Source organism: Paenibacillus allorhizosphaerae (assembly GCF_042659105.1).
GTDB classification, from domain to species: Bacteria; Bacillota; Bacilli; order Paenibacillales; family NBRC-103111; genus Paenibacillus_G; species Paenibacillus_G allorhizosphaerae.
Window position 1 is genome coordinate 288358 of the sequence record NZ_JBHSRV010000004.1, and the last position, 115343, is coordinate 403700.

Here is a 115343-nt window from a genome sequence, read left to right on the forward strand (position 1 = left end):
GCCCCGACAAAGAGTGCGACATAGGTGCGCCTGACGGCCTGATCCATCTCCCCGGCGCCGTAATTTTGCGCAACCAAATAATTGACGGAATGGCCGAAGCCGGAACAAAGCGCCCACGCGTTATACGCAATAATATTCGAAACGCCGACAACGGCGATGACGAGCGCGCCCATCGGTCCCACCATGATCAAATTGATCGTGCCCGTTACCGTTCCGGACGCGAAGGAGATGACGGATGGCAGCGCAAGCGTGAGAATCAGCTTCCAGTGCCTGGTTTGCTCCCGGAGTATATGTATCACAACGAAACCGTCCTTTCTATACGATCCTGCAGTGTTTGCTGCAGTGCTTCTCCATTGTGCCTTATCCCGTTCCCGCGCACAATAAGAAAAACGATTTACTTGTCCAAACGCACACGAAAGCCCGGTTCCAAACGACCGGGCTTCCATCTAACCGTATTATTTTAGATGAACAAAAGATAAGGCCGTATCCAAATATCCGTCTTTATGATTCGTGAGGCCGAGATCGCTCTTTCCGTTTCCGTCAAAATCGGCGATCGCCAGCTCCGCATCGGCCCCCGGTTGTCCCCATGGACCAAAGGTCGAGATCTGCCTCCACTGCCCTTCGCCTCCGCGCAAATAGACCGTATACCGCATTGTTGCCGGATCGAACCGAATCGCATCCTCCAGGCCGTCGCCGTTATAATCGCCGAACTTGAGCAAACCTGCTTCATTCGGCAATCCGGTATCCGTTCGGCCAAAGCTCCACTCCAGCGAGACCGGGTCCGGTCGAAGCTGGATTCCAGAGGAAGCCCTGTTCCTCGCGATAAAGATCGTTCCGTCCTGGCGCGGCTGCAATTCGCTCTTGAGCGCATTTCGGAACCGGTAGGGCTTCAGCGGTTGTACTTCGCCTTGTCGAATCCGCCAGCCATACAGCTCCAGCTTGTCAAGGGACAGTCCCGCCACCACCATATCGCCATTCGGCTGGCGAAGCATGTACAACCGGCTCCAGCGGCTCGCGTCGATCTTCCAACTACCGGATTTCACGAATCGGCTGCCGTCCGAAGCATAACGCTCCAGCTTGCCGCTTGCGTTAGCCATCCATAAGGTGCACGGACCGGTATCATCGCGGCCGCTGACCGCTGCTGCCGATCCTTTCACGTAATCGATGCGCCCCCATTCCGTCGGAACCGGCGATTCTTCATTGCGCAGTCCCCGATACCGTCCCTCCGTGACATAAATGACGCCGCTTTTCGCATCAAGGTGAATCATATCGAGCTGGCCGTCGCCGTTCGCGTCCCCGAGCAGCGGATAGCCTTTTTCCCGAGCACCGCCGGAGACAGCCGGCAGCTTGATGCTGTTCGCCGGAGTGAACGGTACGTAATCCTGGATGGAGTAAAACGCGTATCCCTTCGCTTTCAGTCCCGCAACCAGCTTGTGCAGCAAGCTTTTTCCCGAGCTTGCATACCGGTACTCCGGTATGCCGTCTCGCAGTACAGGCTCCCCGTCCGAGTCCGTCACTTTCTCCATATATTTGAATTCCAAGAACGGATGAAAGAAAAACGAGGTGACCATTCCGGTTTTCCCCATGCGGTCCAGGATCATCTTCTCGTCCTTGTTGGACGGAATGTAGTCAAGCGGCGTAGGAACATAGGCGGCGCCGAGCGTCGATGCGCCGTAACCGTTATTGCGGCCGCCCGCATACTGGGCAGCGGGGGCGTTCCGGTTCGCCTGCACATCCGCTTGATAATGGAGCCCGAAGTAGGATCGGAACATCCGATCCTGCTCCGCCGTCGTGTGATAGTGCGGCGCCTCCCAGAACTGGGGCTTCAAGCCGATATTCGTGAAAATTGCAAGCCCTTCCTTGACACGGCGTTCCGCAAACTCGGCTTTCTTCGTTTCTTTCAAGCCATCCACATTAAACTCATTGCCGATGCCGGATTCCTGGTGTCCGTCGTCGCGCCGCACGTCGCCCACCTGATGTGTATATCCGTGCATGCCAAGCGTTGCCCCTCCATCGACGGCCTCGTGCAGCACCCGGCGAAACGACGCCGCGTAGGGATTATCCGGATCGTCGAGACGTACATCGTAACGCGGGCCGTCTTTCGGTATATCGATCCATCTGGGAATAACCGCCAAATGGTAATTCGCTTGTTCATCCTGAAGATATTCAAGCACAGCCCTCAGCTTGCCAAGCTGTTCAAGGGAACCATATTGCCCGCCCGGACCGATATCTTCCAGCCGCATCATGGCGAACTTGGGCACCCGCCCTTCCCCTTCCACCGTCATGATCATATAAACGGTGAGAAGCACGCTGACCGCCAACGCCGAAAGCGTATAGCGCAGCCATTTTTGTTTTCGAATCCGTTTCACTCCGTCGTCGAGCTCCCCTCAAGCTGCCACATAAAAGCGCTTACAAAAATATATACAATAATTTTAGCAGAATTTCGACAAACCGAATATGATTTATTTTTTACATATTTATTAAACTCATTTTATTATTACTTTTCTCATTTACGCGCAAATCGCCGGGCTGATATAATGGAATGAATGTCTTTTTATCATGTCCGGAGGCGCATCATGGTTTCTATCCTTTCTATCGCTCTTTTTCTCATCACGATTACGCTTGTCATCTGGCAGCCCTTCGGACTCAGCGTCGCCTGGCCCGCCGTGCTTGGAGCCGCCGCTGCGCTAATGTCAGGCGTCGTAACCTGGACGGACGTGATATCGGTTACCGGCATCGTCTGGAATGCGACGCTTACGTTCGTTGCGCTCATCGTCATTTCGCTGCTGCTCGACGAGCTCGGCTTTTTCGAATGGTCCGCCCTGCATATGGTCCGCCTGGCGGGAGGACACGGCGTAAGGCTGTACATCTTCACGATATTGCTGGGTGCGCTCGTATCTTGCTTCTTCGCCAACGACGGAGCCGCGCTCATTTTGACGCCCATCGTGCTTGCGCAAGTACGGGCGCTGAAGCTGCCCGCTCCGATGGTGATCGCTTTTGTCATGGCCAGCGGTTTCATTGCCGACACCACATCCATACCGCTGATCATCAGCAACCTGGTCAATATCGTATCCGCCGATTTTTTCCACATCTCGTTTACGGAGTATGCATCCGTCATGCTGCTTCCGAACGCGTTCTCCCTGCTAGCCAGCCTGGGGGTGCTGTACTGGTATTACCGCAAGCACATTCCAGCCGGCTACGATCTGTCGCTTGCAAGCCCCCCGGCTTCCGCGATTAAAAATATGTTTATGTTCCGCATGGCCTGGCTTGTCCTACTGCTCTTGCTTCTCGGTTACTTGTTCAGCGAGGCGCTGCGGGTTCCGGTCTGCCTGATTGCCGGGATCGCCGCGCTGCTGCTTGCTTTGTTCGCGCATCGAAGCGGTATAATGAACGTACGGCGGGTGCTCAAAGAGGCGCCGTGGTCAATCGTACTGTTTTCCATCGGGATGTACGTAGTCGTTTACGGTTTGAAAAATACGGGATTCACCGAGTGGCTGTCCGCCGGGATTGACGCGTTCTCGCAATATGGCGTGCTTGCCGCCACCATGGGGATGGGATTGCTGTCGGCCGTGCTGTCCTCCGTCATGAACAACCTCCCTTCCGTCATGATCGGCGCTCTGGCCATCGACGAAACGATTACGCAAGGCACGATTCGGGAGACATTGATATACGCCAACGTCATCGGCTGCGACCTCGGGCCGAAGATGACCCCGATCGGATCGCTTGCAACGTTGATCTGGCTACATATTTTGTCACGCAAAGGCGTACGCATCGGCTGGGGCTCGTATTTCAAAACCGGCATCGTTTTGACGGTGCCGCCCCTCCTAATTACCCTGCTTGGACTCTACCTCAGGCAAACATTAATTCTGTTAGAATAGCGGCATCCATGATATAATGAAGCGAATGCGGACAGGCAGGTGATTTCAAAATATGCAAAAAATTCCAGTTATCCGCGATAAAAAAAGTTCCGACATCAAGATCATTCCCGCGGACGAAGTGGTTAAAATCGAATGCATCAGGGATAAAGAATATATCATCCACACGGTTTCGGATAAATATTATTGGGCGAATTCCACGGAAGCGATCGAAGAGCTCCTCTATGAAGAAGGCTTTCGGCTCATCGACCAGATGAATGTTGTCAATATGAACCATGTCACCGAGTACGACCCGCGCAAAGGCGTCGTCGTGCTCCGCTCGGACGGCACTTCCCGGTACAAAACCGCTTCCGCCGCGTGGATTCACGGAGAACATATCGTCAATGTGATGCATTTGCTCAATAAGATGAAAAACCTGGATTACGGCGTATCCGAAAACGATGAGGACGACGATATTTTCGAAACGATCCTTGCGCAGGAGGAAGATCATCGGTTCGCCCGTTCGTACGCCATGATCAAAGCGCTTTACGAGAAGAAGAAAGCCGAGCTACTGCTCGAGGAAAGCGAATTCAGATACAAATCGTTGTTCCAGCATAACCCGGATCCGATATGCTCGCTGAATTTGAACGGATCGATCACCAGCGTCAATCCCGCCATGTTTTTCGTCATGGGCTACTCCGAGAAAGACCTTCTTCAGAAGACGATCGAAGGCATGATCCTGCCGGAGCACCGCGGCCTATGGTCCAAGAAATTCGCCGAAACGGTCAAAGGCGGCACACCTCATTACGAAATCACGTTCATCAGCAAAGACGGCCGTGCCGTAGAGCTGAGCGTCAAAAATTTTCCGATTTTCGTCGGCAAGCAGATTGCCGGCGTGTATATGATCGGGCAGGACATCAGCGAACGCAAGCGGGCGGAAGAAATGATTCTCCGTTCCGAGAAGCTGTCTGTCGTCGGACAAATGGCCGCAGGCGTCGCACATGAAATCCGCAACCCGCTCACATCGCTCAAAGGATTTGTTCAATTGATGCAGTCGAAAGTCAGCGGCTTCGACAGTTATTTTAGCATTATGCTGGAAGAACTCGACCGGATCAATTTTATCGTCAGCGAATTTCTGGTCATCGCCAAACCGCAATCCGTCCGGTTCCAGCAAAAAGATGCGCCGTCCATACTGCATAATACGATTATGCTGACCGGATCGCAGGCCCTTATTCATAATGTGGATATATTGACGGAAACCGACCCCGACTTGCCTGAAATCAATTGCGATGAAAATCAGATCAAGCAAGTTTTCATCAATATATTGAATAACTCGATCGAATCGATGCCGGACGGCGGACAAATCTTGATCGAGATGCGGAAGACCGATGAAGGCCATCTGCTGATGCGGTTTACCGACCAAGGCTGCGGTATTCCGGAGGACCGCATTCCCAGGCTCGGAGAACCGTTCTATACGACCAAAGAAAAAGGAACGGGCCTCGGCCTCATGGTGACGTACAAAATTATCGAGAACCATGGGGGAAAAATGAAAATTTTAAGCGAAATCGGCAAAGGGACAACGGTGGAAATCATCATACCGCCTGCGCGTGACGGCCTGAACGAAGATTAAACGCTTGCTAGATATGCCATTGTTCAAACTGCAATGCTTCGCAACGTGCTCTAATAAACAGCCTTTCGGTCCGAATAACGGATCGAAAGGCTGTTCTGCTTCGTGCAATGCCACCGCAAATCAATATACGGAGTAAGGCGAATAAGGATAGCCATACGGGTAAGGATACGGTGTACCCGCCGCATACGGATAGCCGTACGGATAAGGATACGGCGTAGGAATCGGAACAGGAAGAATAACCGGAGGGTACCACCCGTGTCCGTGCCAATGTCCGTAGCCGTGCCCGTGCTCGTGCCAGTGCCCATAGGGCGGTCTCAGTTCGGGTCGGGAATCGAATGGAAAGGAAACGCCGGATTCTCCCGCCTGCCCGCTAATTTGCTGCTCGCTCCATGCTTGCTGTTGTACCGTCATCGCAAACCCTCGCTTCTTCTTGATGAATGATCGATACAACAGTATATGTGCGCATGCCCATTAGGTGATTGCCTACAAGCAGGAGAAACAAAAAATCCCTTCCGCCCGGCGACAAGCGGACGGAGAGGGCTGATGCCGGCAAAAGGTCATCGGTTCAGTAAGCTGCCTACATAGCGCAGCAGTTCGTTGGCCGATGCGGTCGTATATCCATGCTCTTCCACCAGCCGTTTGATGACCTCGTTGATGCGTTTCAGCTGATTTTCATCCGGCGTCTTGGTGGACGTCGTAATTTTCACGATATCTTTCAGGTCGGTGAACAGCTTCTTCTCGATCGCTTCGCGCAGCCGTTCGTGGCTGCTGTAATCAAACCGCTTGCTCTTGCGCGAATACGAGGACATCCGGATTAATATTTCCTCGCGGAACGCTTTTTTCGCATTTTCCGAGATGCCGATCTGTTCCTCGATGGACCGCATCAGCCTTTCATCCGGGTCCATCTCTTCTCCGGTCAGCGGGTCCTTGATTTTTTGCCAATTGCAGTACGCCTCAATGTTATCCAAATAATTGTTGAACAGCGTCTTCGCCGACTCGTCGAACGAGTATACAAACGCCTTCTGCACTTCTTTCTTGGCCAGCTCGTCGTACTCCTTGCGCGCGATGGAGATGAAGTTGAGATACCGCTCCCGCTCCTCCTTTGTAATGGACGGGTGTTGATCCAGTCCGTCCTTGAGCGCACGAAGCACATCGAGCGCATTGATGAATTCGAGATCCTGGCGGATCAGGGCGCTGGATATCCGGTTGATGACATAGCGGGGATCGATGCCGGTCATCCCTTCTTCCAAATATTCGTTCTGCATTTCCTTCAGATCGGCTTCCTTGTAGCCTTCCACTTCCTCGCCGTCGTACATGCGCATTTTTTTGACCAAATCCATGCCCTGCTTCTTCGATTCCTTGAGGCGGGTCAGGATGGAAAAGATCGCCGCCGCGCGCAGACTGTGCGGAGCAATATGTACATGCTTCATATCGCTTTGGCGAATGAGCTTTTCGTAAATCTTTTCTTCCTGCGACACTTTCAGGTTGTAAGGAATCGGCATGACGATCATCCGCGACTGCAGCGCTTCGTTCTTTTTGTTGGCAATGAACGATTTGTACTCCGACTCGTTCGTATGTGCGATAATCAGCTCGTCGGCGCTGATCAGTGCGAATCGTCCGGCCTTGAAGTTGCCTTCCTGCGTTAGCGAAAGCAAGTTCCATAGAAACTTCTCGTCGCACTTCAGCATCTCCTGGAATTCCATCAGTCCGCGGTTCGCTTTGTTCAGCTCGCCGTCGAAACGATAAGCGCGCGGATCCGATTCCGAACCGTACTGTGTAATCGTCGAGAAGTCGATGCTTCCCGTCAAATCGGCAATATCTTGCGATTTCGGATCGGACGGGCTGAACGTCCCGATCCCGACGCGGTTATCTTCGGAGATCAGCACCCTTTCGACCAATACGTCTTCAATCCGGCCGCTATATTCTTCTCTTAACCGGATTTGGCAGGACGGGCATAAGTTGCCTTCGATCTTGACCCCGAGTTCTTGCTCCACTTCCGGCCGCAGCTCGCTCGGAATCAAATGCAGCGGCTCTTCGTGCATCGGACATCCTTTGATGGCAAAAACCGCTCCGTTATCCGTACGGGAATATTGCTCAAGACCGCGTTTGAGGATTGTAACGATGGTCGATTTGCCCCCGCTGACCGGTCCCATCAGAAGAAGGATCCGCTTGCGCACATCCAAACGGCGCGCCGCCGAATGAAAATATTCCTCTACCAGCTTTTCAATCGCCAGGTCGAGTCCAAATATTTCCTTCTCGAAAAAATTGTATTTACGACGACCGCTTTCCTCAACAATGCCTTGGGAGGCGATCATCTCGTACACCCGAGCGTGTGCCGTCATTGCCAGGCGCGGATTGTCGCGGAGCTTCTGAATATATTCGGCGAAGGTCCCGGTCCAGGCCAGCCTTTCGGTTTCCGTGCGGTAATCGGCGATTTTCTTAAACAAGTTCATGGATTCTACCTCCTTAGGGTTTTGCGGAGCAAAACCGGCTTCATCAGGTTTGGCTTTGGTTTTGCGGGGCAAAACCGGCTTCGTCAGGGCGCCTTGCCCGCAAGCAAGCGGTCCACGTGCTTCTGGATAGCCGCTGCAACGCCGATGATGCTTCATTCGAATGCGGACTGTTGTAAGAAGTTCTGCGCTGGCCGATAGCGGCTTTGACACCATTCTGCGCTGTCTGGCATGACGGCTTGCGATGCGTGGAACGCCAGAACGGCGATTCCACGGCAAATCGGGCTTCGTGGGAGACCTGATACCATTAGAACGCCTTAAGTCATCGGAATCATCTTCTTTTCAATGCGAAGTGTATTAAATACCTATGCGGCAAGACGGAGTAAGTTGACCGAAATTTTTAGACAAATAAAAAAAGCTTCGGAACGAAGCTTGGAATGAAGCGCAAAAACCCGCCATTACCGATCGGGAATCGATGATAATGGCGGGTTTGGCTGTGGACGACGCGGGTCTACAGCCACTCGTGCAAGCGCATGATTGTATAACGGTTGCGCACATACTTGGCATAGCGCAAGCTTTCATCGACTAGCTGCGGTTCCACGCCCAGCTGGTCGGCGGTGACTGGACCGCCTGCAGCGGCAAGAAGATCCGCCAGCCGCTCCGGCGCCGGGACGCTGCGGCAGATCGCCTGCACCGCGTCCCAACGGCTGCCGAGCCGCTCCGCGAGCTGCCGCTGCAGCGCCGTCCGGCGCGCGGGATCGAGCTCCGCGGCGTTCTCCTCGAACGCCTGGGTGGCGATGGCGCCGTAGCCCGCGGCAATCGCCGCGCGGGCGGAGTCCGGCGCGGAGTACCCCGGGTCGGCGAGCCGCTGCCGAATCGACTGCCGGACCGCTTCGGCGCCCCGCGAAGCGGCTTCGCGATATAGTGCCGCCATCTTGACGGCGGCGACGCCGACTTTGGCCCCGTGCAGCAGCGCGCGGCGGCCGGCCTGAAGGAACTTCATCTCCCAGTAGTGAGACAAGTGATGTTCGCCGCCGGACGCCGGGCGCGAATGTCCTACGATGAGCATGGAGATGCCGGATAGCAGCAGCCCTTCCATCAGCTTCCTCAGCCCTTTTTCCGTGCCCGCGGCAATTTCCTCCGTATGCCGGATGCACAGCTCGAGCCCTTGCCGGGTCATTTCCGCGGCAAGCTCGCACAGCGGCTCGTCGAGCAGTACGCGTCCGAGCTCCCAGTCGGCCAGAGACGTGTACTTGCCGAGCATGTCGCCGAAACCTGCGGCGACCATCGGACGCGGTGCTGTCGCAAGTACGGCCAGGTCGCCGAAGATGGCTTCCGGCGAGCAGGCCGGAATCGTCTGCTTGAAGCCGCCGAGAATGAGCGGCGCGCCAACCGAAGCGAAGCCGTCGACGGATGGCGCCGTCGGCACGCTCAGAAAAACGCGGCCGCTCCGATGGGCCGCGAAGCGCACAATATCGTGGAGCGTGCCCGCGCCCACGGCAACGATCGCCTGCGTGGCGGGCGTCACGTGCAGCAGCAGCTGCACGACGGCGCGCTCATCCGCGGCGAGCTCCCCGTGCTCGTCGTCGGCGAGCACGCACAGCTGTGCCTGGAGCTGAGCCTCCTCGCACAGCGCCAGGAGCTTCCGGCCGGCGGCTTCCGCCGTGCGCCGGTCGCTGACGAGCAGCAGGTTGCGAAGCCCTCGCTCCTGTGCATAAGCCGGCAGCGCGGCCATCGCTCCGCGCTCCAGCACGACTTTGCGCAGCGGCACCTGATGCTGCTGCCCGCAGCTGCCGCAGGTGAAGCTGCGGCCCAGCCATGGCTCGATCCGATGCGCTTGCTTCAACTGATTTTCGCTGATGCTTATATCATGTTCATTAGGTTCTTTATCGCTTTGCTGTTGTTCATTCATCCGGTTGTCTCTCCCTTCTCACCCCTCTATCGTACCAAAATTATGCTATAATTACATTACCAATCGACAAAGGAGACCGTCCGCTGTGGCAATCAAAAGCGAAACGGAGCTCTACGCTCCCGTCAAAACTTACTTGGAAGAGCTCGGATACGCGGTACGGGGGGAAGTGCGCTACTGCGATCTTGTCGCGATCCGAGGGGAGGAGCCGCCGATCATCATCGAGCTGAAGCGCAGCTTCTCGATCCCTCTGCTGCTGCAAGCGATCGATCGGCTGAAAATCAGCCGCGCGGTGTACGTCGCATTCGAACGGCCGGCCAAAGGCCGCGCCCCGCACAGCGCCAGCTGGCCGGAATTGCGGAACCTTTGCCGGATGCTCGGCATCGGAATGATGACGGTCCAATTTTACAAAACGCGCAAGCCGCGAGTCGAGGTGGAATGCCATCCGGGAGACGACCCTTCTCTGCTAACGCATGCGCCCCGTTTGAATAAATACGCAGCCTCCCGGGTCATTCGCGAGTTCCAGGAACGGCGGGCGGACTATAACGTCGGCGGCAGCTCCAAGCGGAAGCTGGTCACGGCCTACCGCGAGAAATCGCTCCAGCTCGCAAGCGCGCTGAAGGAACACGGGCCGGTAAGTCCCCGCAAGCTGCGCGACTTGACCGGCAATCCCGGCGCGGCCGGCATGCTGCAAAAAAACTACTACTTATGGTTTCAACGCGTCGAACGCGGCGTGTACAAGATCACCCCGCTCGGAGAAGAAGCGCTTCAAACATACGCTCACGTAGTCGCCGGCTTCCAGGAGCCTTTGCACCCGGAGGAAGCGACCGGCGGATAAAGCAGGAATAACTTGGCCCGACACAGGATAAAAATAAAGTAATATACTTCCATGGAAGGAGCTGCTGTCCTGATGAAGCGCTATACTTTATTCCTGCGCCTGGCCTCCGTCCCTCTGTCGATCGTTTTATTCCTTTCGCTGCTCCCGTCGTTTGCCGCGGCGCAAGCCGAAGAAAAAAAAGTCCGCATTCCCGTTCTGAATTACCACAGCATTACCGTCGATCCCGGCAACCGCGCAACGATTACGCCCGAGAAATTCGAAGAGCAGATGATGTATTTGTCGGAAAACGGCTACACGACGTTAACCCTTCAACAGTTTACGGATGTGCTTGAAGGCAAAGAGAAAGCACCGGACAAGCCGGTGCTGCTGACGTTCGACGACGGGTATGCGGATAATTACACGCATGCGTATCCTCTTTTACAAAAGCTTGGTTTTCACGCTACGTTATTCATGTCCCCCGGCATGGTCGAGGACGGTTATTTTCTGAATTGGGAGCAGGTGGCAGAGATGCACGAAGCCGGGTGGGACATACAGCCCCACGGGATGACGCATCCGCATTTGCCCAGGCTGAGCAAGGAGAAGCAGCTCTATGAGATTATGGAAGCGCGCCATCTGATTGAACAAAAGCTCGGCACGACCGCAGACGTATTTTGCTACCCGTACGGCGAGTTCAATAACAATACGCTGACCATCTTGAAAGAAAACGAGTTTCGTTATGCCTTTACGATCGAGCAGGGCGTCACTACGCCGGATCAGCCCCCGCTCAAACTGAAGCGAATTTTTGTCAACGGAGAAGAGTCCTTGGACAAATGGAAGTTCAAGCTGGAAAAGTGGTGACAGCCGCGTCGCATTTCATGCGGTCTTATGCATGCACAGGTTCTTTTGCGGCGAGCTTCATCAAAGACTTATGGATCCAGATCGCCGCTTGAGCGCCTTCCCCCATCGCGATCGTCACCTGCTCCGCATGAACGCCGACATCGCCCGCCGCCCAAACGCCGGGTACGGACGTTTGCTTGCTTCTCGGGTCCGTTACAATATGTTTATTTTCCAATCGCTCCACGCCGAGCGCGGTCAACCAGTCCGAATGAACGGCGTTGCCGCCGAACGCAATAAACCCGCGCTCTCCTTCGACCATACGGCCATCCGCCAGGCGTAGGCCTCGGAACGAACCGTCGCCATCGGCAAGCACCTCGGCGATCTCGGCTTCTTCATAGGCGATGCCTTTTTCTTTCAGTTGTTCCAGCCGCCCGCTGCCTATCGCCTTCTTCTCATGATTAACGTACACGATCCGATCGGTCCAATACCGCAGCGTGAGCGCCATGCCGGACCCGGACTCCCCCGATCCGAGCACGATCGTCCGCTTTCCCTTCACCTCATACCCGTCGCAATCGGGGCAAACATAGATGCTGCTGCCCAAACAAGCCTCAATTCCGGGCAGAGGCGGGAAACGGTCCATAATCCCGGTTGCGGCAAGCAAGGTGCGCGCGGGCAACACGCCTCCGCCTCCGGCGAGCGCCACCTCGAATCCGTCTTCCCGTTTGGCCGCGGCAATGACCTCATCCGTTCGAAACTCCGCGCCCAGTAGACTAGCCTGCATCTGCCCAAGACGGCGAAGCTCCTGGCCCGACACGCCTTCCGGCCAGCCCAATATATTATGATAGCTGCGACAAAGCGTCGAACGCCCCCGGCCTTTATCGACTACAAGCACTCGATGTCCATAGCGGCCAAGCTGAATCGATGCTTGAAGCCCGGCGATTCCTCCGCCGACAATGATGCAATCGTACACGATGCGCTGCACCTCAGTTCAAATAGGTTCATGTTTCTAATTTCATTCATCCATATTTCCATTAGCTTCTCCTGTCGCGATAATTGCATGCAGCGAAATCAAATGCAGACCCCTACGTGTCCCGCGAGCGAGCAAAGCCCCGGCGATTACGCCGGGGCTTGCTTGTGCGCAAAACAATTGCCACCATTCAAAACCGTTCGCTTCGTTCCCTACTTCTTTGCTTTCAAATTATCCCACGATTTTTGGAATGCCGCATACATTTGCTCTTTCGTATTTTTGCCCGCAATATACGCCTGCATCGTTGCGCCGATTTCCTGCGGCGTGCCGTCGGGGTATTTCGGGAAGTACCATCCGAGCACCTTATTATTTTTGCTATAGGTCATAATATCGGCCGCGATAAGACCGAGATCTTTGGGATCGGCGTTAATCGTGCTAAGCGCCGGGATAAATTTAAATTCCTTCGTGATGTATTGTTTTCCCGTATCGGAGGTTACAAGCCAGTTCAAAAATTCTTTCGCTTCTTTTTTCAAAGCGGAGTTTTTGTTAATGACCCAGTTGTTCGGCACGCCGACGAGCAATTTGTCGTTCGCTTCCGCATCCTCGTTGATCGGCATCGGCAGCACGCCGATATTGAGGTTCGGGGTGATTTTATCGATCTGCACCTGCGTCCAGTTTCCCTGCTGCATCATGGCCGCTTTGCCGGTGGCAAAATTCGTCACCTGCGTGTTGTAATCCGTCGTGAGCGGGTTCGGTTGTCCGTACTTTAACGTTAGATCGACCAGTTTGGTCCATTCGTCGAACACGGGACCGCCCATTTTTTGCGAGCCGTCGTATAGACCGGCGATGAATTTGTCCGGATCCGGCTGCCGCGCCATCGCCACGTTAAACGTATGATTTCCGAGCACCCACCATTCTTGGTATCCGTTGGAAAACGGAGTAATGCCCGCCGCTTGCAGTTTTTTGGCCGCCGCTTCCAGTTGGCTGAGCGTCTTCGGTACTTCGGTAATGCCTGCTTTGGTGAACAAATCTTTATTATAAATGAACCCGTAGCCCTCCAGACCGAGCGGCATGCCGTACAGCTTGCCTTCCTTCGTCATCGGCGCCTTGGCCACCGGGAGCACGTCTTTCACCCACGGCTGGTCGGACAAATCTTCCAGATGCTCCATCCACGTATCGGCCTCGCGGAAGCCGCCGTTGTTGAAGATGTCCGGCTTGTCATTGGAAGCGAACTTGGTTTTCAGCGCGGCGCCATAGTCCGCACCGCCCCCCACCGTCTCGATTTGCAGTTTGACCCCTTGATGCGATTTTTCGTATTCATCCTTCAATCGGTTGAACGCTTCGCTGATTTCCACTTTATATTGGAAAATTTTAAGTGTCACCGGTCCGCCGGCCGCACCGCCCTGGTTGTTTCCGGGAGCCGTTTTATTTCCGCAGCCTGCCGTCACTCCCGCCAGCATCAATGTGCTTACGGATAGCGCCGTAATGGATTTCAACGTCTTTTTCATGCCATGATACCTCCCTGTAGTTGATGAACTCTACGATCTCACTACATAAGATAACAAACGGATGGACATCTTATGCAATACATATAACTATTAGGCGAAAGGGTGTTACTAAGTTGATTCAGCGTGTATGCGTAAAACTCGTCATGAACGCCGTTTTAATCCCGCTGTTGTACATTCAGACGTCGGCATCGGTAACGCAAATGATTTCCGGCACCGTCTTGTTTTCCCTGATCGCTTTTGTGATCGGCGACCAGTGGATACTGCGCGGAAGCAATAATGCGGTAGCAACCATCGCCGATGCCGCAATGGCGGGACTTTACTTTTGGGTGGTATCGCGCTTTTTCAACTGGGGGCTTTCCAACGGGGAGCTGTTTGTTTTAGTTGTCCTGCTGGGAGCCGTAGAGGCTATGTATCATCGCCTGCTGGCTGAATGGGATAATAAAAAGACCGCCTTCTCCGAACGGGATTAAGCGGCTCTCCCTTCGAATGAGAAACAGGCTTCCCACTGTGGGAGCCTGTTTGCTGTGGGAGGCGAACGTGACCCACATCGCTATCGCGGCGCTTCCCGATTTTATGCCCGGATGCAGCGCTTCGAATATAATTCCGCCTCACCATCGAGCTGCCTAATGAACGCAACCAGGCCGCAAAAATGAAAAACCGCACACATGAATAGCATGCTGCGGCATGTGATGCTCATCAAATCTAATCCGTGATACTCCGAAAATGTCTACCCCTTCACCGATCCGGCTGTAATTCCTTCTATTATATGGCGCTGCATGACCAGGAAAAAAATGACAATTGGCAGCACGCCCAGCACCAGCGCAGCAAGAGCTAAGTCCCATTGCTTCGTGTATTGACCGAAGAACGAGTTCGTCGCGAGCGGAATCGTCTTCAATTCCGGGCTTTGCAAAATGATGAACGGCAGCAGGAAATCGTTCCATATCCATAAGCTGTTGAGCAGGATGACGGTCACCGCGATCGGCTTGAGCAGCGGTAGCACAATGCGGAAAAACGTTCCGTACGTGCTCGTGCCGTCAACGACGGCCGACTCCTCGATCTCCAGCGGAATCGACTTGATAAATCCGTGGAACAGAAAGATCGACATCGGTGCGCCAAACCCCAAATAGCAAACGACCAGTCCGGGGATGCTGTCGAACAGTCCGGCCGACTTCGCCACCTTCACCAGCGGAATCATGATCGATTGAAACGGGATGACCATCGCCGCCACAAACAAAGAGAACAGCAAATTGTTTAATCGGTTCGGACGCCGTACCATCCGGTGCGCCGCCATCGAGCTGATGAGCGCAATCCCCAAATTGCTGATCACCGTAATGATGAGCGAATTCATAAACACACGCGGAAATTTAATGATCGTCCACGCTCTCGAATAGTTATTCCACTGCAGTTTGGTCGGCAAGCTTGTCGGATCGCTCAGCAGCTCGCCGAATGTTTTCAGCGAGTTGACGATCACGAAGTAAAACGGAACGAGAAACAGCAGCCCGACCAGCACCGCGACAATTTCGAGAGTCAAGGTGCGGGACGAATAGTTTTTGCGGGCTTCCATTATACTTCGACCTCCCTGCTTTTCGTGACGCGGACTTGGATGGACGTAATTACGGCCACGACCACGAAGAAAATAAACGCTTTGGCGGTGCCAAGGCCGAAACGGTTATTCTGGAACGCTTCCGTATAAATATTCAGCGCTACGGATTCCGTCGATTTGAACGGTCCGCCCTTCGTTAACGACAAGTTCAAATCGAACATTTTAAATGAGTTCGATATGGCCAAAAACAAACAGATCGTCACCGCCGGCATCACGAGCGGAATAATGATCTGCGTCAGCATTTGGCCCGGCCTCGCACCGTCAATCTGGGCCGCTTCCACGACGTCTTGCGGCATATTCATCAGCGCCGCAATATAGATCACCATGAAATACCCGGCCGTCTGCCACACGAATACGATGACAATGCCCCAGAAGGCTGTCGTTTCGTCACCAAGCCAAGGCAATTGAAAAAACGCCAGGTGGGTCAGTTCGCCGATCGCCGGAAACCCTTTGACAAATATAAATTGCCAAATGAATCCGAGCAGCAGTCCACCGATGACGTTCGGCAAAAAAAAGATCGTCCGCAGCACGTTGCGCAGCTTAAGCGGCCGAGTAAGCAGCAAGGCAATACCGAAAGCGAGCACGTTGGTCAGGACGACGCCGGCTACGGCAAAACGGACCGTAAACCAGAACGATCTTGCAAAATCGGGGTCCTGCGTCAAGATTTGAATGAAGTTGGAAAACCCGACCCATGTTACTTGCCCCGAAACCCCATTCCAGTCCGTAAACGAATAGTACATGCCAAGAAAAAAAGGCACGATCATGATCAACGCAAAGCAGATGAATGCCGGTCCGATAAAGACGAGCTGCTCCATCCATGCTGCCGATTTTCGTCGATTCATCGTCGGTTTCCCCCTTTAATTCGAGCTTTTTTTTCAATATCGGGCAGCATACTGCAACCATTGTCCCGGTTCTCACGTCTAAATCGTTGGCGGATTATTTTGAAAAAATTGGCTTTACCGGGACGAGCCCGAGACTGCACTGCAATCGGACCTCTTTCGTTTCCTTACTATACCTCCGGCAAGTATTGTCTATACACGATGTACCGCCGCTCGGTCTCTCTTTGAATATAAGCCTGGAGTAATGTATCATATAGAAAGACATCTCTCGACACGATGATGCCGAATATGACAATATCGCCGCAAACCATAGGAAGGTGAACCATCTTGAATACATCCATCCAACCGGCAGCCGCACCTGCCGCCGTCCGTTCCGCGAAGCCGAAAAAATCGAATATGCGCACTTATGTTCTTTTATTTTTCGTTTGGGCTATCCTAATCGGCCTCGGGGCATGGGGCGGAAAAGTATATACGGATTACGTTAGAATGCAAATTACGCAAGAAATCGCGAAGCAAACCGGCGACCAGCTTGCCGTCATTCAGCAGGACTACCAGAAGCAAGTCACCGAGCTAAAGTCAAGCGTGACCGCGGATATGGCCCAAATGCAGACCAAGATCGATTCGGTCAATGAGCTTCTGGCGTTTACGAAAGACAGCGCAAACAGCAAAACCGACAACAGCAACCAATTGTATACCCAGCTCGCCGAAGTGAAAAAGAAGCTGGATGAGCTGAAGAAAAACTTGGATGCACTGCAGTAAGCAACAGGATGGTGAGTTATAGCAATGAACGGGACTCAACAGTTCAACCGGACGATGCTTTTCGTCTGCGCTCCATTTCTCGGACTTATGATTTATTTGCTTTCTACGCAAATTTCGATTCTGCTGCCGGAGTTCGGCGATACTTTACATACTTCCTTCTCCATTCAAGCCGAACTGCAGCATGCACTCGGCAAACTGGACAAGATGAACAGCGATGCGGCCCAAACTCGCACGACGGTCGAAAAGTATTACGAGCTGTATGCCAAAAGCGCAACCGAAGTAGCGAGCATGACGCAGCTCGCCGACGCGGCGTCCAAACGGCCTACGATCATCTTTGATAGCCGTATTGCAAGCCGATTGGGAGGCAAACTGTCCCGCACCGCTTCATCCGGAAATGTCGATTTGAAGTTGTACACGTTCAGCGATTCGAAATATAAAGGTTACGCGCTGAAAGTCGATTTGAAATCGGATAAAGCGATGCAGATGGTGTTGGGGAAAGACAAGGTCGGTGGCAGTGAAACGACACTGGAGGCGGTTCGGAGATACGGCGCCGTTGCCGGCGTCAATGCCGGAGGCTTTGCCGATGACAATAAGACGGGCAAACGGTATCCGCTGAGTACGACGGTACTCGGAGGAAAGTACGTATACGGCTTTGAGCCGACATTCGAGGATCTTGCCTTTATCGGGTTAAGCACGGACCGCAAGCTCATCGGCGGGAAATTTTCCAGGCAGCAGGATTTGGATAAGCTGAAGCCATCATTCGGCGCGACTTTCGTACCCATTATGCTGCAGAACGGCAAAAAACAGACAATCCCGTCCTTATGGCTGAATTCGCCGGCCCGCGCGCCGCGTACGGTCGTCGGCAATTTCAAGAACGACCAGTTGATCTTTCTCGTTACGGACGGGTCCGATGAGCGAGGTAATTCCGGCGCATCGCTGCCGGAGCTTCAGGACAAGCTCGTTGCCCTTGGCGTAAAGGATGCTTACAACCTGGACGGCGGCGGTTCCACCACTTTGATTTTTGAAGGGCAGGTCATCAACCGCCCCTCGGATAACGGCCGATTGCGGCCGCTGGCGACGCATTTTTTATTTTTCAAGTAATGTTCACATATTTATAAGTTTTCAATTGGGATTTCGTTGGTTATAATATGCTTCAGGAGGTGCTAGCCCGATGTCAGCTACGTTTTGGATTACGATTGTTGTCTTCTTGATGTTTATTACCGCCATGCTCACGGCAGCATACAACGATGACAAGACCAAAGGTCTTTAATGAAAGAAAAGCTTTCACTGAAGTTAAACTTTCTTTACTCTTCACAATAAAAAGTATCCGCTTGAACTACTCAAGCAGATACTTTTTTTATGGACCGAACATGCGATTATTGTTTCGTTTCTTTAATTTCGTTCATTTCCACCAAACACTGATTGCAAATATGTCTTTCTTTGAAATCGCTAACTTGATCGAGCGAACTGCAAAATACGCAACGCGGGCGATATCTCTCCAAAATAATATGGTCCCCGCTTACCAATATTTCAACAGGATCCCCCTCGTTCATCTGATATCGCTTTCGAAGTGATTTGGGCAATACGATTCTGCCCAGTTGGTCGACCTTGCGGACCACTCCTGCCGGCTTCATCCATCATACACCTCGCTTTCATACGAATAAATTATGTTCTCTATAATGTTCGACGCCCATGTAAAAATTCCTTCCCAAAACCGACCCTATATCCATTAATTGCCTTTGACCCACAGCGTTCTGCTAGGATAAGCCTTGGAACCCGATTTGCCGCAAGCCCTCGAATAGCACAATGGCCGCAGCGTTGGACAAGTTCAATGAGCGTACGTCTCCCGTCATAGGCAGACGCATTAACGTGTCCGGATGCTCCGCTAATATTTCGGGAGACAACCCTTTCGTTTCTTTGCCGAATACAAGAAAATCTTCGTCCTGGAACGAATACTCCGTATACAGCTTGTCCGCTTTCGTCGTTGCCAGCAAGAAGCGTCCGTGTTTATATTTATCTTTCACTTCCTGAAAGGAATCGTGGTACTCCAGTTTGACGGCATGCCAATAATCGAGACCCGCTCGTTTTAACGTGCGGTCGTCGGTATTGAAACCGAGCGGTCTAACCAGATGCAGCCATGTGCCCGTCGCCGCGCAAGTTCTTGAAATGTTGCCCGTATTAGCCGGAATCTCCGGCTCTACCAGTACGATATGAAATGCCATGTAATTGTCTCTCACTCCTTTTGCCTATCCCATTATACTACAAAGCGCAAGGCAATTTTAACATTCGGTTTACGCATTCTTAATATGTCGAACATACAGCGGCGATATAATGCAACCAAGGTAAAAAAATAAGGAGAATGATATCTGATGATAGCGAAGAAAATTCTTGTCGTTGACGACGAACCTTCCATCTCGATGTTGATAGAATTTAACCTGAAGCTGATCGGCTTCGAAGTGCATTGCGTCTATGACGGGGAAGCCGTGTTTCCGGCGATTCAGCATTTTCGCCCGGATGTCATCGTGCTCGATCTGATGCTCCCGAAAATGGACGGATTGCAAGTATGCCGCAAGCTTCGCAGCCAAAGCAATATGGTCCCGATCATTATGCTGACCGCCATGCAGGATTTGAGCGATAAAATCGCCGGACTCGACAATGGCGCGGACGATTATATGACCAAGCCGTTCAGTCCACAGGAGCTGATCTCCCGCATTCAGGCGATCCTTCGCCGCACGCAGACGCTGCCTTCCGCAGAGCAAGCGCCGATCGCGATCGGCGACATCCTGGTTAAGCCCGACGAGCGCGTAGTCACGGTCAAAGGCGAACCGATCGAGCTTACGCCGAAGGAGTATGAGCTGCTGCTGTTCCTTTGCAAGCACCGCGGCAAAGTGCTCAGCCGTCAGCAGCTGCTGCACGGGGTATGGGATTATCACTTTCTCGGCGACACCCGCATCGTCGATGTGCACATCAGTCATCTTAGGGATAAAATCGAGAGCAGCGCCCGCAACCCCGACTACATCGTAACGATTCGCAATGTCGGTTACAAATTGACGGAGCCCGCCGCCAAAGAATCGTTTGCCTGAATCGATACATTCAAATAAAAGGTGCCGGGAAATGAATTCCCGACACCTTGTTTATTCATGTTAGCTGTTGCGTCTTTGGAAATCGGCCATAAACTCGGCAAGCGCCTTGCAAGCTTCGTACGGAACGGCATTGTAAGTCGATGCCCGCAAACCTCCGACGCTGCGGTGGCCCTTCAAGCCGACGAAACCGTGCTGTTCGGATTCTTTTGCGAATTTCTTCTCCAATTCCTCGTCTTTCATGCGGAACGTGATGTTCATGATCGAACGGCTTTCCGGCGCAATGACGCCCCGGTAAAATCCTCCGCTGCCGTCGATCGCGTTATAGATCAGATCGGTTTTCTCCCGATTGCGTTTCTCCATCGCGGTCAATCCGCCATTTTCTTTAATCCACTTCAGCACCAGATTCACCATGTAGACGGAATAGACCGGCGGTGTGTTGTAAAGCGAGTCGTTCTTGGCGTGCGTATCATAGCGCAGCATCGTCGCGATATGCTTCGGCGAATCGGCCAGAAGCTCCTCGCGCATAATGACAACCGTTACGCCCGACGGACCTAAATTTTTCTGCGCTCCTGCATAAATCATCGAAAATTTGGAAACATCTACAGGACGGCACAAAATATCGCTGGACATGTCGCCGATCAGCGGAACATTGCCGGTGTCCGGATACGATGCATATTGCGAGCCCTCGATCGTTTCATTGGATGTAATATGTAAGTAAGCCAGGTTCGGGTCAAGCTGCAGTCCGCTCAAATCCGGGATGCGCGTAAACTTGTCCGCTTCGGAGCTGGCAACGATCTTCGTTTCTCCGAATAGCTTGGCTTCTTTCAGCGCCTTGTCGGCCCAAGCCCCGGTAAGAACGTAGCCTGCCGTTTGTCCGGGCTTTAGGAAATTCATCGGGATCGTCGCGAACTGCGTGCTGGCGCCGCCTTGCATGAACATAACCTTATAGCCGTCTGGAATCGCGAACAATTCCTTGAGCAGTTGCTGCGTTTCGGCGTTCAGCTCTTCGTATTGCGAGCTGCGATGGGAAATTTCCATAATGGACATGCCGATGCCCCGGTATTCCACAAGCTCTTCCTGCGCCTTCTGGAGCACTTCCAGAGGGAGCGCGGCCGGCCCGGCGTTAAAATTGTATGCGCGCTTTGACACTGTTCTCACACCTTCACTTTACATAGGATATGGCTAATGATAGCAAAGTTGCCCCGGCAACATCAAGCGTTTATCCGCAAGTTCACCGGATTGAATCAAACTTTTTGCCGAATGGTGGAAAATGTTGTAACACAATGTCTATATCTATCGAAGAGGTGATCTGCATTTATGAATGTGAGCACAGGTACTTCCCGGCTTTTTGTCGCCGTTCCGCTCCCGCAGCCGATCCGAGCGGCGCTTCAGCAGCAGATGGAGAAACTGAAACCGGCGTTTCCGTTTCAGAAATGGGTGCATTCCGACGATCTTCATATTACACTAAAATTTTTGGGAGAAACATCCCCGCAGAAGGCAGAACAAGTACAAGCGGAGCTCGGACGGATCGCATCCGGACATAACCCCGTAAGCCTGTCCGTGCAAGGCATCGGCACGTTCGGCAAACCCGCTTCCCCGAGCATCTTATGGATAGGCATACACGGCGATCTTCCACTCCTGGCATCGCTGCAAGCGGATGTGGACGCGGCATTGGAACCGCTGGGATTTGCAAAAGAAGACCGTGCATTCCGCCCGCACCTTACCGTCGCAAGACGTTACAATGGGACATCCGCTTTCTCTAAAGCAATGTTGCAATCTGCGCCCGTTTTTCCTTCCTCCACTTGGGTCGCCGATCATATCATGCTGTATAGAAGCCACCTGAACCGGCAGCCGATGTACGAAGCTTGGAAGTCGTATCCGCTGGATGGCGTGCTTCCGGACCTGAAGTAACGTTTGTAACGGGCGGCCGCGATGCAGCTATAGATCGGATGTTTCAGGCATCCAGCCTACGGTCTGACTCCATAGCGCCGCCTTGTGTAGAATGCTCCATATGATCGGATCCTTGGCTTCCACATAAGCTTGACGGTTGTCCCGATATTGCTCGGCCAGCCGGCGCTTCTCCTGGGCATACGCCGCCGCGTCGTCCGGATGGCGGCGCAAATAATCGCGAAACATCAGCGCCGTCTGTTCCGACCAGCTTCCGGTTCTCCTTACGTGAATGTGCGTTCTGCGCTCGCCCGGCGATTCCCGGAAATACGCCTTGGTTAAATCCGGGTTGTCCGCCCGATAGCGGTAACCTGCCGCTTCCAGCGCCATTACTATGCTGTTCAGAGGCTTTAGCTGTACGACCGACACTTGAATATCGATGACCGGCTTGGCATCGAGCCCCGGCACCGAGGTGGAACCGATATGATCGATTCGAACCGCCGTTTCTCCCAGTGAATTTCTGATCCGTCGGCCTGTCTCCAGAAACAATAACGGCCATTCCGGATGATATGACTCTATAACGACTGGATCGCTCATGGAATCACTCCTTTTCTATCAATCGCATGCCATTGAATCAAAATTAACGAACATTGCTTATAAAAACAACTATAATCGTAGAATTTACCGTGAATAAAAAAAAGCATCTGCATATCTACAGATGCATACCGGCACGGAACCAAGCCCGTTCAAGCGAAATTTCCGAACTTGACGACAAAGCTCGTTACCGGAACGACTCTCGATAAACTCATCGCCGCCGGCGAAGTGCCCGACGTTATTTTGACAAGCAATTATTATTTGTACGATCTGCTGCAGCTCGGGCTCGGGTCCGATTTGAACGACTTCGTCAAGCAGGAGAAGATCGACCTCGGCAAGTTCGAGCCGGAAACGATCAACGTCATGAAAAGCTTTGGGACGAAAGGCGAGCTATATGGCATCCCCTATGCGATGAACTACGGTTTGATGCTCTACAATAAAGACATATTCAACAAATTTGCAGTCTCTTTTCCAAAAGACGGCATGACATGGAATCAGGTTATCGAGCTGGCCCGCAAAGTAACGAGACTCGATCAAGGTACGCAGTACATCGGAATCGATCTGCAAAATCCGAGCATACTGGTTCGGGCTTACGGGCTGGGCGTTGTCGACGATAAGCAGGAAAAGGCGGTATTCACGACCGATCCCTTTAAAAAAATTTTCAATCTGTTCGAGCAAAACTACAGCATTCCCGGAAGCATCGAGCCGAAAAAGAAATATACGTTCGGCATCGATTACTTCCTGAAAGATCAGAAGATCGCCATGTTCCCTTTCTGGCTAGCGGCTACGACAGCCCGGCTCCCTCAGTTGAACGAATCGGGCAAAAACTTCAACTGGGATGTCGTATCGTATCCTTCCTTTGAAGATAAACCCGGAGTCGGCCGGGAGGTCGATTTCCATCTCGCCATGGTCACACCGGGCAGCAAGAACAAGAAGGCCGCGTATGCGGTTCTTAAGACGCTTATCAGCGATGAAGCGCAACAAGCGATGAACAAAGGTACTAGATTGACCGCGCTCAAAGACCCTGCCATGAAGAAGGACGTCGCGGTCGATACAAAGCTGTACGACGGCAAAAATCTTCAAGGCATATTCACCGTAAAGCCGGCTCCGCTGGCGAAAGCGACCAAATATGATGTCAAGCTGTATTCGTTCCTCAACGAAGGCGCGAAAAATATGGCCTACGATCAAAAAGACATCAATACGGTGCTAAGGGAAGCGGAAGAAAACGGCAACAAGTATATCCAGGAGATGAAGTGGCATTCATCCCATCGAACGGGCGCCTCTGTTGAGCGCTCGTTTTCCTTTTTGGGGCAACTTTCCTTTATATGCAAGCTGCGTTATCACGAAAAGTAGAATGACGTACAATAACAGGCCGGGGCGTCTCCAGCTTCGAACGCAGCAGCGGTTCATGAGAATTGGTATGCTTTTGGGCCCATCCGTTCGTCATGGCGATCCTCCACGATAGTGAAAGTGCAAGATGGACTATATTTGTCGGCTTCTTTTATATACAATAAGGTGTATATCCCAAGATTTGGAGTTGGCATGATGGAGTGGATCCTGTACGTCGCATCAATGGTGCTCTTTGTGTATATCGCTTTTATATTGCCAACCGCATGGTTAAAGGTCGAAAGGATTCATTACGATCTTGGACTGGGAAAAAAAATATTGCAGATCAGCGACTTTCATGTAGAAAGACTGCGGATTACCCCTAGACGCTTGCAGCGGGTCATTGAGCGGGAAAGGCCGGATTATGTGTTCCTAACGGGGGATTATACGCAATTGGAAAGAAAACTTCCTTTGCTGGAGCGTTACTTCGCGGTATTTGCTCAATGCGGCGTTCCGGTCTATGCGGTGCTCGGCAACCATGATTACCAACTAAGAAAAGTCATCAAGATCGTCCGCTTATTGGACGATTATCGCATTCAGCTGCTGCGCAACGAATCGGTCCGTCTGCCGGGGTTTCAACTGATCGGAATTGATGACTTTCGCAGCGGGAAAAGCCGCATCGCCAAATCATTCGAAGGGACGAACACGGAGCAGCGCCGAATCGTGATCACCCATGACCCGAATATCGTACTGCACCTCCAGGAATCCTACGATTACCTGATGGCCGGGCATTTGCACGGCAAACAGCTCAATCTTCCTTTCTTCTACCGGTTTCGCCCGATGGGCAAACTGCCCGCCATGGGCATTTACAAAGGCATGCATAAAACGGCTTACGGCACTTATTATATTTCTAAAGGCATCGGTCAAACCGGCCTGAATATCCGTTTTATGGTCCGCAGCGAGGTCACGCTGCATTGTGTATAAACGAACAACCGCCCCCTTGTCGACAAGGGGGCGGTTGTTTAAGTTGTTTTCATCGTGGATAGTAGGTTCCATCAGGACGCAAGCATACAAGTTCGCCGGTTTCGAGGTTCCGTCCGGGTTCATTGGGCGGTTTGCAGGAAAGAAGTGTTTCAAAGGTAATGACTTCGTGCCCCAGTACCAACGGTTTGGAATAAGCTTTTTTCATACCTTTTCATCTCCCTAAACATAGTAATATCAAGTATATCCACCTGTATATTAAATATACCTAATATTCGCTTGGACATATGGTAGAATCCTAGAAGCCTCCATCCGCATTGCCGGAACGTTTCCTGCCCGGCAGGATCGCGATCCGTCTATCAACTTTTCTTTCTAGTTATAGTATAGCTTGCTTGTTCTAGCGCATTCCATCGAAAGCTGAAAAAAATAAAGTAGAAAAATAAATTTTTATTAAGCCGACCGGCCGTTAAGAAGCTCAAATTTTCGGGGGAGCTGTCGCAATAAAGGATTTGGGTGGAGGGGCGGTTCGATGGCGTGTGAATTTTGACGAACAGACGCAGGTTGTGAGTAGTGCAAACGAGGAGCGGGATCCAATACGAAACATTTGCGGAAATAGTTAGAGATGAGAGTAGAAGGGGAAAGAATCAACAATTGAATTGGGGGAAGGGGTTCGAGGAAGCTACTGCTCCCTCACTTTTCTTTTATTTCTAATGCGCATGACCGCTATGCAGATCAGCAATCCGACGACGCCTCCTAGCGAGTCCAACACGACATCGATCGCCTCTCCATTCCGACGAATACGCATCGTCTGATTCCATTCATCGAGGCTGGCGGTAGAAACGATGGCGAGCACCACGAAAGCCGCTTTCCAACCCCATCGGAACCGAAAAGGGAACAGCGCGAGGAAAAGAACAACTGCGAGTGTAGCGTACATGATTAAATGGGCCATTTTTCGAAATACAAACTCCAAAAATTGAAGCGGCTGCCACTTCAACATAAATACGCGGTCTCCGTATTTCACCGCTATATTGGGGAGGATGCGGGTCAGCTCCCCTTCGTTCAGGTGACTGCGCAAAAAGGGGACGATGGTTTGCTGGTCGTAAGATTGCGAAGAAAAGCTAAACAGAAGCATGATACATACGATTAGCGGAAGCAAATACAGCAAAGGTCTCAACTTTGGCATTCAAAATCTCTCCCGTACCTGTACAACCTGACCGGGATCCCCAGAGCTTACTTCAAGGAATCCCGGACGTGTTGTTTTACTTGTTTCGTCCGGCATGGCTAAATTCGATAATCTCGTCCCAAGATACACAGAGGCGTATAATATCTTCTTCCACCAATTCGCTACCGCTCTGTACTTCAATGATTTCCAAATCGCGGAGCGCCCGAATGCTGTGTCTGGCTTCTTGCGGAATGATCAGCACATCCCCCGGTTTAACGAGCCGATATTGGTCGTTTAGAATAAACTCGCCTTCGCCTGCAATGATCGTCCATACTTCTTTGCGTTTAAAATGCATTTGATAGCTTAAATTTTTTCCGGCTCCGATACAGATACGTTTCGTCAGCACCTCGTTGCCTTCGGGATATTTTTTATAATCCAGCACGCGGTATGTCCCCCAGCGCCGCTCCTCGTACATTGGACGCTGTTCGAAATGTTTGATTAAATCTTTAACTTGTGGAGATGCTCCTTTCTCGGCGACCAAGATGCCGTCCGGGCTCGTGGAAACGATGATATTCGATAAGCCAAGCACGGCAACCGGAATATCCAGCTCGTTAATCAAGTGCGTATTGTGCGAATCAGGGCTTACGGCACCGACTCCGATCACGGAATTGTTCATTTCTTCCGTCAGCGCGTTCCAAGTACCTAGGTCTTTCCAGAACCCGTTATAGGGGACAACGATGATGTTTTTCGTTTTTTCCACCACTTCATAGTCGAAGCTGATTTTCGGAAGTTTGGCGTATTGCTTGACCATTTCCTCATATTGAATCGGAAGTCCCTTCTCGATCAGCAGGTCAATGAGATAGCCGAGCTTGAACGCAAATACGCCGCAATTCCAAAGCGCCTGCTGTTCCAATAGAACCGCAGCTTTCGCTTTATCGGGCTTTTCTGTAAAATGACTGACGGTATAATACCGCCCCTCCCCGGCCGAATCCGGCATACTCGGAACGATATAACCGTATTTTTCCGATGGATCGGTCGGCTTCACCCCCATCAGCGCCAGTTCGGCGCCCGTTTGATGGAGGACGACTTCCAACTCCTTCATCTTCGCAAAAAAAGCGTCATCTACGTATGGGTCCACCGGCATAACCGTGACAACCTCATTCGTACTGACGCCTTCAATCGAATATAAGTAAACTGCCGCTAACGCAATCGCAGGAAACGTATCCCGCCTCTCCGGCTCAATGATGAGCGGCGCTTCCGCTCCGATCTGGCTTTGCAGCATCTCCGTCTGCCCTTTGCCCGTCGCAATGTAAGAGTCATGCATTAACTTGGAAGCAGCCAGTTGTCTCCATACCCGTTGAACCATGGACTCTAAGCCGGCTTCCGGCCCTTGAAGCACCTTCAAAAACTGTTTCGATCTCGAATCATTCGATAGCGGCCACAGCCGCTTTCCTGAACCTCCGGATAATAATACGAGTTTCATAGTGTCGTGCTCCTTTATTATTGTTCTGGAACGGCAGCAAGCGGCCGTTTGGGCGTAGGTCTCTTTTCCAATTGATTGTCGATGTATTCGAGCAGTTCACGGCAAAACCGCGACGCATCAAAACGTTCGGCATGACGCCGAATTTCAGCATGGTCCCACGTATGGCTTTCAAACTGCTCCAATGCGGTAGCGAGCGATTCCACCGACTGCTGTTCGAAAAAACAGCCGTTGAGACCTGGCACAACCGTATCCAAAGCGCCACCACCCCGATAAGCAACGACCGGTCGGCCGCACGCGTTAACTTCCAATGGCGTGATGCCGAAGTCCTCAAGACCTGGAAACAAAAAAGCACGGCATGCTTTCATATAACGGACGACCTCGGCATCCGCCAACCGTCCTTTGAACTCCACGGTTGGGCCGGCGAGAGACTCTAGCCTTTCCTTGTCAGGACCGTCACCGATCACGACAAGCCTTTTGCCGAGCCGGGTACACGCCTCCACCGCCAAGTCCAGCTTCTTGTAAGATACAAGCCGGGATACGACCAGATAATAATCCTGCACTTCCGACGGCTCCGAGACCGAGAAGCGGGATACGTTCACCGGCGGGAAAATGATAGACGATGAACGACCGTAGCAAGCCTCGATTCGCTGCTGAACGATCGTCGATATCGCGACAAAGTGATCCACGTTGCGTGCCGTCGACACATCCCACAAACGCAGTGGAGCGACCATCGCTTGCACGAGCTTCTTGATCACTTGGGGAACTTGAATGCCTTCCATATACGTGTTAAAGTCCCAGGCAAAACGCATCGGCGTATAACAATAACAAACATGCGTTGCCTGCGGATCCGCCGTAACACCCTTGGCATACGCGCTGCTGGAGCTGATGACCAAATCGTAACCCCGCAGGTCGATCGACCTCATGGCTAACGGGTACAGCCAGAAAAAATGCTTGAATCGTTTAAAAATGCCGGGAATATGCTGCATCCAAGTGGTCCGGATGTCGGCGTCCTGCAGCTCCCGCAGCAGTTTGTTCCGATCCGCGATCGTCGTGTAAATCGGAGCTTCGGGAAACAGTTGGTGGAGCATCGCCACAACCCTTTCCGCTCCCCCCATTTGATTCAAATAATCATGAACGATAGCCACCCGCATCCCATTCATGGGGAGACCTCCTTGCCGACGCTTTTGTCGAATTTCAATTTATTTTTCGCCTGAGCCGATACGATCTCTTGGTATACCGCTTCGACTTTCTCGACAGTCCGCTCGATCGTAAAATGCTCTTTCACCCGTTTGAGCGCAATTCGTTCCATATCTCGCTTGAGATTCTGGTATGTAAGCAATCCGGCGGCATGCTTCGCGAGATGCTCTACGTCACCTACCTCGTACAATAATCCGCTCGTCCCGTTCTCGAGAATTTCGCGGGGTCCTCCCGCATTTGTTGCGATAATGGGAAGCGATTGGGACATTGCCTCGATGATGACGCGACCGAACGGCTCATTGTCCGAGCATAACAATAGAAGATCCGCCGCCGAGCAAATCTCCAGCACATCTTCGCGAAACCCCGTAAAGCGCACTCTATCGACCAACTGCAAGTTTTCTACCAGTTGGCCGAGCGAGCTGCGGTACGTTTGATTTTCTTCTCTGAATTTCGGCTCGCCGACCACCCACAAGTACACGTCCATTCCATCTTGAATCAGCCGGTGGGCGGCGCGAATCGCGTCCTCCTGCCTTTTCCAAGGAGCAATCTGGCCGATGATAACCAGGACATGGCTTTGCGGCGGCGTATTCAACTGTTCGCGAATGTTTCGCCGATGAAACGTCTTCTCTTCCGGCGTCATCTCGCGAATGGATACGCCATTGTGAACCAAGTAAAGTTTGTTCTTCAGTTTATCCGTGTCAAAACCTTGAATGACTGAATTCGAGATGCATAAGATTGCACTTACCGCAGTGGAGGCCAACTGCTCAATCGCTTTCCCGATCGCACCATTCGGCGGGTTGTCGCGAACGTGCCATACAACCGGAAGACGGTGCATCCAACAGAAGAGGGCGGCCATAATACCCGCGCGCAAAGAGTTGGCGTGGATGATATCCATACGGTGCTTGCGAATTTGTTTGGCGAATAAATAACCCGCCCAGAGCATCCCAAGCATGTGCAGAAGCAGCAGCAGCGGGTTTCTCGTCAACCTCGCCCGGTAGCTCGGGATGCCCACCGTCTCCAGGCCGTGATCACGGGCCCTTTGAAGCAGTTCGCCTTCCGGGGCAAACAGCACGGGCTTTGCCTGTTTCAAATGCTTCGCCGTTAGCAATAGGCTGATCTCCGCACCGCTCACATCGCTCGTGTGGTTGTAAAAGGCTATGTTCATCGCAATGAAACCTCCTTCCGTTCCGCCACGGCATGTTCGAACACGTTGGTAATCTCTTTCGCGGCCCGCTCCCAAGTGTAGTGCTGAAGCACGTAATCGATACAAGCATCCCTCGACGGGATGGCGACTTCACCCCGCAATACGGAACCGATTTTATCGGCCATCGCTTCCGGCGAGCTGTCTTGAAAAAGCAGATTCGGAGAAAGACCCTCCAAAATTTCTTTCGTCCCCCCGTACGGCGTTCCGAGGACCGGAGTTCCGCAAGCCAGCGCCTCTACGGTAACTAGGCCGAAGCCTTCGAGCGTCAAAGTAGGGACAATGCTTAAATCGGCGGCTTGGTACCAGCGAACCAAATCTTCATTGGACACTCTGCCGAGAAAACGCACCCGCGCGCCAAGGCCATATTGCTTCACGAGCTGCTCCAGCGGCTCGCGGAGCGTCCCACCGCCAGCAATATACAGTTCCGCTTCCGGCGACTGGGCGGTAACCTGCCGCATCGCTTGAATCAGATGATCAATACCCATGCGGTTGACAAGCCGCCTCGCACAGAACATCACCTGCTTCTCTTCGCCTAAACCGAGTTCCTGTCGAAGCCGCCTGCGGTCCGGGGCAGGACGGAACCTTTGCAAATCCGGCGCGGCCGGAATCCGGTGAATGCGATTTTGGTTGATGCCGTAATCGTTGGACAGGAGCTGCTTGAAGTAATCGCTAAGAACGATAAACCGGTCCGAACGGCGGTATGCGAGCAGCTCCACCTGCTTCTTCATTTCATAACGCAGCGTTTGCCCGATTCGGTGTCCTTTGTCCTCCACGAGCGACTCCTGCGCCCATGGCCCCTGAAAATGAGTTACGATCGGAAGAGAAGAGGGAAGCTGATTACGGGTAATCAGCGAGGAATACAGGGCGAAATGCGGGTTGAATATATCGGGACGCTGCCGTGTCACCGCCCCGCCGATCACTTGCCGGAATGCTTTCATCCGCGCCCAGGTCCCGATCTTCCCCGGCTCGCTGACAACGTCGTTAATGTAGTCCGGAGCGGTCGTTCGTTCGCCAAACGCCGTAATGTATCCTTCCACCTGATGGCCATGCCGCCTCATCGCTTGGAGATAATCCGCAAAATAACGGTTCAAACCGCCTGGTGTATGTTCAATCCAACCCATACCGGTTGCGAGAATTTTCATAGTTGCCGTTCCTCCTTCTAAATCCGGGCTTATTCAATACCTTCGTCAGCCATGCCCTGACCGTAGACGTGTGCGCTTCGGTAAATGTCGAGACGATCCATGCGTAAACAATAATGGCCATTGCCAGGAGAACGCCGAGACAAACGTGCCAAAGATCCGGCTGCCATGTTCCCCAGCGACCATCGCCGATCGACACGCGGAGAAAGTTGATGACAGGATAATGCGTCAAGTAGAGCGTATAGGAAAATCCGGCAAGAAACGTATGAACATTGAATACTTTCGTATTCACCGACTTCGGTTCATTGCAGCTATGCAAAATCACGTAGATCAAGGAGGCGAAACAGATGGAAACGGCAAGCTGCGGCACGAATCGTTGCACCAGATCCGCATCGCTTTGGTGAAGCAACGCTTTGTCCGCAAGCATAACCAAACCTGATAAGGCTGCCGTCACAGGCACGCCCAAGCGGAATAACCATTCCTTGCGAATCCTGATTTGGGGCAGCAGCACTAACAAAGCGCCGAGCAGCCAGATAAGGAAGTACATCATAATCGCTTGACCGAGCATGATGCTCATCCCAACGGTTATGCAGCCGTATAAAATCTTGGAAAGTCGGGTCCGCGAGACGAACGTAAGAACGAGACACGGGAACAACATGTAGTACCAGAACTCGTAGCTTAAGCTCCACAGCGGCAAATTACCGCCGTAATTCGGAAAGAAAATGCCTTGCAGGAAAAATAAGTTGCCTGCGAAGTCGGACCATTTCATGTTATCGGTAAAATAATCGGACTGAGGATATATAAGTAACTGCGTTTGTGCCCATATGGAAGTAAGAATCAGAGCGGAAATCAAGACAAGCCATAAGCGAGTAAAACGATTAATCAAATACGTCTTCCAGGAAAACGTCCCGCTGCGAATCGCTTTAAGCACGCTGGCGGAAATGAAGAAACCGCTCAATACAAAAAACAACATGACGAACTCATACCCCATGCTCGTCAACAAATACGCGGCCTTGACCAGCAAATGTTTGTGCTCCACGCCGTTGAACCCTTGAAACAACACGGGTCTAAGATGGTAGATCATCACATATACCGCCGCAAACCAGCGCAAGGCATCCAAATATCGCGAAGCCTTGCTATCCGAGTGCAAATTGAACAATCCCACGTCGTTCTTCCGCTTCATCTTGGCTTCTCACCCGCTCAATGAATAAATGAATTCGAATCAATCACGCGCATTACCCGGATCTCTCACCCTGAATGGAACTCCACACAGGCGAAAGCAATTGAGCATAGTACGCGACACGTTCCTGTATATCGTATTGCTGAGCTGCCGTTATCGAAGCTTCGGCCATATGAATCCGGTAATCGTCGTCATGCTTGAGGCGCAGAATTTGTTCAGCCAGCGCTCCAGCGTCTCTTGCCGGCGTAATCAATCCGCTTCGCCCCTGCTCAATCGCGTCTTTCATACCCGTTGCATCGCTTACGATCGTCGGTATCCCCGTTGCCATCGCCTCCAGCGGAGCGAGGCCAAATCCGTCATTGACCGCGGCATGAACGCAGAGATGCGAATTTCGTAACGAAGGAATCGGGTCTCCCGCCCCCAGCTTGATCCGGACTCCCGCCTGTTGATATTGTTCGATAAGCGAGCGGATTTTTCTCCAGCCGATGCCTCCAAACAGCGTGATCTCGATTTCCGGATCGCCTGTTCTTTTCACCGCCTCGAGCACGTAGGGAACTCCTTTGAGCAGCGACACTTGCCCGACGGATATGATCCGAAACGGCTCTCCTTTCATCCTCGGAACAAGGCTCGCTTGACCCGGCAGCGGGTGGAACCGCTTCGTATCAACCCCCAGCGGTGCAAACAACAACTTTTCCGGTTTCATGCCTTGCCGGAGGAAGGAATCCATCTGCATTCGGGAGGCGACGGTAATATAATCGGCAAGCTCGTATTCTCTTAGGACCCGCTCGACCCAAGACGGATGAAACGGCGAGCCTTTCATCTTATATGTACGATGCTCCAGGCTCGTATCCGAGAACAATGCCGCCACATGCGTCGTTGCGGCTTCCAAAACGGTGATTCCTCCAAAACGGCGAACCTTGCGAAAGCTATTCTCCGCGTACCCCGGGAACGTATGGTAGATGACCGGCGAACTCGGCAGCTTCTCGCTTACGTATCGGTCAAAATGAACGGTATCCCAATACACTTTCGTTGCCGGAAGCCACCGGACCGGAGTATACTTGATCCATTTCTGCCACGATGGCGCAGGAATCGTTATCGTACTGCCGGAGACGGCTGATGAGGATGTAAATACTTCGGCACGGCCGCCGCTATGCCTCACGGATTCGTATACGAAATTCAAGTGTCCTCCCAAGCCGCCTTCTCCGAGACCGGCGGAGCAGCCCATCAGCACTTTATGCACCGGTCCTCACTCCTTCTTCTATCGCTTCTACAAGGTTGATACGGGTAATGCCGGGTCTGCGATCATTCGCACTCGGATGTCTAGGCTCCGTGATGATGCTTTTGATCGTATCGGCCAAATGCTCTGCATCGGCACGTCTTGCTACATATACGCCGTCCATGAAGTCCGCCCACTCAGGGAGACCTCCCGAATCAAATACGACAACCGGCTTGCCCATCGTTCTTGCTTCCGGCACCACCAAGCCGGCCGGTTCGGGATAAATGGAAGGAACGACGAGGACGTCCGCATTTACATACCACGCATGAATATCCTTACCTGGGATCCATCCTGCAAAGTTCACGTGCTCCGACAATTCGAGTTGTGCGGACAGTTGCTCCAGTTCCGGTTTGTACCACCCTTCGCCGATGATGGAACATTCGACTTGAATGCCTTTTTGAAGCAGCAGCCGCACCGCTTGGATTAAATATTGAACGCCCTTAGAGTAAACGAGCCGTCCAGCGTAAAGAAGCTTGATTTCGTTACGGGGCTTCGGCAGCAGGAGCGGACTCCATTCCCCGAATTTGGCCAACGTATTGTCGAATATACGGATTTTGGAAGCGGCGATGCCCTCGATCACCAAAAATTGCCGGATCGCCTTACTGACCGCAAATACTTCGGTGCACCGCTGAAGCGCGGCGACCATAGCCTGGTGCAGCGTCAACGATTGGATCGCCTTTACCGGGGAAATATTCGTCCCGCATTTCCTTGCGTACCAGTTCACCAGACACGAAACGCTTCCGCGCTTCATACACAACGCTTCGTTGTCTCTGTACATCCGCAGCCCCGACGGACACATCACCCCGTGCACCGTAGCGATCGTCGTATATTTACGGGCCAAGCGCTCCACAATTTTGGCGGTGTGCGGGATCGTGTGCCAAACGATCAAGTCGGGCTTGAAGTCTTCGGCATACGTCATCCATTGATTCACATCGTCGGGGATGGACACCGCATGAAACGGCTCCTCGCCCCAACTGTCGTTATAATTCACTTTTAACGCCGCCAGCGTCGTCACATGACCTTTCTTCGCCAGCTGCACCGAAAAGTCGTAAATGAAGCGCTCCAGTCCGCCCGCTGAATTGAACTCGTCGGCAATTTGCAGTATTCTCATAACGCCCCCCGCTTGTGATCCGCATAATAACCGCGCAATGCGTGCGATAGCATATCGGTCAGTTTTTCCGATAACGCTTCGTCCGAGTAGTGCTGCTGGTATAAAGATCGGGCGCCTTTCTCGAGCCGCTTGCGCACAGAATCGCGTTCCAATACGCAGCGGATTTGTTCCGCCAGAGCGGATTCATCCCGATCGCCTGCCAGCAGAACGTTTTCCCCATGAATAAATTCAGGGTCGGTTTCCGAGCCGTTAATCGCTACGAGCGCGCGCCCGCTTCTCAAATAGGCCGCCACGACCGTTCGTCTGCCTGAAGGTCCCGACGATTCGACGAAGACGTTCACCACGCTGCCGTACAAGATGTCGCTTAATTCGTCATCGTCTACAAACCCGCGGATCACGAGACGCTCCGCAAAACCTTGCTCCTCCGCATACCGCTTAATCTCCGCCACTCTGGAGGCTTTTACATTAAAGCCTCCGACCAGTACAAGTCTCAATTCTTTATGTTTTCCCGCCAAACCAGCAAACGCCCAAACCAGCTCTTCAAGCCGCTGCAGCTCGGATAACGTTCCGAACCAGGTGATATAAGGCCAGGGATAACGCGGCGTTCTTAGCGCATCGTCTTTTCGGCCGCTCACGTTTCCTGCCGGAATTCGGTAAATCTTGCCGTTCCAAAAGCGTTTGAGCGCATGTTCGCGCTTATGGTTCGTTACGATTTGAAACCGACTGGAGCCGCCGATCAACAGCAATTGAATCCGATGACACAAGGCAAGCAGCAATTGCTTCGGCTTAAAGCTCCAATCATAGTGCAGCTCGTGCATAAAGCTGACCACTGGGACTTTGTATACGCATTTGATCCAAAGCGGAAGCAGCGCCGCAAAAGGGGCGACGCCGGCTTTCCCCCACATATGGGGCACATATTGAAACAAGACGACATCCGGCTTTTTCCGTTTGCAAATATAAGACAGCTGCCGAATGAAGTCGGGGTAGTTGACGTATTCGAAAATATCCTGGTCGTCGATATTTAATGGTTTCGCAAGCGAACGTTCTGCCGTCTGCTGACACAACACGGTTACAGAACTACAGTTTTGTTTAAACAGATCGCGTATTAATTCTGTATGGTCGGAAAGGCCGTTGCGTATGGGGGAGAAATATTTGGTCAGAATCAAAACGTTCATTTCGTTGTACCACCTAACTATCGATCTTGGCTATGCTCTCGTCGTTCAGTCGCCGATGACACTCGGTTGTTTGCGCCCGCGCTGCAGTTTGTTCTGCACCAATCGCAATGCGGAGACAAACGGTCCGGGATAAAAGCGTAACAGGCGATGCCAGCCGATACCGAGGCTTGCACACCGGTACAGCACTACCGCCCATTTCACCAGCGCGATGATCATGACGCCCAGAGCTGCGCCGACTCCGCCCAGCCACTGAAGCAGGAGGAATGCCGTCGTTCCGCCGGTGACCAGCCCTGTAATTTCCGCATAGGTCACATAATTGAACTTGCCTTCCGTCGACAAATAATTGATCATTACGACATAACCGACATTGAGCGGTGCGCATATAAGCAGGATTTGCCCCATCAAGCTCGCTTCCGCATACTCGGAGCCGTATACGAACGGGAGCAGGAAGGGCAAAACGAGCGCCACGCATATAGCGAGCGAGAACGTTCCATAGAACAACGTTCCGTGAATGCGTTCCACCTGCCGCTGCCTCTGCTCTTGCTGCATATCCATCAGCTTCGGAAACAAGTATGTCCCCAAGGCGCCGACAAGGACAGACGGAAGCATGGTGGCGACGCTCACGGAAACGGTATATAAGCCCAAAGTGTACGTAGTGAGAAATAAGGAGATGATCAGCTGATCCAAATTGCTGCCGAACGTCGAAACGATGAAGCTGGCGTAAATTTGAATTCCTTTCGTGAACAGCTCACGCGCTGCCCGAAACACATTCGCAATGCGCGGACGAATCACTTTCAACACCCATCCCAATGAGATGATAAACATCGCCAATGACCAGAACAGACTGCAAATGATGAAGTTTCGGACGGAGTAGTCGTGCGAGAGCAAAAGACCGCAAATGATCGTCAGCGTCCCTACCGGATTTAAGATCCGCAGGGTTAACACTTTGCCAAACAAATTTTGTGTCTGCAGCGTACCGATCAAACCGTCGGACAATAGCCCTAGCGGCAAAGTGATCATGGAAATTTGAGCGAGTGCAATGACCTTATCCGACTGACCGGAAAGCAAGACGGGCACGAGGAATTCGCCTGCAACCACGCCGACGACGCCGATGAACGTCCCGATCAGCAAATAGGTGCCGAAATATTCCCTCTGCTTCTCGGGAAACTGTTTGCCTAAATATATGACAGCTCCAGGCAAGCCGATTGTGAAAAGAATAGTGAACAAGCCGCTCCAGCGCGTCGCCGTCGCCAGTTCGCCCCTCCCCTCCGGTCCCAAATACCGCGCACTAAGGATGCCCGTAATCAAATTAATGGCAATTACCAAAATGTTCACACCAAGGCTGGACAAAAAAAGTTTTTTCATACGTTACCTTTGCTCTGCCGTCTTCACGAGTCTTCTTGCTTCGCCAAACGGAGTGTCGATCGATTCGTAAATGTTCACGACCAAATGACTTAGAAGCTGATCCGTGCGAATATTTTCGAACATAAACGACTGTTTCCCGCTCACCAGGCGATTGACGCCGGTGAAAGAAACCGTTTCCGAGCCAATCACTCTTCCTTGGCTGTCGGCAAGCTCGATTCGCATTTTGGAGAAATTTTGGTCCACTACAATGTTGTCAAGCCGTTTGATATCCAGATCCAAATTCATTTTATACCTGTATTTTCCGGCATCGTATAAAGTCGAGACGGTCCAGTAATTGAGCTTGGATTCGAACGGATAAAATTTCAGTATGCCGTCGTCTGTCTCTTTCTGGATCTGGGTTTGGTAGGATGCGATCGGAATGCGGTATGGCGCTGCGGACTGTCCGTCGAGCAGGTTCATCGTCAAATTGCTGCCTTTCTCGGAATTCGGCAAATTGAACGAGTAACTGATCACATAGCTCAAGTTCGGCGCCAGTTCCTGGGCTGCAGCGCTTTGCCTTGCTCCAATATAACTATACCCTTCCGCTGTCCGGAGCTCGGCCATGAAAGGTGGTACGGGCAGCGGCCGGTCGGTCTGATTTTTCAGCTTGAACTTGGCGATGGCCATCTGGTAACCTTCTCCCTCGGCTCCGTGCATATGCAGCTCGACCATCGAAACCTCGATGCCTTGCTGTATCAAATTGTTCAACGGATCCAGCGGGATGGATCCGCCCGGTGAAACGGGTTGCGGCTGCCCGCTTAAATTGGCGGTTTTCTCGTCGAGACGAATGGTCAATCGCCCGATATTGTATTCGAGGACCGTTTTATCCCCCTGGACAAAACTTTCCTGATTCAATATCGTCAAGCTCTTGAGAACCGTATCGTTTTCGAGTGGTATCGCATAAAACAATTGCTGCTTCTCCCCGGGTTCGATCGTTACTTCCCCGACAGGAGCGATCCGCTTCGCATGGTATACTTTTTTGTCGGAATTCCCGTCAATTTGGATCGCAGGCAGCGTTTCCTTCAATACGCCTTTGTTTTCGGCGAGCAGAGCCACGATAGCGACGGGACCTTGTGCACTGTTTTGGTACACTAATTGAATCGGCGTAAAGCGCAAGCCCAAGGATAGCACGGGAATGGCGAACGGCTGCTTCCAGGCCACAGATTGGCCCTCGGCCGCCAGAGACGCCTGGTTACCGTTCCACTGGCTCGTAACGGGAATGGTTAGCACGGTCTTCTCTTTGATCGGATATTCAAACTCGTCGATATCGACCCAATAAAGCGAAGTCAGACTAAAATCATCGTTGCGGTCCAACACGATGACATAACTGAGCTCGACTTTTTCCTGCGGCTGTATCGCTGCCGCATTCGACTCGCTGGCGCGAAGCGTGTACTCGTTGCCGCTGCTGGTCTTCACCCTTAGTGCATATTCGGGGACCCGGGTCATGCGATCTCCGCTGTTGAACAAACGAAGGACGACGCCGATTCGCGTTCCACTCGCTGTCCGTTCGTTGAGCACGCTCTTGACCTCTACCTCCACCGAATCGGTCAGTGCATACCGCTGTACCGCAGCCGACGCGGATTCCGTTTCATTCGCCATTACATATACGCTTGCGGACGATGGAGTGATCAAAGAGGCGCAGATTGCGACAGAAGCGACGATTTTAAATAAATGATGTCTCACAGCTCGGGCCCTCACTTTTTCACTTGGTTACCGGCCGTAGCCAGTTGTACCTTCTCTTTATCTTTCAATTGATTCGGATCGGAGGTAACGAGCATCTCCCCTTCTCGCACACCCGATAGCACTTCTTGACTAAGTTCGTCGTCGCTGATGCGGCCGAGCTCTACCTTACGCCGTTCTACGGTATCGTTAACGGCAACGAACACAAAATTTTCGTCGCCCTTCTTCAGTATGCTTGCGACCGGCACGGACAGAACGATCTGCTCGTCTTCTGTCGTGAGCTGCACCCGCGTTTTCATTCCAGGTTTGAACTTCAGGTCGCGATTCGGAACTTCCAAGCTAAGCTCGTACCCTTTGGTCTGGGGATCGATGACGCTGGACAGGAAACTCACATTCGCTTTTGCCTTCTCCGTCGTTCCCGGAAGATAGTAAGTAAGTTCATTTTTGCCCCGCACCAATCGGGCGGCTTGCTCCGACAGCTGCGCTTTGATCTTAACCGGGTCGATGCGTTGAATCAGCCCGATTTTGCCTCCCTTTCCGGCCGGCATGCCCTTGTCCAGCAGCAGTTCGGTCAGAATGCCGTCGGCCGGCGCTTTCACTTCGAGCCCGGAAGCGAGTTCGTCGAACTGCTGCAGGCTCAATTGCGCCTCCTTCAGCTGCGTCTGCAGCGGAGTCAACGAATCCGTCGTTTCCAAAACTTTCAGTTTTTGCTTTAAAAACTGAATGTCCAGCTGCGCATTGGCGAGTTGATTTTCCGCCTGCTGCACCTGCAGCTTTTTGGCGACGCCCGCTTCGTAGTCATTGAGCGTTTTATTCCGGGTCCGCGTCAGTTCTAAAATGCCCTGCTCCGCCTTCTTTATTGAATTGAGGAGCTCCGTTCTACCCATTTCTTTTTCGCTCCGCGCACTGCTGATGGCGTCTTCGGCTTTCTTTACGGCAAGCGCCAATTTTTCCCGCTCAAATTTCGCATCCCTGGAAAACAATCGGACGATGACATCGCCTTCCTTGACGCTATCCCCCCGTTTCTTCAACACTTCTTCTACGATCCCGTCGGTCTGGGCAAGCACATCGAATTGAAGGGAGGCTACAAATTCCGCAGATTGTTCCGGCGACTCTCCGATCTTTAGTTTGGTTAGTTTCAACGTCTTGATACTCTTGAGCTGCTGCTCTTGGGCCAAAGCCTCTTTCTCCGGTTGAAATACCCGGATTGCCGAGCAGCCGACAATAACGGACAAGCTGATGCCTAATACGGCAACCGTCTTTATGTTGCGGTATACGGCTGTTTTACGGCGTTGACGCTGTTTTCGCATTTCAAAAGTTCCCTCCTGCGTTTTAATGTCAGCACATCCAAATACCCTATGCTAAGCCATACAATGGCACATGTTGAGTAATTGCCTCCAATCGACCAGCCGCCCAGCGTCGCAAGCAAAATCCCCAAGATGATCAGCCCCATCGTGCCCGATCTGGCTTCCCTGAACGCCATGCGCAGCGCTTCCCAAATAATAAGTCCGTAGATGATTCCGCCCGGAAGACCGTTGGAAATCATCATGTTGCTTAAGTCGACTTCCGAGCTATGTCCCGTGTTCGACAGCTTCATCCCGGCCAAGGTCGTACTCCCTAAACCGTAGCCGACCGGCATCGTAAAGCCTTTCATCAACCCGGTTAGAAGCATATTGATATGGATCATCGCCGTCGAATGCTCCTCATCGAACGGATTGGCGAGGCCGTTGACTTGGTGTGCGATAAGCGCGCTGCCCGACGTATCGATCCTGGTAATCGCCGAAAACGCAAGCACAAGCACTCCGGCCATCACGATCGCCGCAAGCCACCGGGTAGAAGTTTTTTTCGCGCTTACTATTGTTACTACGGCGATAGCGAACGAGGTAAGAAATACCGGCGTTCGCGCCGATTGCATGAACATGGCGTACATCAATAACGGTAAAACGAGAATGGCAGCAAGCTTTACAATGAGCTTCCCCCGAAGCAGGGACACCCAGGTGATGACGATGGAAATAACGAGATAAATCGTGTACTCCGCCCCGTTGGTAAAAAAGGAAAAGGCTCTCGATTCGTCCTCGCTGACCATCAGTGCAGCGTAGCCGGCAATGTCAATCCAGGTTTCTTCAAACGACAAAAAACCATAAAAAATTTGTTTCAATCCGTAGATCGCGCTAATGACGCCTATCGCGCAAACCGTTCCGAAAATAAACTTGACCCAGCGTTCATTAAAATGAATGCGGGTCAGCACCATCCAGAACAACGGAACGACATAAAAAATCACGCCCCCGAGTCCGGTTAAAATGCTTCCCTGCAGCGGGTTGAAAATTTGCAGCACATCGATTAGCAGCATCCAGCGAACAAGCCTGAACAAGCGGGTATCGTCTTCTTTGTCAATGGGCTGCCTCCGAATATAAGTCCAATATACCCAATATGACCCGAGCAGCATGATCATGGCAGGCGCAAGAACGACCAGCGGATCAAACGAACTCCACCCGGAAGAAGGAATTAACGCCCTCCGGAAAAAGCCCATGAACGGGAGGTACAGCAGCAGCCCGAACAGCATCCATCTCGGATACCGAATGCTGAGCGCGATAAAGATCAGACTGATGGAAGCGAAAAAAATCATTCTGATTTTGGACGGGTCCATCACGGTCCGGCCAATAGCATATCCGCAAACGCAAAACAGAACCATGCCGGCTGCGATCCTAACAAGGCGAATTTCCTGAATTCTTTGCATCAGAGCATTCAACTTCATGCGCCCACTTTCATCAAAATTACACGACATTGAAGAAAATCATTCTATTGTATGTATTATCGTAAGCCATACCGTGGCGCTGCACGAGCAGCCGGTTCAAGCTTCGGTTGCTATCAAAGTTAGCGTTCATCAATCGAAGAGGCCGTCCGCGCGACGGGACCGCCTCTTCACCGGACCGTATGCTATTCGTTTGCATACACATAACCGGCGGTGCCTTTCATTCCAATTCCGATTCCTATATACTCCAATTCGTCATGTTCCGACACGTTCAGAGCGTTCCGGCCGTCGATCACAAGCGGCCGCCGCATGACCGATTTTAATTTTCCGATATCCATACTTGTGTACTCGGGCCATTCCGTTATTAGCAGGGCAGCGTCCGCCTGCGACAGTGCCTCCAGTATTCCCCCGGCGAAATGCACCGAATCCGGAAGCAGGGCGGCGGCTTTGCGCATGGCTACCGGGTCATGGACCCGGACCTTCGCTCCGGCGGCCACCAGCGTCCGGATCAGCGGAATGCTGGGAGCTTCCCGCAGATCGTCCGTTCCCGGTTTGAAAGATAATCCGAGCACCGCGATCTGTTTGCCTGCCAGTTCGCCGAGCTGCTCATACAATTTGTGTATCATAATAAACTTCTGGGACTGATTGACCTCGATGACAGCGGACAGCAGTTTAAAGTCATATCCGTTGGTGTCTGCAATGAATTGCAACGCCCGCGTATCTTTCGGAAAGCAGCTTCCTCCGTAACCGATGCCCGCTTGCAAAAAGGAAGGACCGATGCGCGGATCGGCGCCGATAATTCCTGCCACTTGCCGCACATCGGCTCCGACCCGGTCGCAAACGTTGGCAATTTCATTGATAAAGCTGATCTTCATAGCGAGAAACGCATTGGCCGCATATTTAGCCAGCTCCGCGCTTCTGCGGTCGACCCGGATATAGTCGGGCAGGGAATAACCGTCGGGGCGTCCGGTAAGCAGCGGTGACTCGAAGCTCTGATTAAGAACAGCGGCATATAGTGTTTCCAACACGTCGCTTGCAGCCTGTTCTCCTCCTACGACGATCCGCTCCGGATAAAAGGTATCGAAAAGCGCACGTCCTTGTCGGAGGAACTCCGGGTTCGAGACGACCATGACCCGATTCGCCAACCCGGCTTCCTTGACTTTGCGATCGATCTGATCGCCGGTTCCTACGGGAACCGTACTTTTGTTAATCAATACGGTCGGTTTGCTCTTCATCCGCAAATAGCCGATCGTCTCTTCCACAGCCGAAAATAAAAATGTCAAATTGGGCGAACCGTCTTCGTTAGCCGGCGTTCCTACGGCAAAAAAGACGACATCTGCGTCCATAACCGCTTCCCAGGCGGAACTGGTAAAACGGATATGATCGGGCCGCATATGAATCAATTCATGCAAGCCCGGCTCGTAGAAAGGCATAATTCCCTGCGACAACTGCTCGACTTTTCGGTCGTCCGTGTCGACGCAAGTAACCTCGTGATTCAAATAAGCGAGCGATGCGCCTGTAGTGAGTCCCACATAGCCGGTTCCTATTACCGTTACTTTCATATAAGCTCTCCTGACGGAAAAAGATGAAGTTCAATAAGCGTTGTTCGGAAACAGCATGACCCAAACGGTTTTGAAGATCAGCTTGATGTCGAACCAAATGGTGCGATTTTGAATGTAGTACAAATCAAGCTCGACCATTTGCTCAAAGGAAAGCCCGTTCCTTCCGCTAACTTGCCACAGTCCGGTGCATCCCGGGATAACCGTCAAGCGCTGCCTGTCATAGGCCGAATACTGCTCGACTTCCCGAGGCAGCGGCGGCCTTGGGCCTACCAGACTCATGTCGCCCTTTAGCACGTTCCACAACTGCGGCAGCTCGTCCAAACTCGTCACGCGCAGTATTTTGCCGATTTTCGTAATCCGAGGGTCGTCTTTCATTTTAAACATCGCGCCTTGAATTTCGTTCTTATCCATTAATTTGTTCAGCAGTTCCTCTGCATTCCAGACCATCGATCGGAATTTGTACATATAGAAATGCTTCCCGTCTTTGCCGACGCGGATCTGCCTGAAAAAGACAGTTCCTTTCGGGTCCTCGAGCTTGATCAAAACCGCAATCGCGAAAAACAAAAAGGTGCAAAGCAAGAGGCCGACGCATGATGCCGCAACGTCCAGTATTCTCTTCATCAGCACATAGTTTCTCTGCTTGGCAGCAAGCTGTCTTAGCGAACCATCCTGATAATACGTTCGAGAACTGAGCACTTCCCCTTTATCGGAATAATTCGACATGGTACCAAACTCCTTCTATCCGATGACATTGGGAAGGGAATTTTTGTCCAGCATCGTCTCGAGCGCGTGCAAAAGCGGCCCGCGAAGCTCAGGATTATGCAGTGCAAAATCCAATGTTGTCAGTATAAAACCGAGTTTTTCCCCAACATCGTAACGAATACCCTGGAAATGATAAGCGTAGACGTTCTGAATCTCATTCAATCTTTGAATCGCATCAGTCAACTGGATCTCGCCGCCGGCTCCTTCTTCCTGAAGATCGAGAAAGCGAAAAATTTCAGGCGTAAGAACGTAACGCCCCATGATGGCTAAATTGGATGGCGCTTTGCCCGGGAGCGGTTTTTCGACAAAATGCTTTACTTGGTATAAACTGCCGATTTTTGTCAGCGGGTCGATAATGCCGTACCGCTGGGTTTCATTGTCGGATACCGGTTGCACGCCGATAACCGAACCGCCGGTGTTTTCAAACTGATGGATCAGCTGCTTCAGGCAGGGTGTATCCGATTGAACGATATCATCGCCGAGTAATACGGCAAACGGTTCGTCGCCGATAAATCTTCTGGCACACCATACTGCGTGTCCGAGTCCTCTCGGTTCTTTTTGACGTATGTAGTGAATTTCCACTTTGGACGACCGGCGCACTTCTTCCAGAAGCTTGACTTTTCCTTTTTCCGCCAAATTCGTTTCCAGCTCAAAGGCATGGTCGAAATGGTCTTCGATCGCACGCTTTCCTTTGCCGGTTACAATAATGATGTCTTCGATTCCCGACTCAATCGCTTCCTCAACAATGTATTGAATGGTGGGCTTGTCGATAATCGGAAGCATTTCTTTTGGCATCGCTTTTGTTGCCGGCAAAAAACGGGTTCCAAGCCCTGCGGCCGGAATAATCGCTTTTCTTACTTTCATTCCTTTTCCCTCCATACTGCGAATTTGTCTGTTTCTAATAAAACGCCTAACTTTGCTGTCTTATCGCTAAAGATAAAACAGCATAGCTAGACTTTTTATAAGATAAGGGCATCTAACCCCTCCTCACGCCACACCCTTGACAATCAATGTCTAAGGTTATCGCAACCCACAGCATGGCCGAGTGCCTACAGTGATAAAGGTGCAGTAGACTTTACCTTCGGTGGAACGAAACAAACCGCGTAAAATTATATATTTTTAACCGTAACCTTGTTCAACAAAATGCCTACAAGCTGTGCAGCCGCATGAGTCAGCTCTTCCTTCAGCCTTTGCGCAGCCGCCGGTCTCACTTTACCGTATTCCATCACGAGAAGAACGCCGTCGCATTTTGCCGCCATGATCTTCGCATCGATAAACTTTTGCGCCGGAGGCGTGTCGACGACGATGACGTCAAAGTGTTGTTTCAAATCTTGCATCAGCAAATCCATTTCAGCAGAAGCGAGCTGTTCGGGCGCATTCAGAGGAGAAGGTCCCGCCGGGATGTACATAAGGCCCGGGTATGCCGAGTTTTTAACGATATCCCCATACGGAGCTTGCTTTGCCAAATATTTGCTTAATCCGACATGGTTCGAATCCCCGAACGTGACGTGGGTGGAAGGATTGCGAAAATCCGCATCCAGAACGACAACCTTCTTGCCTGCTTTCGCATACGCCATGGCAAGATTGAGGCAACTCGTCGTCCGTCCTTCCCCCGCGTTTCCCGATAATACCGCCAAGCTTTGCATGCCGTTCTTTTTGATCGAGAAATCCAAATTCACTTTCAGTTCCGTGAAAGCTTCATCCACTTTAGGGAGCAGTTCAAGACGATCCTTCAGCTTTGGCATAATGCGGTTCACCTACCTGCTTTCTGGGAGATATAGGTTTGTACGTTGTCAATTGCTTCGCTTTTACCTTGGAGACAGTCGTCAGGACGTGCACGCCCATCAGCTTTTGAATATCTTCCTTCGTTTTGAGCGTGTCGTCCAAGTATTCAAGCAGGAATGTTATTCCCGCTGCAAACAGCAATGAAACGGCGGCGCTAATCAAGATGTACTGATAAGACCGTTTATTGACCGGTGTCGGAGAATCGTCGGGGTTGGCCGAATGCAGTATGGTTACATTGTTCACTTTCATGATTTTCGGAATCTCGCTCTGGAATACCGAGGAGACGGCATTTACGATTTTCGCGGCTCTTTCATACGAGTAGTCCAGCACGGATAGCGTCATGACCTGCGTATTATTGACCGACTGCACATTGACCAAGCTGCTGAGAAGCTCAGGCGTAAGCCCCAGTTCAGGATACCGTTGAGTGACTTTATCCATAATGGCTGGGGATTTGATAATTTCTTTATATGTATTAATCAACAAGATATTAACGCCCAATGCGGACAGATCCATCTGCTCCCGTCCCATCTGCTCGATCTCCACCGTCTTGTTGACGATGAACTTGGTCGATGCTTGATACAGAGGCGTGTAGTACGTGTAACTGTAGACCGCAGTCGTCAGCGTCGCGATGATTACGCACAGCACGATGAGCAAAAGCCTCTTCTTTAAGATCAAAAAATACTGTTTAAGCTCCATAATTAACCTCCAACGATTAGCTTCATACTGAACTGACGCCTTCCTCACCTTGTCAGATACATAACGTATCATCCACTTCCCTAACTCTATGATACATTTTGTATCTTGTCAATGGTTTTTGCTACTTTTTAGTACTTTTTATTCAATTATCGTCTAAAACGAATAACCTACTAGACAACATAGCTGGGTTCGATTATAATGATTCTCGTGATACACTTCGTATCAAAAGGAGGTGAAACCATGCAAAGAAAGCTCTATTCCAAGCCTGTTGTTTTGCACCACGATCTGATTACTTTCGAAACGTTGCTATCTTGTAAACCTCCTAACATGCCTGGGGTGAACCTGAACACGGGTGCAGCCATATGCCTGAAGCCGGACGGTACGTATTTCCCACGTTAATTTTTCAAGCCGAGAAGAGAGCAGGACGAACAATCGCTCCTGTTCTCTTCTTTTCGTCCAAAAAAAAAGCCTCGAACGGTTATCCGAGACTTACACTTGCTTGATCCAGCCGGCTGGCGGCAGATCGCTCCTGATTGTACTGAATGTGATACAGCCTTGCATATAATCCGTTCTTGCCGATCAACTCCGCATGCGTTCCTTGTTCGATGACACGTCCCTGATCTACAACAGCAATAAGATCCGCGTTATGGATCGTAGATAAGCGGTGGGCAACCACAATCGTTGTCCGGTCTTTCATCAGCTTCTCCAGCGCCTCCTGTACCTGATATTCGGTTTCGCTGTCCAACGCAGAGGTCGCCTCATCGAGAAGCAGGACAGGGGCATCCTTAAGGATGGCTCTGGCAATTGCAATTCTTTGCCGCTGCCCCCCGGACAACCGAACGCCTCTTTCGCCGATTTCCGTATGGTAGCCGCTTGGCAGCGACACAATAAATTCATGTGCATTCGCTTCTTTAGCCGCACGAACCCATTGTTCCTCGCTGGAATCGGTTTTACCGCAAGCAATGTTGTCTCCGACGGTCCCGTCGAACAAATAGTTTTCTTGCGGGACGTATGCGGTGCAGCTTCGTAATTGCGCTCGCGACATATGGCTGACAGGCAGTCCGTCGAATAAAATTTCTCCCTCCTGCGGCTGATAAAAGCCCATCAGCAAATGAATCAATGTGCTCTTTCCCGCTCCGCTCGGCCCGACCAAAGCAACGACTTTCCCCGCCGGAATCTTCAAATCGAAGCGCTCCAACGCATTCGTCTGCCCGTCATAGCTGAACCGAATCCCTTTGAGCTCGATCGAGCCTTTAACGCCGGACACCGGTTGGTAGGCGGGAAGCTCGCGGGTTTCCGGAACTTCGCTAAAAACCTCCTGCACTCGTTCGAGCGCTGCCACGGAACGCTGGAACGCCCCCCACATGCCGGCTAATCCGGTCAATGGATAGACGAGAAACTGTACCAAATTGACAAAGGCCAAAAGGTCTCCGACAGACATGGAGCCGTTCATCACGTAGTGAACGCCTACGCCTAGACAAACAAAGAACGACAAGGCCCCCGCCGAGCTTGCCCCCGCCTGAAACCATCCCCGCAGCCGGGCCAGCTTGAATTCCAATCCGAGCAGCTTGCCGTTAATCGATTCGTACTGCTGATACGTTTGTTTCTCCAGCGTGAACGAGCGAATGACGGCATAGCCGGCAAAGCTGTCGTTCAAAAAGCTGTGTAGCTTCCCAAGCGCATCATGAACCGCTCGTCCGTTGCGGCGAATTAATTTGCCGAATACCGCGCCGGACACTGCCGCAACCGGGCCGAGCAGAACGCATAGCAAAGCGAGTGCGCCGTTAATCTGGAACAAATACACGAATGCGCCAACCGCCATAAGCGGGAGCCGAACCACGCTCAACATATTGCTGCCAATGGCCCCTTCAATGTTATTGACGTCATTGGTCAGCCTGGAAACCATTTCACCGGAATGCTGATTCCCGTAATATTTTGCAGGCAGCCGCATCATATGGTGAAACAGCGCATTCTTCAGGTCCGTGCGTACTTTGACGACTGCCGCAGCCTCCAAGTAAGTGTTAAAGTAGCTGAGCACACTACTGAATACGGTAAATAATACGCCATACAACAAGAGCGTCTTTACTTCGGATACATTTCGTCCGATCGCCGCATCCGTCATGTTTTGCAAAAACCAGGTAAAAAACAAAGTCACGCCGATTCCGCTGAACATCAGCACAAACAACCAGAAATACGTTTCCCAATAGCGCGCTACATACGGCAGCAGCAGAAGCAAGGGCTTCTTTACTTCCCCGATCTCCAGGTACCGTTTCCAACGTACATGCAATTTATTTATGATGCCCATAAGCGGTTTTTCATTCCTCGCAGTTTTCTGATGAGCTTTACATACGTATGAATCGTCAGGGAAACAAATGATACCCGGGTAACAAGCCATGCCCACAGTTTCAACCGCGGATCGGAAGCCCGGTATTGCCCGATCGGCTTCCGGATCCAGACCATTCGGCCGATAATCCGGTCAGCCGGAACAGGATCGTCCGGGTATACGTTCGAATCTCCTTTACATAGAAACATCCGCTCGCTGCCGATGAACGTCTGGCCGAAATACCGGTGCCCGACCAGCGTTCCGGAACCACTTACGAACAGAACGACATCCCCTTTTCTCAGGCGTAACGGCTCAATCGGCTCAAACCTGCATATATTCCCGGTGCGGATAAAGGGGAGCATGCTGACTCCTCGAGACGGGATGTCGATGTACCCTTGTTTCACAATCAGTTGCTGCATCGCTTGGACGAGAGCCGCATCAGCTTGCATCTTCGATAAGTCCAAGCTGGCTCAGCTGCGCGAGGAACGTTCGTACATCCTGCTCTGCTTCTTGAGCTGTAATATCGTAGTGATCCTGCAGCGTAAGCGCGAGCGAGTCCGCCGTTTGCGGCTCTTTCAGCAAAGACCAGCAAAGCCCCCCGACTTCGTTAAGCTTCGTCACTGTATACTGATCCGCATTCAAAATGAGCCATTCCCGCTCCATTTCGAGCGCTTCCACATTCATGCTCCGTTTGTATCGAACGTTCACGATATTTCCTCCCAGAATGTATTGTTCTTTTGAAAGTACATCTCATATACAGGCACTTGTTCGGCCAGCAGCTTGCACATGCGGAACACCTTTTTCGTTTCCTCCGGATCGTGCGCCCAATAAAACACGCGATGGAGCACGCTCTGCAGCCCTTCCATGCCTCCCATGCGCAGTCTGCGGTTGTCCGGAGACTGCCGCAAAATTTGGATCGCGGTTAGCGGGTACGTTCCCGGAATATCCGGCAATTCCGTATCGCTCCGGAAAGGCGAATTGTAGATGACGACGCCATGTTCGGATATTTTGACAATCGTCGCTTCATCGGATAAGATCGGTCTCGGCCATGAAAGCTGAACAACCGTCGATTTCCCCGCTCCGGAATGGCCCGCAAACAGGTAGGCTCTGTTCTGCTCCAGCAAGCAGGAAGAATGAATGAGCAGTCCCCATTGCTGCCGGGTAATGTAGGCGCTGTACAGATTCACCATCGCATGCTTTAACGCAAAGTCGTCATGCACATAGATCCGTATCTCCCGGTAGGCATGATCCATCTCGATGAGATAATCGGTCCGTTTGTACACCGTTTGTTCGGAGGTTGCGTTCACATCCACCTGATAATTTTCGAACGGAGCGCCGTAGCCCTCCTCCATCGTTACAATAAGGTCTGCTTCCGGTGAAGCGGTAAACGGTAGTGGCCTTGCGCCATACTTTACTCGAATATACGCCTGAACAAAATCGGACGCCGTGGTCACGAGCAGCTTGTGCTCCGCGATCGTGATTATAAAACGGTTTATCATAGCTTGTTCCCCTCGTCAGATCTTAATAAGCTCTTCGCAGCGACTTCATCTGATGCCGGATCGTATCGAAGATCAAATGCTTGAAGAAAAACTTGTACAAAAAGTAATTTTTCGTTCGGATACCAAGCTTCGCATCCCTGATGACGTCATAGCTCCAGTGCGTTTCAATTACGCTGAACGGTAGCGGCTTCCATTCATGCAAATGGGGAAACTGCTGATAGACGATGGAAAGGGCGGCCTGTATTCTTTTGTTCGTTTTATCGATAACCGCTTGCTCCATAAGCTTTTTGTAGTCCAGCCGATCGCCACAATGATGGATCATTTGCACAATATCAAGCACATATCGCATAGAGTCCATCTGATGCCTGGCCCCGTGCAGGCATATAAAATAAAACGTATGAAGATCCGATAGCTGCTTGACAGAGCGGTAGTTCTTAAGCGCCTCCGCATCCCTCCAAAACGGTTCGATATGCAGATCGGACCAATGCTGCTTATCGAGCGTCCAATGCAGTTCGATCATCAAACCTTCTTTATTATGCAGCCGGGCGTGGTGATCTTTAATGATCTCAAAGTCATAACCGATTTCTTCGATGCACGCGATGGAACGATCAAGCTGCGATACAGGGACCAGCAGATCGATATCGCTGCATACCCTCGCCGCGAAATGGCCGAAATAACGCTCGGCAAAATGAACGCCCTTTAAAGGAATCACGTGCAATCCTTCCGATTCAAACTTAGTTATGCTTTCCTGCTCCTTGTGCTTCATCAGAAGGTTCTGGTGCAGTCCTTTCGTATGCTTCTCACGAAGCCTATCAACAAAAAAATCGGGCATTTGATCGATTTCCTTAGACTTCATCAAATGATAGACTTGAGATGATAGGGAAAATAGCTCGATGTCCTTGAGTGCCGACTCGTACTGAGATGGTTTCCAGGCAAGCTCGCGGTTAGGATCGTACAAAGCTTGGAGTAAAGGCAGTACCATAATGTCCTCCGTCGAAATTGTTACATTTTGTATCTATAGCTACTTTTAACTTTAGTATACAAAGTGTATCATGTCAATATGTATGCCGTTTTGCATACAAAAAATAATGAAAGGAGTTAGAGCGATGAAACGATTTGTACCATTGGTTTTGACGTTCGCTTTACTGGCCAGCACCTGCATAACAGGCATCGGACTATTTCGCGATGGGACGGCGGCAACAGTATCGGCGGCGCCGCTGGAGCGCCCTTATACGGACTGGAGGCAGCAAGAGATTCAGTTCGGTACCCGCTCTTTTTACAGCGCTCCTTGGCGCGCCTATATGGATACGTGGGATTCCGGGCGATTCCTCGAGACGTTAGGCATTAATTTCAATGTAACCGCGCAGGAGGCGGATGCCACGGCCAAAGTGTTGGCGGACTCCGGCATTCGTTCGGCTCGGGTGGAATTCAACTGGGGGAATCTGTCTTTCGATGACGAGACCCAATTCATTCCGCAACAGGGGCAAAATCTTACAAAAATACTTACCGCGCTCCGTGACAACAACATTCGTCCGCTGCTTCTGCTCAATGCCAACTCCGGAGGTCCGGCGCCGTATAAGCAATTCATGCTTAAGCTGAGCCGAAGCGCAAAAGCCGGAGATCGGGAAATTTATTTGGAGTCGACCGAAGGCATTCGTCCGGGCTACACCGGATTGATCGGAATGGCTTACCAAACGATGTACCCCATTATTACTTGGGTAGATCCCGCAACCGGACGCTGCGAACTTTCCGCGCCGCTGCCGAAAGATATACCGATGGGGGCCGTTACGCTCGTACAATTGAAGTATCAACCGATCTCCGGCACGACGTTTGCCGATGGAACGGTGAATCCGGCCGCTGAGGAAACTTTGAAAGGGTGGATGAATTACGTAAAAACGGTTACCGATTTTGCCAAAAAAGTACTCGGTACAGCAAACGCCCCCGATGCAGGCTTTGATTTGGAAGTTTGGAATGAATGGACGTTCGGCAGTCAGTTTCTGGACATCAACAATTACTACAATCCGCCGCTCACATTCGCGACCCAACTCAGCTACACGGAAGGAAACCAGACGATTACCGGCTATGAGGTGCTGCTTCCGAAGACAGCCCAATATGTCGCCCAGCCGGAAAATAAGCTGCCGGGCGTTCGCGTCATTAGCGGCTTCTCCAACCAAAGACCTTGGGAAAACGGCAAAATGATGTGGACCGGTCAGGCCGGCTTCAGCCGCCATCCCTACACCGGTTATGCGCACGTGAATGAAACCACGTATCCGAAAAATGTAACGTATAACGCCACGGGAACGATCGATCAGGAGCACTACGTCCCCGATCACGTCATTTATTTCCCGGAGCGGTGGTTTTACGCGTATCAAACGGAATTTGTCGTCCGCGATATCCAGCCTTTTCCGGGACCCTGGAGCGATCATTACCGGTATTCGAATCCGGGCAACGGCAAGCCGGCGGAGGTGTGGATGTCGGAGACGAATCTGAACCGGTTGAACTTTGCTCAAGATTTAATGGCCGCAGCAAAAGTCGATGCAAAGAACGAAAATCTCATTCGCGTCATGCATCAGATGGGAATGAAGGCGCTGCTGCGCATGTTTACGTTTTATAGCCACAAAGGCATTAAGACAGCCGAAATTTTTGCTGCCAAAGGCGGCGATTTATCGTACGGGGTGCTTCCTGACGCATTCTTTGAAGAACTGAAAAAAAGCAACTACATTCTAACCCCCGCCGTTCGTGAAAAAGTCGGACCCGGCCTTGCCACACTCTCCAATGCCGTTCGATTGATGAAAACCGGAACCGCAATCGATCTGCCGCGTCCGCTGAAGGTGGAAAGCTTGAACGAACCGGAACCGCGGCTTGTGTTTAAAGGTGACGGCACGGCGGAACATCCTGATGTGTATCATCGGGACGATTTTGCCGTACTCCCTTTTCAGCTCGATTCCAACAAATTTGCCGTCGGCTATTACGACATTACGAGAGACATGACATATACTTGGGACAGCACAAAGGACATTCTCGACTCGACCCGGTACGATATGCCTCCGGAAACGTTCGAAATGACCTTGTCCAATGTAAGAGGAACGAATGCAAAAGTATACGCTTATGATCCGGTTACCGACAAGAACGTTCCCGTTCAGCTGGTGCGCTCAACGACAACAACGTTAACGGTCCAAGTGGAGACTATGGATTATCCTAGATTTCTGATGATTGAGGAGGCTGGCAAAGGTCCGCTCATTACCCGGCCCAAGCTTGTAAAGACACCTACGGAAGCCGTCTTTTCCTTCATCCCGAACGTTTCGGGCAAAGTATCGATCAGTTGGGGACCTTACCCGGTGCGCTCCACCGGAACATTCAAGGAAGAAAGCTTCCCCCACAATGAGTTTACGAAAGCTCCGTTATCGACAAGAGACGTGCAACTGATCGACTTCAGTAAAGCATCCGGAGAAATTGCTCCCAGAAAAGGTTCCTGGCGATGGACCGGGACGATTGTTCCGAAGTATTCGGAAGACTACACTTTTCTTATTGAAACCGACGGCTGCAAGATGGAGCTTTATATCGACGGAACGAATATCGTCAAAGCTTGCGGCCAGCCGACCAAAGGAACGATTTCGCTCAAAGCAGGAAAATCTTACGACTTGATACTGAAATATACGAACGACTACGCTACGCCGCATAACGTATCGCTTTATTGGGCAAGCGCAAGCCAGCCGCGAGAGCTCGTCGCTCCCGATTCGAAAGGGAAAAATCAATTGAAGGCAAATGTTCAAGGGAACCTTGCAGGCGTGCTGACCTTGCCAAATCTGAAAAACGGAGAAGGCGTCAAGATGGAATTCGAAAGCGAAGGGATCATTATCCGATACCCGCAATGGAATTACGACGTGCAAGGGGTGTTGTGGCCTTAAGCTTCATTCACGTATATAACCGATTGCTTACTAAGCGATCGGTTATTTACTGGAATTAATGTGTATCAAAATATGGGACTTATAGATTTATTGAAAGGATGTATAGAGGTGAATCAACGGTTAGAGGAATTGGACTCTTTAAGAGGAATAGCCGCCCTTGCTGTAGTTATGAATCATGTTCTACTTTCTTTTCCGTCTTTTTTTGAACCGGATCATTTGGGGAACCAAACCTTATTCGTACAGCTGCTCAAGTATACTCCCTTACATTTATTATGGGCAGGTCATCCCTCGGTCGTATTTTTCTTCGTTTTAAGCGGTTTCGTGTTAGCATTGCCTTTCTTGAAAGGCAATAGTCTGCCATTCATCCCTTATTTAATCAAGCGGGTTTGCCGGGTTTACATACCTTACTCAGCGGTTTTGAGCATAGCTATCATCTTTTATTTATTTCTTGTTCACTCTGAACCAATCGCACAATTGAGTAGATGGTTTAATTCTTTTTGGAATGTTGAAATGGAGTGGGCGTTACTGCTTAATCACCTTGTGCTAATAGGAAATTATAACACAGACGCTTATCTTTATACGATTTGGTCCTTGGTTCATGAGATGAGAATATCAATATTTTTCCCTTTATTGATGGTAATCGTTGTACGTTACGGATGGCAATTTAATGTAACGATTTCTTTGATGATTCTGGGTACTAGCCCTATGTTGACGTATATTTTTAAAAAGGCCGCAAGTCTGGAACCTCATCAATTCGCTTCCTACGTTTCAACATTCCATTACACTGCTATCTTTCTCATAGGAGCTCTGACAGCCAAGTACAAGTCCGTTCTACTCCATCACCTTGATCGAATGCCTGCATGGATGAAGCTGTTCATTTTGGCAGCAGGTATTTTGACTTTTACTTATCAATATTGGTTTTTTCACAGCATGAATGTCATCCATACCAGATTATTCAATGATATGTTCATTACGCTCGGGTCCCTTATTTTTCTTCTGCTCGGACTAGGGTACAATCCGTTATCCAAGTTTTTACATACTAGGCCTGTTCAGTTTTTGGGACGAATATCTTATAGCCTATACTTGTTTCACCCCATTGTACTCCTTGTAGGTCCCAAGCTACTGTATGGGTTGATTCCTCTGTGGCTCATTTTTGCCACTACATTTGCGTTCTCCATCGTCGGCTCTTACTTTTTATATAAGTATGTGGAAGTTCCCTCCATTCATTTAGGGAAGAAGCTTTCAAATGCAGTAATGCTAGCGTCAAAGAAATCAAAGCAAACAAAAGAAGCAGCGGTATAGAGATCTCGTTTTCGCCAAGATTCATGATTAGAGGGGAGGCAGCAAGCATCCCCTTTTAACGATTTCACTGTATTCGATAATATCTATTCAGCGCGGATTATGTTGATGCAGCCTTGTTGCTTTCTTTCGTTACTACGGAGTTTTCTCGGCGAGTAATGCCTTTTGTTAAAAAACGACCCAACTTAATCGAAGGTAACTCAATATAAAAGTACATTAAGGCCGAAATAACAATTGTTAAAATAATTGTTAATAACCATATTAAAGCTAAGGGGATCAATCCATAAAGCAAATTCACCATGACTAACAAGATAATCATATGGCTTAGGTAAATGCTGTAAGATATTTTCCCTATGAAGTGAATTGGTTTAAACATTAAGAATCTTGAGACACTTCCCGAAAATAGCGCGAAAATAATAAAAATCGAGGCGCCCGCCAATATAATCCAATCTTCAACAATAGTGATATGCAATAATTTCCCGCCAAATGGCATCCAATGCGAATAGGTGTATAACATAAGCCCACAAAGCAGCATAACTATTCTAGTGGACCTGCTTAAACGTTTATAGAGCATGCATATTGAATTTGAATTTTTTGCGAGTACTGCACCAATTATAAACATCGGCAGCCATTCCAATGTACTCGCATATCCGACGGCCTTGATCAATGCAGTGTTTGAAGAATGCCATTTGATGTAATACGCTGCATAGCTGATCAACGACGAAGTCAAACCGATGCCAATGTTAATTTTCCAATTGAAACGGATAACCAGCAGCATAATGAATGGGAAAATGATAGAAATTCTTAACTCTTCGACTAATGACCAAATTACCGTATTTAATGCATTAGTATCGTACTTTCCTAAGAAAATAATATGATCGATTATCGTTTGTATAGTTATATCACTACGCCATAAAGAATTATACCAATCACTAAATATCGATATTTGACTTGATGAAATATAAGTTCTTGATAGAATGGCTAAAAAGATCACAAATAGATAAGGTATGTATATTCGACAAATTCTCCTTACCAAATATGTTGGATACGGTAGTTCCTTACCATTATTGTATGGAATTGACAATACAAATCCACTCAAAATAAAAAATAAAATTACTGCTTCATGCCCTGCCCATATTGCACTTATTGGGGTAAACTTAATAATATTCCAAACCCACATTTCCGTAGTGTACTGTTTGCTAGTTAAATAGGGCAGCATAATTAAGCAGTGGCCTATCAATACGGACATTGCTGCTAATCCTCTAAGCGAATCTAACTCTTCAAAACGTTTCACAAGTTCTCCTCCTACAACCAAAAATGTCCATTTCAACAAAAATAGCGGTAGCATGTACATTCAGCACGCAACCGCTAGCAGGTAACTCACAATCCGACTCTGGATCTCCACCAATCCAGCGTACGTTCCAGCCCGTCGAGAAACACGGTCTTCGGCTTCCATCCCGTAACTTGCTCCAGCAAACCGGAGGCGCCGACAAATATGGGAACTTCAGACGGTCTTAATTTCGCTACATCCGTTTCGATTCGAATATCAACATCCGACATTTGTACCAAATGCTCCAAAACCGTTGAAATCATTCTCGGAATGCTGGAGCAAACGTTATATACGCCGTTCGGCACATCCGTCTCTACCAAGGCGACATAAGCTGCAATAATGTCGGAGATATAAGTAAAGTCACGCTGCGCAGATAAGTCTCCTACGCGAATTACGGGCGAGAGTAAACCCTTTTCGATACTTGCGATTTGGGATGAAAAATCGCTCACGGCAAATCCTTCTTCTTGCCCTGGTCCGAAATGGTTAAACGCTCTAACATGAATCGCTTGCAGGTTATTTTTTTTGGCCATTTGCAGCACAAGCTGCCCGGCAGCAAATTTGCTTACCGCATAAGGATTTTGTGGCTGGCAGGCCGTCTCTTCCGAGAGCGGCATGCCCTGTTTGCCTGCCAGTCCGTATTCGTCGCCGGAACCGACATTGATCATTCTGCTGCCCGGACAAACTTCCTGAATTGCTTGCAGCAGATGAAGCGACCCGACTGTATTAACGGTCACAGCCGCAGACGGATGATGCCAAGCTTTCATTACATTCGATTGTGCTGCCAAGTGGAAAATCGTATCCGGCCGTGTACGGCCGATAAACGCTTTAACGGCAGCCAGATCGGTTATATCCAGACCGTGCAGTTTGCCCGCTGCGGCATCTTCACGGCTTGATGAAGCGGCAGCGATAACTTCGTAATTTCTATTTTTAAGTTCGGACACCAGATGCTTGCCTACGAAGCCTCCCGCTCCGGTCACCAGTACTCTCATCATTAAAAACTCCCGCGCTACAGTGTGGTTGTGACGTTAAGCTCCCAAATGGAGAAGCGAAGCGCTTCCTTCCTTATGTTCATTGCCGACGCGATGCAGATCGGCTTCAACCATCATATGGATTAACTGTTCCAGGCTCGTCTCGATTTCCCAGCCTAAGTTTTGCTGAGCTTTCGATGAATCCCCAAGCAAAATATCGACTTCAGCAGGCCGGTAAAACTGGGGATCGATCACCACATAATCCTCATAATTCAAGCCTACATGGTTAAATGCGATTTGACACATATCTCTTACCGTAGTTGTTTTGCCGGTAGCAACCACGTAATCATCGGGTTTTTCCTGCTGAAGCATGAGCCACATGGCTTTGACATAATCGCCGGCAAACCCCCAATCCCGTTTCGCATCGATATTGCCGAGCCGCAGCTCGCTTTGTTTGCCCAGTTTGATTCTCGCGACGGCATCGGTAACCTTCCGTGTAACAAATTCAATTCCTCGCAGCGGAGATTCGTGATTAAACAAAATGCCGCTGCATGCAAACATGTTGAAGCTTTCCCTATAGTTCACGGTAATCCAATGGCCGTATAATTTTGCAACGCCGTAAGGGCTTCTCGGATAGAACGGCGTAGTTTCCGACTGCATCGGCTCTTGAATCAGCCCAAACATTTCACTTGTGGAAGCTTGATAAAATCGGATCGACGGATCGGTCAAACGAATCGCTTCCAACATATTCAGTACGCCTACACCTGTAATATGGGCGGTAGTGATCGGCTGGTCCCAAGACGTACCGACAAAGCTTTGCGCCGCCAGATTGTATACTTCAGTAGGTTTGGAAACTTGAAGCGCCCTTACAAGAGAAGACACATCGGTCATATCCCCTTCAATGAGCTGAACTTCCTTCTCAATGCCGAGAAATTGCAACCGCCACATCGTACTCGTGCTTCTTCTGGCCATAATGCCGAAGACATTGTAGCCATTATTAAGCAGCAATTTTGCCAAGTAGGCTCCATCTTGTCCTGTAATCCCTGTAATTAACGCACTTTTCATCGTTACACCTCATAATTTTTAGTATTTATTACAATTATTGTGATCATTATAACACATCATTGATACATTTTGTATCATTAGTATCAAATTTTTCCGTCATCATTTATGAAGATATTGCCTAGTTCAAAATGAAGCGGATATTCGACTCGAAGCGTTCCGCCATATGCGTGACGGTAAATTTCTTTTCGACCGTTAATCGCGCTTTTCTTCCCATTTCTTCTAGTGGAAGTTGCCCGTCCAAAATTCGCCCCATGAGATGAACGAGCTGCTGTTGTGAGCCGTCATACAGGAAGCCGTCATCGCCATTCGTGATGATTTCCACCGGGCCTCCTTGTCCTACGGCAATGACGGCTTTTTGCGCTGCCATCGATTCGATAATCACCATGCCGAACGGTTCCATTAACGAAGCATGAACTACCGTATCCGCCGCCTCGAGGATCGCCCCTACATCTTTTTGGTGACCCAAGAAGATGACCTTCGACGGGTCGCCTACCTCCGCCAGCTGTTTCAATTCCTGCTCAAACTCCTGCTCCAGTCCGAAAAGCGTTCCGCCTATAATAAGCAAGTAAGCATTTTTCCCCCGGGCCGCTTCATTGAATGCCCGAATAACGACATCCGGCCGTTTCCAGCGCTGCAGTCGCCCCACAAAAGCGAATACAACGGCGTCCTCCCGCAGTCCCATCTTTGCACGCGCATCACTTACCGAATGTACCTTGGAACCGAACTGCTCCAAATCGACGCCCAGATTGTTAAGCATCACTCGCTTCTTCGGCGTCAGCTTCTCTTGGAAGTGCTTGCTGACCCGGGACGGGCACAACACGCCATGTGCCGGAATTTTCGAAGCGATTCGATCCATCCAATGCGGCTTTGGAATCATATGCTGCCACCATATCGATTTTTTACCTTCGAGCAGAGCGGCAATTCCGCCATATAAGTGCGCTTTGGGCATCCAGCTGACGACCACATCAATCGCGTCTTGACGTATGAGTCCACGAAGGGCGCCGACGACCCTCACATAAATGCCGACATCCCGGAGCCGTCCCGCGTCGAGCACTTCCGCCGCATAGCCTAAACTTCGCATTTCCTCCACTAGTGAGCCTTGTTCGAAAAATACAATTTTCGCGTGAAACTTGCTTCGGTTTAAATACTTTAACGTGTCGACCATCACCCTCTCAGCCCCGCCTCTTTCAGCAACCGGACTAAGAATTAACAAGTTTGTTGCCTGCATCGTCATTTCCCCCGGATTTTTCAAATTCTAGTGAAACCAGCGCCTATATTCCAATTCGTAGGTCAAATTGCTATTCCTCTTTCCGATTGTTTTCGCCGGGATGCCGCCCACGATCGTATAATCGGGAACATCTTTGGTCACGACGGCGCCTGCGGCAACGACGCACCCTTTGCCTAACGTGACTCCGGGCAAGATCGTCGCCCGGCTTCCGATCCAGGCATAATCCTGGATGACTACCTTGCCGAGTACTCCGGCGAAAGAACTGCTGTTCACCTCATGCTCCGCCGTTAAAATCATCACTTCCGGCGAGATGCTCACGTTATTGCCGATCATCAAGCCTCCGCGTCCATCCAACGTACAATCACGGTTAATGACCGAATGTTCGCTTATCTCAATACCGCCTCGCGTCATGAGCTTTTGTCCCATATGCACGGCGGAGTGATTGCCGATCTTGATTTTGTACACTTTTTTGTAATAAAAGTAACGCAGAGTATAGAACGGGATTTTGTTTACCACGTGATTGGCGACATAGAGCATAAACTCTTGAATAAGCAGTTTAGCGGACATACAACCAAACCTTCCTCAACCAATGATGTATTAATTCGCCTTCAAGTCCCAACTTTTATAATTGGATTCTTTCCAGCTTCGAACGAACATTGCTATCGCTTCGTCCTCATCGTTTTCTACAAGATTACTCTTCATGCGGTAAGGGATTAGCTGGTTCCCGGCTTCTCTTTTTCTCACAACATCATCCACCGTGCCTATGACTTTTGCGGGATTTCCGGCTACGACGGAACCATCAGCTACATCCTTCGTCACAATCGAGCCGGAGCCTACAATGACCCTGGAGCCGATCGTCACCCCCGGCATAATAATGCTTCCCCTCCCGATAAATACGTAATCTCCGATATTCACGGGAGCGACGTATCTTCGGCCGTTAATCAGGACCAAGCTGTCGTCATGCGTTAGAATTTCCGTCCGCGTTAACGTACAATGGTTGCCGATTGTAATGAGCCAAGGATAAACCGCATCAAACATCGAGTCATAAATGAAAACGTTGCTTCCAATGGTCATCCCGGACTTCCTTAACTTGGCGATTTTGTCGTCCATCGTCTGATCCTTGGTGTAATAATCCAAAAACCTTTTAATACTGCCTGCGATCTTCCTCTTCCATTTTGCAGTCATCGGTATCCTCCTAATGCTCCATCCCCTGCTGCCGATTCATGTCCGGGGAACTAGACAATGCATAACTTTATCAATCTATTACACTAATCATATCATCAATGATACAATTTGTAACCATGAATTTATGTAAAAATAAACAGGGCTCCTATGACAACAGCGCCCTGCCTGTAACTAGCCTTGTATTTGCGTACTGTTCTCGTTACCCTCAATGACGTACTCTACGCTAACGGAGAAAAACTTTGCGATCTTCATCAGCGTATCATAATCCGGTTGCCTTCGATCATTCTCATAATGAGAAAGGGCAGCGCGTGTCACGCCAATAATTTGAGCCAATTCTCCCTGCGTAATTTGCTTCCGCTCACGCAGCTCGGAAATACGCTTTCCCAATTTCATTTTTGTGCATTCCGTCCTTTCCTGTACATTCGTGAAGAGTCACGGTTACCTATCATGAAATCGCTTTCTTTCATGATTTTCTTAAGATGTACAATATCCATCAGCCTAACAGCTGATAATGAAATTGTTAATCGTTAAAAAATGTTTATATTTCCATTATACATGGATATAACTTTCGATACAAACTGTATCTAGTATCTTTTTGTAATTTTTATCACCTATTGAACGGAAAGCCATCATCCGTCTAAGATGATGGCCTTGAAACGGTTTGACTTTCAATCGATTGTCACTGTTTTTCAAGAGCACGTCTTTTTATTATGAAGGACATCCGTAATGAATTCGCGAACCGCCCGAATTTGGGGTTCTTTTTCAAACACGGGAAGGCGTTTCGGAATTTGTTTCGATTTCAGGTCGATTTCTTCTCTCGTAATGTTTTCCAAAAACATGTTCAACGAACGAATATATGTTTCCGACCAAGGCGTATCGCCGTATATTCGGTATACCCAATCGCCGCATAAGTCATAAGTCATCGGAAGCGTCCCGGCCAAAATGGGAAGTCCCACCGATAAGTACTCGCTAATTTTGGTCGTATAGCGAAAATTGCCTACCTGATCGATGCTTTGAGGCAAGCTAGCCATATCAAATGCCGATAAATACATCGGAACTTGATCCCTGGGAACACGCCCCGTAAAGATGACGTTGCGCCCAGATGCATCTCCGGCCAATTGTTCCAGCTTCGCCTTCCCGCTTCCGTCACCGACGATCATAAAGGTAATATCATCACGTTTCACTCTGCGAGCCGCTTGGACAAGCTCATAGCCATAACTGTAGCCGATCCGTTCAATCCAATTGAGCGATCCGACAATGCCCACAACAATGTGATGATCGGGAATGCCGTACTGTGCTCTAATTTGCGTTCTGAAGCGTTTTAATTCCTCATCGGAATGTTCGAACGGCGCCCAGCCGGCGGCAGTCATCGCATATTTGCTGCCGTAGGACATCGCCCTTCCCGCCAAGTAAGGCGTCCAGCCGATAAAGCCTATCGATCTGCGGTAAAGCCATTTTTCGTATAGTAGAAACAGCGGGCCTAGGACGGGTTGCTTTTTGGCGATAAAAGGGCCGACGGCATCCCCGCTGCTCACTATATAAGGCACGCCGGCGAACAAATTACCCAAAATAAGCGCCATGCCTCCGAAGAGTCCGGTTCCTTCCATCACAACTAGATTCGGTTTTTCACGAACGATTTTTTTTAGAATACGCCAAAAGTTTTGATGTTTTTTGTTTCGCTCAAAAGGATAATAAGTTGCCGGTACTTGGCTTAATAATGATTTCAGCCGGTGCTCGTCATCTCCATTGCTGCCTTGCGTAGCAAAACCAATAATTTTATAGTTCGAATCGTGTTCCGCCATTCACAGCCCTCCCCCCTATTCCTCTTTAAGATAAAGCCTTTTGCCCAAGTCTTTGATCGTTCTCCTCATAATGCCGGATCAATATCCGGTGCATGTTTTCCCAGGTCAGCTGCTCCACTCTTGCCCTGGCCCGCTCGCCAAAAACGCGATAGCGTTCCACGTCGCTTAATATATCGATCAGCGCGGCAGCGATTTCACCGCGATCCCGGTTTAGAATGAAACCGTTCACCTGGTTGGCAATTAAATCTTCCACGCCGCCGACTTTGGTAGAAATAACGATCATGCCGGCCGCTGCTGCTTCATGCACGACTAGCGAGAACGTCTCGTAGCTCGAAGGAAACACGAAAATATCGCTCATTCCAAACCAATGATGCGGTTCCGATTGTTTCCCGGTGAACAGGACGCGTTCACGAAAGCTCGGGGAAACCATCTTCTGATACATCTCGCGTTCGCCTTTGCCTACGACCAGTAAATACAAATCTGGGAATCGTTCGGCGGCTTGATTGAATGCCTCGATGACGAGATCAAGTCCTTTGCGCGGCCAATCCCCGCCCATAAATAGCAGAAAATGGCCCTCCTCCGGAATTCCGTATTGCTTGCGGAGCTTCTTCTTCGTTTCGTCATCAATAGACTTAAATTTATGGATGTCTACCCCATTCGGCAAGTAACCTACTTGCTCCGGCATATACGGGAAATCCGCCAACACTTCTTCCCGTACGCGATTGGAAACTGCCAGCAGCCTCTTGGTACGACCCGGCCGGTACACGATACGCTCCATCGTACGGGCGATAAAGGAAGCGAGGCCGCTGTTCAGCTTGCGAAAGAAAGAACCGCCGCTGCTTACCCGCGAACCCCCTGTCGCTTTCAGGTAACCTGAATGACAAAAATGTACGGTAGAAAAATCCGCCCGATTGAATACGATCGCACCAGTTGTATGCAAAATATCGCGTTTGACAAACAGAAGCCGAATGCTGGCGAATATCGCAAATAAAATGAGCCGAATGGGTACAGGCCTTTTAATAACCGGTATTTTAATAAAGGTTACGCCTTCGGAATCGGTCACCTGTAAAGAAGAAGCGACGACCGTCACATGGTAGTCCTCTTTAAGTCGCATGATCATTTCATTCAGGTGAATCTCCATTCCACCTAAACCGCCGGCGTCATGTGCGACAATCGCGATGGTCGGTTTGTTTTTCATTTATCGTTTCCCCCCATATATACTTATCTCAACTTGAATTCTCATTGGCGCGTCCTTATCTTCCATTCAAATTTACGATACAATATGTAACATTGTCAATGATTTTAAGGAATCTAAACCATTTTTATGCTACGAATAATTACGAATTGAAATTACTAAATCTTTTTAACTATTAATAATTAGGACCTTCTTAGTGTAAAATCAGATACGATATGTATCATCATTTCATTTTGGTAGGTGGATCAGCTGATGTGCGGGATAACAGGAACTGTAGGTCACTCCGTCATGCAAGTGGAAAAAGCGTTAGCACTTATAGTCAATCGAGGTCCTGATTCAGCCGGACTATGGCAATCAGCCGGCACGATCTTCGGACACCGGAGGCTGTCCATTATCGATTTAAGTCAAGACGGCCACCAGCCCATGACAGATAGCAGCGGGCAAGTCGCGATTACCTATAATGGCGAAATTTATAATTTTCAATCGCTGCGACTGGAGCTGGAAAATGATTATGCGTTTCGCTCCCGTTCCGATACGGAGGTATTATTGGCGGGTTACCTCTGCTGGGGAATCGAGAAACTGTTGAGCAAAATTCGCGGTATGTTCTCTTTCGCCATCTGGGACGAGCGATATCGAACCTGTTACTTGGCCAAAGACCCGTTCGGCAAGAAGCCTCTCTACTACTATGAATATGGCGGCAAACTTGCCTTCGCCTCCACGCTGCAAGCGTTGCTGTGCTATTTTGACAAGACGCCCGGCATCAATCCTGTCGCTGTTGACGATTATTTGACTTATCTTGCGGTTCCCGGAGATATATCGATATATCAAGGTATTTCCAAGCTTCTTCCCGGCTATTATGCCGAATATAAAGAAGGCCGCCTTAGCGTTCGTCGCTACTGGTTTTTATCGTTCTCGAAGCAGCAAAGGATGACGGAACAAGAAGCGCTGGAGCAGCTAGATCATCTGGTGCGACAAGCGGTACGAAGCAGACTCGCAAGCGATGTACCGATCGGATGCTTCTTAAGCGGCGGCGTCGATTCCAGTTTGGTCGCATCGGTCATGGCGCAAGAAATGGGATCGCCAATCGTAACGATCACAATGGGATTTGAAGACCCCAAATTCGACGAACGTCCTTATGCACGGATCGTCAGTCAAAAGTACAACACGGAGTATCATGAATTTGTGCTGCGAACGGATCTTTGGAAGCAAATCCCTGAAATTCTCGGCCATTTTGGCGAACCGTTCGCCGATTCCTCGGCACTGCCAACCTACTTCGTGGCAAAATGCGCTAAAGAACGGGTCACAGTCATCTTAAACGGAGACGGTGGAGACGAATTATTCGCCGGCTATACACGCCCGTTGGCCGAAGCGCTTGCCATTCCTTACCGGAGAATGGTTCCAGGGGTGATGCGGACGTTGATCGGCAAATACGTTCAATCGAAAGATAAATTAAGGCCACGCATGCTGAACGGAATCAAGCAGGTACTCGAAAGCGGGATGCATGATCCGAAACAGTCCTATGTATTCAACAGGGCGCTGCGTTCTTACCGCAAGAACCTGTATACCGACTCCTTTATGAAGCAATTGGGCGGGCATCACCCCGACGAATGGTACCGGAAGGCTTGGGATCAAGCTGACGGGCTGAATTCCGTAGATAAGGTTCTTTACGGTGACGCCATTACTTATTTGCCGGACGAGCTGCTGCCGAAGATGGATTTAATGACGATGGCGCATTCGTTGGAGGCGCGATCCCCGCTTCTCGATATCGATTTGGCGCAGTATGCCGCCACCATACCGTATGATTTAAAAATTCAAGGTCTGGACACCAAGGTGCTGCTCAAAAAACTGGCATCCCGTTACGTCCCCCATGAAGTGCTGTATCGGCCGAAAAAAGGATTTAATATGCCCATGGAGACGTGGCTAAAGACGGTCTTGTACGCGCCTTTGCAATCTTTGCTGCTTGGCCGGGAAGCACGGGAAAGAGAGTTGTTCCGTACCGAGGAAGTCCGGGGGATGATCGAAGCGCATGCCTCCGGCAAAAAACATTACACGCAGCAGCTATGGTCCTTATTATGTCTCGAACTGTGGTTTCGAAAGCATAGCCAAACCGAACCGGATTGGGAGGCGTTTTACCGCCCGGCAGCCGGGATACGTTCATAAACCTGCGTCTCAAACAATAAGCTGACCCCTGGGCGATTACCCCCGGGGGTCAGCTTATTTTGTATTACTTCATTTAAAACCGTTGCACGCTGGCATTCGCCGAATAATGTTCAACAAATTGTTTGACCATGTCTATGCTGATCCCTTTGCGTTTATATTCGCGCGACAAATGAACCCACTCTTTCTCCGAAGGCGTCAGCTCTTCAGGCAAATCGTCCTTGATTAATGCCTCTACTTTTACCCCCAACACTTCCGATATTTTCCTAATGAACTCAATCGAAGGGTTGCTTTGAATGTTGCGTTCGATGGAACTGAGATACGACTTTGCGACGCCGGCCCTTCGGGCGAGCTCATTAAGGGAAAGCCTTTTTTGCTTTCGATACGTCTGAATTCTTTTTCCTATCATCACACTAAGAACCTCTCTTTTTTCCGATTTTGGCTTGGTACTCAACTCTTTATAAAGAACATGGGCATACGATCACTAATTCGAAACATTATGTATCATAATAGATATAAAAAACCGATCTTAATCGTTTTCGTTTATGTTATCGCAAATCATCGGAAGAACCGTCGGTACCATCGGAATGGGAAGGAGTATCTTGGTTTTGGGACAAAGGATTGTCGGATGAATCGTATTTGTTCGCCTGAATATTCAGTTGAGCAAATAATTTTTGAATATCCAATTGAATTTTGCTTTGATTGTCATTAGAAATATTCATGTATCGAGGCCCCCAGTAAAGGTCTTTTATACAAACTTTCTAGTTCCTTGCGACGAATCTATCATTAACTTTATGATACATAATGTATCCTGTCAATTGTATTTTTCCCATTTTTTCCGTTTTTTTAATTTTATTTCACTTAATTTTACTTTATTTTTCGCACACTACCGTTTGCTAGCTTGAATTCCGGTCGATTATTGCCGATTTAACGGCGATCAAATCCATTAGGTTAAAAAATTAATTTGCGGTCGACAATAGTAAAGGGAGCGGTTTCCGAGATAGCTGTTATGCTTTTTGGATAGGATCGGATCGGACTGGATGAGCAGCTCATTGATCGTATAATAGAGCAAGGTACGTGCATCATCCGTTATATCGATCTTTACGCCATAGGTATAGCAAGTATCACCGGCCTGTCGATCCAATAGATTTCCTTTAAAGGCAATGACCGTTTCGTCAATTTCGATATGGAACTCGAAGCGAAGCCTGGTGGAAAGCGGCAGATTGAGCGACGTACGGAACGCCAATATGTCGTTATCCAGGCTTTCCAATTCGACAATTGCAGGCTTGGACAGCCTTCGGTTGCCGTCAGCCAGTTCAATGAACATCTTGCATACATATTCGGATACATGCTTAAGTACTACAATTTGTTCCGGTGATATTAAATATTGTTTCATTTGACATCTTCCCATAAATCAATTTTTTAGGTAAAATAAAACCAAAGATACATTATGTAAATATAAAGTCAATTCTGCAAGGAATAGCATCAAAATAAGATACGTTTTGTATCCATAACTGCATATTTTTACGTTTTATTCTGGCTGTCTGTTTTGTAATATAAAGTGAACATTTCAGGCTACATATGTATGGTCTTAACGGAGGTACGATAACATGAATTATGGGGAGCGAATTGCTTCTTTAAGAGAGAAACTATCGATGACACAAGAGGATTTGTCTAACAAACTCGGGATTAGCCGTGCTTCGTTATCGCATTATGAGAATAATCGGCGAGCCCCGGACTATGAAACGATTGTTAAGATTGCAAATCTATTTCATGTGTCGATTGATTACATTATCGGAAGAACGGAAGATCCGCAAATGGTACTCGATGAAGAAGTACGTGAATTTGTGGATAGTCTAGAGTTGTCAGACGACAAAATTATGGAAAAGTTTTCTTTAACGATTGATGGCAAGAAGCTTAGCGTCGAAGAGGCGAAACGGTTCATCGCTTTCGTTCGTGCCGAGCGTTCCATTAATAAAAATTAATGATTCGTGCATGTCATCGTGCAGCATTCGGTATTTGACCTTTGGATCTCCTTGCGGTCAAGTACCTTTTTTGTTTTAGTTCGCTTGTTTGTTCGTCTTCGACTGTCTCTTTATTACCATTCCAGTTACATTTTGTATCATTTACATAGGATTGTCAATAGATTTTATATACAAACTGTATTGAAATTTTTCCATTATTTGAGCATAAGCGGCATTTTCGTAAAAATGATTCTACAGATGTACCCCTGAAGCCTTTTCCCAAAAATGCGTACTACCTATGCACTATCGCGTCGAAAACGCAGTACTTTAGCCTCAATTTTACAATATACCCCCTTATATCAAGAAGGTTTAATATTTCATCTACAAACTTTGACAAAATCATCATATAGCGAGCCTTATAATTTATACGAGGTAACATTAGTAATACATAGGAGTGATTTAGATATGGAGAAAAAACCCTCCCCCCCCATGACTTCTACCCGAGAAATCGATATTATAGTAATCGTCAAAGCGTTAAGCCTCGATGCCCGGTTAATTTTAGGCGAAGTGTTTGAACCTGGTGCTTCTAACTACGAGAAGCCGGCGCCTTTTGCGTTGAGCCCCTCGACTTGTCCGTCGGCAAACGGATTTTCGGTCGTATAAATCGTGTTTCTCATATGTATGCAATGGACGCTTTATTCCGAGCTTTACGATTCAAAAGATTGGAACGCCCGCCATTTGCGTCAATGGGCGCATGGTATGATTTAGGTGAACAGCAGCTGCATGTGGTGGAAATTCCCGAAAGCGAAACGCTTCGTTCAGGCGGTATGAACTCATTAGAAGGCCAGGTTTCGATTTCGGTGAAAAGCTACGCCCGAACATTACAATGGTTGACGGAAGCCGGCATCCCATACGAAGCGGAACCGGACAGCGTGGCGGGATTTTCCCAAATTTATACTTTGGATCGAGATCGCAACATTATTGAGCTTGCTGCGCCTTACAACTCGTAATCGGCACACTTCCAAATCCTCCATGCCTCGACTTCAAAATTTTATTCTTCTATCGTACCTCCTCCCTTCCGTTAATGGCCATCTGCGCCCCGAGAAAGCCGCCTAGGCGGATTGACAGCATAAACGAATGGTAGTCGGTAAACGAAGGGTAGACGGCTTTAAACCGATACGCAGCTCATTACTTCAAAAACGATAGCTATACGCTGCAAAAAAAATAAACCTGACGGGATGCATTCCGCCAGGTCTTTCGTTTAAATAAAAGCAATCTTCTCGTATGACTGGCCGAGCACGCTCTGCGCGTCGCCTTGCAGCCACCGGTCAAGAACGGTATAGTAGATCGAACGGAAATCGACCTCATACTTCAGATCGCCGTTGCTGTCCAGATTGGTCAGGCTCGGCATGACGCCGTATAACCCGCCTTTCACTTTGCCGCCAAGCACGAATACCGGTGCCGCCGTTCCGTGGTCCGTTCCGCCGGTGCCGTTCTCTTTCACGCGACGACCGAACTCGGAGAACGCCATCGTCACGACGCGGTTCTGCAGTCCTTGCACTTCAAGGTCCTGGTAAAAGGCGCCCAGTGCCTGGTCCAGCTGCTTCAACAATACCGCGTGCTGTTCTTTTTCCTGAATATGGTCATCGAACCCGCCGAGCTGCAGGTAAAATACACGGGTACCTGAATTGCCCGAGAGCATTTTGACGACCAGTTGCAGATCTTTGGCAATGCCCGTCTTTGGGTACTCGACTTTCATTTGGTATGCGTTCACCAAGGAGTGTACGGCTTCTACGCTTTCGTACGCTTCTTTGCCGTGATCGCACGTTACGCGAATGACGGTCCCTTGCCGCTGCGGATCGTACATATCCATGAACGCCTTGGCGATCCGGTTTTGGTCCGCTTTCGGCGTCTTCGGATCAATGAAATTGTATGTTTCCAGCGACTGAATGACCGGAACGTTTACTTTTGGGGACATGAACGCCTTATTGGCGCTGTTGCCGATCTGCAGCGCTTTAAGCGGATTGTCGATCTTCAGGAGCGACGACTCCGCATATCGCCCAAGCCAGCCGGTGCTTGCCAGCTTATCCGGCTCGGCCGTTTGCCAAATATCCATTGACCGGAAATGGGAGCGGTCCGGCTTCGGGTAACCGACGCCTTGGACAATCGCCAGCTTGCCGGCATTAAAGTAACTGTGCAAATTTGCCAAACTCGGGTGCAGCCCGACTTCGCTATTGAGGGCAAGCACGTCTTTTTCCGTAATTTTGAGCGTGGGGCGGGCGTCGAAGTATCCGCCCATCCCATAAGGTATCAACGTATTGATGCCGTCATTGCCTCCCGAAAGCTGGATGACGACGAGAACGGGAGAATCGGGCCCCGCTTCATCCTCGCCCTGTGCTTTCAGGACAGAGCCGTTCTCGGCAAAAATCATCGGCCCCCCGAGCCCCAGCGTTGCCAGCAGCGCAGAGCCTTTGATCAGAAAGTCTCTTCTGGTCAGCTTCATCCGATTTCTCCCCTTCTATTTCATCTGCGCTTCCGGACTGATCATAATCAGCTGGAGCAAGCCGCGCATGCCGTTCACTTTTTGTTTGGAGTAGACAAACGTTTCCTCCGCAAAGGCGGAGAGCACGCTCACGGAGCGATTTCCTAGCAGCGGAACGCCCGCCTGATTCGCAAAGTGGGCGACCCACTGCTCCGGCGTCGCTTTATCGTCGAGCAGGAACGTCTTGGAATTGAGCAAATTGCCATTAATCCGCTTCGCGATCGATTCTGCGAACTGATAGCGGGCCAGCAAATTCGTCGTCATCAGCCACGTCGTCCCGCCTCGCCAACCGGCAACATCCGGAGGCAAGAACAGCTCCTGTCCCATCTTGCGCATCGATTGGGCGAAACCTTTGGCCATCGGCAAATTGAATGCTTTCAATATGCCTGCGACATATTCCGCCGGCGTTTTGATCATGGCTCCTCGATGTTCCGGGTTATAAAATGCATCGGACAAGAACAAGTAATTCAGTGTTTCCCCGATATGATTCGTTTGGGCAAACACGTCGGCGATTTCCCAAATCCATTCCGCCGACGGCCGTTCCGTAGCGAAATAGGTGAGCAGCTTCATTGCGACGAACCGCGGCAGCGTCTCTTGCTTGAACAAGACGTCCACCACATCGGTTTCGTCGAAGTTGCCGGTTTCGCCGAGAATCGTCTTTTTCCCTGCGTCGTGCTGCTTCGAGTTAAAGCTGACGATATCCGTCTTTTTATCGTACACCCAGCCGGTCATCGCTCTGGCGGCTTCCTTGATGTCGTCTTCCGTATAATTGCCGACTCCGAGGGTGAACAGCTCCATCACTTCACGGGCATAGTTTTCGTTCGGTTTCCCTTTTTTGTTGTTATTGGTGTCCAGGTACAGCATCATCGCCGGGTCTTTGCCGACCGCCTCGACGAGTGTGCGGAAATTGCCTGTCGCATGCTTGCGAAACAGTTCGTTTTGCCGGAGTATGAGCGGAATCTCTCTCACCTTCTGGTAGGAGGTCGCAAAATGGCCATGCCAAAACAACGTCATCTTCTCAATCAACGGCGCTTCCGTGTTCACCATCCGATAGAGCCAATACGTCTGCTGATCGACGATTTGGTCCCCAACCAAATTTTTGCCGTCCGCCTTGAGTTCCCCGAACGGCGTCAAATCCTCTGCTTTCCCAGTCAACGATTCACCGGCAATCAACCGCCGAACCGTCTCCTCCTTCCCAAGCTCCAAGGAAGCGCTTACTTCCGCTTTACCCGGAAAAAACGCCGCTCTGCTCAGCAGATGCGCCGCTTCTTTTTCTGTCCATTCCGCACCCATCCATTGCACCACCCAACGCAGCATTTTACTGTATACCTTCATTATAATGGGGGATTGTTACAAAACCATTACCGATACAGGCGATTCCACGCCCAATGAACCCCTGCATGCAAAAAAAATTTTCGACATGGATCCTTAGTCGCTAGCGGCTCGCCCGTGAGCGTCCACCCTAAAAGGAGAAGATCATATAATAAAGCCGGCACCTGAACGATTCAGATGCCGGCTTGGCTGTCCCTCTGCCGCGGTTGCAGCAGAGCTTCTTATGATATAAACATAAGTGCTAATCTTACAGATCGAAGTACAAGGAGTACTCGTGCGGATGAATGCGGATCGCTACTGCTTTGGCTTGCTCACGATGCAGGTTGATGTAGTTATCGATGAAGTCTTTCGAGAAGACGCCGCCTTCTGTCAAGAATTCATAGTCCGCTTCCAGTGCGTTGAGGGCTTCATCCAGTGTTCCAGGAACGCTGCGGATTTCACCTTTCTCTGCGTCGGACAGCTCGTAGATGTTCTTGTCGAGCGGGCCGTAGCCGAGAGCGCGAGGATCGATTTTCTTCTTGATTCCGTCGAGACCTGCAAGCAGCATGGCTGCGAAAGCAAGGTACGGGTTCGCCGTGGAGTCTGGCGTACGGAATTCGATACGGCAGCCTTTCGGCGTAACGGCAGCAACCGGAATACGAACGGCTGCGGAACGGTTTCCTTTGGAGAATACCAGGTTAACCGGTGCTTCGTAACCAGGAACCAGACGTTTGAAGGAGTTCGTGCTCGGGTTCGTGATTGCGATCAGTGCAGGCGCATGGTACAAAATCCCGCCGATGTAGTGAAGCGCCATTTCGCTCAAGTTGCCGTAGCCGTTTTTGTCGTAGAACAGAGGGCTGTCGCCGTTAAAGATGGATTGGTGAACGTGCATCCCGCTGCCGTTGTCGCCGAAGATCGGCTTCGGCATGAAGGTTGCCACTTTACCGTATTGTCTTGCTGTATTTTGAACGATGTATTTGTATTTCAAAAGGTTGTCCGCTGTTTTCGTCAGCGTGTCGAAACGGAAGTTGATTTCGCCTTGGCCGGCTGTCGCTACTTCATGGTGATGACGCTCGATGCGCAGGCCAGCTTCCATCAGCAAACGACACATTTCGCTGCGGATATCTTGTTGGGAGTCGGTTGGACCTACAGGAACATAACCGCCTTTATGCCCTACTTTGAAGCCCAGGTTGCCGCCTTCGTCTTTGCGGTTGGAGTTCCAGTGCGCTTCCTCGGAATCTACGAAGAAAGAAGACGTATTTTGCTTGCTCTCGAAACGAACTTCGTCGAAAATGAAAAACTCGGATTCAGGAGCGAAGAATGCTGTCGTACCAACGCCGGTCTTTTGCAAATATTCTTCGGCTTTTTGAGCGATGCTGCGAGGGTCGCGCTCATATCGTTCACCGTCCGGCGTGTGAATGTTACACATAACCACCAGCGTCGGGTGTGCTGTGAAAGGATCGACGTAGACGCTCTCTGTATCCGGCATCATGACCATGTCGGACTCTTCGATACCTCTGAAACCAGGGATGGAAGAACCGTCAAATGCAACACCGTTTACGAATGTTTCTTCGTCAACTTCAACTGCAGGCAAAGAAATGTGATGCGCTCTGCCGCTCAAATCGACAAACCGGAAATCGATCCATTCGATGCCTTTTTCTTTAATAGTGTTTAACACGTTTTGAACTGACATGGACTCGCTTACCTCCTAATTTCCGAACATTCCAACCACTTTGTTCGTACATTGTTCAAGTTTTTATTAATTATGGACTTATTATAAAACTTTTCGCCGAGAATCGTCAATACTTATGTAAGGTATTTTTTATCGATGTGTTAGGTATGCTCACACAAGACACAAGATTTTCATATTTTTAGACAAAAAAAGCTTGACTTTTCGCTGATTCGCGAAATTTCAAGCTTTTTCGACAAATGATGCTATTCCATTACGAATTTGTCATGTAAGAACTGGCTCTTTTTTCGTATCAAAACGTTTGCCGCAGAGCGGTGCCAGCTTCTCCAAATCGACCATGAGGCGGGCGAACTGATCCGGGAACAACGATTGCACGCCGTCGCCGGTCATGGAATTGTCCGGGTCCGTATGCATTTCGACGATCAATCCGTTGGCGCCTGCCGCAACGGAAGCTTTGCTCATCGGCTCGACCAGCTCGCGCCGCCCCGTGCCGTGGCTCGGATCGGAGATCACCGGCAGATGGCTGAGCGTCTGCAGTGCCGGGATCGCCGCCAAATCGAGCGTATTGCGGGTGTACTGCTCGAATGTGCGGATCCCGCGCTCGCACAGCATAACGTTCGGATTTCCGCCCGCGAGTATATATTCCGCCGCGTTCAAAAACTCGTCGTATGTCGCGCTGAAACCGCGTTTGAGCAGCACCGGCGTCTGGATCGTCCCGAGCTTGCGCAGCAGGTCGAAGTTCTGCATGTTGCGCGTGCCGACCTGAAGAATGTCCGCATATTCGGCGCATACATCTACATATTCCGGCGTCATCACTTCCGTGATGGTCAGCAGCCCATGCTTTTTGCCCGCTTCGGCCATCATCACAAGACCTTCCACACCGGTACCCTGGAAGCTGTAAGGGCCGGTTCTCGGCTTGAATGCGCCGCCGCGCAATACTTGAGCACCCGACGCTTTGACAAGTCTGGCAATCTCGTCAATCTGTTCCGGCGTTTCCACCGCGCAAGGGCCGCCCATGACGACGAGCTCATCGCCGCCGATCTCAACGCCCTTGATCTTGATGACCGTGTTATCCGGATGGAAGTCCCGGCTCGCCAGCTTATACGATTTGGAAATTTTGACGACTTGCTCTACGCCGGACAATTGGCGAAGCTGCTCCGCAAGCATCGGGCTTGCTTTTCCGATAATCCCGATTACCGTGCGGTCCACACCCTGGGATACATGGGCGGATACTTCATGCTTTTCGATATGTTGAACAATTTCGGCTATACGTTCTTGCGTTACTTTGTTGGATAAAATAACGATCATGAGAGCACGCTCCTTCGGGACGAGTATTTTAACACTTCGACGCTTATACGCTTTTAAGCTTTTAATCGTTAAAGTAAATATACAACGGGAAGCCTTTCCCCGTCAATACTTGCTTTATATCTTTATTATCATGAACCGTTCGGGTTGGATGAAAGCATCAGCTGCTCTTTGCGCTTCCTCCGCTTCTCCTTGCGCTTGTTATGATACCATTCAAGCAGCCATCTGATCGGAAAATAAACGATCAAACCGAGAATAACTCCGTCTATCGCGCCGCCGACGATCAGTTTCAGATTAAACCGGATAAACGTGTCCAGCCAGTCCGGCAGCAGCTGGAGCAAATGCCATCGCGTTCCTTTCGGCAATACCATCGCTCCTACTTTCCGGTTCAGAAACGACATCGGAATATAGATGACTTTCCCGAAGACGAAACCAAGCAACGCTGCCGCCATACTGGCCCGGAACAAGTAAACGAGCGGGAATATAAGAAAAAAGGCCAGTCCGGCCGTCGGGAGCGTAAACATTTCAATCGCAAGCCCGATCGAGAAGCCCAGCGCCACCATGCCCGGGCCTCCCTTGGCTCGGGTCAGCAGCAAATATTTATATTTAAACCAGCGCGGGATATGGCTCAGCTGAAAAGGCTTTTTGGTTTTCGCTGTTTTGTTCATCTGCTGCTAGTCCCTTCCCTTTCTAGGTTGTCTATTCCACGCTTGCTTTTTGTTTAGGCGTCGGGATCAGCCGATTCAAATTAACGGTTCGCCGAATGTCCCAAGTTTCCGGATTGTTGCGGTCATATTGTTCCAAGTAGCCGATCACTTCCTTCGTGATCGGCGTCGGCGTCGACGCTCCGGACGTCACGGCTACCCGCCGCACCGGCTCGAGCCACTCCCGCTTCAGCTCCGTCACATCCGCGATGCGGTACGCTCTCACGCCCGCAATGTCTTCCGATACTTGAGCAAGCCGGTTCGAGTTATTGCTTCGAGGGTCTCCGACCACAATGAGCAGATCTGCGTCCTTCGCCTGTTCGGCGACCGCTTCCTGACGTACCTGTGTCGCAAGACATATTTCGTTATGAATCTCCGCATGAGGGAACCGCTCGAGCAGCCGGTTCATAATATGCTTGATATCCCACTGGCTCATCGTCGTCTGATTGGTGATGATCACTTTGCCTTCGGTCAAATTCAGCGCCTCGGCCTCCTCGGGCTTTTCAATCAAATGCACCCGGTCCGGAGCGACGCCGAGCGCGCCTTCCGGCTCGGGATGGCCTTTTTTGCCGATATAAATGACATCGTACCCTTCGGCGGTTTTCTCGCGGATCAAATCATGCGTCCTCGTCACGTCGGGACAAGTCGCGTCGACCACCGTTAACCCCTTCTCCCTCGCACGCGCGCGAACTTCCGGCGATACGCCGTGAGCGGTAAATATAACGGTTCCCCGTTCGATTTGATCCAATATATCCAGACGGTTCGCGCCGTCCAACGTGACAATGCCTTCCTTTTCGAAAAAGTCCGTAACGTGAGCGTTATGAACGATCATGCCCAATATATAGACAGGCCGCGGCAGATTGAGATTTTTGGCCGTTTGCATGGCCAGTGCCATCGCGTCGACGACGCCGTAGCAATAACCGCGCGGAGAAATTTTGATTACGTCCATGCTGCACCTGCCTTTGTCGAATTTTTTTAGCGCCTTTGTATGATTATACCTGATTCTGATCCGCGATGGAATGCCCTTCCGCCTCTTGCACCTCGATGACACCGGAGGAGGCGATCGGCAGCCATATGACAAAAGTCGACCCTTCGTCCTTCAGCGTCTTGACCTCGATCGAACCGTTGTGTTCATCAATAATCCAGCGTGCGATCGACAAGCCGAGACCGGTGCCGGCTTTTTGGCCGCGTGAAGGATCCGCCCGGTAAAAGCGGTCGAATATATGCGGAACTTCTTCCTTATCCATACCGATGCCGGAGTCTTCAATCCGAATGCCCACTTGGCCTTCATGCCTGAGCGCATCGAGACGAACGAAGCCCGCATCCGTGTACTTAAACGCATTTTCGATAAATATGAACATAAGCTGCTGCAAATAATCCGCGTTTCCGTATACGTACACGCCGTTCAAATCATCGAGATTGCCTACCTGGAACTCCACGGTCCGCGGCAGCAGCACCGCCTTGCGCGCCACCTCATCGATGATCGGACGAATCGGCTGATTCGTCTTCGTCATTTGGAAACCGGCGTCGGCTCTTGCCAGCGATAACAAATCGTTGACAAGCCGCGACATCCGTTCGGCTTCGCCCGAAATATCGTGCATCGCTTCCAGTGTCAGCTCCAGCTTCTGGCTATCGTCGGAACCGGCTTTGAGCGCCGCCTGCTTCCACATCTTCTCGAGCAGCTCCACATTTCCGCGAATCGTCGTTAGCGGAGTCCGCAGCTCATGAGAAGCATCGGATACGAACCTGCGCTGCGCCGAGTAAGCTTCTTCGAGTTCCACGTAAGCATGCTGCAGCCTGCCCAGCATGCTGTTGATCGTCTGCGTCAGTACGCCGATCTCGTCATTCGGACCGTCGTATTCGATCCGCTTCTCGAGGTCAGCTCCTTTCTCGATCCGGTTGGTCGCATCGACGACCTGTCCGATCGGCTTGAGCACTTTGCGCGCAAGGAACCAGCCGACCGAAGCCGCGAGCAGGATGGCTACGAGTCCCGTCACGGTCAGGATCAAGCGCAGCATGACGAACAGACGGTCGTCGGCAAACATAGCCGACTGCATGATGCCGGCCGGGCGATCCGTCGGCCCGGGAAATCGGGTCGCGTATATAGGAGTATAATATAGGATAAAGTCCATATTTTCGATGCGTGCTTTATCATACAAACACGTTTCGTTCAACACGCATTTCAGTTTCTTCGCGTCGATCTCCGGAAATTGGATGCCGGCTTCCTGCAGCCTAGGCGACGGAAATTTCGTCCCGTTGTCCACGTTGACGACTTGAAACAATCCATTGCTGCCCCGCGGCACCCCGCCCACAATGTTAAATATATAGCCGGGCTTGCCGCCATCCAGCGAAAATGTGTACGTTGCGATCGTTCTAGACCGCAGCACTTCCGTTTGCGCACGCAAATCGTCCCGCAGCGAACTGTAGTAGATCGTATGAAGGAATATATACAGCCCCAATCCGAGAAGCAACAGGGTTGCCGTTAAAATCCCGGTATACCATAGTGTCAGCCGAAGCCGAATCGACATATCAGCTCTCTCCTCTTAACACATAACCGGCGCCGCGAACCGTCTGGATGATCCGCTTATGACCATGCTCCTCCGTTTTTTGTCTTAGAAGCGCAATGTACACTTCAAGCACGTTGGATTCGCCGCTATAATCGTATCCCCATATCTTTTCCATAATAATGTCTCTGGACAACACGCGCCGCGGATTTTGCAAAAACAGGTGCAGCAGTTCGAATTCCTTCGTCGTCAGCTCGACCAGTTGGCCGCCGCGGTATACTTCCCGGGTATCCAGATCCATAAAGATGTCCTGGTAATGCAGACGATTGGTCGCCTGCTCCGATTTCTCGGACGATTTCCGGCGCAGCATGACGCGAATGCGGGCCAGCAGCTCCTCCAGCGCAAAAGGCTTCACCAAATAATCGTCGGCGCCCAGATCAAGCCCCTTGACCCGATCCGCCACCTCATCCTTTGCCGTCAGCATCAGCACCGGCACTTCCGATCCGCCCTCGCGGATGCGGCGCACGACTTCCCAGCCGTCCAGCTGCGGCATCATGACGTCGAGAATGACGATGTTCGGCTCATGCTCGAGAATTTGCTTCAGTCCATCCATGCCATGGTTCGCCGTGAACACGGTATAGCCTTCGAATGCCAGACTGCGCCTCAGCATCGAAGTGATTTTATCGTCATCGTCAATAACCAATACTTTTTCTCTCATCTCATCAATTCACCCGCCTGCTTCTATTGTAAGAACAATTCCCCCAAAAGTGAAGCGATCCTCTGAAGCCTACTCCTGTTACTTCTTTTTGGAGGCCCCCATCTTTCAAAAAAATAGGCTCGCGTAAAAAAAGAAGCAGAGCGCAGGGGGGTGCGCTCTGCCTTATTTAGGTGCGATCTATTATTTCTGCTCCACATTCCGGTCGCCGATCGTTACGTCGATCGTCATCTTTTTGCCGTCGCGCATGACGCCGAACGATGCTTTATCGCTCACCTTCAGCTTTTTGATCGCCGCCACAAGGTCGTCGGACGTTTTCATTTTGGCGCCGTTCAGTTCGACAATGACGTCATACGGCCGTATGCCAGCCTGGAAAGCCGGGCTCTTGCGCTCTACCGTAGCAACGATCGCGCCGTCGGTACTGTCGAGTTTCAGTTCGGAAAGCCATTCTTTATCGACGTTCTGCAATTGTACGCCGATATAAGGAGCCGGTTCCTTCGGAATTTTCACGTTGTTTTTCAAGTTGTCGAGTACAGCCGAGATGGTGCTGGTCGGAATGGCAAAGCCGATCCCCTGTGCCTGCGAGCTGACCGCGGTATTAATCCCGATAACCTCGCCGTTCAAGTTGAGCAGCGGACCGCCGGAGTTGCCGGGGTTGATCGAAGCGTCCGTTTGCAGCAGATGCTTGTATTCCCGCGTACCTTTTTGGTCCGGAATGCTGATCGGGCGCTCTTTAGCGCTAAGGACGCCTACCGTTACCGTATGGTCAAAGCCGTACGGGTTGCCGATCGCAACGACCCAATCGCCTTGATTCAGGCTCTCCGCACTGCCGAGCGGAAGCGTCGGGAAATCTTTGTCCCCTTCGATCTTAAGCGCCGCGAGATCCAGATCGTAGCTGTTTCCGAGCAGCGTAGCTTTGAGCGGTTTGTCGTAACCTTGGACGGTTACCCAGATTTCGTCGGCACCGTCAATCACGTGCTCATTGGTCAAAATATATCCCGATTTCTCGAATATAAACCCGGTTCCCATTCCGCCGGGCTGCATTTGATCGGAGCTTTTCGGCTTTTGGCTGCCTCCGAGGTCATCCCCGAAAAACTGGCGGAAAAACGGATCGTCGAAGAACGGATTGCCAGTGCGGCCGCTCGAGCTCTTCGCTTTCACTTTCGTTTCGATTTTCACGACGGCCGGGCTCGCTTGCTCCACGATTTGCGCAATGTTGTTCGGACGTCCGAGATCAAGCGCCGACGGCTTTACGCCGCCGTTATTTGCCGAAGCCACAGGCGCGGTACCCGACGAGCCGCTGCCGGTCATGACGCCTTGGGCCCCGGTGAACAAATTCATTTTATCGGAAGCGAACATCAGAGCGCCGACAACGACGACGCCGGCCATGAAGGAAGCGAACACGCTCTTGAAGCCCGCTCCGGACTTCTTCGCATTGCCAAGCTGCCAACTGCCCATCGGCGGTCCGCTCGAATCGTCCGCAGGCCCGTAGCTGAATGGCCGCAGCGGTTTCGGCGGCGTTACCTCCACAGGCGTCGATCCTTCGCTGTCACGGGCGGTCGTATCTGCCGCATTCGGGTTAAAAGGACCGTAGGAAAAATAATGAGACGTCCGCTCCTGCTGGGAGTGGGTGGCCGATGTCGGTTCGTTTTGTTGTTGGGGTTCGTCGCGTCTCATAGGATCGTTATACTTGGCATCGTCTTGCGGACGACGAAAGAAGTCATTGTAGTTATTGTTGTTATTATTGTCCATAGCGATAACCTCCATTAAAAATAAGGCTTCCTGCGAGTATCAATAGTCAGCTGCTTTCGAGCTATGAAAGCTTAAACTAGAAACCTAGCACAACTTTCTGCTCGTAAGACTTATTCTTGACTATATATTGCACTCGCAACCTTAAAGAAACCTTAAAGAAAAATAAATTGGAGGTAAAAATAAACGGTTTTACCGCCAGCTGCTCTCAACTTTCGCAAGCAGCGTTTTTGCCTGCTCGACCCATTTATCCCCGACGGCCGCATCTTTGTCCACCGGCTCCTGAAACTGGTTCACAAGCGCACCATACGTATGGATCGGAGCTTCTTTGTCCAATCCTTCATTATATATATGTTTCAATACGAACGGCTCACCGATCCGGACAACGGCATCGGTCGAATCCGTATCGCCGTCCAGCTTGCCGTGCGTCACTTCGAACGGAATGCGCAGCCACACTTTGTGCGCCTCATCCAAATACCGATCATAGCAGCCGTGATCGTATTCCCAATTTCCGCCGAGCGTGAATTCGAACGCATGCAGCTGGTGTCTTACTTTCTCAAAAGCTTCCTCTTTCCCGGTCAACTTCGAATCCAATGGAATCATTTCATTCTCCTCCGTTTTCTTCTAATTGGATATGTTATAGAATGAGCCGATTTCAGGAAAAGTATGCTTTGTTCGGAAACAGGAGAAACGCAAAATGACAGAAACGAACAATTCGTTTCCAGTGTCATTTTATCTTACGTATTTCGTTGACATACCTGTCACAAGGATTTTATAATAAGGGGCGGAATGACTGTCTGCACGATTTCGAAGGAGATGAGCTTCATGGATATAACCACGCTGAGCAACGGCCTGGATACGATCTGGGTCGTGCTTACAGCCGCTATGATTTTGTTGATGGAAGGCGGCTTCGCGCTGCTAGAGGCCGGTTTTGTCCGGCAAAAAAACGCCGTCAGCATTATTATGAAAGTGTTTGTCGACATTACGTTCGGGGCATTGATCTTTTACTTTTTTGGGTTCGCTTTCATGTATGGCAAGGACTTGTTCGGGCTGATCGGCACAAGCGGCTTCATGATGGAAGGAGACCTAACGCATATAGAGCTATCGATCTCCCATGACACCTATTGGCTGTTCCAATGCGCATTTGTTATCGCGGTTATCTCCATCGTATCCGGCGCCGTCGCTGAACGCGTAAATTTCCGCGCCTATATACTGTATACCATTGCCATGACCGGGTTGATTTATCCGATAGCCGGCCACTGGGTATGGAGTGTGGGAGGCTGGCTCGGCGGTCTCGGCATGATCGATTTTGCCGGCTCCGCCGTCATTCACGCGCTTGGCGGATTTTCCGCGCTGGCGGCCGCAATCTTGATCGGGCCTCGCATCGGGAAGTTCGCAGAGAACGGCACTCCCAACATCGTTCCTCCGTCGAACCTGCCGCTCGCCTCGGTCGGCGCATTCATCTTATGGTTCGGCTGGTTCGGCTTTAACTCGGGAAGCACGCTGAGCGCCACGAACGCGAGTATCGGCCACATTGCGGTTACGACGATGCTGGCTGCAGCAGCCGGCGGCGCAACGTGCATCTTATTCACGATGCTGCGCTACCGTAAAGCCGACCCGCCGATGGTCATCAACGGCTCGCTCGCGGGACTGGTCGGCATTACGGCCGGCTGCGCGTTCGTCAGCGACGGTGCCGCGATCCTGATCGGCGCGGTATGCGGCATCGCGATGGTATTCGCCACGGAGTTCCTCGAATCGCGACGCATCGACGACCCTGTAGGCGCGTTTGCCGTCCACGGCGTCAGCGGCAGTCTGGGGACGCTCGCTCTCGGCTTGTTTGCCAAGCCGGAACTGGCCGAAAGCGTCGGGAAAGGCTACAGCGGACTGCTGTACGGCGGAGGGTTCCAGCTTCTCGGCGTCCAGGCGCTCGGGCTGGTTACCGTATCCGTATGGGGCTTCGCATTGACGTGGCTTTCCCTCAAGGTCATCGGCCGCTTCGTGCCGGTGCGCGTCAGCCGGGATGAAGAGCTTGTCGGGCTCGACGTCGGAATTCACGGGGTACCGGCGTACAGCGAGGAGCATGATTTTATCGAGATCGACCGACTAACGATGTCCAACAATAAATAAACGGTATTGGACCGCCGGCGAACTAACCATGCCGCGGCCATGCACCGGCCATACAGCGCTCCTCCTGTTCGGAGGAGCTTTTTTGATGCACAAAAAAAAGCTCCGACAACCGTACTCCCGGTTGGACAAAGCCTGCCTTTGCGGATACATACTTGTTTATAAAAAGAAAAAGCTCCTGTACATGGAGCCGTTACGGAATGCAACATTCGCGGCGTGGATCGATCCTGGTTAAAGCAAAGAGGCTCAGCCCAATTCCTTCTCCAACTCCTCGCTGACGTTCACAAGGTCGGTCGGGCGGCTTTGCTGCAAAATGTCGCGTGCGTTTTCGATCTCCAGCCGCAGCTTGCGAATTTGTTCCATCGGTTTCTTCACATAGTGGATATATTCAACGGCCAGATGATGATCCGGCTTTTTCCCCGCAAACATTCGGCGTAAAGCTGACATGGATTGATAGTTTCGTTCTTCGATCATCCGTTTTTTCTCGTAACGCTGCACAGCCTGCTCAATCTCGGCAATTTGCTCCTCTTTGCGAGCGATGAATGCTTCTAAAAACGGGTACACTTCGGCCGCTTTCCGTTTGTTCACCTGTACCAGGCCCCCTGACCATAACGCATTCAGCATGAAACATCACCTATCCGATAATGTAAACAATGATTACAACACACTTATTTTACAACAAATCAATCGCTTTGAAAACAAAAAAATTTGAAAAACAATGGACTATGGCAATAATGTTAACATTAAAAAAAATTATGTAACTCATTACGCTGCTTGGATATAGCATGGATAGAAAAAGGAAACCCGGACGCTCTATCATCGCAGGTTCCCTTTTTAAAGATTTGTATAGTTACGCGCAATTACACGTTTTGATTTTCATTTTCAAATTGATTCGCGTTTTGGCTCGCGTTATTTTGAGCCGCTTGCTGCTGCTTCGCGTTAACCGCCACTTCTTGCGCAAACTCGGCGTCGTTGTTGTTCTGTTTGCGGTTTTTGTTGTTTTTCGCCATGGTTATCACCTCCCGTTCCTCCATTAGTATGGACAAGAGCAGGTGGACTATGACAGGAAATTTAAAACAACAGTTCATTTTTCAACTGGTTCCATAACGTTTCGTTAATTTTTCCATTGCCTTTTTTGACGACAAACACGTTGAGCGTTTTTTTGCCCCATTCCTTGTAGACCTGATCCTTCGTTTCAAAATACAGATCGATGCGATTGCCCTTAATCGCTCCGCCCGTATCGGCCACGACGCCGTATCCGTACCCTGGAATGTACAGTACGGTACCGATCGGAAAGACGCTCGGGTCAGCGGCAATCGTCGAGAACGATCCAACGTCGCGGGTTACCTTCATACCCGAGTAGGTGAGGCCGTATTCGGGATGCCCCGGATTTTTGCCTGTCGATTCTCTGCCTGCATAGTAACCGGTCGCGATGACTTCCACCGCTTTGAATTTCGTTAAATCCTGATCTTGATGCGGGAAGAGCTTATAGTTTTTCGCCCGCGCCTGTATTTGGCCGCCTGTCGTTCCTTTGATGGCGGATACCGGCTGTATCTCGTTTTTCCCGGCGCTTGCACCGGATGAACCTGCTTTGATCTCGGCGACCGGAGAAGGAAGCTTTGCGCTTCCGATCGATTGCCCATCTTGTTCAAACCACATCAATACGGACAGCATCAGAACGATGAGACAAATCCATTTTGCATGGCTTGCGGTTTTTGGTAACATATGTTTCGTTAAACCTCCCCTTAATATAAGAGGCTGTCCATCGAAAATAAAATATATACATAAACCGGTGAACATTGCATTGCAAATAAATAAAAGCCCGTCTCCAAGAAGCGCTTTTCGCCACAGCAGTGTGCTGCGGTCAAATCAGAGCCAAGCTTGAGAGACAGGCTTAAATTGTTCATGTCGACGTTAGCCGACTTATACTTGTTTGGAGCGAATATCTTCGTTGATTAACCCAATGACCGCATCCAAGCTTTGCGCTCCAAGATCGCCTTGGCCGCGGCGGCGTACGGAAACGCTGTTGGAGCTGACTTCGTTCTCTCCGACGACGAGCATGTAAGGGATTTTTTCGAGCTGTGCCTCGCGGATTTTGTAGCCGAGCTTCTCATTGCGGAGATCCGCTTCTACGCGAATGCCCGCCTGCGTCAGCTTGTCTTCCACCTCTTTGGCATAGCCGTCGAAGTTGCCGGAGACCGGCAGCACTTTGGCTTGTACCGGACACAGCCATGTCGGCAGCGCACCGGCGAAATTTTCGAGCAGGAACGCCGTCATCCGCTCCATTGTCGAGATGATGCCGCGATGAATGACGACAGGGCGATGCTTCTGTCCGTCGGCGCCGACATATTCGAGCTGGAACCGTTCGGGCAGCAGGAAGTCGAGCTGAGCGGTCGACAGCGTCTCTTCTTTCTTCAGCGCCGTCTTGATCTGTACGTCCAGCTTCGGCCCGTAGAACGCCGCTTCGCCTTCCGCTTCGAAGAACGGCAAGCCCAGCTCTTCGACGACTTCGCGCAGCATGCGTTGGGACATTTCCCACATTTCGTCGTTCTGGAAGTATTTCTCGGTATCTTTCGGATCGCGGTAAGACAAGCGGAAGCGGTATTCTTTGATTCCGAAATCTTCATACACCTGACGAATCAGATTGACTACACGGGCGAATTCTTCCTTGATTTGATCCGGCCGGCAAAAAATATGCGCATCGTTAAGCGTCATCGCCCGAACGCGATGCAAACCGGTCAAAGCGCCGGACATTTCGTACCGGTGCATCGTGCCAAGCTCGGCTATCCGGATCGGCAGGTCGCGGTAGCTGCGCATGTCGCTCTTGTACACCATCATATGGTGCGGACAGTTCATCGGGCGAAGCACAAGCTCCTCGTTATCCATGATCATCTTCGGAAACATGTCTTCCTGATAATGGTCCCAGTGGCCGCTCGTTTTATACAGCTCAACATTGGCGAGCACCGGAGTATAAACGTGCTGGTAGCCGAGACGCTCCTCCAGGTCGACGATGTAGCGTTCCATCGTGCGGCGCACTTTCGCTCCGTGCGGCAGCCACAGCGGCAAGCCTTGACCGACTTCGTTCGAGAAGGTGAACATTTTCAGCTCTTTGCCGAGTTTGCGGTGATCGCGTTTTTTCGCTTCCTCCAGCAGATGGAGATGCTCGTCCAATTCGGCTTTTTTCGGGAATGCCGTACCGTAAATACGCTGGAGCATTTTGTTCTTCGAATCTCCGCGCCAATAAGCACCCGCTACGCTGAGCAGCTTGAACGCTTTAATGCGCCCGGTTGAAGGCAAGTGAGGTCCGCGGCACAGGTCGAAAAATTCGCCTTGATCATAGATGGTAATGACCGAAGATTCCGGTAAATCGCGGATCAATTCCAGCTTCAGCGGGTCTTCCAGCTCGGAGAAAATACGGATCGCTTCCTCGCGACTGACCACGCGGCGGGTGATCGGCAAGTTCTCCTGAACGATGCGCTCCATTTCTTTCTCGATTTTCGCGAGATCGTCCGGCGTGAGCGAATTTTCCATATCGATATCGTAATAGAACCCGTCCTCAATGACCGGACCGATGCCCAGCTTCACATGTTTCTCGCCATAAACGCGTTTAATCGCCTGCGCCATCAAGTGCGCCGTGCTGTGCCGGTACACCTCAAGGCCGTCGCCGCTATCCAACGTTACGATTTCAAGCGAAGCGTCTGCGTTAAGCGGCGTGCTTAAGTCTACCAGCTTCCCGTCCACTTTGCCGACAACCGCATTTTTTTTAAGACCGGAGCTGATCGATCCGGCTACTTCTTCTACCGTCGTTCCGGCATTGTACTCGCGAACCGCGCCATCCGGAAAAGTAACTTTTACTGACATGACTGAATAACCTCCTCTGATTTGCAACAAACAAAAAAAGCGCATCATCCCCAGAAGGGACGAGTGCGCTTGGCTCGTGGTTCCACCCTAAATTCGACTGAAGGCATCGCCATTAAGACCGGCCGTCAATCCTCGATGCATTCTGTAACGGGAATGGCCCGATGACCGATACTGGGTGCGAATGCACCGTTCCCTGCCACAGCTACGAAGGGGTAAACGAATGTCGCGGCACGGAAGGGATTTCAGCCCGGGTCCCTTCTCTCTGGACAGCACTTCAAACGTTCATGTCTTCGATCGTTGCCTTACCTTTTATTATATTCGGCGGCGGCTCCCCGGTCAAGGTTATGGCATAACCTGCAGTATCCGCACACTTCGACGCGGTTTTCGAATATTTGCTGGATCGTGTGAATCACTTGCAGTTCCGGCTCGCGCGTATGGATATAAATTTGCTGAGGGGACACGGAAATGAGCGTGCTGACGATCATATCTTCGAAATTCATGTCCTTTTCAAGCATCTCCACCGTAACTACGGCTTCAGGATCATCGGTATTGATCTGTTCCATTCGGTCGTTCAGGAGCAAAAAGTCGTTTCCTCCCTTATGGATCAAATGAACGAATGGGATTCTCGCCTCCTGAATATAGACGAAATATTGCAATAACGAAATGAATTCCTGGTATTGCCGATCCATGACGAACTCGTCCACGGCATATTCGGCTACGTCGCGCAGCTCATCGATGTAGGCGTGAAGCCGGAAACGGAGATAGCCTTCTAAATTCAAGTCCGTGTGCTCCTTCAAGTACTCGGCCAGTTCCGCAGAGATTTTGGCCTTGCGCCGCAAATACACATCGCCGGCCGCCTTCTCTCCCTCCCACTCGCCTGTCCCGCTTAACATTTGCTCACAATAGCTCATAATGCGATCCATGTCTTCTTCTTTGTCGTAATGAAATTCTTGTTTTAACAAGTGACGCAATATGTGCCGTTCTTCCACGAGCAAAATATAGTCCGCGATCGCGTTCCCCGCCCATTCAAAAAGCGGATCCCCGTCGGTTTGCAATTGAAAACCGGGCAGCACTCCGCTCACCTCGATCAGATGCATGCCTTCATGCCGGTTCATTGATATATGAATGTAATCTTTGTTATGTAACCGTTCCGAGGCGCTTGACACGATGCCAAACAACTGCCCCGCCTGCGCTTCCACACGATTCGTTAAGTGGATTGTAAAAAGCTTCATCCTTAACACTCCTTTCCTGCCGCAGCTCTCGTATAAAGTATATGGCCCGGAGTGCGCATATATACAACAATCAGATTCCGACGGGCATAGTAATAAATGAGAGCAGTGCGTAATTCAGGGTGCCGAATCCGTAAGCTAGCGGATGGACGTTCGCAATCCGATCGCATAAGGGAATACCCCTGGGCGCAACCCTTATTGAAGAAAAGCCGGCAATCAACGTTATGATACATTACGTATATTTTCACTTTCGAATTATCCGATTTTATGATACTATTTGTATCATAAAATCAACGCTAAGGGAGGCTCCCGATGAGCAGCACCCATAAAAACAGGAAGAGCATCGGTGACGACAACCTGGTTCACTTACATAAAAATGTGTTCATTAGCCGCGGCGACTCCCAATATTATGAAAAAGTTATTCAATATTTGGACCCGAGCTCACCGGAAGCGCATTATCACTTGGCACAGCAGCATGAACAGCGGGGCATGCTTGACAAAGCGCTCCATCATTATAAGGTAGCGATGAAAACACGCCCTTCGCCTTATTATTATGCCGCTGTGAACGGGGCCGAGCGCATGAAGCAGCCGCCGCTGCACGTCCCGGTAAGGACAAACCGCGCCCCTGACGCTAATCATCAGAACAATACGGCTATCGTTCCTTCTTATGTGAAAATCGGGCTCATTTTGCTGCTCCTGGTCAACTTATTATTGGTTGCCGTGCTCTACGGCCCGATCGCCGTTTCCAAAGCCGTGTCCGTCTTGAAGCCTTCGACGGTCGGTAAAGAGGTCAGCTACGAAACGGCGGAATCGCCATTTCTGATGACGTTCACCTATGGCATACCTTCGGCGCAGGTCGAGAAGACGCTGCATCAAAAGGCCATTACGCTTGCGGACGCATACCCCAAGCATGGTATTGTCATTTACGGCGTCCTGTCGGCTGCGCCTAACGAAGACAACACCGCGGTTCCGCTAACGGATGAAGCATGGAAAAGTGATGCGTTCGTCATCGCCGAATACAATCCGATCGTCGATCGCGCGGTTAAAATTCGTTTTCTGCATCCCGATGTCCAAAAGCTGAAGCCGCGTACGGAAGCGGCGGCGAACATCGTTCGTACCGCGCTGCAATCGTATATCTCTGATAACGGCGTCGCCCCCCGCTCGATCGATCAATTGACTCTAGACTACCCCCATAACTATTTAAGTGTAATCCCCATGGAAGCACGTTCCGGTTCGGCCGATGTCCGAACCGTTTTTAATGGGCGGGGCGGTTGGGTTTATGACCGCGCGGAAACGGAGCCTGAACGGATGTTTTACCCGAATACCGAGCCGGCGGATCTGGCAGAGCTCGGCCGCCTCCCCTTCCATCCGGTAACGGTCACGATCGATACAGCGGAGCATATGCTTCAGCTCCGATCGGGCGAAGCCGTCCTTGCCCGTTATCCGGTTGGCCTCGGGGCCGATAACCGGACGCCGGAGGGAACGTTCCGCGTCAGCGAACGGGTCAGAACGCCGCTCGGCAAGCAGCCCGGCGTCTACGGTGCGGCTGCGCTTGGGCTAGGGGCGATCGCGATTCACGGCACGTCCGATGCCGATTCCATCGGACAAGACCGCTCGCTAGGCTGTATCCGGCTGAGCAATGAAAACATCGAAGCCCTCTTCCCCCTCGTTCCAAGAGGCGCAACGGTGATGATTACGGGCGGCAAGGCGACCGACCCTGCCACTGCAAAAGAGGTCCACCCTCTTTCGCAGCCGTTGGCGCTGCTCGGGGTTCCAATCGCGCCCCCTTTACACGGCAGCGGCAGCGATGAAACTGCAGGGAATACGGTGTTTCATTGGCTCGGCTGAACCGTATAAAGCGGAACGCAAGCTGCATTTATCAATCGCCGTCATACGTTCCTAAACGATGTTAAATAACAATGTACCGCATTGTTTCATGCAAAAAAGCGGCTATCCGGGACGTTATCTGTCCTGACAGCCGCCATTCTCGTTTATTGGCCGAACCTGAACGTTGCTTGTACTACGGACCATCGTCCGTTCCACTGGTCATGCTCCCAACGCCAAGTTATTTAACATCTTTCATTGTTCATGTCTTTTAATTTTGCATGACAAAATCGTTGTCCACTTTCGTGACCGACTCGTCGTCGAACATGCGCAAAATCTCATATTTCGTGTTGCGCTGTGCCGGAATTTTACCCGCTTCGCGAATAATTTGCAGCGTCGACGAAATGTTGACTTTATGCGTCGTGCCTGCCGCGGACACGACATTCTCCTCGATCATCGTCGAACCGAAGTCATTGCAGCCGTAATGCAGCGACAGCTTGCCCACTTCCGGCCCCATCGTAACCCAGGATGACTGGAAGTTCTTAATATTGTCGAGCATGATGCGGCTGATCGCCACATTTTTGAGATAATCTTCCGGCCCGAGTTTTTCGGCCTTCATGTTCGTATTATCCGGTTGGAACGTCCAGGAGATGAACGCAAGGAACCCTTCCGAGTCCCAGCCGTTTTTGATGCACTCGTCCTGCGCTTCGCGAACCCGCAGCAGATGAAGCGCCCGTTCTTCGTGCGATTCGCCGAAGCCGATGACCATCGTCGCCGTCGTGTTCATCCCGATGCGCTGCGCGGTTTGCATGACGTCCATCCAATCGCGCCACGAGCCTTTTAGTCTGCTGATTTTGCGGCGCGTCCGGTCGTCAAGGATTTCCCCGCCTCCGCCCGGCAGCGAATCGAGCCCCGCCGCGTGAATTTCCCTCACGACTTCCTCGAGCGAAAGCCCGTTCGACACTTCCTTCATCTTCATGATTTCCGCAGGGGAGAAGGAATGCATCGTAATGCCCGGGAACCGCTTCTTAATTTCGCGCAGCAAATTCGTATAGTAAGTAAACGGCAAATTCGGATTCGTACCGCCTTGCATCAAAATTTCCGTACCGCCGACATCGATCGTTTCCTGTATTTTTTGGAAAATGACTTCGTCCGGCAGCACATATCCTTCCGCCGAGCCCGGCGCGCGGTAAAAGGCGCAAAACCGGCAGTAGACGTCGCAAATGTTCGTGTAGTTGACGTTTCTTCCGATGACAAACGTTGTAATCGGATCAGGATGGTGGCGCAGCATAATCTGGTTGGCCACATGCCCCATTTTCTCAATTTCATTCGAATCGTACAGCGCTATGCAATCTTCCAAAGAAATGCGATTGCCGGCCAGCGCTTGATCCAATATCCGGTCGATGGAACTCATCGCAGCTTCAACTCCTTTGTAAATTCATCGTAACATAAAACCGGGCACACCTGCCATAGAAAAAGACCGCCATTCGGCCGTTCGGCCCGGATGGACGGTCAATTGTCATCAATTTGTGAAGGTTAGCTTTGCGCATCCGCTTGCTCGATTTCTTGTCTTGCTAGTTCGATCGCCCGGGATAGATCGGCAATAAGGTCGTCCGCATGCTCGATACCGACGGAATAACGCAGCAGTTTGGCGTCTACGCCGACTTTGTTGCGGATTTCCAGCGGAATGTCCGCATGCGTCTGCACAGCCGGGTATGTCATCAGGGATTCCACGCCCCCCAAGCTTTCGGCGAACGCGATCAGCCGAATATGACGCAAAATCGGCTCGATGTAGCGCGCGTCTTTCATCTTGAAGGAGAAAATACCCGTATTGCCGGACGATTGCTTATTTTGCACCTCATGCCCCGGATGGCTCGGAAGCGCCGGGTAATATACTGCTTCGACGAGCGGATGCTCTTGAAGATAGGAGGCGATGACCGTTGCGTTATGCTGATGGCGCTCCATGCGCAGCGCCAGCGTCTTCATGCCGCGCATCAGCAGCCAGCTGTCCTGCGGGCCGAGCACCGCTCCGATCGAATTATGCAGGAACGCCATTTGCTCGGACAGCTCTTTGCCCTTGGTGACGATCAAGCCAGCGAGCACGTCGTTATGCCCGCCCAAATATTTGGTTGCGCTATGAATGACAATGTCGGCGCCAAGCTCGATCGGACGTTGGAAGAACGGCGTGAGCAGCGTATTGTCGACGATGGAGATCAAGCCTTTTTTGCGCGCCCAGCCGCAGACAAGCGCAAGATCCGTAATCATCATCAGCGGGTTGGTCGGCGTTTCGATCAAAATTCCTTTCGTGTTCGGCAGAACATTGGATTCAAGCGCATCCAGGTCGTTCGTGTCCACATACGTAGCGGTGACGCCGAAACGGGACATGATTTTCTCCAGAAGCCGGTACGTCCCTCCGTACAGATCGAGCGATACGATCAAATGATCCCCTTGGCTGAATAAAGCGAATATCGTTTGCAGCGCCGCCATCCCCGAGCTGCAGGCAAACCCTGCGTCGCCGGATTCGAGCTCCGCTATCGCGTCCTCCAGCACTTTGCGCGTCGGACTTTTCGTCCGAGCGTAATCGAAGCCCGTACTTTGCCCAAGCTTCGGATGACGGAACGCCGTCGCTTGATACACCGGAAAACTGATGGCTCCGGTAACCGGCTCTTCCTGGGAACCGATTTGTGCAAGTCGGCTCTCGATTTTCAAATCTTCGCTGCCGCTGTGGCTCATATTACATACTCTCCCTTGTGCAGATCATACGGCGTTTCTTGATATACATAGTAGTTCAACCAGTTGGAGAACAGCAGATTCGCATGGGCTCTCCACGTATTCAGCGGCGGTTTGGACGGGTCGTCGTTCGGGTAATAGTTTTTCGGAACGGCAACCTCGAGCCCTTTGTTGATGTCGCGGTCATATTCGTATTTAAGCGTACAGGCATCGTATTCGGAATGACCGGTAACGAAAATTTGCTTTCCGTCTTTCGTAGCGACGATGTATACGCCCGCTTCTTCCGATGCCGACAAAATTTCCAGCTCCGGATGGCGCTCGATATCTTCCCGCCGCACTTCGGTATGGCGCGATTGAGGCGCGAGGAACAGCTCGTCAAAGCCTCTCAGCAGCTTCACGTTCGGCTTGCTTACCGTGTGCGGGAAAACCCCGAACATTTTCTCTTCGAGACCGTACTTCGGCACGCCGAAATGATGATACAGACCTGCCTGAGCCGCCCAGCAAATGTGGAACGTGGAAGTAACATGCGTCTTGCTCCATTCCATAATCTGCTTCAGTTCATCCCAATAAGTGACGTCTTCGAAATCGTACAATTCGACCGGCGCCCCAGTGATGATCATACCGTCTAGACGCTCATATTTCACGTCGTCGAACGTTTTATAAAATTGCTCCAAATGCTCGGGAGACGTATTTTTGGAAGTGTGCGTTCTTGGATGCAGCAATATAAATTCGACTTGCAGCGGAGTGTTGCCGATCAGCCGCAGCAGTTGAGTTTCGGTTGTCTCCTTGGTCGGCATCAGGTTCAAAATCGCAATGCGAAGCGGTCGAATGTCCTGATGAAAAGCAACGCTTTCGTCCATAACGAAAATATTCTCGTTGATGAGCACTTCTTTTGCCGGCAGTTGGTCAGGAACTTTAATGGGCATCGGGTTCACTCCTTCTTGGCTGGATTCGTTCATCTCGCACTCTAAAATGCGGAAGGCGACAAAAAAAACCTGTTCCCGCACGTACGAGAAAGGCCTTTGTATGCATACATCGTCCTCTCTCATCTCCCAGAAGCCTGAAGCTTCCGCAAGAATTAGCACCGTGCATCGCCTTGCGCAGGTTAAGCGCAAAGTTCTGTCGGTTGCCGGGTGTCATCGGGCTAGTCCCTCGACCTGCTCTTGATAAGAGTGTGAAACCGAATCTATTTGGTTGTGTTTGGATATTACTAATGTAATCGAAAAAGGTTCCACCGTCAAGAAGAACGTTATGACAATCGCCTTCTATCGCGGGATGCTGCACCCATAGGAACCAAATCCCCCCGAATGCATATGCATATAGTAAGACAAAATGCAAACAGGGTCATCGAATCCGCTGATTTTGTCTTGAAAGCTTATTTTTGAAGGTTTATACTTAGACAAGTATTCCTGAAAAATGGCCGACAGCGGTGCAAACAGGGATCGTTGACGCTGCCGTGCGCAGTTCGACGCAATAAACGTGTAAAAAGGGGTGCAGCAATCGAATGGACGGAGACCCGAGGAGTATCTGCGTTCAACAACAACCGAATATTTCGAGCGGAACCCGGCGGCCGGACTCGTTCGATGCTTGCGCAAACGTCCTTCGATTTTGATACGCAGCATCGTTGAGATGCTTACTAAACGCCTGCACGAAAGCGCGGCCGGTTGGCCAAAGTTCCTCTCGATCACACGAAGGGGTGGAACCTATGAAGGCACGCTTAGTTCAGGACGGCGTTTTCACGCTTGTCGAAGACATTACCCAGACGATCGAACCGCCTCACCACGGTTTTTATTGGATTGACGCCGATGTTGAGGATTTGGAAATGTTACAGCCCTTATTTCATCTTCATGAGCTTGCCGTCGAAGACGTACTGACGGAAGAAGAGCAGCGTCCGAAGATCGAACTATACGATACACATTATTTTATTGTGATGAACAGCATCCGTTTCGATGACGAAGAAATTTTTCTGCGCGCACTCAATATTTTTCTGGGCAAGCATTATATCATTACCATCACTCGTCAAAAAATCAATGAAATCCGTGCGCTGAAACCCATTCTGTGGGAAGAGGAAGTTACGCAGCCGGATCAGTTTTTATACCACTTGATGGACCTGATCGTAGACAATTACATGAATGTCGGCGACCGGATCGAAGCGAAGATCGAGAAACTTGAGGAAGACATCCTCATGCATACGAAAAAATCGCATTTGAACGAAATTATCGGCCTCCGAAGCGAAATTTTGTGGTTGAAAAAAGTGCTCGTCCCGCAAAAGGAAGTCATCGGCACGCTGCACAAAAAAGAGCTCCGGCTGATCAGCGAGCCGCTGAAAAAATATTTCGGCGACATTTATGAGAATGCCGTAAAGATATCGGAAACGTTCGATACGTTCCGCGATTTGATGGCGAACTTGCGCGAAGCTTATCAATCGAGCATCGCCAGCCGCGCGAATGAGATTATGCGCGTGTTTACAGCGCTAACGACAATTTTCATGCCGCTGACGTTCATCACAGGCATTTACGGGATGAACTTCGATTACATCCCCGGTCTTCATTGGGATTTCGGCGGCGTCGCGGCGGTTGTCTTCATGGTGTTGGTCGGCGCCTCGATGTTTGTCTTATTCCGCAAAAAAGATTGGCTGTGAAGCCTGCTTCGCCGCTATAAAGATACGATGCGCCTGCCATGGCGACAAAAGGTTCTTGCCGTTGTTAATCTATCGGCAAGAACCTTTTCTGTTCCGTCGTTCGCTCAGCTCGCCTCCCCCGTCTTTAACCCGTTCACGCGGCGAAACTTCAGACGAAGCAGGCGAAGCCATTCATAAATCCGGTCAACCTCTTTCGCGCTGAACTCATTATCGCGGTAAACGGTTTGCAGTATCGGTTTCAAGTACCGGTCCCCTTGCTGCTCGAACGCTTGCCATGCGTGCTCTCTCTCCGTCTGCGGCACTTGTTCCAACACCTGTTCGATATACGCCTCCAGATCGTAGCCCTCGCGGTCCAGTTCTTCGATCCACAGCAGCAGGTCGCGGCGCTGCACTTTGATTTGCTCCTGCAGCGCATCAAGCCGCTCGCCCCGATGGATCGCCTCCAGCAGCGTGCGCTTCATCTCCTGCTTCTCCACCTCCGCCTTCCGCTTCCGCTCTTTCTCCTGCAGCAGCCAGCCGTGGAAGTCCTCGCGGTTGATTTCGCCTTCGACCCAAGTGAGCGGGAACGACGTATTGCGCTCGCACTGGACCGTCAAAGCCAGTATATCCGCACCATAAGCAGCCGTCTTGCCGCGCCCGAAGCCTGGAAGCTGCTGCAGCTCTTCCACCGTCTGCGGAACAAAAGCACTGATCATGCGAAGCTGCCGATTCGTGGCGACGATGAAGGGCGCCTTCCCTTCCCGGCCGGCTTGTTTCAGCCGCCAGCCGCGCAGCGCCTCGTACAGCTTCTCATCGCTGTTCGCTTCGCTGTAATATTGCAGCATCTGAATATAGATGCTGCGTCCGTCCGAGCCGGCCAAGTCGCTCCCGCTCACGTCCACAACCGGCTTAAACCCGTCGCACTGCTTCATGAACAGCCGTTCCCGGAAGGCGGCAAGCAGCTCGTCCCAATGCGATCCATCGTACCAGTTTTCTTGCGTCCGATGGCCATCCTCCTTCGTTTCCGTCCACAGCACATGCAAGCTTCCCTGATTTTCCCCTATCGAGACTTGCGCCGTTCGTACCCTCCCTTCTCCCGTCTCCTTTTCCAAACTGTTCAAAAACATCAGATTCAATGTGCGTCCCTCCTAACCGGATATGGTTCCAACCGCAACGACAAAAAGCACCCCTCCTCCATATGGCATCCATATGCAAGAGAGGTGCTTCCTCACGATCGCGTTTGAAATTATTTCCATGTTAGCACAGAAATGTATTTTTGACAACATATTTTATGGAATCGTTCCGTCCGCCTTGCAGGATAAGCCCGCCTGCTTCGGGAAACAATGTAACCGACAAAGTAACCCGCAAGGAGGAAGTGCGATGGCAGACAACAATCAAGACGGATTTATACAGGAAGCGCCTGACAAAAAGTATACTGATGTCGGCACCGTTTTATCGCAAAGCAACGATTTGACGGCGGAAGAATTTCCGGAAGGTCCTTACGGCAGCAGCATCGAAGTCGAGACGCTTGGCAAAAGCACCCCGTGGCGCGTGGATCAACGTTCGCCGAACACGTATACGTACGAAAACCGCGAGCTGCATGCCGGGATATCCCGAGGCTACCCGGGGGCGCATGAAACCCATGATTCTGCGGGGGATGACCGCGCCGAGGAATAGCTAACAAACTTCGAGCGAGCGCATGTCTCGAACGTCGCATACAGCGGCCTTGACCGCAGCACAGCACCGATCTTGAAAAAAACGCTGCGCCCGCGTTCCTTTTTATCAGGAACTGCGGACCCAGCATTTTGGCTTGGTGCTGTAATTAAATTTTCATGATCCCGCCGGTGCTCGCGTTGGTTACAAGCTTGGAGTAGCGAGCCAAATAGCCGGTTTTCACCTTCGGCTCGAACCCTTTCCAGTTCGCTCTGCGGCGTTCGAATTCTTCGTCGCTAATGAGCAGCTCGATTTTGCGGTTGTTCAAATCGAGCTCGATGATATCGCCGTCCTCGACGAATGCGATCGGACCGCCTTCCGCCGCTTCCGGCGAAATGTGACCGATACTGATGCCGCGGGATGCGCCGGAGAAACGGCCGTCCGTGATCAGGCCGACCTTCGCGCCGAGGCCCATGCCGACGATTTGCGACGTCGGTGCCAGCATTTCCGGCATCCCCGGGCCGCCTTTCGGTCCTTCGTAGCGGATAACGACGACATGTCCTTCTTTCACTTTGCCATTCGCAATGCCCGAGAGCGCATCTTCTTGCGAATCGAAGCAGATGGCCGGTCCTTTATGATAGCCGCCGACGGATTTGTCGACCGCGCCGACTTTGATGATCGAACCGTTCGGAGCCAGGTTGCCGAACAATACGGCCAGTCCCCCACGTTCGGAATGCGGGTTATCCAGCGTATGAAGAACGTCGGTGTCCAGGATTTCACAACCGGCAACGTTCTCGCGCAGCGTCTTACCCGTAACCGTCAAACAGTCGCCGTTCAGGGCGCCTGGTTTCTTGAGCAATTCGTTGATGATGGCGCTCACGCCGCCTGCATTATGCACGTCTTCGATATGGTAATCGGAAGCCGGCGCGATCTTTGCAAGATGCGGTACGCGATTGGCAATCTCGTTGATGCGCTCGATCGGGTATTCGAAGCCCGCTTCATGAGCCAGCGCCAACGTATGAAGCACAGTGTTCGTCGAACCGCCCATCGCCATGTCGAGCGCGAAGGCATTGTCGATCGCTTCCAGCGTTACGATATCGCGCGGCTTGATATCCTTCTCGATCAGCTCCATCAGCTGTTTCGCGGAGCGTTTCACGAATTCTTTGCGGTCTTCGGAGATCGCCAGAATCGTACCGTTGCCCGGGAGCGCCAGACCAAGGCCCTCGGCCAAGCAGTTCATCGAGTTTGCGGTGAACATACCGGAACAGGAACCGCAGGTCGGGCAGCCGTACTGTTCTAGCTCCAGCAGGCTCTTCTCATCGATCTTGCCTACCTGGAAAGCTCCAACGCCTTCGAATACCGATGTCAGTGAGATCGCACGTCCATCGCTTGTTCTGCCCGCCTTCATCGGCCCGCCGCTGACCATAATCGTCGGAATGTTGACGCGCAGAGCGCCCATCATCATGCCCGGCGTTATTTTATCACAGTTCGGAATGCAGACCATGCCGTCGAACCAGTGTGCGGATACGACAGTCTCCAATGAGTCTGCGATAATTTCACGGCTTGGCAGGGAATAACGCATGCCGATATGCCCCATCGCGATCCCGTCGTCTACGCCGATTGTATTAAACTCAAAAGGAACGCCGCCTGCTTCGCGAATCGCTTCCTTGACGATTTTACCGAATTCCTGCAGGTGCACGTGACCCGGAACAATATCAATGTAAGAGTTGCAAACCGCGATGAACGGCTTGTCGAAATCCTCCTCTTTAACGCCGGCCGCTCTGAGCAAGCTGCGGTGCGGTGCGCGGTCAAAGCCTTTTTTGATCATGTCGCTTCTCATTTTTGTTTTGGCCATTTCGCCTGAAGCCTCCGTTTCTATCGAATCATATATCATTGCATGAAAGCCTAATAATCTCCTACAGATTGTACCATGTTTCGGGCGAAATTGAAAACGTGTGGCAGGAGGCAAAATAAGCCGTGTTACGGCGAATGCGCTCTTTTTTGCCGCTCGGCGCGGGAATCTGTTATAATTCGTTTAGCTTTCAGAATAACGATGGAACGGGGGGAACGGCATGACGGAATTTGATTTTTTGTACGACGGCACGGAAGAGACAAAGACCCGCTTCGTCTGCGTAGTGGGCGAATCGCTGCGGCGCTTCGATTTGGCGATTACATCGACGAACCGGTTTTACGGCAAAATGCTGGTCACCGACCTGCAAGCCGGACGCACGGCGGTCATCGGGCCGGACGATTTGGAAGAAGAGGGCTATTTGGAGCACGTATATAAGTTGAATGAGGAAGAAGCAGCTGAGCTCAAAGCATTTTTGTCCGACGTTGTAGGGCCGATCAGCTTTACGGATATATAAGACGCAGTGCGAGTATAATATACGACGCGTATACGACAAAAGCCGATCCTGACCGTGCTGAACGGACATAGGACCGGCTTTTTTATCGAAGTCGATGCTTAACGTTTCACAAGGTCTTCCCGTACCGGAGTAAACGAATCGAGCAGCGCGCTCGGCTCCAGCGCCCGGCAGCCGTGTTTGGCTCCGCTGGGGATGTAGATCGTTTCGCCGACGGAAATCACTTTTTTGTCGCCGTCAACGGTAAATTCCAGCTTTCCCTTCAAGCAGTAGGATAGCTGCTCATGCGGATGGCTGTGTATGTATCCTTCCGCGCCTTCTTCAAAGTGCACTTCCATCATCATCAGTCCTGCGCCCGGTTCGAAAATTTTGCGTTTGACGCCCGGTTCCGCATTTTCCCATGCGTTGATGTTGCTCATCTGATTCCCTCCGCTTCCATGACGTGGTCATTACATGAGTTCCATTATACCCGATGGCCGGACAAAGTCGTAGCGGATTTTTTCAGGTGAAGCATGCTTTTTTACAGGTTTGTTTCCGGCAAAACGATCCGCCAAGGAGCTATTCCCAGGGGAACGCCATCGTCAAATAGTCCGCGAACTTCCTGCTTTCTTCTCTGCGCATTCTGCGCATCTCCGCACGGTGCAGCGCGGTTTCGTGCAGCCGCTTCTCTTCCACGGTCTGCGGCACGACTTGCGGGACAGTGACGGTCTTCCCGTTCTCGTCCAGCGCCACGAACGTCAGAAACGAGGTGGCCGCGATATGCCGCACCCCCGTCCGCAAATCTTCGGTGATGACTTTGACGAACACTTCCATGGAGCTGCGCCCTGTCCAGGTCACGAACGACTCCAGACAGACGGAGTCCGTCGGGCGGATCGGCAGCAGAAAATCAACCGAATCGGTCGACGCGGTCACGACCATTTGGCGGCAATGCTTCGTCGCGGAAATGGACGCGATATCGTCAATATACGCCATTAATTTGCCGCCGAACAGCGTATTATGGTTGTTGACGTCCGTAGGAAACACCCTCGATGTTTTGTAGCACCGGGATTCATTCACGTATCTTTGTTCCATGCAGCCCACTTCTCCTTTTTGCCATTGACGATGAATTGCTTTTCCTATTTAGGATACCACAGTCTTCGGCTGCTCATAAAATAGACGGGCTTGAAGTTGACGCGAAAGTTGACAAAGGGCAGTTCCGGATTTATAATTATCTTAAATTTAAGATATATAAAATTGAGAATATGAATTATATGAAAGGGTGTGCTCAATATGACCATTCGCATATTTTCACCTAATGAACAAGCGGTCGGTGCGTTCGACGGCGGAACGATCACGGAGCAAAAGCCGATCGGTTTCCCCGGGGAAGGCTCGGCTGTACGGCGGGTCGGACCTCTCTTTTATTGGGCGTGGTTCCAATCGAAGCAGGGCGGCCGTCTTCCGCTGCATCCGCACCGCGGTTTCGAAATTTTGACGTATGTGCTTCAAGGCGAGGTCAACCACCGCGATTCGCTGGGCAGGGAAAGCATGGTGGGGACGGGAGGCGCGCAAGTCATGCAGACCGGTCGCGGCGTATCGCATGCCGAAGATTTCCGCGCCGGCGTTTCCGGTTTTCAGATTTGGTTCGAGCCGTACTACGGCGATGCCATCAAACGCGTCCCGACTTATACTCAGTATGAACATGAACAGTTCCCGGCGCTGTCGGATGAGGACGGAGTCGTGAAAACGATTATCGGCCCCGGTGCGCCCATCGACTTAGTCGCCGACGTGCGCATGTGGGACGTCACGCTGGAGGCCGGTCACAGCCGCGCTTTCGATATTCCGGCAGGCTATTCGATGGCCGGGCTGATCGTGGAAGGCGAAGCGACACAGTGGGCCTTCGAAGGCGAGACCGCGGATGTGCCACATAGACATTTTGCCGTAGCCGATGCTGCGGATGACAGCCTTCTGCTCGTTCAAGCCGGTGGAGCGCAAGCTGCGCGGGTCATTATGATTCAAGTGCCGACGGAGCTCGGTTACTTGCCTTATAACAAAATTCCGTTAACGTAATTCGGCGGGAGTCTAGTTTCACAGTTCGAAAAAAGCCAATACTCGCGTATGCTTACGCGGTATTGGCTTTTCGTATTGTATATGTATAAACATAAGTAGTTCAGCGACAATCGCGAATGTAGGTTTTTTACTTTGTTTAATCCGCTTTTTACGTTTGCGTTAACCGATCAGCTTATCCAGGCCTTTAAATTCGAGCTCTTCAAACTTATTCAGCACCGTTTGACGGTCCATTTCCCAGAAGCAGGACTCCAGCGCACAGGCTACGGGTGCCTCGCAGCAAATGGTGGCCAGGCTTCTTGACAAGTGAAGCATATCGAGCTGCGCTTCGATTTTGGAACGGACGCCTTTCGGCAGCTGCGCCAAATTTTCCAGGATGCCTTCCACCGAGCCGTATTCGATGAGCAGCTTCTGCGCCGTTTTCTCGCCGATGCCTTTCACGCCGGGGTAATTGTCCGCCGTATCCCCCATCAATCCTTTTAGATCGATAATCTGTTCCGGCGTTAATTGCTTCTCCTCCAGCAACGATTGCGGGGTGTACACGGCGTAGTTTCCTTGCCCCTTCTTCATAATGACGACGTGAACCGTATCTGACACAAGCTGCAGCATGTCGTGATCGCCGGTCAATATGTACACCTGCGCCTCTTCGCCGTACAGCTTGGCAAGCGTGCCGATGCAATCATCCGCCTCAAAGCCCGGTACGCCGATATTGACGACGCCGAAGCTGGCGGTCACTTCCTTCACCAGTTCGAACTGCGGGATGAGCTCCTCCGGGCATTCGATCCGGTTTGCCTTGTAATCCTCGAACTGCTCGCTGCGAAACGTTTTGCTCCCCATATCCCAGCAGCATACGACATGACTTGGCCGAAAACGCTGCACCGCATCCCAAAAATATTTGACGAAGCCGAACACGGCGTTGGTCGGAACGCCCGCTTTTGTTTTCATAATGTAGCCGCCGTACGATGTCGCGTAAAAAGCGCGGAACAGCAGCGCCATGCCATCGACCACCAGTACTTTTGGCGGCATGATGTTATTCTCGGTTGTCACCGGCATCTCTCCCTATCATTTCATGCTATGAAATGATTATAGCATAAAATATCGTTTAATAAGGACGACGCGCTCCATTGACCGATGAAAAGATGTTTGCGCCCAACATGTCGGGAACGGAACGGCAAGATCGAACCGCTCAAACGGAACGTGCTGCATGAATGTTCATGACATATTTGGAAACAATATACTTCAAGTTTCAGCACTAACCTAAAAGGAAACGATTGACGATGTGGAGATTGTTGTTAGGCAAGAAACGGCCGGCTGACCATTCACCCCCGATAAGCATCGAAAATAGGAAGAATTCGGCTTCCGGGGGGCGCGGCAGCGTTGCGATTTCTAAGACGTTACCGGATAACAAGAAGTGGATTGAAGAAGCCTTCGCGCACTGCGAGGATCTGATTCTCGACAACTGGAGGTACGGTCCCGATCTAACGCATACGGCTTTCACCGTATATTTTGAAACGCTCCTTGAGCACAAAGAACTGAACTACTTAAAGGAATCGCTGCAGGATCTTGTGACTCATAAAGTCGGGCCGGCTGCTACCATTACGCCCGGGCAAGTTATTTCTTTTTTCGAAAGAAACGGGGTTTCCGCCAAATCGGCGAAAGTTCTTCACGATTTTGACCAAGCCCTTCTTAAGATTTTGGACGGGGACATCGTCATATTTTTCAACCACTGGGATAAAGTGCTTAGCTATTCGTCGCGCGGACTTGTGACAAGGCAAGTTACTGAATCCATAACCGAGCCTGTCGTACAAGGGCCGCACATGAGCGCGGTCGAGGACCTGAATAAAAACATCGGCTTGATTCGAGACCTGCTGAAAACCTGCAAGCTGAAGGTCGAGAAGTTGACGGTAGGAGAAGAAAGCCGCCGCACTATCGCATTCAGCTATTTGGAAGGAGCGGTCAATCCGGAAACATTGGCCGAATTCAAGCGCCGAATCTCCCAAATCGACAAGGAAGAAATTTTGGAGACGTCTTATTTGGAGGAATGGATCGACGAGTCCGCCTATTCCCCCTTTCCCCAGGTCCGCTACACGGAACGGCCGGATGTCGCTATCGCCGGCTTGCTGGACGGTAAGATTGTCGCGATGGTCAGCGGTACGCCGACGCTTATGATATGCCCAGGTCTATTCTTTGAATTTTTTTCGGCTAGCGAGGATTATTATCACCGGACCGTCTTTACTTCCTTGATTCGATTGCTCAGGGTCGGAGCGTTTCTGATCGCGCTTTTGCTGCCAAGCACGTATATCGCCTTATCCACGTTCCACTCCGAGCTGCTTCCGACCGTCCTGCTGCTCGCGATACTCGACACAAGGGAAGGCATTCCGTTTCCGGCCTTTATGGAAGCGCTGATTATGGAATTTTTCTTCGAACTGCTGCGGGAAGCCGGTATTCGTCTGCCGCGGCCGATCGGCTCAGCCGTCAGTATTGTCGGAGCGCTCGTCATCGGTCAAGCTGCGATTCAAGCCAAAATCGCTTCTCCGGTTATGGTCATCGTCGTCGCCCTGACCGGGATCGCTTCGTTCGCGCTTCCACAATACAATATGGCGGTCGCGATCCGAATCGTGCGGTTTCCGCTCATGATTCTTGCCGCTACGTTAGGCGGGCTTGGGATTATGATCGGGTTCTTGCTGACTTTCCTGCATCTGGCCAGCTTGCGCTCGCTCGGCCAGCCTTATTTGGCGACGATGGCGCCGCTCGAAATCAAACAGCTGCGCGATGTGTTCCTCATCGTCCCGCGAAAAATATTGACTCAGTCTCCGCGTAACCGTCATCTGCACAAGAAAAACCCGTAAACGTTATCCTCAAAGCGCCGGGTCTTCGTAGGGAATAAGGAAGCGGGAGAAAGGAAGATGCACTATGAGACGGAGACCGCGTTTGGCCGTCGCCTTTTGTGCAATCATGCTCTTCATGATGACCGGTTGCGGAGATAAAGCGGAACTGACCGAATTCGGGTTTGTCCAAGCGGTTGCGGTCGATCTGACCAGGGAGGGGAAAATTGCGCTAACGACCCACTTTTACAACCCGACGGGCGGCGGCGAAACGAACGCGGCCGTTAAGCAAGGACAGCGCGGCCTCAATATTCGGACGGAGGCCGACACTGCCTTTGAAGCGGTGAGGGATATCCCGATCCACTTCGGGAGAAAAGCGAAATGGGACCACATGCGCGTCATTCTGATCGGAGAAGAGGTTGCCAAATCACAAAGCCTCGGAGAAGTGCTCGATTATTTTTCCCGGGATCATGAACCGCGAGCTACCGTACTTGTGCTGCTTACGAAAGGTACTGCTGCGGATTATTTGAACGTCGACCCGTTTATCGAGTACACGATAGGGCAGCAGCTGCGGAAAATCGAAGAATCCGGTTCGCTCTACTCCGCCAAGACGACCAAGATCCCGCTGCTTGATCTGGCCATTCAATTAAAAAGCGAAGCGGGCGTGGCTGTGATTCCCTACGTATACAGCAATGACGCGAGAAAAGAATTGACTGTAGCCGGGATTGCGATGCTCAAGGAAGGCAAGCTAACCGGCAGTACTTTAACGCCTGGAAACACGCAATATTTGTTAATGCTGACGGACCGGTATGAAAGCGGAGTGATCGAATTTCCTTGCAGCGGCGAGTCGAAGGAAAACGGGAAGGAATCGTTAGAGGTCGTTTCCTTAAAGACAAGCGTAAAGCCGGTCATTGTAAACGATACGCTTGAAATCCGCGTTCGGACCAAAATAACAGGCTCCGTCGCCGAGCTTCGGTGCTCTTCTTTGGATACGAAAGAGAAAACCAAGCAATTTGAGGACCATATTAAAAAAACGGTAGAGAGCGGCATGCGCAACATGATTGCCGTTCTTCAGAAAAGAAAGCTGGACGCCCTTGGCATCGGAGATCAGGTTTTCCGAAAAAATCCGCAGTTATGGAGAAGATGGAAGCCGGATTGGGGCGAGCGCTTTGCGGACAGCCGTTTTGTAATCGAAATAGAAGTCAACGTATTGAATACCGGGATGACCGTAGGAAATCCTTTCTCGAAGTAGCCGGCTTTTCAATTCGTAGAACGAGGTGAGACAGCGATGGTCGGAAAATGCGTTTATGTGTTCCTGCTGTTTGCCGTGATGCTCGGCTGCGACTTTTCGCGGTGGAAACGGACAAGCCTTCGGGGGCGCATCTTGTACGGAGCGCTCCTGCTTCCCTCCGTGTATCTCGGCATCGTATTTGCCGCGGATCTGCACTGGCCGAATCTGAACGATCTCATCTCTTACTTTTTGGGCGAACCGGCGAAACGTATTGTCGAATCGGTCAAGCTTCCGCCCCAGTGAAGGTGTAAACATGAACAAGACCGAAACCGTCAGCTCATTTCAAATGGCCATGCTGTTTCTAGCCTACGGGACCGGCTCGGCCGTGATCAATATCCCCGCCCCTTTGACGGGCGCCGCCCGAAACGGAGCCTGGATTTCCGTGCTGCTCGCATGCGCGGCGGGGATGCTGCTGCTGGCCGCATGTCTTTATCTGTTCCGGGTGTATCCCGGGCTGGATTTTATGGAGTACAGCGAACAGACGATGGGGAGATGGCTGACGGTGATCCTAGCCATACCTTATCTTTGCGCCGTCTTCTGGATGCTGGCAGCGATCGTGATGGATATCGGGACGTTTTTCAAAAGCACGATGATGAAGCAAACGTCAACCGATTTGATTCACACTCTCTTTTTTCTGCTGGCTGCCCTGACCGCCCGGGCAGGTATCGAAGTCATGGCGCGCATGTTCGTTGTGCTGCTTCTTTCGATGATCGGGTTCATCGCCATCGTTTTGCTGATGGTCTCCCCTCATTATCATCCGTACTTTCTGCTTCCGGTCATGCCGGACGGGATCAAGCCGGTACTTCACGGAACCTATATAGCATACGGCTTCCCATTTGCCGAAGTCACCCTGTTTGCGATGATGCTCCCTTACGTGCGGAATCAAGATAAACATTTGCAGGGCAAACACATGGTCCTCGCTCTCCTGGTCAACGGCGTCACATTACTGGCATCGGTCGTGTGCTCGATTATGGCGGAAGGGCCTTTGGCCGGGCACATGAAGTTCTCGTTGTTCCAGCTTGCGCGGCTGATCTATATTCAGGAAATATTCGAAAGAGTCGAGTCCGTCATCGGATTTTCGCTCATTGCCGGTTCTTACATGAAAGCCACGATTGTTTTGTTTATTTTGTCAAAAGTATTCGCCCGATTGGCCAAAATGCAAGATGATCGAATCTTAATATTCCCGATCGCACTGACGTGCCTGCTGCTTTCCCTTACGATGTATCACAACGAGACGGAGTTTGTTGAAGGCGTTAACGTGATCTGGCCTCTGCTCAATAATGTCGCTTTTAACGTACCGCTGATCTTGGTGCTGACGGTTACGATATTCAAGCGGAAACGGCGGAGGGGTAAACCGCCTTCGGCTGCTTGACCGTAGTAACTTTTGTCCAGCCGTTAAAACAATTGGAGGATAAGCAAAAGAGCGTCTGCTTTCCCGCCGCAGTATCGGCGAAAACGCAAACGCTCTTTTGATTTTACGGCTACGATCGAAGCCGGTTTTGCAATCGGAATTGCATCGGGGTCGTGCCGAGCTTTTTCTTAAATACGTAATGCAAATAGTTCGCGCTGGAAAACCCGTTCTGGAACGCGATTTGATCAATCGTGGCGTCGCTGTCGGCCAGTTCGCTGCAAATATGCATCAGCCGCACTTGCTCGATATATTCGCTGAACGTGCCGCCGGTCTGCTCGCGAAATATACGCTGCAGTTGACGGGCGCTGATCTGCACGCGCTCCGCTACGACTTCCAGCGTCAACGGCGCCATGTAGTTGTCCTTAATGAACTGCACGGCCATTTGATACCGGTAATGCTTCATATCGCGGGACGGCAGCTCGGGCTGCGGCATCGTCTCATATGCGCGCGTCATCCGCAGCAAAATTTGAATGATCGACTGCTTGATGACCGTCAGCACGCCCGGTTGATTTTCGTGCCATGCCCGGTAAGCCGTCAGGAAGCATTCCATAGCCCGATATTTATCCGATACGGGCCGGGCCGGCAGCTGCTCGAGCTGGCGAATGCAAGATTCGGCTTCCGTCCGCTCCCATCGGGCTCCCCAGTCCTGCGCGCCGCCCTCGTCCGGAAGCCGCTGTATATCTATGTGCAGGCATAACTCATCCATCGCTTCGTACGCATCGGCTTCCTGAAAGTGCAGCAGCCCCGGTCCCGTCAAGTACATCATGCCTTCATGAAGGGAAAACGGTTCGTTGCCGAGAATCACTTTGCCTTTGCCGCGCGGAATAAAATGCAGTTCAAAGTCCGAATGTTTATGAAATTGAATTGCTTTGCCTGCAGAAAAACTCGTGTGATGGAAGCGAAGCATCCGGATGCCGTAGCCGCCCCATCGAAACTGCACGTCGAGCCGGTCAAGCGCTTGCGGATTGGACAGCATCAACTCATAGGGATACGGTCTCGCACTTACCCGGGTCTGGCCGTTCATCGCTGCAAATCGGTAAGCTTGATCGCGCTGCCGGAGGCGGCCGATAAGTTGGACGCTTCCATCAAGCGGGTCAAATCAAGCGCCAATGCAATATTTTCCGTCGCCGTCGTCCCTTGTTCGACATGGGCGACCCATTGCTTGAAGGCGGATGATTTCTCGGCCGGAAGCTCCTGTACTTTCCACTCTTTGCTTGCTTCCTCGCCAAGCTTCGAAGTACGAAGAAGCAGCTTGTTGTCATGCGTCGAGTAGAGCAGGCTGCCTTCCGTGCCGTGAACTTCAACGACAAACGGAGAGAATCGGTTCACGAAGCCGGCTTCCACGATGGCCAGCGCGCCATTCGAGTAACTGAGGACGGAAACTGCGTTATCTTCCACTTCTCTGCCCGTGACGTAGCCATAGTTCGCGGTCACGCTCTCCGGAACGCCGAGGAACAGCCTTGCCAAATACATCGGGTGGCAGCCAAGATCGATCATCGCGCCCCCGCCGCATTGCTCCGCATTATAAAAGTGAGCCGGAAGCCAGCCGTTTGCGCTGTTCGGCGTCGGGATCGCGCCGTTATGGGAGAGCCGGTTGCGCACGAGGGTGATATCTCCAAGCAAGCCTTGGGCGATAATCTCCTGCACCGCCAGCGTATAGCTGTGATTCAGACGCGGGAGCGATACCGTAAGCTTCACGCCGGCTTCTTCTACAGCGGCAATAATTTCATTGCACTCCTTCAGCGTCGTTGCCACTACTTTTTCCGTGAAGATGTGTTTGCCCGCTTTCGCTGCGGCCACCATCACGTCTCGATGCAGATTGGTAGGCGTATCGACAATGACGCCGTCGATGTCCTTCTGTGCCAGCAGCTCGCTTAAATTATCGTAAAAACGCACGCCTCGCGCTTCGGCTTCTTTCCGGCCGCGCTCCGGCTGCTCGTCCCATACCGCGACAATTTCCGTGCCCGGATGTTCGGTCGCCTGCTTTGCGTAATCTCTTGCATGGACGTGCCAGAAGCTCAGCATCGCTACTCTAATCATGCGTTCGTCCTCCCGGATTATGTGTTTTAGTCGAAATAAACCGCTTTGCCGGTTTTTGCCGATTCGTAAATGGCTTCCAGTATTTCGGAAACGACGCAAGCTTGCTCCGGCGTAACGACGGGCTCCTTGTCATTCAATATCGCATCGATCCACAGACGCGCTTCCTTCTCCTCGGACTTTTCCTTCTTGCCGTCATAGAAAGCGACTCCGCCTGCGTCAAGCTGTACTTTGTTCGTATACAAACGGCTGTGCTTTTCACCGTTCATTCGCAGTCCGTCTTCCATATCCGCGCCTGCCTCGGTGCCGCTGAGGGTACATTTGGCTTCTTTCACGTCAAGCGTATTCAGCGCCCAGCTCGATTCGAGCACAATGGTCGCGCCGTTCTTCATGACGATCATGCCCATGGCCGAATCTTCGACCGTAAATTTCTTCGGATCCCAAGGACCCCATGCATTGGCAGCGTTTTCTTTGCCGGACAGCTTATGGAACGATGTGCCGAGCACAACCTTCGGTTCGTAATTGTTCATCATCCACAGCGTCAAGTCGAGCGCATGCGTACCGATATCGATAAGCGGTCCGCCGCCCTGCTTCTCTTCGTCCAAAAACACGCCCCATGTTGGAACTGCGCGGCGGCGAATGGCGTGTGCTTTTGCATAGTAAATCTCGCCCAGTTCCCCGTCCTCGCATATTTGCTTCATGAACCAGCTGTCCGGGCGGTACCGGTTATTGTAGCCGATCGTCAGTTTTTTGCCGGTACGTTTCGCTGCTTCTACCATACGGCGTGCATCGGCCGCCGTTTTGGCCATCGGCTTCTCGCACATGACATGCTTGTCGGACTCCAGCGCAGCGATCGAAATCTCGGCATGGGAGTCGTTCGGCGTACATACGTGCACAACGTCAATGGAAGCGTCTGCAAGCAGGCTGCGGTAATCTTCGTACACCTTGGCGCCTTCTACGCCGTACTGCCCGGCAGCTTTCTCCGCTTTAGCCAAAATAATATCACAAAAAGCGACAAGTTCAACCTCCGGTTGTTTGGAAAGGCTCGGCAGATGCTTTCCGTTCGCAATGCCGCCGCAGCCGATAATACCGATCTTTAGTTTTTGGGACATTAGTAGTTCTCCTCCTCTATTTGGCAAGACTTGTATAAATAGTACCATGTTTAGTAACAGGTTGAAATTACGAATTAACGACAGTCCAAAGTAAGATTTCGTGACACCCTTTATTAAAGTAAAATGAATTATCTTATACGATATAACGTTTCCGCTGCTGCAAGCACTGTAATAGCAAGTGCTAACGCGGCTTTTACAGCGTATAAGCCTCATGTCCAGCCGAATCCAGCTTACGGTGTTTTCGGCGTTTATTGAAATGTATGGAAGATAGGAATGCGCTGCATTCCTTTCGACATGGTGCAATACGTTGGTTTAAAGTTTTTTCGACACTCTCGTAAGAGTGAATCGTCGTTTGTACATAGGCTGATGTAAGCCTCGAATTCCTTTGTTGGTGAAGTCGTAAGTCGCATTTTTTTTCGCAAGCTTAATGAAAAGCCTCCAATTCCTCTTCAAAATGCACAAGTTGAAGGCTTAGGTCGGGCAGGTGCATCCGTGTCGCAGAACAAACATCCATTACTGTTTGGATGAAATATGTCGGCAACTCCGCTAAAATGCATTTCTTCTCGGAGGCACGAACGTTAAGTTGCGTATAATGTATGTAGTTTCGCACTCTGTTAGCGGCAACTTATCGTTTTGTACATAAAAAAAGCTCTGCATCGTAGTCCTTCAAAGCTGCCATACCGTCTTTAGAGGTAGTTTTTATAAAAAAGCCGCTCCGTATCATGGAGCGGCTTTAAAGATAACGCTTATGGTTTCGACATGAGTCGGAATTCCGAAGACCGCAGTTCGCACCTCTGTCGATGGCTGAATTGCTGGCGAAACATGCTTCACCTAGATGACTTATGGTCTGGACGATCTCCATGCAGCATCGCAAAGCCCGCCAAGAGATGGCCAATTTGTTTGAAATCGCTATTCTACGATTCACTTCTTCACGTTTTGCAAAAACGCCCCTATTCGTTCCACCGCTTCCCGCAGCCTGTCTTCCTCCTGCACAAGCGCAATGCGAACGTAGCCTTCTCCCTCTTGTCCGAACGCATCGCCCGGAATTACGACAACGCCCGCAGCATACAAAATTTCCCGGGAAATTTGTCGAGATGTCCAGCCTTCCGGAATGCGCGCCCAGATGAACATTGTCGCTTTCGGCTTGGCAATATTCCACCCTGCCGCGCGCAACCCTTCCACAACGATATCGCGCCTTTTCTCATACACTTCGGCAACGGAACGACTTCCCGCCATATCCTCCTCAAGCGCTGCAATGCCTGCCCGTTGAACCGCGACGAACACCCCGTAGTCGATATTCGACTTCAGAATGCGGAGCGACTGCACCACATCTTGCCGGCCGACCATAAACGCTATACGGCAGCCGGCCATATTGAAGCTTTTCGACAAGGAGTGAAACTCGACCGCACAGTTTTTCGCTCCCTCGACTTCAAGAATACTCGGGGGTCGAAAACCGTCAAAAGCCATTTCGGAATATGCCAGATCATGTACGATCAAAAGCTCATGCTTTTCGGCATAATCGACAACCCGCTTGAAAAAGTCAAGCGTAGCCACCGCCGACAACGGATTGCTCGGGTAATTGAGCAGCATGAATTTCGCTTTCTCCGCAACATCGGGCGGTATGCTGTCGAGGTCGGGCAAAAATTCGTTTTCCTCGCGCAGCGGCAAATAATATGGCGTAATCCCGGCGAGCACCAGGCTTGCCGAATAAATCGGATATCCGGGGTCCGGAACCATCACCGTATCTCCCGGGTCCGTAACCGACATCGCCAAATGCGCAAGCCCGTCCTGGGACCCCATCAGCGTGACGATTTCCGTTTCCGGATTCAATTCGACACGAAACCGGTGCTTGTACCATTTGGCAACCGTTTCACGGAAAGAAAAACTTCCTTCGGAAGTCGGATACCCATACACGGCCGGATCGGAGACCGCTTGCTGCAGCGCCCGAATTACGTTTTGGGATGGGGGACGGTCCGGACTTCCGATGCCGAGATCGATCACGTCGATCCCGCGATCCGCCACTTCCTTTTTCCACTGCGCCACCTCAGAAAAAATAGCCGAACCAAGTTCGGCCAACCGTTTGGATTGAAACTGTTTCATGAGCTTAACCTCTTTTTCGATAAATATGGGAGCCATGCCGTTAATATTTCATCCGGTTGATGATTAGGGCGGTAAACCTTACATACTTAGGCCGGCTACGCGATGCAAGACATTCATCATGCCGATCAGGTAGACGGCGAGCAGCACGTAAGCAATGCCGAACTTCCACCGGGACGCTATAGGAACGTCGTAATATTTGTCGTTCTCGAACAGCGTATAGTCGACTTGGCAATGAATCATTAAATGAAGACCGTCGTCTTTGTGTACATGCTCCAGTCGGGTCACATGCGTCCGTTTGACGATCCCTTGATGCATGAGCGGAATGGTGCCCTGGAAATCGAGTCCGTCCCAATAAAGCCGCACATACTGCTGCCCGTCCAGACTGGAGTAAGTGACGAAAGGAAGCTCTCTCCGATGTTCGGTTCCCGGAATGATATATCCTTGCTCTATCAAAGGTTCGGCGTGAACGAGAAAGCTGGCGGTTACGTAGCGCTCCTCGCCTTGGTTGCGATGCTTCACGTACTTTTTGTATAAATCATAGGCGAACATCGCCCAGATGATAAAAAATATGACTGCGCGAAAATATACGATAACGACAAGACCGCCGACCAGACCGACAAGCCAAAGCCACCTTGTTACCGCCGTCGCTATGCGCCCGCCATCGAGCGGATGAATCGGAAGCAAGTTGATCAAATTGAGAAAAAAGCCGACGTAAGCCAACGAATAAAGAAGTTTGCTGATCTCGCCGTCTGCGGCGTATGCGGCAATGAAAACGGCGGTGGCGCCGATCGTACCGAGCAACGGGCCGCCATAGGCCATGTAGGCTTCGGTCACCGCATCCCGGGGATGCCGCTTCATATTGATCAGCGCCCCGAGAAACGGAATGAACACCGGCGCCGTAACCGGAAGCCCTTTGCGTTTGGCTGCAAGGACGTGGCCGAGTTCATGGACGAACAACAGCAGCACGAAGCCGATGGAAAATCCCCACGGGAACACAAGCGCATAGGCCCAGATTGAGACCAGCATCGAGATGAGCGCGCCGCCTACCTTGCCGAATTTAAGAAGCGGCAGCAGCGTCTTCCCTTTGGCCAAAATAAACATAACCGCTGCGCCGATATACCAAAACGGATTTTGTTTTTTCGATTTTTGTTTTTGCTGCAACAGTCATCACTCTCCTTGTTTAGCGGGCCTTCCCCCAAACTTCGGCGTACGATTCGGGCTTAAACCCGACGGTCACCGTAACTCCGTCTGTAACGACGGGCCTTTTAATAAGTCGGCCCTTGGAAGCAAGCAGCTCGATCATCTCGTCCCGGCTCATCCCCGGAAGCTTGTCCTTCAGGTTCATCTCTTTGTAAACCTCGCCGGAAACGTTAAACCACTTGCGGATATCGAGACCGCTAAGCGGAATCATTTCTTGTAATTGCTCCACCGAGGGAGGATTATCGAAAATATGGATCGCGTCCACCTCGTACCCGCTGTCTTTCAACCATTTTAACGCGCTTCTGCACGTGCCGCACTGAGGGTATTGATACATCGTAACGTGTTTGTTGCTCATCGCTTATGCCATCCTTGTCCGTTAATCATTGTACTGTGATTCGCTCTCAATTATACCGATGTTGACGGCTGCCCTGCAAATTTGCAAGATGCGGAAGTTGAAACCGGAACGCGTTCCATGGATAATGAAATGGAAAAGCGATCCAAACAGAACGGGGCGTTTACCCATGATTTATTTTCTTAAAGCCATTTACAGTTTTATCCTTCCGCCAGGACTGATCATTGTACTTCTTGCGCTCCTATCGATGTGGCTTTTTTATCGAAAAAAACGCAGAACCGCCATCGTCATCACTGCGATGACGATACTGATGTATGCCATCTCTACACCGCTCATCGGGTCTGCTGCGCTCCAGCCGCTCGAGAGCCGCTATTCCCCGCCCGCCGCCATCGACGGCGACGTCTATCTGTTGCTGACGGGAGGAAGCGTTCAAGGGACGCCCGAGCCGAGCGGTATCGGGAGTCCGGGCGTGTATACGTTAAGCCGGATCGTTGCCGTTGCGGAGCTGTATGCGAAAAAGCCGCTGCCCATCCTCGTATCGGGCGGTCAAGTTTACGACGATTCGGGAAATGAAGGACAATTATCGAAGCGCGTCCTCACCGCTCTAGGCATTCCAGCGAAAGATATCGTAGTCGAGGGCGAAAGCCGGACGACGCAGGAAAATGCCAGAAACTCGAAAGTACTGCTGGAGAGGAACGGTTACAAGAAGCCGATTCTCGTCACTTCCGCCTTTCATATGCCTCGGGCGATGAAACATTTTCACGAGCAGCAGGTGGAGGCGATCCCTTATCCCGTCGGATATTTGAACAGCCGCAATGCAAGCTGGAGCCCGAGACAGCTGCTGCCTTCTTCCTCTGCACTGGACTGGCTTAGCGTGGCGTTAAAGGAATATATAGGCATGCTGCAGTAGCATCGATACTAAACCACATGCGTAAAAAAATCCGCTTGCTCCCGGCAGGAACACAGCGGATTTGCTCTTACACGTCCTGAGCGGCATCGTCATCTGGCGATTGCAGCCGTTGCGTGCATCGCCGCATATCTTCAGGAAGCGGCGCGCAAAACTCCATCCATTGTTTGCGGATCGGATGCGTCAGCCCCAGAACGATTGCATGCAGAGCATGACGCGACAGCCCGTAATCGGCCTCCAGATTCGCCTCAGAGACTGGCTCCCCGGCAGCTGTCGGATACAAGCCGTACAGCTTATCACCAATGAGCGGATGACCGAGATGCTTCATATGCACACGAATCTGGTGCGTACGTCCGGTTTCAAGCCATAAGCGCACCATCGTCGCTTCCGCGAACCGTCGCTCCACCCGGTAGTGGGTGATGGCGGAATAGCCTGCCGGGGTCACGATGCGGATGTGCGGCGATTCCGGGTCTCTGTCGATCGGCGCATCCACCGTACCTTCCTCTTCCGGCAAACGCCCGTGCACGAGGGCAATATACTCTTTTTTCAGCTGATGGGCCTGCATCTGCTCCGATATTTGCTGATGCACGTACGGATTTTTGGCAA

General features: G+C 51.1%; 106 protein-coding genes and 1 riboswitch (2 of these 107 only partly in view). Of the genes, 27 read left to right on the top strand and 79 right to left on the bottom strand.

Features of this window, described 5'->3' with window-relative positions:
* On the bottom strand, positions 1 to 299 hold the 5' end (the start) of the coding sequence (locus ACFQI7_RS17665; protein WP_230414782.1) for an MATE family efflux transporter. Its footprint begins 1075 nt before the window's first position; 299 of the gene's 1374 nt are visible here — the first part of the coding sequence; the start codon lies at positions 297 to 299; its stop codon lies beyond the left edge, outside the window.
* Between the two features lie 156 nt (positions 300 to 455).
* Positions 456 to 2369, bottom strand: a complete 1914-nt coding sequence (locus ACFQI7_RS17670) for a DUF2334 domain-containing protein (RefSeq protein WP_218098150.1) — start codon at positions 2367 to 2369, stop codon at positions 456 to 458.
* Positions 2370 to 2576: 207 nt separating this feature from the next.
* Between ACFQI7_RS17670 and ACFQI7_RS17675 the strand changes: the two genes are divergently transcribed.
* Positions 2577 to 3878 carry an arsenic transporter gene (locus ACFQI7_RS17675; RefSeq protein WP_218098151.1) on the top strand — a complete coding sequence of 434 codons (1302 nt, stop codon included), beginning with the start codon at positions 2577 to 2579 and terminating at the stop codon, positions 3876 to 3878.
* Between the two features lie 52 nt (positions 3879 to 3930).
* A complete protein-coding gene (locus tag ACFQI7_RS17680) occupies positions 3931 to 5484 on the top strand; it encodes an ATP-binding protein (protein ID WP_218098152.1) in 1554 nt (517 codons plus the stop codon).
* Positions 5485 to 5604: 120 nt separating this feature from the next.
* Here ACFQI7_RS17680 and ACFQI7_RS17685 read toward each other — a convergent pair whose 3' ends face one another.
* From ACFQI7_RS17685 to ACFQI7_RS17695, 3 genes are all read right to left on the bottom strand, one after another.
* Positions 5605 to 5895, bottom strand: coding sequence for a hypothetical protein (locus tag ACFQI7_RS17685; protein WP_218098153.1), 291 nt, complete (start codon positions 5893 to 5895; stop codon positions 5605 to 5607).
* Between the two features lie 146 nt (positions 5896 to 6041).
* Complete coding sequence (locus ACFQI7_RS17690; RefSeq protein ID WP_218098154.1) at positions 6042 to 7937, bottom strand: PrkA family serine protein kinase; 1896 nt, start codon at positions 7935 to 7937, stop codon at positions 6042 to 6044.
* Between the two features lie 508 nt (positions 7938 to 8445).
* On the bottom strand, positions 8446 to 9846 hold the full coding sequence (locus ACFQI7_RS17695) for a sn-glycerol-1-phosphate dehydrogenase (protein WP_218098155.1): 1401 nt from the start codon (positions 9844 to 9846) through the stop codon (positions 8446 to 8448).
* An 85-nt stretch (positions 9847 to 9931) separates the two neighbouring features.
* Between ACFQI7_RS17695 and ACFQI7_RS17700 the strand changes: the two genes are divergently transcribed.
* The gene (locus ACFQI7_RS17700; RefSeq protein WP_218098156.1) at positions 9932 to 10681 is read left to right on the top strand and encodes a DUF2161 domain-containing phosphodiesterase; all 750 of its coding nucleotides are present in this window, start codon (positions 9932 to 9934) and stop codon (positions 10679 to 10681) included.
* A gap of 72 nt (positions 10682 to 10753) precedes the next feature.
* Positions 10754 to 11518, top strand: a complete 765-nt coding sequence (locus ACFQI7_RS17705; protein WP_218098157.1) for a polysaccharide deacetylase family protein — start codon at positions 10754 to 10756, stop codon at positions 11516 to 11518.
* 25 nt (positions 11519 to 11543) lie between these two features.
* Here the strand turns inward: ACFQI7_RS17705 and ACFQI7_RS17710 are convergent, their stop codons facing one another.
* The gene (locus tag ACFQI7_RS17710; protein WP_218098363.1) at positions 11544 to 12470 is read right to left on the bottom strand and encodes an NAD(P)/FAD-dependent oxidoreductase; all 927 of its coding nucleotides are present in this window, start codon (positions 12468 to 12470) and stop codon (positions 11544 to 11546) included.
* Positions 12471 to 12676: 206 nt separating this feature from the next.
* Entirely contained in the window at positions 12677 to 13972 is a 1296-nt protein-coding gene (locus ACFQI7_RS17715) for an ABC transporter substrate-binding protein (protein ID WP_218098158.1), read from the bottom strand.
* A gap of 113 nt (positions 13973 to 14085) precedes the next feature.
* Here ACFQI7_RS17715 and ACFQI7_RS17720 point away from each other — a divergent pair, with 113 nt between their 5' ends.
* Positions 14086 to 14442 (top strand): DUF2512 family protein, encoded by a 357-nt coding sequence (locus ACFQI7_RS17720; RefSeq protein ID WP_218098159.1) that lies wholly within the window; start codon positions 14086 to 14088, stop codon positions 14440 to 14442.
* A 257-nt stretch (positions 14443 to 14699) separates the two neighbouring features.
* On the opposite strand, the gene ACFQI7_RS17725 is transcribed toward ACFQI7_RS17720, so the two are convergent.
* Together ACFQI7_RS17725 and ACFQI7_RS17730 are read right to left on the bottom strand one after the other, a co-directional pair.
* Positions 14700 to 15536, bottom strand: a complete 837-nt coding sequence (locus tag ACFQI7_RS17725) for a carbohydrate ABC transporter permease (protein WP_218098160.1) — start codon at positions 15534 to 15536, stop codon at positions 14700 to 14702.
* Positions 15536 to 16417 carry a carbohydrate ABC transporter permease gene (locus tag ACFQI7_RS17730; protein ID WP_218098161.1) on the bottom strand — a complete coding sequence of 294 codons (882 nt, stop codon included), beginning with the start codon at positions 16415 to 16417 and terminating at the stop codon, positions 15536 to 15538. The genes ACFQI7_RS17725 and ACFQI7_RS17730 overlap by 1 nt, the downstream gene beginning before the upstream one ends.
* A gap of 324 nt (positions 16418 to 16741) precedes the next feature.
* Here ACFQI7_RS17730 and ACFQI7_RS17735 point away from each other — a divergent pair, with 324 nt between their 5' ends.
* Together ACFQI7_RS17735 and ACFQI7_RS17740 are read left to right on the top strand one after the other, a co-directional pair.
* Entirely contained in the window at positions 16742 to 17173 is a 432-nt protein-coding gene (locus ACFQI7_RS17735) for a hypothetical protein (protein WP_218098162.1), read from the top strand.
* 24 nt (positions 17174 to 17197) lie between these two features.
* Positions 17198 to 18274, top strand: coding sequence for a phosphodiester glycosidase family protein (locus tag ACFQI7_RS17740; protein ID WP_218098163.1), 1077 nt, complete (start codon positions 17198 to 17200; stop codon positions 18272 to 18274).
* Between the two features lie 275 nt (positions 18275 to 18549).
* Here the strand turns inward: ACFQI7_RS17740 and ACFQI7_RS17745 are convergent, their stop codons facing one another.
* A complete protein-coding gene (locus ACFQI7_RS17745; protein ID WP_218098164.1) occupies positions 18550 to 18807 on the bottom strand; it encodes an AbrB/MazE/SpoVT family DNA-binding domain-containing protein in 258 nt (85 codons plus the stop codon).
* Positions 18808 to 18930: 123 nt separating this feature from the next.
* A complete protein-coding gene (locus ACFQI7_RS17750; protein ID WP_218098165.1) occupies positions 18931 to 19395 on the bottom strand; it encodes a tRNA (cytidine(34)-2'-O)-methyltransferase in 465 nt (154 codons plus the stop codon).
* A 147-nt stretch (positions 19396 to 19542) separates the two neighbouring features.
* On the opposite strand from ACFQI7_RS17750, the gene ACFQI7_RS17755 reads away from it, so the two are divergent.
* Positions 19543 to 20256: a response regulator transcription factor gene (locus ACFQI7_RS17755; protein WP_329958214.1), complete on the top strand. Its 714-nt coding sequence runs from the start codon at positions 19543 to 19545 to the stop codon at positions 20254 to 20256.
* Positions 20257 to 20316: 60 nt separating this feature from the next.
* Here ACFQI7_RS17755 and serC read toward each other — a convergent pair whose 3' ends face one another.
* A complete protein-coding gene (gene serC / locus ACFQI7_RS17760; protein ID WP_218098166.1) occupies positions 20317 to 21405 on the bottom strand; it encodes a 3-phosphoserine/phosphohydroxythreonine transaminase in 1089 nt (362 codons plus the stop codon).
* Between the two features lie 168 nt (positions 21406 to 21573).
* On the opposite strand from serC, the gene thpR reads away from it, so the two are divergent.
* Complete coding sequence (thpR, locus tag ACFQI7_RS17765) at positions 21574 to 22167, top strand: RNA 2',3'-cyclic phosphodiesterase (protein ID WP_218098167.1); 594 nt, start codon at positions 21574 to 21576, stop codon at positions 22165 to 22167.
* A gap of 27 nt (positions 22168 to 22194) precedes the next feature.
* On the opposite strand, the gene ACFQI7_RS17770 is transcribed toward thpR, so the two are convergent.
* Positions 22195 to 22740, bottom strand: coding sequence for a GrpB family protein (locus ACFQI7_RS17770; RefSeq protein ID WP_218098168.1), 546 nt, complete (start codon positions 22738 to 22740; stop codon positions 22195 to 22197).
* Between the two features lie 168 nt (positions 22741 to 22908).
* On the opposite strand from ACFQI7_RS17770, the gene ACFQI7_RS17775 reads away from it, so the two are divergent.
* Positions 22909 to 24090 carry an ABC transporter substrate-binding protein gene (locus tag ACFQI7_RS17775; RefSeq protein ID WP_218098169.1) on the top strand — a complete coding sequence of 394 codons (1182 nt, stop codon included), beginning with the start codon at positions 22909 to 22911 and terminating at the stop codon, positions 24088 to 24090.
* Positions 24091 to 24279: 189 nt separating this feature from the next.
* On the top strand, positions 24280 to 25047 hold the full coding sequence (locus tag ACFQI7_RS17780; protein ID WP_218098170.1) for a metallophosphoesterase: 768 nt from the start codon (positions 24280 to 24282) through the stop codon (positions 25045 to 25047).
* A 49-nt stretch (positions 25048 to 25096) separates the two neighbouring features.
* Here the strand turns inward: ACFQI7_RS17780 and ACFQI7_RS17785 are convergent, their stop codons facing one another.
* The 24 genes from ACFQI7_RS17785 to ACFQI7_RS17900 all read right to left on the bottom strand — a co-directional run bounded on the left by ACFQI7_RS17785 (position 25097) and on the right by ACFQI7_RS17900 (position 51416).
* Entirely contained in the window at positions 25097 to 25252 is a 156-nt protein-coding gene (locus tag ACFQI7_RS17785) for a hypothetical protein (RefSeq protein ID WP_218098171.1), read from the bottom strand.
* Between the two features lie 471 nt (positions 25253 to 25723).
* Positions 25724 to 26227, bottom strand: a complete 504-nt coding sequence (locus ACFQI7_RS17790; protein ID WP_218098172.1) for a VanZ family protein — start codon at positions 26225 to 26227, stop codon at positions 25724 to 25726.
* Between the two features lie 76 nt (positions 26228 to 26303).
* Positions 26304 to 27689: a sugar phosphate nucleotidyltransferase gene (locus ACFQI7_RS17795; RefSeq protein WP_218098173.1), complete on the bottom strand. Its 1386-nt coding sequence runs from the start codon at positions 27687 to 27689 to the stop codon at positions 26304 to 26306.
* Between the two features lie 17 nt (positions 27690 to 27706).
* A complete protein-coding gene (locus ACFQI7_RS17800; protein ID WP_230414785.1) occupies positions 27707 to 28849 on the bottom strand; it encodes a glycosyltransferase in 1143 nt (380 codons plus the stop codon).
* On the bottom strand, positions 28846 to 30051 hold the full coding sequence (locus ACFQI7_RS17805; RefSeq protein WP_218098174.1) for a glycosyltransferase family 4 protein: 1206 nt from the start codon (positions 30049 to 30051) through the stop codon (positions 28846 to 28848). The genes ACFQI7_RS17800 and ACFQI7_RS17805 overlap by 4 nt, the downstream gene beginning before the upstream one ends.
* A complete protein-coding gene (locus ACFQI7_RS17810) occupies positions 30048 to 31232 on the bottom strand; it encodes a glycosyltransferase family 4 protein (protein WP_218098175.1) in 1185 nt (394 codons plus the stop codon). The genes ACFQI7_RS17805 and ACFQI7_RS17810 overlap by 4 nt, the downstream gene beginning before the upstream one ends.
* On the bottom strand, positions 31198 to 32412 hold the full coding sequence (locus ACFQI7_RS17815; RefSeq protein ID WP_218098176.1) for an acyltransferase family protein: 1215 nt from the start codon (positions 32410 to 32412) through the stop codon (positions 31198 to 31200). Before ACFQI7_RS17815 ends, ACFQI7_RS17810 begins: the two co-directional genes overlap by 35 nt.
* A 52-nt stretch (positions 32413 to 32464) precedes the next feature.
* Positions 32465 to 33649, bottom strand: coding sequence for a glycosyltransferase family 4 protein (locus ACFQI7_RS17820; RefSeq protein ID WP_218098177.1), 1185 nt, complete (start codon positions 33647 to 33649; stop codon positions 32465 to 32467).
* Positions 33642 to 34796 (bottom strand): glycosyltransferase family 4 protein, encoded by a 1155-nt coding sequence (locus tag ACFQI7_RS17825; protein ID WP_218098178.1) that lies wholly within the window; start codon positions 34794 to 34796, stop codon positions 33642 to 33644. The genes ACFQI7_RS17820 and ACFQI7_RS17825 overlap by 8 nt, the downstream gene beginning before the upstream one ends.
* Positions 34793 to 35971, bottom strand: coding sequence for a glycosyltransferase family 4 protein (locus ACFQI7_RS17830; RefSeq protein WP_218098179.1), 1179 nt, complete (start codon positions 35969 to 35971; stop codon positions 34793 to 34795). Before ACFQI7_RS17830 ends, ACFQI7_RS17825 begins: the two co-directional genes overlap by 4 nt.
* 45 nt (positions 35972 to 36016) lie before the next feature.
* Complete coding sequence (locus tag ACFQI7_RS17835; RefSeq protein ID WP_218098180.1) at positions 36017 to 37336, bottom strand: oligosaccharide flippase family protein; 1320 nt, start codon at positions 37334 to 37336, stop codon at positions 36017 to 36019.
* Between the two features lie 3 nt (positions 37337 to 37339).
* The gene (locus tag ACFQI7_RS17840) at positions 37340 to 39058 is read right to left on the bottom strand and encodes a hypothetical protein (RefSeq protein ID WP_218098181.1); all 1719 of its coding nucleotides are present in this window, start codon (positions 39056 to 39058) and stop codon (positions 37340 to 37342) included.
* 11 nt (positions 39059 to 39069) lie between these two features.
* Positions 39070 to 40365 carry an efflux RND transporter periplasmic adaptor subunit gene (locus tag ACFQI7_RS17845; RefSeq protein WP_218098182.1) on the bottom strand — a complete coding sequence of 432 codons (1296 nt, stop codon included), beginning with the start codon at positions 40363 to 40365 and terminating at the stop codon, positions 39070 to 39072.
* Entirely contained in the window at positions 40317 to 41810 is a 1494-nt protein-coding gene (locus ACFQI7_RS17850) for a hypothetical protein (RefSeq protein ID WP_218098183.1), read from the bottom strand. The genes ACFQI7_RS17845 and ACFQI7_RS17850 overlap by 49 nt, the downstream gene beginning before the upstream one ends.
* A 182-nt stretch (positions 41811 to 41992) precedes the next feature.
* On the bottom strand, positions 41993 to 43369 hold the full coding sequence (locus tag ACFQI7_RS17855; RefSeq protein ID WP_218098184.1) for a UDP-glucose dehydrogenase family protein: 1377 nt from the start codon (positions 43367 to 43369) through the stop codon (positions 41993 to 41995).
* A 30-nt stretch (positions 43370 to 43399) separates the two neighbouring features.
* Positions 43400 to 44092, bottom strand: coding sequence for a sugar transferase (locus ACFQI7_RS17860; protein ID WP_218098185.1), 693 nt, complete (start codon positions 44090 to 44092; stop codon positions 43400 to 43402).
* 15 nt (positions 44093 to 44107) lie between these two features.
* Positions 44108 to 44995, bottom strand: a complete 888-nt coding sequence (gene galU, locus ACFQI7_RS17865) for a UTP--glucose-1-phosphate uridylyltransferase GalU (RefSeq protein ID WP_218098186.1) — start codon at positions 44993 to 44995, stop codon at positions 44108 to 44110.
* A 245-nt stretch (positions 44996 to 45240) separates the two neighbouring features.
* Entirely contained in the window at positions 45241 to 45876 is a 636-nt protein-coding gene (locus ACFQI7_RS17870; RefSeq protein ID WP_218098187.1) for a CpsD/CapB family tyrosine-protein kinase, read from the bottom strand.
* The gene (locus ACFQI7_RS17875) at positions 45851 to 46612 is read right to left on the bottom strand and encodes a YveK family protein (protein ID WP_218098188.1); all 762 of its coding nucleotides are present in this window, start codon (positions 46610 to 46612) and stop codon (positions 45851 to 45853) included. The genes ACFQI7_RS17870 and ACFQI7_RS17875 overlap by 26 nt, the downstream gene beginning before the upstream one ends.
* Positions 46613 to 47090: 478 nt before the next feature.
* Positions 47091 to 48917 carry an ABC transporter ATP-binding protein gene (locus tag ACFQI7_RS17880; protein ID WP_218098189.1) on the bottom strand — a complete coding sequence of 609 codons (1827 nt, stop codon included), beginning with the start codon at positions 48915 to 48917 and terminating at the stop codon, positions 47091 to 47093.
* Entirely contained in the window at positions 48905 to 49384 is a 480-nt protein-coding gene (locus tag ACFQI7_RS17885; RefSeq protein WP_218098190.1) for a signal peptidase I, read from the bottom strand. Before ACFQI7_RS17885 ends, ACFQI7_RS17880 begins: the two co-directional genes overlap by 13 nt.
* A complete protein-coding gene (locus ACFQI7_RS17890; protein WP_218098191.1) occupies positions 49374 to 49643 on the bottom strand; it encodes a PqqD family protein in 270 nt (89 codons plus the stop codon). The genes ACFQI7_RS17885 and ACFQI7_RS17890 overlap by 11 nt, the downstream gene beginning before the upstream one ends.
* On the bottom strand, positions 49640 to 50434 hold the full coding sequence (locus ACFQI7_RS17895) for a hypothetical protein (RefSeq protein ID WP_218098192.1): 795 nt from the start codon (positions 50432 to 50434) through the stop codon (positions 49640 to 49642). Before ACFQI7_RS17895 ends, ACFQI7_RS17890 begins: the two co-directional genes overlap by 4 nt.
* Positions 50435 to 50456: 22 nt before the next feature.
* Positions 50457 to 51416 carry a nucleotidyltransferase family protein gene (locus tag ACFQI7_RS17900; RefSeq protein ID WP_218098193.1) on the bottom strand — a complete coding sequence of 320 codons (960 nt, stop codon included), beginning with the start codon at positions 51414 to 51416 and terminating at the stop codon, positions 50457 to 50459.
* Between the two features lie 124 nt (positions 51417 to 51540).
* Between ACFQI7_RS17900 and ACFQI7_RS17905 the strand changes: the two genes are divergently transcribed.
* Both ACFQI7_RS17905 and ACFQI7_RS17910 read left to right on the top strand, forming a co-directional pair.
* Positions 51541 to 54342, top strand: coding sequence for a PA14 domain-containing protein (locus ACFQI7_RS17905; RefSeq protein ID WP_218098194.1), 2802 nt, complete (start codon positions 51541 to 51543; stop codon positions 54340 to 54342).
* Between the two features lie 108 nt (positions 54343 to 54450).
* Complete coding sequence (locus tag ACFQI7_RS17910; protein WP_218098195.1) at positions 54451 to 55644, top strand: acyltransferase family protein; 1194 nt, start codon at positions 54451 to 54453, stop codon at positions 55642 to 55644.
* 97 nt (positions 55645 to 55741) lie between these two features.
* Here the strand turns inward: ACFQI7_RS17910 and ACFQI7_RS17915 are convergent, their stop codons facing one another.
* The 9 genes from ACFQI7_RS17915 to ACFQI7_RS17955 all read right to left on the bottom strand — a co-directional run bounded on the left by ACFQI7_RS17915 (position 55742) and on the right by ACFQI7_RS17955 (position 64417).
* Positions 55742 to 56935: an acyltransferase family protein gene (locus ACFQI7_RS17915; RefSeq protein WP_218098196.1), complete on the bottom strand. Its 1194-nt coding sequence runs from the start codon at positions 56933 to 56935 to the stop codon at positions 55742 to 55744.
* A gap of 86 nt (positions 56936 to 57021) precedes the next feature.
* Positions 57022 to 57963, bottom strand: coding sequence for a GDP-mannose 4,6-dehydratase (locus ACFQI7_RS17920; RefSeq protein WP_218098197.1), 942 nt, complete (start codon positions 57961 to 57963; stop codon positions 57022 to 57024).
* Between the two features lie 33 nt (positions 57964 to 57996).
* Positions 57997 to 59004 (bottom strand): GDP-mannose 4,6-dehydratase, encoded by a 1008-nt coding sequence (gene gmd, locus ACFQI7_RS17925; protein ID WP_218098198.1) that lies wholly within the window; start codon positions 59002 to 59004, stop codon positions 57997 to 57999.
* 118 nt (positions 59005 to 59122) lie between these two features.
* Positions 59123 to 60232, bottom strand: coding sequence for a glycosyltransferase (locus ACFQI7_RS17930; protein ID WP_218098199.1), 1110 nt, complete (start codon positions 60230 to 60232; stop codon positions 59123 to 59125).
* A gap of 27 nt (positions 60233 to 60259) precedes the next feature.
* Positions 60260 to 60799 carry an acyltransferase gene (locus ACFQI7_RS17935; protein WP_218098200.1) on the bottom strand — a complete coding sequence of 180 codons (540 nt, stop codon included), beginning with the start codon at positions 60797 to 60799 and terminating at the stop codon, positions 60260 to 60262.
* A 30-nt stretch (positions 60800 to 60829) separates the two neighbouring features.
* On the bottom strand, positions 60830 to 61417 hold the full coding sequence (locus ACFQI7_RS17940) for an acyltransferase (protein WP_218098201.1): 588 nt from the start codon (positions 61415 to 61417) through the stop codon (positions 60830 to 60832).
* Positions 61418 to 61588: 171 nt separating this feature from the next.
* The gene (locus ACFQI7_RS17945) at positions 61589 to 61810 is read right to left on the bottom strand and encodes a helix-turn-helix domain-containing protein (RefSeq protein ID WP_218098202.1); all 222 of its coding nucleotides are present in this window, start codon (positions 61808 to 61810) and stop codon (positions 61589 to 61591) included.
* 296 nt (positions 61811 to 62106) lie between these two features.
* On the bottom strand, positions 62107 to 63219 hold the full coding sequence (locus ACFQI7_RS17950) for a glycosyltransferase (RefSeq protein WP_218098203.1): 1113 nt from the start codon (positions 63217 to 63219) through the stop codon (positions 62107 to 62109).
* 25 nt (positions 63220 to 63244) lie between these two features.
* Positions 63245 to 64417 (bottom strand): glycosyltransferase family 4 protein, encoded by a 1173-nt coding sequence (locus ACFQI7_RS17955; RefSeq protein ID WP_218098204.1) that lies wholly within the window; start codon positions 64415 to 64417, stop codon positions 63245 to 63247.
* 249 nt (positions 64418 to 64666) lie between these two features.
* Here ACFQI7_RS17955 and asnB point away from each other — a divergent pair, with 249 nt between their 5' ends.
* Positions 64667 to 66574 carry an asparagine synthase (glutamine-hydrolyzing) gene (gene asnB, locus ACFQI7_RS17960; RefSeq protein WP_218098205.1) on the top strand — a complete coding sequence of 636 codons (1908 nt, stop codon included), beginning with the start codon at positions 64667 to 64669 and terminating at the stop codon, positions 66572 to 66574.
* A 73-nt stretch (positions 66575 to 66647) separates the two neighbouring features.
* On the opposite strand, the gene ACFQI7_RS17965 is transcribed toward asnB, so the two are convergent.
* The 3 genes from ACFQI7_RS17965 to ACFQI7_RS17975 all read right to left on the bottom strand — a co-directional run bounded on the left by ACFQI7_RS17965 (position 66648) and on the right by ACFQI7_RS17975 (position 67967).
* Entirely contained in the window at positions 66648 to 66980 is a 333-nt protein-coding gene (locus ACFQI7_RS17965; protein ID WP_218098366.1) for a helix-turn-helix domain-containing protein, read from the bottom strand.
* Positions 66981 to 67119: 139 nt separating this feature from the next.
* Positions 67120 to 67293, bottom strand: a complete 174-nt coding sequence (locus ACFQI7_RS17970; protein WP_218098206.1) for a hypothetical protein — start codon at positions 67291 to 67293, stop codon at positions 67120 to 67122.
* Positions 67294 to 67517: 224 nt separating this feature from the next.
* On the bottom strand, positions 67518 to 67967 hold the full coding sequence (locus ACFQI7_RS17975; protein ID WP_218098207.1) for a hypothetical protein: 450 nt from the start codon (positions 67965 to 67967) through the stop codon (positions 67518 to 67520).
* 214 nt (positions 67968 to 68181) lie between these two features.
* Between ACFQI7_RS17975 and ACFQI7_RS17980 the strand changes: the two genes are divergently transcribed.
* A complete protein-coding gene (locus tag ACFQI7_RS17980) occupies positions 68182 to 68556 on the top strand; it encodes a helix-turn-helix domain-containing protein (protein WP_218098208.1) in 375 nt (124 codons plus the stop codon).
* A 608-nt stretch (positions 68557 to 69164) separates the two neighbouring features.
* Complete coding sequence (locus ACFQI7_RS17985) at positions 69165 to 69545, top strand: VOC family protein (RefSeq protein WP_218098209.1); 381 nt, start codon at positions 69165 to 69167, stop codon at positions 69543 to 69545.
* A 251-nt stretch (positions 69546 to 69796) separates the two neighbouring features.
* On the opposite strand, the gene ACFQI7_RS17990 is transcribed toward ACFQI7_RS17985, so the two are convergent.
* The 10 genes from ACFQI7_RS17990 to ACFQI7_RS18035 form a co-directional block, all read right to left on the bottom strand.
* Entirely contained in the window at positions 69797 to 71038 is a 1242-nt protein-coding gene (locus ACFQI7_RS17990; RefSeq protein WP_218098210.1) for a DUF1501 domain-containing protein, read from the bottom strand.
* 15 nt (positions 71039 to 71053) lie between these two features.
* The gene (locus tag ACFQI7_RS17995) at positions 71054 to 72394 is read right to left on the bottom strand and encodes a DUF1800 domain-containing protein (protein ID WP_230414787.1); all 1341 of its coding nucleotides are present in this window, start codon (positions 72392 to 72394) and stop codon (positions 71054 to 71056) included.
* A gap of 262 nt (positions 72395 to 72656) precedes the next feature.
* Positions 72657 to 74081, bottom strand: coding sequence for a type I glutamate--ammonia ligase (glnA, locus tag ACFQI7_RS18000; RefSeq protein ID WP_218098211.1), 1425 nt, complete (start codon positions 74079 to 74081; stop codon positions 72657 to 72659).
* Positions 74082 to 74342: 261 nt separating this feature from the next.
* A complete protein-coding gene (aroF, locus tag ACFQI7_RS18005) occupies positions 74343 to 75386 on the bottom strand; it encodes a 3-deoxy-7-phosphoheptulonate synthase (protein WP_218098212.1) in 1044 nt (347 codons plus the stop codon).
* Between the two features lie 128 nt (positions 75387 to 75514).
* Positions 75515 to 76051 carry a DUF2062 domain-containing protein gene (locus ACFQI7_RS18010; protein ID WP_218098213.1) on the bottom strand — a complete coding sequence of 179 codons (537 nt, stop codon included), beginning with the start codon at positions 76049 to 76051 and terminating at the stop codon, positions 75515 to 75517.
* Positions 76052 to 76082: 31 nt separating this feature from the next.
* The gene (locus ACFQI7_RS18015) at positions 76083 to 77036 is read right to left on the bottom strand and encodes a 4-hydroxy-3-methylbut-2-enyl diphosphate reductase (protein ID WP_218098214.1); all 954 of its coding nucleotides are present in this window, start codon (positions 77034 to 77036) and stop codon (positions 76083 to 76085) included.
* A 43-nt stretch (positions 77037 to 77079) separates the two neighbouring features.
* Positions 77080 to 78615, bottom strand: coding sequence for a sensor histidine kinase (locus tag ACFQI7_RS18020; RefSeq protein WP_218098215.1), 1536 nt, complete (start codon positions 78613 to 78615; stop codon positions 77080 to 77082).
* A gap of 1 nt (position 78616) precedes the next feature.
* On the bottom strand, positions 78617 to 79309 hold the full coding sequence (locus ACFQI7_RS18025) for a response regulator transcription factor (protein WP_218098216.1): 693 nt from the start codon (positions 79307 to 79309) through the stop codon (positions 78617 to 78619).
* Positions 79310 to 79489: 180 nt separating this feature from the next.
* Entirely contained in the window at positions 79490 to 81058 is a 1569-nt protein-coding gene (locus tag ACFQI7_RS18030) for a trypsin-like peptidase domain-containing protein (protein WP_218098217.1), read from the bottom strand.
* Between the two features lie 189 nt (positions 81059 to 81247).
* The gene (locus ACFQI7_RS18035; RefSeq protein ID WP_218098218.1) at positions 81248 to 81658 is read right to left on the bottom strand and encodes a YugN family protein; all 411 of its coding nucleotides are present in this window, start codon (positions 81656 to 81658) and stop codon (positions 81248 to 81250) included.
* A 222-nt stretch (positions 81659 to 81880) separates the two neighbouring features.
* Here ACFQI7_RS18035 and ACFQI7_RS18040 point away from each other — a divergent pair, with 222 nt between their 5' ends.
* Positions 81881 to 83182: an ammonium transporter gene (locus ACFQI7_RS18040; RefSeq protein ID WP_218098219.1), complete on the top strand. Its 1302-nt coding sequence runs from the start codon at positions 81881 to 81883 to the stop codon at positions 83180 to 83182.
* A gap of 243 nt (positions 83183 to 83425) precedes the next feature.
* On the opposite strand, the gene ACFQI7_RS18045 is transcribed toward ACFQI7_RS18040, so the two are convergent.
* The 5 genes from ACFQI7_RS18045 to ACFQI7_RS18065 all read right to left on the bottom strand — a co-directional run bounded on the left by ACFQI7_RS18045 (position 83426) and on the right by ACFQI7_RS18065 (position 88272).
* Positions 83426 to 83767 carry a hypothetical protein gene (locus ACFQI7_RS18045; RefSeq protein WP_230414789.1) on the bottom strand — a complete coding sequence of 114 codons (342 nt, stop codon included), beginning with the start codon at positions 83765 to 83767 and terminating at the stop codon, positions 83426 to 83428.
* Between the two features lie 272 nt (positions 83768 to 84039).
* A complete protein-coding gene (locus ACFQI7_RS18050) occupies positions 84040 to 84189 on the bottom strand; it encodes a hypothetical protein (RefSeq protein WP_218098221.1) in 150 nt (49 codons plus the stop codon).
* 61 nt (positions 84190 to 84250) lie between these two features.
* The gene (locus tag ACFQI7_RS18055) at positions 84251 to 84904 is read right to left on the bottom strand and encodes a 3D domain-containing protein (RefSeq protein WP_218098222.1); all 654 of its coding nucleotides are present in this window, start codon (positions 84902 to 84904) and stop codon (positions 84251 to 84253) included.
* 198 nt (positions 84905 to 85102) lie between these two features.
* Positions 85103 to 87040: a threonine--tRNA ligase gene (thrS, locus tag ACFQI7_RS18060; RefSeq protein ID WP_218098223.1), complete on the bottom strand. Its 1938-nt coding sequence runs from the start codon at positions 87038 to 87040 to the stop codon at positions 85103 to 85105.
* Positions 87041 to 87342: 302 nt separating this feature from the next.
* Positions 87343 to 88272, bottom strand: a complete 930-nt coding sequence (locus tag ACFQI7_RS18065) for a putative sporulation protein YtxC (protein WP_218098224.1) — start codon at positions 88270 to 88272, stop codon at positions 87343 to 87345.
* A gap of 309 nt (positions 88273 to 88581) precedes the next feature.
* On the opposite strand from ACFQI7_RS18065, the gene ACFQI7_RS18070 reads away from it, so the two are divergent.
* Positions 88582 to 90117, top strand: a complete 1536-nt coding sequence (locus tag ACFQI7_RS18070; protein WP_218098225.1) for a L,D-transpeptidase family protein — start codon at positions 88582 to 88584, stop codon at positions 90115 to 90117.
* Between the two features lie 247 nt (positions 90118 to 90364).
* Here ACFQI7_RS18070 and mqnC read toward each other — a convergent pair whose 3' ends face one another.
* The 3 genes from mqnC to metA form a co-directional block, all read right to left on the bottom strand.
* Positions 90365 to 91507: a cyclic dehypoxanthinyl futalosine synthase gene (mqnC, locus tag ACFQI7_RS18075; RefSeq protein WP_218098226.1), complete on the bottom strand. Its 1143-nt coding sequence runs from the start codon at positions 91505 to 91507 to the stop codon at positions 90365 to 90367.
* Between the two features lie 122 nt (positions 91508 to 91629).
* Positions 91630 to 92826: a PLP-dependent transferase gene (locus ACFQI7_RS18080; protein WP_218098227.1), complete on the bottom strand. Its 1197-nt coding sequence runs from the start codon at positions 92824 to 92826 to the stop codon at positions 91630 to 91632.
* Positions 92823 to 93749, bottom strand: a complete 927-nt coding sequence (gene metA, locus ACFQI7_RS18085) for a homoserine O-acetyltransferase MetA (RefSeq protein WP_218098228.1) — start codon at positions 93747 to 93749, stop codon at positions 92823 to 92825. The genes ACFQI7_RS18080 and metA overlap by 4 nt, the downstream gene beginning before the upstream one ends.
* A gap of 116 nt (positions 93750 to 93865) precedes the next feature.
* Positions 93866 to 93996, bottom strand: a riboswitch (SAM riboswitch).
* Positions 93997 to 94528: 532 nt separating this feature from the next.
* Here metA and corA point away from each other — a divergent pair.
* Positions 94529 to 95464 carry a magnesium/cobalt transporter CorA gene (corA, locus tag ACFQI7_RS18090; RefSeq protein WP_218098229.1) on the top strand — a complete coding sequence of 312 codons (936 nt, stop codon included), beginning with the start codon at positions 94529 to 94531 and terminating at the stop codon, positions 95462 to 95464.
* Between the two features lie 104 nt (positions 95465 to 95568).
* Here the strand turns inward: corA and ACFQI7_RS18095 are convergent, their stop codons facing one another.
* On the bottom strand, positions 95569 to 96570 hold the full coding sequence (locus tag ACFQI7_RS18095) for an HRDC domain-containing protein (RefSeq protein ID WP_230414819.1): 1002 nt from the start codon (positions 96568 to 96570) through the stop codon (positions 95569 to 95571).
* A gap of 253 nt (positions 96571 to 96823) precedes the next feature.
* On the opposite strand from ACFQI7_RS18095, the gene ACFQI7_RS18100 reads away from it, so the two are divergent.
* Positions 96824 to 97120: a hypothetical protein gene (locus tag ACFQI7_RS18100; RefSeq protein WP_218098231.1), complete on the top strand. Its 297-nt coding sequence runs from the start codon at positions 96824 to 96826 to the stop codon at positions 97118 to 97120.
* A gap of 145 nt (positions 97121 to 97265) precedes the next feature.
* Here ACFQI7_RS18100 and ilvD read toward each other — a convergent pair whose 3' ends face one another.
* Complete coding sequence (gene ilvD, locus ACFQI7_RS18105; protein WP_218098232.1) at positions 97266 to 98951, bottom strand: dihydroxy-acid dehydratase; 1686 nt, start codon at positions 98949 to 98951, stop codon at positions 97266 to 97268.
* Positions 98952 to 99168: 217 nt separating this feature from the next.
* On the opposite strand from ilvD, the gene ACFQI7_RS18110 reads away from it, so the two are divergent.
* Complete coding sequence (locus ACFQI7_RS18110) at positions 99169 to 99462, top strand: DUF3055 domain-containing protein (protein WP_218098233.1); 294 nt, start codon at positions 99169 to 99171, stop codon at positions 99460 to 99462.
* A gap of 98 nt (positions 99463 to 99560) precedes the next feature.
* Here the strand turns inward: ACFQI7_RS18110 and ACFQI7_RS18115 are convergent, their stop codons facing one another.
* Positions 99561 to 99878: a cupin domain-containing protein gene (locus ACFQI7_RS18115; RefSeq protein WP_218098234.1), complete on the bottom strand. Its 318-nt coding sequence runs from the start codon at positions 99876 to 99878 to the stop codon at positions 99561 to 99563.
* A 139-nt stretch (positions 99879 to 100017) separates the two neighbouring features.
* Complete coding sequence (locus ACFQI7_RS18120; protein WP_218098235.1) at positions 100018 to 100530, bottom strand: acyl-CoA thioesterase; 513 nt, start codon at positions 100528 to 100530, stop codon at positions 100018 to 100020.
* 198 nt (positions 100531 to 100728) lie between these two features.
* Here ACFQI7_RS18120 and ACFQI7_RS18125 point away from each other — a divergent pair, with 198 nt between their 5' ends.
* Entirely contained in the window at positions 100729 to 101505 is a 777-nt protein-coding gene (locus ACFQI7_RS18125; protein ID WP_218098236.1) for a pirin family protein, read from the top strand.
* Positions 101506 to 101664: 159 nt separating this feature from the next.
* Here ACFQI7_RS18125 and ACFQI7_RS18130 read toward each other — a convergent pair whose 3' ends face one another.
* Entirely contained in the window at positions 101665 to 102528 is an 864-nt protein-coding gene (locus ACFQI7_RS18130; protein ID WP_218098368.1) for a 5'-3' exonuclease, read from the bottom strand.
* Positions 102529 to 102779: 251 nt separating this feature from the next.
* On the opposite strand from ACFQI7_RS18130, the gene ACFQI7_RS18135 reads away from it, so the two are divergent.
* From ACFQI7_RS18135 to ACFQI7_RS18150, 4 genes are all read left to right on the top strand, one after another.
* Positions 102780 to 104351, top strand: a complete 1572-nt coding sequence (locus ACFQI7_RS18135; RefSeq protein ID WP_218098237.1) for a spore germination protein — start codon at positions 102780 to 102782, stop codon at positions 104349 to 104351.
* A gap of 64 nt (positions 104352 to 104415) precedes the next feature.
* On the top strand, positions 104416 to 105579 hold the full coding sequence (locus tag ACFQI7_RS18140) for a Ger(x)C family spore germination protein (protein WP_218098238.1): 1164 nt from the start codon (positions 104416 to 104418) through the stop codon (positions 105577 to 105579).
* A gap of 36 nt (positions 105580 to 105615) precedes the next feature.
* The gene (locus ACFQI7_RS18145; RefSeq protein WP_218098239.1) at positions 105616 to 105861 is read left to right on the top strand and encodes a hypothetical protein; all 246 of its coding nucleotides are present in this window, start codon (positions 105616 to 105618) and stop codon (positions 105859 to 105861) included.
* Between the two features lie 10 nt (positions 105862 to 105871).
* Positions 105872 to 106990: a GerAB/ArcD/ProY family transporter gene (locus tag ACFQI7_RS18150; protein ID WP_218098240.1), complete on the top strand. Its 1119-nt coding sequence runs from the start codon at positions 105872 to 105874 to the stop codon at positions 106988 to 106990.
* A 109-nt stretch (positions 106991 to 107099) separates the two neighbouring features.
* Here the strand turns inward: ACFQI7_RS18150 and ACFQI7_RS18155 are convergent, their stop codons facing one another.
* From ACFQI7_RS18155 to ACFQI7_RS18180, 6 genes are all read right to left on the bottom strand, one after another.
* On the bottom strand, positions 107100 to 108053 hold the full coding sequence (locus ACFQI7_RS18155; RefSeq protein ID WP_218098241.1) for an AraC family transcriptional regulator: 954 nt from the start codon (positions 108051 to 108053) through the stop codon (positions 107100 to 107102).
* On the bottom strand, positions 108050 to 109069 hold the full coding sequence (locus ACFQI7_RS18160; protein WP_218098242.1) for a Gfo/Idh/MocA family protein: 1020 nt from the start codon (positions 109067 to 109069) through the stop codon (positions 108050 to 108052). The genes ACFQI7_RS18155 and ACFQI7_RS18160 overlap by 4 nt, the downstream gene beginning before the upstream one ends.
* A gap of 26 nt (positions 109070 to 109095) precedes the next feature.
* Entirely contained in the window at positions 109096 to 110178 is a 1083-nt protein-coding gene (locus ACFQI7_RS18165) for a Gfo/Idh/MocA family protein (RefSeq protein ID WP_218098243.1), read from the bottom strand.
* Positions 110179 to 111099: 921 nt separating this feature from the next.
* A complete protein-coding gene (locus tag ACFQI7_RS18170) occupies positions 111100 to 112278 on the bottom strand; it encodes an LL-diaminopimelate aminotransferase (protein WP_218098244.1) in 1179 nt (392 codons plus the stop codon).
* A 78-nt stretch (positions 112279 to 112356) separates the two neighbouring features.
* Entirely contained in the window at positions 112357 to 113439 is a 1083-nt protein-coding gene (locus ACFQI7_RS18175) for a site-2 protease family protein (protein WP_230414791.1), read from the bottom strand.
* Positions 113440 to 113458: 19 nt separating this feature from the next.
* On the bottom strand, positions 113459 to 113833 hold the full coding sequence (locus tag ACFQI7_RS18180; protein ID WP_218098245.1) for a Spx/MgsR family RNA polymerase-binding regulatory protein: 375 nt from the start codon (positions 113831 to 113833) through the stop codon (positions 113459 to 113461).
* Positions 113834 to 113999: 166 nt separating this feature from the next.
* Between ACFQI7_RS18180 and ACFQI7_RS18185 the strand changes: the two genes are divergently transcribed.
* Positions 114000 to 114740: a YdcF family protein gene (locus ACFQI7_RS18185; RefSeq protein ID WP_218098246.1), complete on the top strand. Its 741-nt coding sequence runs from the start codon at positions 114000 to 114002 to the stop codon at positions 114738 to 114740.
* A 67-nt stretch (positions 114741 to 114807) separates the two neighbouring features.
* On the opposite strand, the gene ACFQI7_RS18190 is transcribed toward ACFQI7_RS18185, so the two are convergent.
* Positions 114808 to 115343: the 3' portion of an RluA family pseudouridine synthase gene (locus ACFQI7_RS18190; RefSeq protein WP_218098247.1), read on the bottom strand. It continues 439 nt past the right edge of the window; the window shows 536 of its 975 coding nt (coding positions 440-975); the start codon falls outside the window, past its right edge — the gene reads right to left on this strand; the stop codon is at positions 114808 to 114810.

Excerpts from the sequence above, each read along its gene's own strand:
- ACFQI7_RS17950 (WP_218098203.1), bottom strand. The coding sequence starts at position 63,219 with ATGGCGGAACACGATTCGAACTATAAAATTATTGGTTTTGCTACGCAA.
- ACFQI7_RS18010 (WP_218098213.1), bottom strand. The coding sequence starts at position 76,051 with ATGAACAAAACAGCGAAAACCAAAAAGCCTTTTCAGCTGAGCCATATC.
- ACFQI7_RS17930 (WP_218098199.1), bottom strand. The coding sequence starts at position 60,232 with ATGCAGGCAACAAACTTGTTAATTCTTAGTCCGGTTGCTGAAAGAGGC.
- ACFQI7_RS18155 (WP_218098241.1), bottom strand. The coding sequence starts at position 108,053 with ATGAACGGCCAGACCCGGGTAAGTGCGAGACCGTATCCCTATGAGTTG.
- ACFQI7_RS17900 (WP_218098193.1), bottom strand. The coding sequence starts at position 51,416 with ATGGTACTGCCTTTACTCCAAGCTTTGTACGATCCTAACCGCGAGCTT.
- gmd (WP_218098198.1), bottom strand. The coding sequence starts at position 59,004 with ATGAAAAGTGCGTTAATTACAGGGATTACAGGACAAGATGGAGCCTAC.
- ACFQI7_RS17680 (WP_218098152.1), top strand. The coding sequence starts at position 3,931 with ATGCAAAAAATTCCAGTTATCCGCGATAAAAAAAGTTCCGACATCAAG.
- ACFQI7_RS18125 (WP_218098236.1), top strand. The coding sequence starts at position 100,729 with ATGACCATTCGCATATTTTCACCTAATGAACAAGCGGTCGGTGCGTTC.
- ACFQI7_RS17855 (WP_218098184.1), bottom strand. The coding sequence starts at position 43,369 with ATGAAAGTAACGGTAATAGGAACCGGCTATGTGGGACTCACTACAGGC.
- thrS (WP_218098223.1), bottom strand. The coding sequence starts at position 87,040 with ATGTCAGTAAAAGTTACTTTTCCGGATGGCGCGGTTCGCGAGTACAAT.
- metA (WP_218098228.1), bottom strand. The coding sequence starts at position 93,749 with ATGCCCATTAAAGTTCCTGACCAACTGCCGGCAAAAGAAGTGCTCATC.
- ACFQI7_RS18180 (WP_218098245.1), bottom strand. The coding sequence starts at position 113,833 with ATGAGCAACAAACACGTTACGATGTATCAATACCCTCAGTGCGGCACG.
- ACFQI7_RS17940 (WP_218098201.1), bottom strand. The coding sequence starts at position 61,417 with ATGACTGCAAAATGGAAGAGGAAGATCGCAGGCAGTATTAAAAGGTTT.
- ACFQI7_RS18130 (WP_218098368.1), bottom strand. The coding sequence starts at position 102,528 with ATGCCGCCAAAAGTACTGGTGGTCGATGGCATGGCGCTGCTGTTCCGC.
- ACFQI7_RS17885 (WP_218098190.1), bottom strand. The coding sequence starts at position 49,384 with ATGCAAGCTGATGCGGCTCTCGTCCAAGCGATGCAGCAACTGATTGTG.
- ACFQI7_RS18110 (WP_218098233.1), top strand. The coding sequence starts at position 99,169 with ATGACGGAATTTGATTTTTTGTACGACGGCACGGAAGAGACAAAGACC.
- ACFQI7_RS18145 (WP_218098239.1), top strand. The coding sequence starts at position 105,616 with ATGGTCGGAAAATGCGTTTATGTGTTCCTGCTGTTTGCCGTGATGCTC.
- ACFQI7_RS17745 (WP_218098164.1), bottom strand. The coding sequence starts at position 18,807 with ATGAAGCCGGCAGGAGTGGTCCGCAAGGTCGACCAACTGGGCAGAATC.
- ACFQI7_RS17740 (WP_218098163.1), top strand. The coding sequence starts at position 17,198 with ATGAACGGGACTCAACAGTTCAACCGGACGATGCTTTTCGTCTGCGCT.
- ACFQI7_RS18080 (WP_218098227.1), bottom strand. The coding sequence starts at position 92,826 with ATGAGCCACAGCGGCAGCGAAGATTTGAAAATCGAGAGCCGACTTGCA.
- ACFQI7_RS17830 (WP_218098179.1), bottom strand. The coding sequence starts at position 35,971 with ATGAACGTTTTGATTCTGACCAAATATTTCTCCCCCATACGCAACGGC.
- ACFQI7_RS18015 (WP_218098214.1), bottom strand. The coding sequence starts at position 77,036 with ATGGACGTAATCAAAATTTCTCCGCGCGGTTATTGCTACGGCGTCGTC.
- ACFQI7_RS18165 (WP_218098243.1), bottom strand. The coding sequence starts at position 110,178 with ATGTCCCAAAAACTAAAGATCGGTATTATCGGCTGCGGCGGCATTGCG.
- ACFQI7_RS18055 (WP_218098222.1), bottom strand. The coding sequence starts at position 84,904 with ATGTTACCAAAAACCGCAAGCCATGCAAAATGGATTTGTCTCATCGTT.
- ACFQI7_RS17715 (WP_218098158.1), bottom strand. The coding sequence starts at position 13,972 with ATGAAAAAGACGTTGAAATCCATTACGGCGCTATCCGTAAGCACATTG.
- ACFQI7_RS17965 (WP_218098366.1), bottom strand. The coding sequence starts at position 66,980 with ATGATAGGAAAAAGAATTCAGACGTATCGAAAGCAAAAAAGGCTTTCC.
- ACFQI7_RS17995 (WP_230414787.1), bottom strand. The coding sequence starts at position 72,394 with ATGCTGCGTTGGGTGGTGCAATGGATGGGTGCGGAATGGACAGAAAAA.
- ACFQI7_RS17685 (WP_218098153.1), bottom strand. The coding sequence starts at position 5,895 with ATGACGGTACAACAGCAAGCATGGAGCGAGCAGCAAATTAGCGGGCAG.
- ACFQI7_RS17975 (WP_218098207.1), bottom strand. The coding sequence starts at position 67,967 with ATGAAACAATATTTAATATCACCGGAACAAATTGTAGTACTTAAGCAT.
- ACFQI7_RS17675 (WP_218098151.1), top strand. The coding sequence starts at position 2,577 with ATGGTTTCTATCCTTTCTATCGCTCTTTTTCTCATCACGATTACGCTT.
- ACFQI7_RS18020 (WP_218098215.1), bottom strand. The coding sequence starts at position 78,615 with ATGTCGATTCGGCTTCGGCTGACACTATGGTATACCGGGATTTTAACG.
- ACFQI7_RS17905 (WP_218098194.1), top strand. The coding sequence starts at position 51,541 with ATGAAACGATTTGTACCATTGGTTTTGACGTTCGCTTTACTGGCCAGC.
- ACFQI7_RS17845 (WP_218098182.1), bottom strand. The coding sequence starts at position 40,365 with ATGCGAAAACAGCGTCAACGCCGTAAAACAGCCGTATACCGCAACATA.
- ACFQI7_RS17785 (WP_218098171.1), bottom strand. The coding sequence starts at position 25,252 with ATGAAAAAAGCTTATTCCAAACCGTTGGTACTGGGGCACGAAGTCATT.
- ACFQI7_RS17730 (WP_218098161.1), bottom strand. The coding sequence starts at position 16,417 with ATGAATCGACGAAAATCGGCAGCATGGATGGAGCAGCTCGTCTTTATC.
- glnA (WP_218098211.1), bottom strand. The coding sequence starts at position 74,081 with ATGTCAGTTCAAAACGTGTTAAACACTATTAAAGAAAAAGGCATCGAA.
- ACFQI7_RS17755 (WP_329958214.1), top strand. The coding sequence starts at position 19,543 with ATGATAGCGAAGAAAATTCTTGTCGTTGACGACGAACCTTCCATCTCG.
- ACFQI7_RS17990 (WP_218098210.1), bottom strand. The coding sequence starts at position 71,038 with ATGAAGCTGACCAGAAGAGACTTTCTGATCAAAGGCTCTGCGCTGCTG.
- ACFQI7_RS17880 (WP_218098189.1), bottom strand. The coding sequence starts at position 48,917 with ATGGGCATCATAAATAAATTGCATGTACGTTGGAAACGGTACCTGGAG.
- asnB (WP_218098205.1), top strand. The coding sequence starts at position 64,667 with ATGTGCGGGATAACAGGAACTGTAGGTCACTCCGTCATGCAAGTGGAA.
- ACFQI7_RS18050 (WP_218098221.1), bottom strand. The coding sequence starts at position 84,189 with ATGGCGAAAAACAACAAAAACCGCAAACAGAACAACAACGACGCCGAG.
- ACFQI7_RS17835 (WP_218098180.1), bottom strand. The coding sequence starts at position 37,336 with ATGAAAAAACTTTTTTTGTCCAGCCTTGGTGTGAACATTTTGGTAATT.
- ACFQI7_RS17780 (WP_218098170.1), top strand. The coding sequence starts at position 24,280 with ATGATGGAGTGGATCCTGTACGTCGCATCAATGGTGCTCTTTGTGTAT.
- ACFQI7_RS18035 (WP_218098218.1), bottom strand. The coding sequence starts at position 81,658 with ATGATTCCATTGGATTCGAAGTTGACCGGGAAAGAGGAAGCTTTTGAG.
- ACFQI7_RS18115 (WP_218098234.1), bottom strand. The coding sequence starts at position 99,878 with ATGAGCAACATCAACGCATGGGAAAATGCGGAACCGGGCGTCAAACGC.
- corA (WP_218098229.1), top strand. The coding sequence starts at position 94,529 with ATGAAGGCACGCTTAGTTCAGGACGGCGTTTTCACGCTTGTCGAAGAC.
- ACFQI7_RS17870 (WP_218098187.1), bottom strand. The coding sequence starts at position 45,876 with ATGCCAAAGCTGAAGGATCGTCTTGAACTGCTCCCTAAAGTGGATGAA.
- ACFQI7_RS17895 (WP_218098192.1), bottom strand. The coding sequence starts at position 50,434 with ATGATAAACCGTTTTATAATCACGATCGCGGAGCACAAGCTGCTCGTG.
- thpR (WP_218098167.1), top strand. The coding sequence starts at position 21,574 with ATGAATGTGAGCACAGGTACTTCCCGGCTTTTTGTCGCCGTTCCGCTC.
- ACFQI7_RS18140 (WP_218098238.1), top strand. The coding sequence starts at position 104,416 with ATGAGACGGAGACCGCGTTTGGCCGTCGCCTTTTGTGCAATCATGCTC.
- ACFQI7_RS18135 (WP_218098237.1), top strand. The coding sequence starts at position 102,780 with ATGTGGAGATTGTTGTTAGGCAAGAAACGGCCGGCTGACCATTCACCC.
- ACFQI7_RS18100 (WP_218098231.1), top strand. The coding sequence starts at position 96,824 with ATGGCAGACAACAATCAAGACGGATTTATACAGGAAGCGCCTGACAAA.
- ACFQI7_RS17875 (WP_218098188.1), bottom strand. The coding sequence starts at position 46,612 with ATGGAGCTTAAACAGTATTTTTTGATCTTAAAGAAGAGGCTTTTGCTC.
- ACFQI7_RS17705 (WP_218098157.1), top strand. The coding sequence starts at position 10,754 with ATGAAGCGCTATACTTTATTCCTGCGCCTGGCCTCCGTCCCTCTGTCG.
- ACFQI7_RS17945 (WP_218098202.1), bottom strand. The coding sequence starts at position 61,810 with ATGAAATTGGGAAAGCGTATTTCCGAGCTGCGTGAGCGGAAGCAAATT.
- ACFQI7_RS18185 (WP_218098246.1), top strand. The coding sequence starts at position 114,000 with ATGATTTATTTTCTTAAAGCCATTTACAGTTTTATCCTTCCGCCAGGA.
- ACFQI7_RS18030 (WP_218098217.1), bottom strand. The coding sequence starts at position 81,058 with ATGGACAATAATAACAACAATAACTACAATGACTTCTTTCGTCGTCCG.
- ACFQI7_RS18160 (WP_218098242.1), bottom strand. The coding sequence starts at position 109,069 with ATGATTAGAGTAGCGATGCTGAGCTTCTGGCACGTCCATGCAAGAGAT.
- ACFQI7_RS18025 (WP_218098216.1), bottom strand. The coding sequence starts at position 79,309 with ATGAGAGAAAAAGTATTGGTTATTGACGATGACGATAAAATCACTTCG.
- ACFQI7_RS17725 (WP_218098160.1), bottom strand. The coding sequence starts at position 15,536 with ATGGAAGCCCGCAAAAACTATTCGTCCCGCACCTTGACTCTCGAAATT.
- ACFQI7_RS17750 (WP_218098165.1), bottom strand. The coding sequence starts at position 19,395 with ATGGCATTTCATATCGTACTGGTAGAGCCGGAGATTCCGGCTAATACG.
- ACFQI7_RS18120 (WP_218098235.1), bottom strand. The coding sequence starts at position 100,530 with ATGGAACAAAGATACGTGAATGAATCCCGGTGCTACAAAACATCGAGG.
- ACFQI7_RS17955 (WP_218098204.1), bottom strand. The coding sequence starts at position 64,417 with ATGAAAAACAAACCGACCATCGCGATTGTCGCACATGACGCCGGCGGT.
- ACFQI7_RS17790 (WP_218098172.1), bottom strand. The coding sequence starts at position 26,227 with ATGCCAAAGTTGAGACCTTTGCTGTATTTGCTTCCGCTAATCGTATGT.
- ACFQI7_RS17800 (WP_230414785.1), bottom strand. The coding sequence starts at position 28,849 with ATGAATGGGATGCGGGTGGCTATCGTTCATGATTATTTGAATCAAATG.
- aroF (WP_218098212.1), bottom strand. The coding sequence starts at position 75,386 with ATGATCGTTATTTTATCCAACAAAGTAACGCAAGAACGTATAGCCGAA.
- ACFQI7_RS17690 (WP_218098154.1), bottom strand. The coding sequence starts at position 7,937 with ATGAACTTGTTTAAGAAAATCGCCGATTACCGCACGGAAACCGAAAGG.
- ACFQI7_RS18065 (WP_218098224.1), bottom strand. The coding sequence starts at position 88,272 with ATGAAGCTTTTTACAATCCACTTAACGAATCGTGTGGAAGCGCAGGCG.
- ACFQI7_RS17770 (WP_218098168.1), bottom strand. The coding sequence starts at position 22,740 with ATGAGCGATCCAGTCGTTATAGAGTCATATCATCCGGAATGGCCGTTA.
- ACFQI7_RS17935 (WP_218098200.1), bottom strand. The coding sequence starts at position 60,799 with ATGTCCGCTAAACTGCTTATTCAAGAGTTTATGCTCTATGTCGCCAAT.
- ACFQI7_RS17850 (WP_218098183.1), bottom strand. The coding sequence starts at position 41,810 with ATGAAGTTGAATGCTCTGATGCAAAGAATTCAGGAAATTCGCCTTGTT.
- ACFQI7_RS18040 (WP_218098219.1), top strand. The coding sequence starts at position 81,881 with ATGGATATAACCACGCTGAGCAACGGCCTGGATACGATCTGGGTCGTG.
- ACFQI7_RS17805 (WP_218098174.1), bottom strand. The coding sequence starts at position 30,051 with ATGAACATAGCCTTTTACAACCACACGAGCGATGTGAGCGGTGCGGAG.
- ACFQI7_RS17695 (WP_218098155.1), bottom strand. The coding sequence starts at position 9,846 with ATGAATGAACAACAGCAAAGCGATAAAGAACCTAATGAACATGATATA.
- ACFQI7_RS18150 (WP_218098240.1), top strand. The coding sequence starts at position 105,872 with ATGAACAAGACCGAAACCGTCAGCTCATTTCAAATGGCCATGCTGTTT.
- ACFQI7_RS17795 (WP_218098173.1), bottom strand. The coding sequence starts at position 27,689 with ATGAAACTCGTATTATTATCCGGAGGTTCAGGAAAGCGGCTGTGGCCG.
- mqnC (WP_218098226.1), bottom strand. The coding sequence starts at position 91,507 with ATGAGTTCCATCGACCGGATATTGGATCAAGCGCTGGCCGGCAATCGC.
- ACFQI7_RS17970 (WP_218098206.1), bottom strand. The coding sequence starts at position 67,293 with ATGAATATTTCTAATGACAATCAAAGCAAAATTCAATTGGATATTCAA.
- ACFQI7_RS18095 (WP_230414819.1), bottom strand. The coding sequence starts at position 96,570 with ATGTTTTTGAACAGTTTGGAAAAGGAGACGGGAGAAGGGAGGGTACGA.
- ACFQI7_RS18170 (WP_218098244.1), bottom strand. The coding sequence starts at position 112,278 with ATGAAACAGTTTCAATCCAAACGGTTGGCCGAACTTGGTTCGGCTATT.
- galU (WP_218098186.1), bottom strand. The coding sequence starts at position 44,995 with ATGAAAGTAAGAAAAGCGATTATTCCGGCCGCAGGGCTTGGAACCCGT.
- ACFQI7_RS17810 (WP_218098175.1), bottom strand. The coding sequence starts at position 31,232 with ATGAAAATTCTCGCAACCGGTATGGGTTGGATTGAACATACACCAGGC.
- ACFQI7_RS17825 (WP_218098178.1), bottom strand. The coding sequence starts at position 34,796 with ATGAGAATACTGCAAATTGCCGACGAGTTCAATTCAGCGGGCGGACTG.
- ACFQI7_RS18070 (WP_218098225.1), top strand. The coding sequence starts at position 88,582 with ATGAGCAGCACCCATAAAAACAGGAAGAGCATCGGTGACGACAACCTG.
- ACFQI7_RS17815 (WP_218098176.1), bottom strand. The coding sequence starts at position 32,412 with ATGAAGCGGAAGAACGACGTGGGATTGTTCAATTTGCACTCGGATAGC.
- ACFQI7_RS17860 (WP_218098185.1), bottom strand. The coding sequence starts at position 44,092 with ATGTCGAATTATTCCGATAAAGGGGAAGTGCTCAGTTCTCGAACGTAT.
- ACFQI7_RS17920 (WP_218098197.1), bottom strand. The coding sequence starts at position 57,963 with ATGATGAGAGTACTGGTGACCGGAGCGGGAGGCTTCGTAGGCAAGCAT.
- ACFQI7_RS17980 (WP_218098208.1), top strand. The coding sequence starts at position 68,182 with ATGAATTATGGGGAGCGAATTGCTTCTTTAAGAGAGAAACTATCGATG.
- ilvD (WP_218098232.1), bottom strand. The coding sequence starts at position 98,951 with ATGGCCAAAACAAAAATGAGAAGCGACATGATCAAAAAAGGCTTTGAC.